Source organism: Candidatus Defluviibacterium haderslevense, from assembly GCA_016712225.1.
GTDB lineage: Bacteria > Bacteroidota > Bacteroidia > Chitinophagales > Saprospiraceae > Vicinibacter > Vicinibacter haderslevensis.
This window is the reverse complement of the sequence record JADJRL010000003.1, coordinates 346,029-450,000: the sequence shown is the minus strand read 5'-3', so window position 1 is coordinate 450,000 and position 103,972 is coordinate 346,029. Positions and strand designations below refer to the sequence as shown.

Sequence of the window (103,972 nt, the reverse complement as noted above, 5' to 3'; positions counted from 1 at the left end):
GAAACCATGTGATCTACCCATGGGCAGGCTGAAGGGACGATAATCTCGTCCTGGAGGGCCGAACTAGTTGACGTTGAAAAGTCTTTGGATGACCTGTGGGTAGGGGTGAAAGGCTAATCAAACATGGAGATAGCTCGTACTCCCCGAAATGCATTTAGGTGCAGCGTTGGAGTCTAGAGTGTCACGGAGGTAGAGCTACCGATAGGGCTAGGGGGTTTCACCACCTACCAACCCCTGACGAACTCCGAATGCCGTGACATTTATCCAGCAGTGAGGCGGTGGGTGCTAAGGTCCATCGCCGAGAGGGAAACAACCCAGACCATCAGCTAAGGTCCCTAAATATACGCTAAGTTGAATTGAACGAAGTGGAGATGCTATGACAGCTAGGATGTTGGCTTGGAAGCAGCCATTCATTTAAAGAGTGCGTAACAGCTCACTAGTCGAGCGTTTCTGCGCGGAAAATAATCGGGCATCAAGTGTATTACCGAAGCTATGGATTGTAGACGTAAGTCACACTGGTAGGGGAGCATTCTAGCGACTGTGAAGTTGTATCGTGAGATACGGTGGAGTTTCTAGAAAAGAAAATGTAGGCATAAGTAACGATTAAATAAGTGGAAAACTTATTCGCCGTAAGACTAAGGTTTCCTAGATCTATGCTAATCAGATCAGGGTTAGTCGGGTCCTAAGGTATAGCCGAGAGGCGAAGCCGATGGCAAACTGGTTAATATTCCAGTACCTGTATATACTGCGATGGGGTGACGGAGAAGCGTAAAGTCCGCCATCTTACGGAATAGATGGTTGAAGTGCGTAGGTGTTGATCCAGTAGGCAAATCCGCTGGTGAACTGAAACATGATAGTATACTGATCCCTTCGGGGTGATGTAATAGTGGCTCCAAGCAGACTTCCAAGAAAAACCTCTAAGCTTCAGGTATATACAGCCCGTACCATAAACCGACACAGGTAGTCGAGGAGAATATCCTAAGGCGCTCGAGTGAGTCATGGCTAAGGAACTAGGCAAATTAGTCTCGTAACTTCGGGAAAAGAGACCCCCGTCGCAAGACGGGGCGCAGAGAAATGGCCCAGGCGACTGTTTAGCAAAAACACAGGACTCTGCAAAATCGTAAGATGAAGTATAGGGTCTGACACCTGCCCGGTGCTGGAAGGTTAAGGAAGGGGGTTAGCGCAAGCGAAGCTCTTGACTGAAGCCCCAGTAAACGGCGGCCGTAACTATAACGGTCCTAAGGTAGCGAAATTCCTTGTCGGGTAAGTTCCGACCTGCACGAATGGTGTAACGATCTGGGCACTGTCTCAGCCATGAGCTCGGTGAAATTGAAGTATCGGTGAAGATGCCGGTTACCCGCCACGGGACGAAAAGACCCCGTGCACCTTTACTATAACTTCACATTGTGCTTGAATATAAGATGTGTAGGATAGGTGGGAGACTATGAAGTGGTCACGCTAGTGATTGTGGAGTCGTCCTTGAAATACCACCCTTCTTATATTTAGGTTCTAACCCTTGACAACAAGGGGACAGTGTGTGGTGGGTAGTTTGACTGGGGTGGTCGCCTCCTAAAAAGTAACGGAGGCTTGCAAAGGTGCCCTCAGCATGGTTGGTAATCATGCGTAGAGCGTATTAGTATAAGGGCGCTTGACTGAGAGAACGACGGTTCGACCAGGTACGAAAGTAGGCTAAAGTGATCCGGTAGTTCCGCATGGAAGGGCTATCGCTCAAAGGATAAAAGGTACGCCGGGGATAACAGGCTGATCTCACCCAAGAGCTCATATCGACGGTGAGGTTTGGCACCTCGATGTCGGTTCGTCACATCCTGGGGCTGGAGAAGGTCCCAAGGGTTGAGCTGTTCGCTCATTAAAGTGGCACGTGAACTGGGTTCAGAACGTCGCAAGACAGTTCGGTCTCTATCTGTGGTGGGCGTTGTAACATTGAAGGGAACTGACTCTAGTACGAGAGGACCGAGTTGGACGTACCGCTAGTGTATCTGTTGTGCCGCCAGGTGCAATGCAGAGTAGCTACGTACGGAATAGATAAGTGCTGAAAGCATCTAAGCACGAAGCTAACCTTAAGATGAGTGTTACTGGGGTCGTAGAAGACGACTACGTTGATAGGCTACAGGTGTAAGCGTAGTAATACGTTCAGCTGAGTAGTACTAATTACCCCTTAGCTTCCTTTTTTTTTCATTTTGATTTAATTTTCTCTTCCAACCTTTCTTTTTTTATTTGACCTTGTCAAGTAATCTATAACTCATATACCCTTAAGTTTATTCGTAAACTTCCGCGGGGTAAAAGTTTTAGGTGGCTTTAGCATAGGGGTACCACCTCTTCCCATTTCGAACAGAGAAGTTAAGCCCTATTGCGCCCATGGTACTGGTTTATTCCGGGAGAGTAGGTCGCCGCCCATTTTTTTCAAAAGCCTTGTTTCGTCTTCGACGGATCAAGGCTTTTGTGTTTTAAAAGACATCCATTCTCTTACTAATTTCGTTATATCAAATTGACCATTTTTGCGTGTCAATAGTTATCTATACTGTTTGAATTTTTATCTTATATACATTTTTTATAAACTAACTTTGATGGAAATTATTCCTCTTGGATCAATGTGAATTAAAAGTATTTGGTATTCGGCACCACGGAGCTGGCTCTGCTAGTCGTTTAGTAGAAGCATTACAATTATTTCAACCCGATACCATTTGTATAGAATTACCACAGGAATCAGAAACTTTGCTGGGTGCATTATCACAAATTAAATTTCAACCACCCATCGCATTTTTATTTTACAATAAGAAAAATCCTTACCATTGTTTTTATTTGCCAATGGCCGTATTCTCGCCGGAATTTCAGGCTATCCAATATGCAATTTCCAACCACATTCAAATAATCCCTATAGACCTTCCTGCAAAAAACAGTTTAGTTTATGCTAATTTTAAAAATAATACAGAAGCCGAATTAAATAAAGAACAAAGAAAAATCACAAACGATCCTTTGGGTTATCTAGCTAGACAACAAGGCTTTAAAGATACAGAGCGATGGTGGGATAAGTATATCGAACAATGGTCAGATCATTTAGTCATGTTTGATATCATCCAACAATTAATGACAACATTGAGGTCTTTAAGCAATGAACTTGATGATGAAGAGACTTTGATTCGCGAACAATTTATGCGACAGCAAATAAGACAATGCATCTCAAATGGTTCAAAAAAAATTGCTGTAGTCTGTGGTGCCTGGCATGGGCCACTTTTAACTTTGGACCGCATTCAGAAAAAGGAAACGAAAATTAAATCCTTAGCAGCAGTTGACATTCATCAATGTTTGATTCCCTGGTCCTATGAAAGATTGAGTAATAAAAAATCGTATAGTGCGGGAATTGAATCTCCATCATGGTATGATGCGCTGTTTTCTAATCGGACTACTGCCATTTCAACTTGGTTGACGCAAGCAGCCCGAATATTAAGGTCTCATAAGATGAATGTAAGTCCTGCAGAAATTATAGATGCAGAATTATTGGCTATAAATCTTAGTATGATTCGTGGTTTAGCCATTGCAGGAATTGATGAATTAATGGAAGCGGCCATAACATGTTTTGGTAAAGGCGATGATACAAGAATTCAGCTCCTTCTTAACCAAGTTTTGAATGGCAATTTAACTGGAAAGGTGGAAGTAAATGCGTCAAGCCTCCCCATGGTCCAAGATTTTTTTGAGAATCTAAGATCACTTAAATTGCAATCTTATTGGGCATCAGGAAATAAGGAACATTTGGATTTAGATTTAAGAAAAGAACGCCACTTACAAATTAGTCGCTTATTGTACAAAACCCTTTTATTAGAAATTCCCTGGGCTAAATCCCGTGAAATTGATATCAAGGCACAAGGTAATTTTCATGAATTTTGGTCTTTTAATTGGAATCCTGAGCTTGAAATCGCTTTAATACATGCTGCACTTATTGGAAATACTGTCGATGATGCTGTTAGAAATAAAGTAATCGATGTTTTAAAATCTTCACACGATATCAGTACTGTTGCAGGTTTATTGACTCATGCCTTAAAGGCTGGTTTGAACCAAATATGGCCACTATTAGCAGAGCGTATTAATCTGTTAAGCATCGAAATTGAGGATATTGAAAGCCTGGCAGGAATTATTCAGCCATTAATTTCAAATATTCAATATGGAGATTTACATCAGATGGATACCCATGTATTGATAGATATTTTTAATACCATTCTCCCAAGAATTATTTTAAGTTTTGGCGATCAATGCGTTTTTATAAGTGATGTTAAAGCCAATACCATGTTGGAAATTTTGATAATGATCAATGTTTATTTTTACAATCATGATAAAGAATACAATCAACTTTGGAAGGATCAAATTCATAAAATGGCATATATGGAGAAAGTCCATCCATTGATCAAAGGAAAATGTTGGAATGTATTACTCAGTGAACATAATGTATCAAATGATGTACTTATAATAGAAATTCAAGCTCAATTCTTAACTCAAAATGAGGCATCAAAATCTGCACAATGGCTTGAAGGTTTTTTATTTCAATCCACTGCATTTTATTTGTTGCAAGATAACATTATTCAAGTATTGGATGAATGGTTGAAACAATTAGAAGAGCTGGAGTTTAAAACGACATTACCACTTTTGAGGAGGATATTTAGTCAATTACCAGATTCAGAACGAATTAGAATTAAAACAAAAATTTCAAAGCAACGGAATGTTCAAAATATAAACGAAATACGAGAATATGTGGACCAAGAAAGGGTAAATAAATTGAATTTGCTTTATGATTCTATTGTGGGTATTTCTTCATCAGATTCTAAAACAATATTTTCATCTGATTGATTTTTACTATCATTTGATTCTTCTATTTCATGGTTTTCTTCAATCCAGAACTGATTCAAACCTTCACCTTTAATGATGGTCATTTGTTGAAGATTGATTAATTCCAACAATCCTAGAAAAGTAACAATGGCGTGAATTCTTGTTTCGCAAATTTCAAATATTTCTTCAAAATTAATTCTTCCTTTTTTACTTAATAAATCAAATATCCGATCTTGTTGATCTTTAATTTGATATTCATAATTATAAACCTCATGGACGATCGCACTCGGTTTATTTAATCGGTCCATAACTTTTTGAAAGACCTTCATCAAATTAAATAAATTCAGGGTCTCCCATTCAGCATCAACCAAAGCTTGTTGAGAAAGAAGTTCAAACTCTTTTTGCAAATTACCACGTCCAACTCTATAAGCTTGATTATCTTCCATGACGCTTAAGTCTTGGATCACTTCTTTAACAGCTTTATACTCTAATAATTTTTGAACCAATTCTTGTCTAGGATCGATCTCTTGGTTATTCTCATCTAATTCTTTTCTAGGAATCAACATTTTTGCTTTGATCCTGATGAGTGTCGCAGCAACTAAAATAAACTCACTTGCTAAATCCAAATTAAGATCCTCTAAATGTCGGATATACTGTAAGAAATCTTCAGTGATGGTTGCAATGGGAATATCATTAATATCTAATTCATCACGCTCTATAAAAAAGAGTAATAAATCAAAGGGGCCTTCGAACTGCTGTAATTTAATGGTATAGGTCATGCCTTTCTAAAATGATCGTAAAGATAGCCTTTTAATGAATTTATGTCCTGCTTGATCCAAATAATTATAGATTTGCATCATTTATATCATATCTGAATGTCCAAAGGAAAGCTTCATCTCATCCCCGTACCATTATCTGGTGCCGGAATTTCGCAAATGTCTGGTTCTGCCATCGAAACTGCCAGGTCGTGTAGATTTTTTTTAGCAGAAAGAGCTAAAACAGCAAGGCAATTTATTAAAGGAATATCACATCCACTACCATTATTGCAAATAGAGGTTCAGGACTGGGAGGCTAATACTATTGCCGAGCATTGGAAATGGCTGCAAATGTTATTGGATCAAGGGGAAGACGTATGTTTGGTATCAGAAGCTGGTGCGCCATGTGTTGCTGATCCGGGTCATGAAATGGTCATCAAAGCCCATCAAAGTGGTTACACTGTGGTTCCTCATGCCGGACCTAATTCTATGATAATGGCTTTGATGAGTTCAGGATTAGTGGGACAACAATTTTGTTTTCATGGTTATTTGCCTGCAAAGAAAGAATTTCTTAGAGAAGCATTAATCAAAATTGGACAACAAGCATTAAAAACGAATGCTACCCAACTTTTTATGGAAACGCCTTATCGGAACAAACAAATGTTTGAAATAGCCCTATCAGTCTTGCAACAGGATTTGTATTTATGCGTTGCTTCAAATTTGGGAGCACCTAATGAGTTGATTCAAACCAAAACGATTAAAGATTGGAAATCTGTGAATGTCGCTATTTATCAAGATGCTCCTGCTATTTTTGTTTTAGGACAAGGCCCCATTGTTTGAATTGGGGATAAATGAATTTATTTTATTAAACAAATCAGAGCATCATTCTTTAAGGTAAGTTCATTTTATTAGTTTCATTTGATTTAACCAATCCATTTTTTACAATTGGAGATTGCCCCAAAGGCGATTTAATTATTTGTTTTTATGCACAAACGAAACTTTAAGTGTATTTAATCGAATGTAACTGCAAATTTTATAAAAAAAATTAACAAGTGATCTGAATATTGTGGATCTTTATACTTCTAATATTCTATTACAGATAAAATAATTTTTACGATGAAAAAAAATCTACTATTCATTTTGGCTGTCTGTATATGCCAGCTGTTATTAGCTCAATCACCTAGAAAAGTTCTTGTTGAGCATTTTACTCAAGCTTCTTGTGGGCCATGCGCTTCAACCAATCCTATTATTCATCCTATATTAGAACGAAATAAATCCAGGTTGGTATTATTAACACATCAGACATCGTGGCCAGGTGTTGATCCTATGAATGCGGACAATCCAGGTGAAGTTGCAACTCGAGTAGCTTATTATGGTGTTACTGGAGTGCCGGATACTAAAATGGGTGGGCAAGATGGGGGCCAAAGTCCTACGCAATTAATCACAGATGCTAATATTGCCAACAGTGCAGCTGTTGAATCCAATTATGAAATTACAGTAGATCCAGGATTAGCTTCAAATTATAATGAGTTGAATCCGAAAATAACAGTTAAACTAACCGGACCCATGGAAGGTAATCCGATTCTTAGGGTAGTTGTTTTAGAGAAAGTAATTACATGGCCAACCCCTCCGGGTTCTAATGGAGAGAAAGTTTTTTATCATGTGGTTAAAAAATTCTTACCCAACACAGGTGGTACTCCAATTTCAGATTTATCTAATGTAGGCGATTCTAAAACTTACACTTTTAATTTTAAATTTAACAAGTTGTACAATTTTAGAAATTTGGAAGTTGCAGCTTATATCCAAAATGAATCTACCAAAGAGGTAGCTCAAGCTGAAAGTAAAGAAGTGGATTATATAAAATCTCCAGGATTGGACATTGCTATAAAGTATGCTAAAGCAACTTCGAATACACTTAAGAATACAGTGTGTGGAACAGGCACTATTCCTACCATTACTTATATTAATACCGGTAATGCAAATGTTACAGCTATCAAGTTTCGTTCAAGTGTAAATGGTGGACCGCTGTCTGAATATACATGGACCGGTAATATTGCTTTTCTGGAAGAAAAAACAATCAATCTAAGTAATGTTGAAATTCCTAAGATGTTTGCAAGTGGAAACACTTTGACCATTGAAGCTTTTGAGGTTAATGGAAATGCGGATGTTAATCCAATTAATAACACTTTGGTAATTCCATTTGATCCTTCACCAGCTACTACACTTACTTCCAGATTAGACGTAAAACCATTGACAAAAGGTTCATTGGTAACCTTTACACTACAAGATGATGCCAACAAAGTTATCATTCAGGATGGATCCTATCCTACAAATGAATTACACAGTTATCCATTGAATTTATCTAAGGATAGATGTTATACATTAACAATAGATAACGATCATACCAGTCTTAACGGTTCCGCAAAACTTTATGATGCGAATAACAAATTAGTGATGAATGTTACATTATTAACTCGAGCTACTTATGTAAGTGATTTTACGACTTATGATTTAGTTTTAGGTACTCATGAACCAAGTGAAAATATTTATTCTTTTTCTGTAATGCCAAATCCAGTTCATGATGTAGTTCGTCTGGAATGGATGCAAGATCAATCAGGCCCAATTCAAATTATGTTTAGTGATTTAACTGGCAAAGCAGTTCAAAGCATTCAACATCATTCAATTTCTGGTAGCAATCAAATGGAAATTCCTGTTGATCAATTACATTCAGGAATGTATTTAGTAAGTATACATCATGGAAAAAATAAAATAACTAAACGTGTGATCGTAGAATAAAAACACAAAAAGCACATAAATCTTAAAAAGCCGATCCTTTTATTTGAGGGTCGGCTTTTTTATTAGGCTTGAAACCAACAATTGATGATGCTATTGAATTATTTTATCTTTGACAATTTATCCATATCAACTCAATTTTAGATTAAATAGCGTAAATGACATGTGTGAAAAGAAAAATGTTACTGTGTATAATTTACATTAAATAAATACATTACATAAATTATACAATTTCTCCTTGAAATTATTAAATTAAATAAAGTCTAGAATTTGGTTTTAGAGATTTTTTCGTGAATGGGTAATAATTCTGAAAGTCCAGCGCTTCCATACCAATTAAAATATTCTGCATCCAGAAGTCCAGATTGAACGGCAGGGTCTGTGGCAGTAATTATTTTGGCTTCTTCGATAGATTCTACATTAAATATATATAGCCCGCGATATGTTTTGTCATTTTTTCTAAATGGTCCAGCTAATGAAAGTTTTCCTTCTTTAGCTAAACGACCAATATTGGACATATGTCCTTCAAAGATTTTGTCGATTTCGTTTTTATCAGAAATTGTATTGGTTCCTGTTTTTAATATGACCAAAACATAATTTTTCATGCCGCGTTCATCAGCATTTAATTTTTTGGCTAAAACGGAATCGAAAGTGGTTTGTGAAATTGTTATTTTTCTTTGATATTCTAAATCATATTCGGTGGTAAATGTTTTGCCATTGTCTTTTGATATTTCACCTAATTGTCTAATTGAATTAGGATTGAGATTGAAGAACGTTATTTTTCGAATTGCCATGGTATCTTTTGAAAATACGAATGGGTGAGTGGTATATATCATTTTATTATTATCATATGTTCCCAGTAGATAATCATTGCTCCCACCAGCATTATCGACCCAATGTTGTTGCCACTGCATCTCTGCAGAATTAAAAGTGTTATAACTTTTTCCAGAATAAGTCAGTTGTCCATACTTAGAAGTACTTGTCCATTCTTCCAAAATAACACAGCTATCAAGGATTAAACTAATTTTACTGGTCCCTGCTTGTTGACCTTTTAATGTATAAACATCCCATTCGCCTATCCAAAAATCAAACTGCCTATACATTGGATTTATGGAGCAGGGTTTGTTTTGAGCAAAAGTTGAAATCAAACTACAACTTAGATATGAGAATAATACTATTTTTTTGAACATCATTTAATATTTTAATTGTAATAAAAATGTATCATCAATGGTTGATCATTATTTTGTATTAATGGACTGCAGTGACATTGACTGATTCGATGCCTTTAAGATGAACAGCAATATGTCTATCGTGTGCTTTTGCCTGATATTCACTAATAATTTCTAGAATATCATAGTCTACAAAATGACATTCACTGCCATCAATGATTAACTCACTGTATTCAGGTATTTCGTCAAGTGCCCTGCGCAATTTTACTTTGTTTAGAAAAGTTACATTGGTATTGAGTTTGATATGATAAGTGTCTATATGTAAAACCTTGCTATTTGTAATTTTATATTCTGTTTTGAAATTGGATTGAATGATCAGATATAAAGAAATAAGTAATCCAATACTAACCCCAATCAATAAATCTGTAGCAAGGATCACAATGATCGTAATTACGAAAGGAAGGAATTGTTTCAAGCCTAAGCTGAACATATGACGAAATAATTTTGGTTTTGCAAGATTGTAACCAGTCACTAAAAGTATTGATGCGAGTGAAGCATAAGGAATTTTATTTAATAAAAAGGGAACCAATAAAACAGCCAATAGTAGAAACAACCCATGTGTAAATGCTGAAAGTTTGGTGCGTCCACCTGCATCCACATTGGCGGCTCCTCTTACAATGACAGCAGTTATAGGTATTGCACCTAAGAGTCCACATGTCATATTTCCGATGCCTTGGGCAACCAACTCACGATTGACAGGTGTGATTCTATTCTGTTTATCTAATTTGTCAATTGCTTCAACACATAATAATGTTTCGAGTGAAGCTAAAATGCCAATAATAAGTCCATCTTTCCAAATCTGAATGGAGGAAAAAAACTGACTTAGGTCAGGAAAAATAATATCTGAAAAAATATTTGAAGGTACTGTTACTAATTGTGTTGGTTTAAGTGAGTAATCTGAAGCGAATTGTGAAAATATTAGGTCTGTGATGATTCCAATTATTACAATTAGTAATGGCGCTGGAATTACTTTTATTTTTAAAGTCTGAGCATATCGAGATTGATACAAGAATAAAATTAGAATGGATACTGTTGAGATGACTAATGCACCTCTCCTCAAATGAAGGCTAAAGTGTTTAAAATGCTCCACAATTTCATGAGAAGAAAATAAATTTAAAAAACCACTTCTCCAAAAATCGGGTTGATCATAACCTAAAGCGAGGGGTATTTGTTTTGAAATAAGTATTATTCCAATCGCAGCTAACATTCCTTTAATAACCGCAGATGGAAAATAATTGGCGATAACACCTAGTTTCAACAAACCAAGAATGAGTTGGAATAATCCGGCGATAATAACGGTTAAAAGAAAAAGTCTATAGTCCCCTAAAGAGATAATGGATGCTGCAACTACGGTGGATAAGCCTGCAGCAGGTCCAGAAACGGCTAATTGAGCACCACTGATAAAAGAAACGACCAGGCCACCAATTATTCCTGATAGCAAGCCGGCATATAATGGCGCACCGGAGGCTAATGCTATTCCCAAACATAGAGGCAAAGCGACTAGAAAAACAGACAAGCCAGCCGGCAAATCGTGTTTCAGCCACATGATCCGATAATATTTTAACGTTCGTTTCATTCAGGCTTATAAATTAATATCATAAACCCAAAGATAAGAAAATTTGCTTTATGAATTCAATTGAACGGTTAATCTAGAAAGTCTAAATTCGGATCTTTGATCACCGTAAAGTTTATTAAAAATAATATTATTTTGTTTTATTAACTGAACGCCAAAATATGATATGACGTTCGTAAAACAATTTTAATTATTAAAATCATTACATTTTAATTATTTTTTTCTTATAAACTGAATTCTTTGCTTTGACTATACATATATAGATGCCAGTTTGAATTTCGGGATTTGGATGCCAAGAGAATTTTAGTGATCCTTGAATTAACTGAAATTCAGAAATAATATCTACTTTTCTTCCTGAAATATCATAGATTGAAATACTCACTTGTCCTGGATCAATATTCTTAATATCATTTAATGTAAACTGGATTTTTTCAGAAAATGGATTTGGAAAAGAAATAAAATTGATGCTATCTTTTAATTCTTCTGTACCTGTGTTAATATGCGTCTCGTCTTTGCAGTTCACACAATAATAACTTGTATCTTCTAAACAGAGGAAAGCTGTATATAATGAAAGAACATTATGTTCTATACTTAGATTTATTATATTATTAACGGTAATATTTGATGAAATATTTTTTTCCAATTCCTTGATATAATTACCAGCCCAAATTTGGACATTCGTCACATCTGTCGGAAGGCGATTTTCTATTGGTATTGTAAATTTTGAATTAAAAATTTTATTATCTAAAAATCCGGATACTTCTCCTCTGAATGGCAAGGAACCAGTAAATTTACCTACCTGAACGATGTAATCTGATAAATTATATTGATTTAAATCTTTATTGATATATTTGTTATAACAGAATCCATTATCTACGGTTGAATAGAAATCAAGATTCAAAATGTTTCCAATCGTTTTCGAAATGCTGCTTGTAAATAGTGCGGATAATGAACTATTTTGTAAATCATATTTTGTATAACTACCTTTTGAAATTCTCGAGATATTGGTATAGAGATAATGATTGTTACAATATAATATATTATTTATGTATCCACAAAATTTATTTAAAGAACAAATGTCGGTTACATGTATAGTGGTGCTTGCAAGTCCTTCTTTAGTTAAATCCTGTAAAATAGAATTACTTAGATCAATATTACTGTACATATCACCTGCAGATAAAAAGTATATGCTTCCGTCATTATTTTTTGATTTGATATACTGCAATGATTTGGCAAGTAGTGACAATGTTGATCCTACATTACTTGCATTATTTCTTAATTTGTTGATCTGTGTTATAATGTTTTCAGGAGTTGCTGATATCCAGTCCGTGGAATTAAACACAACATCAAATCCAGAAACATAACACATATTGAAGGACTGCGTTGGACTTAGGTTTTTAATTAATGCGGATTGTAGCTCGTCTAGAATGACATCCTTACTAAACGTGTTGGATTGATAATAATCAAAAGTGATTAATATTTTTTTGTCTTTTGCTGCTTGAACTAGGCTGCTGAGTTGAACAGCAAGTTGATAATAATTTTCATTGTCTTTTTCGAATGTTGTAAAATAACTTGTGTAGGATCTGTCTAAAGTAAATTGTAAAATTGGGGTCTTAGTTATGTCATTTAATGTAATTGGTTTGTATAAAAATTTACCGAATTCGGGATCTTCTTTTTCCCAAAATGTTATTTCTGTACCTGTGTTTGTTTTTAAAATTGGGTTGCCATATTTTGTCTCCGGTAAATATATAAAATTAATATTATTTATGGGTATTTTAGATGTGGTCAAATAATTAGTAGCAATTGGTCCTGATAATATATTGCCATTTAGGTCTAATGGAACTAAATAAGTAATTTTGACTTTGCGGTATGCATTTCCGGCCATAGGAAAAATTCTTAATTCGTATTGTGTGGCTGTTAATTTTTTAAGTATGGAAGGGTCCCTGCGTCTTTTGACTATATTTTCATAAATGGTTGAAGCTGTCCATAAATCTAATAATTTTCCTTTAAGAATCTGACTAGGTGTTAGCCACAACCAAGAGTCAGTAACTATTGCATTTGAAGGAAGGTCGAAATTAAAAATAACCTCCAATGTATCTTTTGAGGTATAATTTAAATTTTTAGCTGAAAAATTGATGTATATAGAATGTTCCAAAAATAAACCTTTTGGTTTAACTACGAGCGTTACTGAATCCATAGTTCCTACACCATATCTCCAGGTAGCTCTTGGATCCTGAACGGTAAGTGAATTATAAGCTTTTAAGGATGTGGAAAAGAAACTGCTTAACAATAAGAATAAAATAGATATCGAAACATAATTTTTCATTGTGTTTGGTTTTATATGTACAACGATTAAAAGTTAAATTTGTGCTAAAAATTTAATTTTTTTTTAAAAATAGTTGACTGCGAGTCAAAAATTCTAGTTTAACTGCCTTTTTAATCTGAAAGCATTAAGAAATCTTATAAGCTGAACAGGCAAGCCTTATTTTTTGGCAAGTACTGATGAAGGCCTTGGTTTAAATCATGTAAAAATTAAAATGAATATAATATTGCTGTATTCATTCCAAAATTCCATAGGTGGGCTGATAAATCAGAATTGATCACCTTTAATAGCTGATACCTAAATGAGGGTTCCAGACGAACATCAATTTTTGAAAGCAGGTGGTATTTGATCCCACAGCCTATTGTGGCACTTAAATTGAATTTATTATATTTGTAATGTGATGGCAGATTTATATCGAATTGGTTAGATTTGGTATTCCTAAAAATTGACAAACACTCCTTAATAAAAATGTTAGTTGTAACTCCAATAGATGCTACCATCTGCATTCTTTTTTTTCCAATCAAATAACTTATACTTAAAGGGAAATCTATATAATGAAAGGAGTATTTGAAACGAGTAGCAAAGTAGTGTTGATCATCGAGTAGATCACTTACTGATATTGCACGGGGTTTTTCTTTTAATTTGTAACCTTTATTTGAATATTGCAGACCAATATTCAAAGCGAGTTTGGGGTGAAAGGTCCATGCAATTTGCAGGCCTGCGGTCAATCCGAATTTTGGTGATTCAGTTTTATTCCTTATATCCTTTACATGAGTAGCTCCTTGAGTTTTATTATTAATTGTTAGGGTTCGATAATTATAGTCGGGCGAATAATTGATCCCTAATTGAATTTTCTTTGAATCCTTTTTGTGGTCTTGACCAAATGCGTAGCTAAGTGCAAATATTAAAATTACAAGAGATAATATGGGTTTCATAGTTATATTTTATTTTAACACTAATGTAAATATAAGAATATACCATAATTTAGTTATGGTAATTTTAGAATATTATGTAGTAATGCCTAGTTATAGAAGTTGTTATAAATTAATTGAGTGTACATAACAGGAGTTTACTGATATGTTAGTTTTGACTTAGGTTTGTATTAACTAGATTAATATTATTAATGCAATACCTAAGAGATATGGCTATTTGGTGAACTATATATTTGTCAAATAATACCTCTAGTTTATGTTGTGGCTTATATTCCAATGTGCGATTTGATCTTTAAGCCAAGAATTAAAAAGTATTAAATACGCCTAGGTTCAATCCTATATTCCATAGACGAGCTGTAAGATCAGCATTTATTATTCTAAAAATTTGATATCTAAAGGTGGGTTCTAGACGAATATCAATTTTTGAATGAATGCGATAATTCATACCGCATCCTAATGTGGCACTAATATTGAATTTATTGTAATTGTAATTCGATTTAGTATTATGAATTTCTGATGGTTTTGTTAGATAATTCAATTTTAATGACACGATTTCATTAATATACAAATTGGTTGTTAAACCAAGGGAAGTCACCAAACGAAGTTTTTTATTGCCAATAAAATAATTTGCAATGACTGGGATATCAATAAAATAATTCTGATACCTGAATTGAGTTGAACTAGCAAGAGACGGATCTGGTGCTTGCCATATGGCTTCTGTGGTTTTTGTTTGATATCCTTTATTTGAATATTGCAAACCGGTTGTTAGAGATATTTTAGGACAAATATTAATAGAGAGTAGAATACCAGTTGTGTAGCCGTATTTTGGGATTTCATTTTTGTTTCGTGAATCTTTTACAATCAGTGAGCCATGAGTCTCTTTTTTTATAAAAAGCGTTCTATAATTAAGATCTGCTGAATAATTGATTCCTATTTGAATTTTCTTTGAAGGGCTTTTATGTTCTTGACCATATGCACTTCCTAAGATAAACATCAAGAATATTAGGGTTGTTATGGGTTTCATGAATTAAATCTTTTAACGAATACAACACGTAAATATATAGATAAAAAGTGAAGAAAAGAATTGAACATTTAAATATCAATCAAATGATTCGTATTCATAGTGGTTGTCTGAATATGGGTAGATTTTATATTTAGCCTTTTAATATGGTGGGATCTGAAACTATACTTTAGACTTAGATGCTTAGCCAACTTATTATAATGGATTGGAAGTTTGTTCAAATCTAGTGTATTTTAATCGGACACTTAAAATTCAAAGGTCTATTCAATTTTTTTTACTTAATCTTAAAAAAATAAATATTTAATAAAATATAGATTATTAATTTATTATACATATAAAATATAACTATATAATATTTTGAGTAGAGAATCATTTGAACAAAAATTATTTTTAACAATTAATATTAAATAAAAGATAAAAAAGTCTTTATATTTAACAATTGTATTAAATTTGTGTTATGAACATGTTAGTGGATGAGATGATGTTCGTGAAGGTGATAATAGTCATAACGACACATAAATTTTTAAAAGGTTAACAGTTAAGTAGATAGAATATAAATGAAATTCACAATTAAAACAAAAAACAATGAAGGATAGTATTTCACATTTGCACGTGATGTGCCAGGATTGGATTCGGGAATTAAAGTTTTATAAGTCTGAGATTCCTTTTTTCAAAAATAGATTAGAAGAAATCGTACAAAAGAATACCTCTAGTGAGATCTTAATGCATGTAGAGCATTTTGAGAATAAGTTCAGATTGATGGAAATTCATATTGATGAACTGTTGCATGATGTTAAATTGAAGGACAAAGTTTTATTGGATAATGCTTCTGAAAAGCCCAATTATATTGGCGTTAAGATGATAGAATCAGATAACACGATAGCGGAATTAATTCAATCTGATGCTACCGATTTTGTTAAGACGAAAAAGGAGTTTTATCAGTTTTTAGCTAAGTATTTATAAAGGCCTCAAATTTGATATTCTCTTCATTGAATGTTGTAACTCTAAAGTTAGTGAAGTCGATGTTAGTTGACTCCAGATGTTAGTCTATTGAACTTAGGTCTTTTGATTTAAGGATTATTAGAGCTAATTGGCTCGTTTTTTAGAATAGATAATCATGGGGACCAGTTTCGTTTAGTGGTGTATGATTTTGCGATGTTTAAATACAGATTAGGAAGGTCAAAGAAATATTCGATATCTAAAGACTCTAAATGTTCCAAAATTCATCTTGTAACATCTTAGGATATGTGTTTGGTGGAACTTGATTTTTTTAGGTATTTCGTTGACTCAAATTCAAATCCAATTAGCTTCTATTTAATTATTAGTTCATATTAGCACGGCTGATGGTATTCTCAGAGTTGTAAAATTCGATGGATTTGGATTAAAAAATGAATAATTAGGATAAATTTTTATATAAATGCTATGGTTAAAAATTTTTTTTATTTTTTTTATGAAATCAATTTTTATATATTAAAAATATAATATATATAGTTGGTTATAATATAAATACATAAATAGTATTATATTCTATATATGAATAAAGGAATCATTTTTTAAAATAAATAAAATATTTTTTCTATTAAAAGATATAAAACTCTTTATATTTTAAATATTTGTAGTATTTTTGACCCATAAACACAAACTATGTTTTCAAAATCTTGTGAATATGCCATCAAAGCGATGATTTTTGTAGCTCAGAAATCAAAAAATGAAGCACGTGTGGGTATAAAAGAAATTGCAAAAGGAACGGACTCACCTGAGCATTTTATTGCAAAAATTATGCAGGACCTCAGTAGGAGAAAACTGGTACACTCCGTTAAGGGCCCTAATGGGGGATTTTATCTGGATAAGGAGGATTTAAAAGCTTCCATAGCAGATATTGTGAAAGCAATGGATGGAGAGAAATTATACACAGATTGTGTTCTAGGCTTAAAGGCTTGTTCTGAAAAAAACCCTTGTCCAGTTCATTTTGAATTTAAAGAAATCAAACGAAATTTGATCGGGATGATAGAAAATAACACCATAGGTGATTTTAATAAGAAGTTGGATTCAGGAAAGTTCTTTCTGAAGAATCAATAATTTTTTTATTCAATAAAGGATTGTAAGGTATTAATATAATGTAATATGAAAGACAAAAACAATAAGGCCCATTCTCCAAATCATCTTGTCGTATTGAACCCAACAATCGTTCATGATGATCACAAAAATTCAGAAGAAAAGGATTGTTGTGGCTCATGTCAAGGAAATGGAGTTTGTTCAAAAGTTGCATTACAAACTGATGAAATGCTTAAAGAATTAAAAAAAGACTAAATAGAATTTGTGAAACCAGTACATTCAACTGTTAGCATTTGTTATCACTGTGGGAATGATATTCCTGATAGGGCTTGCCATGTGGATGAGAAATTCTTCTGCTGCAATGGTTGTAAAATGGTGTTTGAAATTTTAAATGAACATCAGTTGTGTGATTATTATGAGTTGAATGAAAAACCAGGATTGATCCAAAACAGGAGTAAACGTCAGGATAAATATGCATTCCTGGAAGATACTACGATTCAGAAAAAACTCATTAAGTATGCAGATCAGCACCAAACTCAGGTCACCTTTTATTTGCCTCAGATACATTGTAGTAGTTGCCTCTGGTTATTGGAACAATTAGCATCTATCAATAATGGCATCATTTCTTCTCGGGTCAACTTTAGTAAAAAAGAAGTATTTATCGTTTTTGATCAACACGAAACCAGTTTGAGAAAGGTGGTTGAAACACTTGATAATATTGGTTATGAACCACATTTGAGTTTGAATGAACTAAATTCTGATCCGGTTTCAAAAACCGATCGAACCAGATGGTATAAAATAGGTGTCGCAGGTTTTTGTTTCGCGAATATCATGATGATTAGCCTAGCAGATTATTTTTCAATTTCAAATGCTATTGAACCAAAAATTGCTTACTTTTTCAAATTTGTTTCAGTTATACTTGCCTTACCTGTATTATTTTATTCCGCTACTGAATTTTTTGTTTCTGCTTGGAATGGCTTAAAACATCGTTTTTTGAATATTGATTTACCAGTGGCTTTAGCATTGGTCATTACATTTATTCGAAGTTTATATGAGATATCCATAGGTACCGGAAATGGATATTTGGATAGTATGAGTGGAATCGTATTTTTTATGCTCATAGGTAGATGGTTACAATCAAGAACGTACAGGACTATCTCATTTGACCGTGATTTTAAATCGTTTTTTCCAATTGCGCTTAATGTTATTAAGGATGGATTTATTAGACCTGTTGAAATATCAAAGGTTAAGGAGAAAGATATCATCCAAGTTTATTCCAATGAAATTATTCCAGTTGATGCTCTTTTATCGAAAGGTGAAGCAAGTATAGATTATAGTTTTGTCAATGGCGAAAGCCTTCCTGTGAAAATTGACATAGGCGAAATAATATATGCCGGTGGAAAGCAATTAGGTGGATTGTTAGAATTAGTTGTGGTTAAAGAAGTTTCACAAAGTTATTTAACCAATCTTTGGAATAATCCAATATTCAATAAAAAAGCAAATATTGGTAAAGATACCTATGATAAAATAGGGACTTATTTTACTTATTTGGTACTTTTGTTAGGCTTGGGTGCCGGTATTTATTGGTATTTTCAAGGGGAACTTATGCTCATGTGGAATGCTATGACGACGGTACTTATTGTAGCTTGTCCATGCGCTTTATTGCTTTCAAAAAATTATACCAATGGTAATATTTTGAGAATTTTTGGATTAAATCAATTTTATTTAAGATCCCCTGAAATCATAGAAAAAATTTCAAAAGTCAATCACATTGTTTTTGATAAAACTGGAACGATTACCCAAATCCAAGGATCCAATGTTAAATATTCTGGCAAAGTATTGAATCCAGAAATGCGGATAATAATTGTTTCATTACTCAAACAAAATACCCATCCTACGAGTCAAATTATTGAGGCTTTTCTAAAGGAAGATGAAACTATTGAAATCAACCATTTTAAAGAAATACAAGGTCAGGGAATTGAAGGATGGGTGAATGAAAAACATATAAAAATAGGCTCACCCCAGTTTGTTGGAAAAACTTTTAATCAATCAACACATGGCACCAAAGTCGTTATTTCAATCGACGGACAAGTGTTTGGGGAATTCCTCATTTCAAATAAATACCGTTTTGGAATTTCAAAATTAATACAACGACTAAAAAAGAAATTCACCTTATCATTAATTAGTGGAGACAATGATCACGAAATTGAAACTATACATTCATTAATGGGTAAAGAAAGTGAAATATATTTTAATCAATCTCCATTACAAAAATTGGAATATATCAAACAATTGCAAGAACAATACGACCTGAATGTGATGATGGTAGGAGATGGTCTAAATGACGCTGGCGCTTTAAAACAAAGTGAGGTAGGAATAGCAATTGCTGATACAAGTAATAGTTTTACACCATCATCTGATGGAGTCTTAGATGCTTCAAAATTGAATCATTTAGATACATTTATTCGATTAGCTAGGGTGGGTAAGTATATTATACTTTTCAGTTTTACCATCTCAGTATTATATAACATCATAGGATTGTATTATGCTCTACAAGGTATATTATCACCGGTGGTTGCGGCAATATTAATGCCAGCTAGTTCTATTACCATTATCCTTTTGAGTTATGGATTAACAGAAATATTTGCTGGTCATTTCTCATTAAAGAATAGATGGAATATTTTTACAAATCAAACAATAGATCATGATAGCGAGTGAGTTGGTGAGTCATATAATGACCAAACATGTCATCAGTGTAAACATAAAAGATCACTTAAGGCATGTGATTGATCTTATAAAAAAGGAGAAGATTAGACATTTACCGGTTGTAGATGGAGATCAAATAAAGGGAATCATCAGTAGTACAGATCTAAACAGATTGACTTTTTCTAATTTATTTGATCAACAAGATAATTCTGAAGATGCGATTCTTGATATGTTAAGTATCGATCAAGTGATGCATACCCATCCAATGACTGTAAATTCAAATAATACAATAAAAGAAGTTGCAGAAATATTTGCGAACCACCATTTTCATGCTCTACCTGTAATGGAAGAAAATCGATTGGTGGGTATTGTGACAACAACAGATATCATAAAATTTCTTTTAAAACAATTTGAATCATGAGTGTAATTATTATACTATTAATTGTAAGCATCTGTATCGCCGGTGGTTTTTTAATTGCCTTTCTGTGGAGTGTTAAAGATGGACAATTTGATGAAGATGAGAGTCCTGCCCAAAGAATGTTATTTGACAATAAAAAAAATAATTTAAATTAATCCTGTATGAGTTTAGACAAATTTTATTACGACAACAAATTTCCAAAATTATTTGCTATTGCATGTATTTTTTGGGGAGCTGTTGGAATGTTGTTAGGCGTAATTGCTGCATTTCAATTGGCTTTTCCTGTGCTCAATTTTAGTGAATACTTTCCTCATTTGGCATTTGGTAGATTAAGACCTGTGCATACGAATGCTGTTATTTTTGCATTTGTTGGGAATGGAATATTTACAGCAGTGTATTATTCATTGCCACGATTATTAAAAACTTCCATGTGGAGTAAAAAATTAAGTGCAATACATTTTTGGGGCTGGCAAACCATTATTGTTTGTGCTGCAGTAACCTTATTAATGGGATATACCACGGGTAAGGAATATGCAGAATTAGAATGGCCTATTGATATATTAATTACATTGATATGGGTTGTTTTTGGGATTAATATGTTTGCAACAATTCTAACGAGGAGAGAACGACATTTATATGTAGCTATATGGTTTTATATAGCGTCATGGGTGACTGTTGCTATGTTGCATATTGTAAATTCTATGGAATATCCCATTTCTTTATTAAAAAGTTACTCTGTATATGCCGGAGTTCAGGATGCATTGGTGCAATGGTGGTATGGACATAATGCAGTGGCCTTCTTTTTAACTACTCCATACTTAGGACTGATGTATTATTTTTTGCCAAAGGCGGCGGATAGGCCAGTATATTCATACCGATTAAGTATCGTGCATTTTTGGAGTTTGATTTTTCTATATATATGGGCTGGGCCACATCATCTTTTGTATACTGCATTGCCTGATTGGGCACAATCATTAGGTACAGCTTTCTCCATCATGTTGTTACTTCCAAGTTGGGGAGGTATGCTTAATGGATTATTTACATTAAGAGGTGCTTGGGACAAAGTAAGAGAAGATCCTGTTTTGAAATTTTTTGTTGTAGCCGTTACGGCTTATGGAATGTCTACATTTGAAGGTCCGATGTTGTCATTAAAAAATGTGAATGCTATTTCACATTATAGTGATTGGACTGTTGCACATGTGCATATTGGTGCTTTAGGTTGGAATGGTTTTTTAACTTTTGGAATGATGTATTGGTTAATACCTAGATTATACAATACCAAACTCTATTCTAAAAAATTAGCTTCAACACATTTTTGGGTGGGGACTTTAGGTATTTTATTGTATGCCATTCCAATGTATTGGAGTGCTTTCAGATCTTATTTTATGATGAAAGCGTTTACTCCTGAAGGACAATTGGAATATCAATTTATTGATGTAGTACAAACTATAATTCCATTTTATATTATGCGTGCTATTGGAGGTACCATTTTTCTAGTTGGTGTTTGTATCATGATTTACAATTTGATCAAAACAGCGAAAGCGGGATCATTTATTGAACAAGAAGAAGCTGAAGCTCCACCTTTGACAAAAGAATACAAAGCCCCAGTCAATTCCATTTGGCATAGTTTTATTGAAAGAAAACCACTTTTATTATTGGTTTTAAGTTTAGTTGTTGTTGGAATTGGTGGTTTGGTGGAACTTATACCTACATTTTTAGTAAAGTCAAATATCCCAATTATAGCTTCAGTAAAACCTTATACTCCGTTAGAGTTGCAAGGAAGAGATATTTATGTTCGAGAGGGTTGTTACAATTGTCATTCGCAGATGATCCGACCATTTAGATATGAAGTAACACGATATGGGGATTATTCTAAAGCGGGTGAATTTATATATGATCATCCATTTCAATGGGGTAGTAAACGAACTGGACCAGATTTGGCAAGAATCGGTGGAAAGTATGGTGACAGTTGGCATTTTAATCATATGCTTGAACCAACATCCATGGCACCTGGTAGTATTATGCCTCCTTATCCATCATTATTTGAAAAAGATATTGACAAAGGAAGTACAATTTCTAAAATACACGCTATGCGTAAATTGGGGGTGCCCTATCCAGAAGGATATGAAAGTATAGCGAACAATGATTTAGAAAAGCAAGCTAAAAACATCACTGATAAATTATTATTAGATAATAAAATTGAAATCAGTGGTGATAAAGAAATCATTGCTATGATTGCTTATTTACAGCGATTAGGAAAAGATATTAAATTAGAAAAGAAATAAATTTTAAACCATGAAATTCTCAACATATTTGGAAAAAATCATCGGAGTCAGTATTTATCCTGTTGTATCATTACTCCTGTTTGTAGCTTTTTTTATTATAGTTACATATTGGGTTTATAGTATAGATAAAGCTGAGATACAACGTATTGAAAAACTACCATTAGATAATCATTAATATTTTTGTTATGTTAAAGAAAAAAATAAAAAAAATCATAATAAGTGTAATTTCTTGTTTGATGCCCTTTTTGAGTATAGGACAAGGGACTGAAGTCGCTATTTCAAACGTGCCATTACTAGATGATAAAAGTTTGATTTTAGTTTTAATTATAGTCCTATTGTTATTACCGCTATATCTAACGGGTAAAATGTTTTTGATGGCAGCAAAAGATTATATGATGAAAATGAAGAATATTTCGAATTCTAATAAAATCATCAATACACTTTTAATTCTTCTTGTTTCTACTCAAGTTTCATTTAGTCAAGCAGCACCAGCGCCAGTGAATCAATTTAACTTTGATTGGTCAACATGGGGTTTGTTTTTATGCATTGTTGTTGAGGTATTTTTAATAGCTTATTTTTCATGGAAAACGACTACATTTTTAAAAAATAGTTATGCCCAAGAAATGGAGCAGTCTGCTGAAGTTAAAGAAAGTTGGTTTGAGAGATTCTGGAATAAGATTAATAGTTTTAGACCCATGGAAGAGGAGGCTCAGCTTGATGCAGGGCATAATTATGATGGGATACGTGAATTAAATAATATTACCCCACCTTGGTTTACTGCTGGATTTATTTTGACAATTATAGTTGCCATAGGTTATTTGTGGAGATATCATGTCAGTCATTCGGCACCATTACAAATTGAAGAATTTAAAATGGAAATGGTACAAGCAGAAATAGAAAAAAGTAAGTATTTATCGATGCAAGCCAATAATGTAGATGAAAATTCTGTTATCATGCTAGAGGCTCCAGATATTGCTGCTGGTAAGGCGATTTTTATTGAAAAATGTGTTGCTTGTCATGAAGCTCATGGTGGAAGTAAACCTGGAGGTGTTGGCCCCAATCTTACAGATGATTATTGGATTCATGGGGGTTCAATAAAAAACATCTTTACAACCATTAAATATGGATGGCCAGATAAAGGAATGATTTCATGGAAGGAACAGTTGTCTGCAAATCAAATGGCGCAAGTGGCTAGTTTTGTTAAATCATTAAAGGGAAATAATCCTGCAGGCGCGAAGGAGAAACAAGGTGAATTGTATGTAGAAGAACAAGCTACTGCAGCACCTGTTGCAATAGATACAACTAAAATTAATAAGTAAAATACATTGAGAGAAGAGGATTTATTGCATGCTGATTCCTATAGAGATAGAGTAAGTACCGTTACTGATTCAGGTAAGAGGAATTGGATTTATGCTTTGAAACCTACAGGCAAATGGTATAATTATAGAAAGTATATAGCTTATTTTTATTTGGCTATATTTTTCATTATACCATTCATAAAGATAAATGACTTGCCATTCATGATGATTAATATTCCGAACGGTAAATTTATTTTATTTAGTAAAATATTTTGGCCTCAGGATTTTTTCATCTTTGCAATAGCAATGATCACATTTATAGTTTTTATTGTTTTGTTTACCGTAGTGTTTGGGCGATTATTTTGTGGGTGGGTATGTCCACAAACTGTATTTATGGAATTTGTGTTCAGACCAATTGAATGGTTAGTGGAAGGTTCCGCTAGTCAACAAAGAAAGTTGAATGAAGAACCATGGACTACTCATAAAATCATTAAGAAATCGCTCAAACATTTTATATTTATTGTTATTTCGTTCATCATATCACACACTTTTTTATCATATATTCTAGGAGTCGATGAAATAATAAAAATAATTAGTGAACCCATGTCAGAACATTTAGTTTTATTAACTGGCTTGGTCGTGTTTGCCTTAATCTTTTATGGTGTATTCGCCTATCTCAGGGAAATTGTTTGCACAACCATTTGTCCGTATGGCCGATTGCAAGGTGTAATGTTTGACAAAGACACTATGCAAATTGCATATGATTACAAGAGAGGAGAGCCTAGAGCCAAGTACAAAAAAAATGTAATAAGACCAGAAGGCGATTGTATCGGTTGCATGAAATGTGTTCAAGTTTGTCCTACTGGAATTGATATTCGTGATGGATTACAAATGGAATGTGTAGGATGCACAGCATGTATTGATGCATGTAACGAAGTTATGGATGCTGTACATTTTGAGCGAGGTTTAATTCGTTATGCTTCCGAAAATGAAATTAGCACAGGTAAGAAATTTCATTTTAATACACGGATGAAAGCTTATACTGTATTGTTAGTTATATTAATGATATTTATGAGTGTTTTGGTTGCTACTCGTAAAACAGTTGATACATATATCTCTAGAGTTAAGGGTCAGCTTTATCAAGAAATTCCTCCAGATAAACTCAGTAACTTATTTGATGTAAAAATTATCAATAAATCGAATGATTCATTTCCAATTACATTAAAATTGGAAAATATGCCTGGAGAGATTAAATTGGTGGGCGCTGAACAAATATCATTAAAAAAGGAGGCCCTTAGTGAATATGAATTCTTTTTGGAAATACCAAAACATTTGATTGTATCAAGAAGTACCAATATTAAAATTGGGGTTTACAAAGGTGATGAAAAAATCCAAACAGTCAAGACTAAATTTTTAGGGCCTTTTAAATAATTCTAACTATAAGAACATGAAACTATGAATTGGGGATATAAAATTTTGATCGTAATTATTGCATTTATCGTTGCTATGATGTCTATGGTATTCGTTGCATTTAGACAAACCAATGACATGTTGGATGAGAATTATTATGAGAAGGAAATGAATTATCAATCATTGATTAATGCAGCTCAAAATTTGAATGTAGTTACAGATTCAACTTTAATAAATCAAAACGATAGTTTTGTAATAGTAAACATTCCGAAAATATTAATTTCGAATTTTGAACAAGGAAATATTTCTTTTCTTCGAATCGATGATAAGCGAAAGGACATAACAATTGATTTTAAACCCAATGAACACGGATCGTTATTGATAGAAAAATTTAAGTTTATTCCAGGCACATATAAAGCAAGATTAAAATGGCGCAATTTGTCAAAAGATTATTACAGAGAGCAAAACCTAATCATTGAATAATGGATGAAGTTCTTTTAGTATTGATCACAGGTTTTACTATTGGGGTATTTGGAAGTTTTCATTGTGTAGGAATGTGTGGGCCTTTGGCTTTGTCATTACCTATTCATCAGTTAACTATATTTAATAAGTCGATGGCCATTGGACTGTATAATTTAGGAAGGTCATTTTCCTATGCTTCGATGGGTATAGTTTTCGGTTTATTAGGTATGAGTTTTTCACTTTTTAAGCTGCAACAATGGTTATCTATTGGGGCAGGTTCTGTTATTTTGTTATTTCTAATAATGAATTATTTAGGTTCATATAGAGTAAATATTTTTAGTCAATTGAGTCATCAAGTCAAATCAAAATTAAGTGACTATTTGCAAACTGACAAAACACCTTCAACTTATTTTTCTATCGGTATGGTTAATGGATTTTTGCCGTGTGGTTTAGTATATGTTGCCATTGTAACAGCCATTGCAACCGGCACTATCTTAAAAAGTAGCCTAACAATGTTTGCCTTTGGCATTGGTACAATTCCTATTATGGCCTTAACAATGATCTTTGGAAAATTTGTTTCCATCAATCTTCGCAATAAATTAAATAAAATGACACCATACCTCATCATGTGTGTTGCTATATTGCTTATATTAAGAGGATTGAACCTTGGAATTCCATTTATTTCTCCATTGTTAGAAAATGATAAAATGAACTGTTGTCATCGATGATAATTTCTAAATTGAAATATTATAGAAATCCTTATAAAAATTATATTTATATGATTGAAATCATAAAATAGATTATATTTTTATTTGAAATTTGCGCTTGTATTAAACGAAAAACAAAAATATGAATAAATTAAATTTTAGTCTTTTAATTATCGGAACCATTTTGGGTCTTGCTGCATGTGGGAGTGGTGATACCAAGAATCCTAATTCTGCGAATTCATCAGATCAAGCACCTAAATCTATGATTGATGATAAACCTGCTTATGATCCTAATCGAGGTGAAGGGAAGTTCTCTGCTGAGAATTTAACTTTAACAGATCAGATTGATGCTACAATGGCTGATGAGGGATTCAAAATACAAGGGGTAAAGTGTAGTGCATGTCATAAATTGTCTGATGAAAAATTGGTTGGTCCTGGATGGAAAGGTGTAACCGTTAGGCGAAAGCCAGAATGGATTATGAATTTCATTACTAACCCTGATGCCATGATAGATAAAGATCCAGCTGTTCAAGCTCAATTAGAATTATGTTTAGTGCGTATGCCCAATCAAAGTTTAACCGATACAGATGCAAGAAACTTATTAGAATTTATGCGTAGAAATGATGCAACTAAATAGTTTATAAATTTAGAATTTAAAATGATTTGATATTTTTTCTTTCAAAATTAAAATTAATTATATGAAATATTTTTTTGTAAAAATGATATGTGTTGTTTTTTTATTAACCAGTTTGGTCATAAGTTGTAAGCCAAAAAATATGAGTACAGCAGTAAGTGGAGATTTGGCTTCAAAATCTTTTGTGCCACCTGGAAAATATGATGCGTATTACAATTTCGTGAGTGGGGGATTTAGTGGACAGATGAGTGTATATGGATTGCCAAGTGGTCGTTTATTACGTGTTATTCCAGTTTTTTCTGTTGATCCTGAAAAAGGTTGGGGATATAGTGAAGAAACAAAACCAATGCTTAATACTTCACATGGATTTACCCCTTGGGATGATTTGCATCATACTGAATTATCTCAAACCAATGGTGAAATAGATGGTCGTTGGGTTTTCGGAAATGGGAATAATACCCCAAGGGTGGCTCGAATTAATTTGAAAACGTTTAGAACGGATGAAATTATTGAGTTGCCAAATAGTGCTGGGAATCACTCATCTCCATTTATTACTGAAAATACGGAATATGTAGTTGCAGGTACTCGTTTTAGTGTACCAGCGGATGATGTCAATGGAGATGTTCCAATCAATACTTATAAACAAAATTTCAAAGGACACATTAGTTTTATCAGTGTAAATAAAGACAATGGAAATATGAGTATTGCATTCCAACTTCAATGTCCTGGTGTAAATTTTGATTTAAGTCACGCAGGAAAAGGTAAATCTCATGGTTGGTTCTTTTTTTCTTGCTATAATACTGAACAAGCAAATACTTTATTAGAAGTGAATGCTTCTCAAAAGGATAAGGATTTTATTATGGCTGTCAATTGGAAGAAGGCAGAAGAGTATGTTAAAGCTGGAAAAGGCAAAAAAGTATCTGTAAATTATGCACATAATACTTGGGATGAAAAGACGCACACTGCAAAATCTGAAATGATTAAAGAGGTGTTAGTTCTTGATACAAAAGAACTAGCGGATATATGTTATATGTTGCCTTGTCCAAAATCTCCACATGGATGTGATGTAGATCCTTCTGGAGAATATATTGTTGGAAGCGGTAAATTAGCAGCTTTGATTCCAGTATTTAGTTTTGATAAACTACAAAAAGCTATTACAGATAAAGCATTTGATGGAATGTATGATGGTATACCTGTAATTAAATATGAAGCTGCATTACATGGTGAGGTAAAAAAGCCAGGATTAGGTCCATTGCATACCGAATTTGATGGAAAGGGAAATGCATATACTACATTTTTCGTATCATCTGAAGTAGTGAAATGGAGTTTGAAAGATTTAGCAGTTCTTGATAGAGTGCCTACTTTTTATTCTGTGGGACACTTGTGTATTCCTGGTGGAGACAGTAGAAAACCTTCTCCAAAGTACTTGATTGCCTATAATAAAATTACAAAAGATCGTTATTTGCCAACAGGCCCTGAACTGGCACAAAGTGCTCAATTATTTGATATAAGCGGTGACAAAATGCAAATGATTTTGGATTTTCCGACCATTGGAGAACCACATTACGCACAAGCTTGTCCAGCTGAATTAATTAGTAGCAATCAAGTTAAAATTTTTAAAATTGAAGATAACCAGCACCCATATGTAGCTAAGGGGGAAGCAGAAACAAAAGTAATTCGGGAAGGAAATAAAGTTCATGTATACATGACTGCTATTCGATCTCACTTTTCACCTGATAATATAGAAGGTATTCGAAAAGGGGATGAAGTATATTTTCATATTACTAATTTGGAACAAGATTGGGATGTACCGCATGGATTTAGTATTAAAGGAATAAGTAATGCCGAGTTACTTATCATGCCAGGAGAAACTTCAACTTTAAAATGGGTTCCAGATAGAACAGGTATTTTTCCAATGTACTGCACAGATTTTTGCAGCGCATTGCATCAAGAAATGCAAGGTTATATTAGAGTATCTCCAGCTGGTAGTAGCGTTCCTATTAGTTTTAGTCTAGGTAAAAATAGTTCTGATGCTAAAAAATAGTCCAGAGGATAAATAAGGAAAATTTGTTGTAAAATATTTTTTTAAAATTGAATTAAAAGGGCAGTGTATTGAAAAATGGCTGCCCTTTTGTTTTCAAAAACACCATAAAGTATCAAAATGAATCATGAAAAACAATTGTTGAGTCGCATTTCAAAAATAGTGCTCATTATTATTGGTATTTGTTTAGCTATTTCAATTTTTGTACCATTGTGGCGAATTGAATTATCTGCACCTCAATATCCTGAAGGCTTGGTGTTGAAAATTTTTGCGGATAAACTTGGTGGTCAAGTAGAAATTATTAATGGGTTGAATCATTATATTGGAATGAAAACCTTGCACAAGGAAGACTTTATAGAATTCACCATTCTTCCTTATATAATTGGGTTATTTGCTTTGCTTACATTTATTATTGCTATTTTTGGAAAGAAGAGGTGGTTGTATTTACTGCTTTTTTCATTTTTATTATTTGGCATTATTGCTATGATTGATTTTTATAGGTGGAATTATAATTATGGCCATAATTTGGATCCTAATGCTGCTATTATTGTCCCAGGAATGGCTTATCAGCCGCCATTAATTGGATTTAAACAATTGTTAAATTTTGGTGCATATTCTATACCTGATATAGGTGGTTGGCTATTTGTTGCGAGCGGAATATTGATGATCTTTGCATCCTTAAAGGAACGAAAAATATTTTTTAAATCATGAAAATTTTACTTATCAATTTATTTTGTCTCGTTATTCTACTTTTTTCTTGTGGGAGTTCCGAAGTGCCATCTATGAAACTTAATGTAGATCAATGTGAATATTGTAGAATGAAAATATCAGATGGCAGATTTGGTGCGGCATTAACTACTCAAAAGGGAAGAACATATAAATTTGATGATTTAATTTGTCTTTTGAATTATAAAAATGAAAATAAAAATGTGAATTATCTACAGTTTTATATTTCAGATTTTATACAATCCAATACAATGATACAAGTAGATCAAGCCTATTTTGTTGAGGGATCACAAATAGTTGGTCCAATGCAAGGACATATAGCTGCTTTTGCTAATAGAGATAGTGCTTTGATTTATCAAAAAAAGTATGAAGCTAAATTGATGAATTGGGAAGAAGTCAGTCATTAAGAAATTAAATTGATGAAACAATTTATTATCCATAATTTATTCATGTTGGTCATTGTAACTACGAATGCAATGACATATCATGTTGGTGCAACCTACGCAATTCAAAAAATTCAATGGGCCATCAATCAAGCAAAAAGTGGGGATACCATTATAGTGCATGAGGGGATATATAAGGAAGGAAATGTGTTAATCGACAAATCTTTGCATGTTTTCGGAATCAATAGACCAGTAATCGATGGACAAAGTAAGTATGAGGTTGTTTCTATTAAATCGAACCAAGTTGTTTTTGATGGATTCCAGGTACAACATTCGGGATATGCAACATTAGAAGATCCATGTGGAATTAAGGTGTATGATAGTAATCATGTAACCTTGAGTAATAATATCTTGGATGATAATTTTTTTGGAATCTATCTTCAGTATTGTAATCGTTGTGTGGTTAAAAACAATCGGATTAAGGCATATGGTAAAGAAGAACAACAAATTGGTAATGGCATCCATTGCTGGAAAAGTGATACTTTGCAAATTATAGGGAATACTATTGAAGGACATCGAGATGGAATATACTTTGAATTTGTAACTCATTCAATTATTTGGCGCAATGTTTCTATTCGAAATATTAGATATGGTTTGCATTTTATGTTTTCCAATGATGATGCTTACATTTCAAATGTATTTAAGGAAAACGGTGCTGGAGTAGCTGTCATGTTTACAAAGAATGTAAAGATGTTTAATAATGTATTTGAACAAAACTGGGGTGATGCTGCATATGGTATGCTTTTAAAAGAAATCAATGATAGTTATATTATTGGAAACGTATTTGTGAGTAATACAGCAGGTATTTTTATGGATGGTACGAATAGGGTAAAGGTTGAGAAAAATATATTTAAGAATAATGGGTGGGGCATGAAAATTCAAGCCAGTTGTACTCAAAGTGAAGTGACAAGCAATAATTTCATTGGGAATACTTTTGATATTAGTACAAATGGAACATTGGTATTAAATACATTTGATAAAAATTATTGGGACAAATATGAAGGATATGATTTAGACAAGAACAATATTGGAGATGTACCTTTTCATCCTTTGAGTATTTTTTCTGTTATTGTTGAATCTAATCCATCAGCGATGTTATTATTTCGAAGTTTTATGGTGACACTCTTGGATCAATCAGAAAAGTTAATTCCGACATTAACCCCAGCACATTTTATAGATAACACGCCTTTGATGCGCGCATTAGAATTATGATAAAAGTCCAACAAATATCTAAACATTTTGGAGCCATAAATGTGCTTAATCAAGTCAATTTAACTTGTGAAAAAGGTTCATGTATTGCATTAATTGGTCCTAACGGTTGTGGAAAAACTACCTTGATAAAATGTATATTAGGTATGGTGATTCCCACTAAAGGGAATATACTATTTAGTGGACTAGACATTTCGAAGACATTTAAATATCGTGAGAATATAGGTTATATGCCTCAAATAGGAAGGTATCCTGATCATATGACAATAGGACAGATTATTGAAATGATGAAAGAAATCAGGCAATCTGATACAATAGAAGAGGAATTGATGTATTTATTCAAATTAAATCAATTGTTCGATAAAAAAATGAGAACACTTTCTGGAGGTACAACTCAAAAAGTCAGTGCTACTTTAGCCTTTTTATTTAATCCTGATGTATTGATATTAGATGAACCTACAGCAGGATTAGATCCATTATCGGCTGAAATATTGAAAGAAAAAATAATAAAGGAAAAGCAGAATGGAAAACTTATTTTAATTACATCACATATGTTGAGTGAATTGGATGATTTGATTACTCAAATTGTTTATATGCAAGATGGTACTATCAAATTCCATAAAGATATTAATGTATTACGTAAGGAAACAGGGGAAGAAAAAATATCAAAGGCTATTTCATATATTCTAAAGGAAAATAATAATGATTAGATTGATCAAGTTAATCATTTTGGATATTTTAAAAAACAGAATCATGATCATTTATATGATGGTTCTAGCATTACTATCATGGGGAGTATTTAGTTTAGAAGACAATAGTACCAAGGGATTACTAACACTATTGAACATTGTTCTGATGATTGTGCCCTTGGTATCTATTATTTTTTCAACCATATATCAATATAATAGTTCCGAATTTGTTGAACTTTTATTAAGTCAGCCTATAGAAAGGAATAAAATTTGGTTGAGTTTATTCATTGGTCTATCCATATCATTAATACTTGCTTTTGTAATTGGGGCAGGAATTCCATTAATAATTTTTGAATGTTCCACCATTGGATTTATGATGGTTGGGATTGGCTGTCTTGTTTCTATAATATTTGTAGCTATCGCATTTTTAAGTGTCATATTAACGCGTGATAAAGCAAAGGGTATTGGTATATCAATTATGTGTTGGTTGTTCTTTGCGTTATTGTTTGATGGTATAGTATTGTTTCTGATGTTTCAATTTGCAGAATATCCAATAGAAAAAGCAATGGTTGGTATTACTGCTTTAAATCCTATTACGCTATCTAGAATTCTAATATTATTACATTTAGATGTATCAGCTATGATGGGATACACTGGAGCGATTTTTAAAGATTTTTTTGGAACTACTTTAGGTTTGATGATCACTTTTTTCTTAATCATTATGTGGATCTTTATTCCATTTTATATTTCATTAGTTAAGTTTAAAAAAATGGATTTATGACAACTTTCAAAAGTGTAATCGCTCAAACGGAAAATACTTCAGATCTAGTAACTAAAATTCTTTTTAAAGGAGTCGAATTAAAGTTTTTGCTGATCTATTTTAGATTAGTCAAAGTTATAAAAGAATATCATTGTAAAAGGTCTTTCCAACTGACCTTTTTAATGGGACAATTGATCATTCGAGCTATTGGAGCACACAGTAGATTGATTCTATCTGATGAATTTGAAATGTCTATGAATGAATTACATTTTGTCGATGCCGAGATTGATACATTGTGTTTATTGTTTCAAAGATAAATTGCGCAACATGAAAACGGACATTAAAAATAGAGTTGATATCGAAAGGATAGTCAACTTGTTTTATGAAAAAGTTAGAAAGGATGCTAGCATTGGATTCTTTTTTACTGAAATAGCTCAGACCAATTGGGAAAGGCATTTACCCATAATGTATCAATTTTGGGAAAATATTGTATTCTCCACGGGAACTTACGAAGGAAATCCAATGATCAAGCATAGAGAAATTAGTCAAATTAAACCGATAACAATGGATCATTTTCAACATTGGATACACTTATTTAACGAAACAGTTAATGAGCTTTTTCAAGGAGAAAAGGCCGAACTCATTAAACAACGAGCTCAAAGCATCGCAACTGTAATGCAAATAAAGTTAATAAATCAATAAAGTGTATGTTTTAGTATTTAATTTTGCCACAGGAAAGATATCTAGAATTGAAATTGATTATTATATTTACAGGAGATCAAATGAAAGGAACCAATGCAGATCGATGAAAATATTTTGATTACCTGGGGAGCGGTAGTAAAGAAATATAATAAAAATGAAATTATATTTGACGAAGGAGCATTGGCACAATTTTACTTTCAAATAAAAAAAGGTACAGTAAAAATGAGTAATTCCAATGATGATTGTAAAGAATTTACTCAAGGGGTGTTTCATGATGGAGATAGTTTTGGTGAGCCACCACTATTTATTGATGAAAGTTATCCTGCAACTGCAGTAACAATTACAGATTGTACAATTATTAAATTGTCAAAAACAACATTTTTTAGAATATTAAGTGAATATCCTGCAATACATCATACGTTTACTACACTTTTTGCAAGGAGGGTTTTAATGAAGTCAAAATTACTTCGAGACATCATTAATCATACACCTGAAGAAAGAATTATTAGTTTTTTGTATGCATTTAAAGCCAAATCAAATGCTAAAGAAGACAAAATACATATACCCTATACCAGACAAGAGATTGCTAATTTCACTGGATTGCGTGTTGAGACCGTTATTAGAACATTGAAAAAGCTTGAAGAGACCAGACGAGTTGATATAAAACAAAGAAAATTATATTTTTAATGAATGATTATTTAAAAGAAAAGTGGTTACATATATCTATATTAAATTTGAGTATTGTAGCTTTATTGGGTGTGATAATGAGATATAAAATTGGATTTGAATTTCCATATTTGGATCAAAAACATATTCAGCATGCACATTCGCATTTTGCTTTTTCTGGATGGATTGCTCATACCCTTTTTGTTTTAATGCTTATGTTTCTAGATGAGCAGAAAACAACGGTGTTAAGTAAATACAAGCCGATCATTATCGGAAATTTAGTTTGTGCATATGGGATGTTGTTTTCTTTTGCAATACAAGGTTATGGAGTCATCTCTATTTTTTTTTCAACGCTGTCCATTTTAAACACCTATATTTTTATATTTTGTTTTTTAAAGGATTTAAAGCTAATCGGCCCACATCCCAGTAAAAATTGGTTTAAAGCTTCCCTTGCTTTTTACATATTTTCTTCACTGGGTACTTTTGCATTGGCCTACATGATGATAACAAAGCATCTTCCCCAAAATTATTTAGCATCAGTTTATTATTATTTGCATTTTCAATATAATGGTTTTTTCTTCTTTTCATGTATGGGTTTATTCATAAGTCAATTGTATCGTTTCATACCAATACTCAAATTTAATTCGCAAATATTTTGGTTGTTTGCCATAGCATGTATACCTACCTATTTTTTATCTACATTGTGGATGAAGTTACCTATATGGCTTTATATACTAGTCGTTATTGGCGCTTTTATGCAAGTCTTAGGGTGGATTAAATTACTCCAATTGGTACAGCAAAACCTTTCAATATTCAAGACGTCTATTAAACCGATATGGCGGAAATTTTTCTTAATATTGGCTTTAGCGATAAGTATTAAATTGCTGCTTCAATTAGGTTCTGCTATACCAAGTATAAGTAAATTAGCATTTGGTTTTAGGCCAATTGTTATTGCCTATTTGCACTTAGTTTTACTTGCTATCATATCGTTTTTTTTAGTGGTGTACATTTTTTGTTTCAATGCGCTAGGAACGTTTAAAAATACAATTACGGCTATCACAATATTTGTATTTGGGATCTTTTTTAACGAATTTATATTGCTTGTTCAAGGTATTGGATCTTTTAGTTACACTTTAATTCCTTATGCAAATGAAACATTATTTGTAGCTGCAATCATAATGTTTTTTGGACTTGTTGCTTTATTAATTATTCAACTAAGAAAATTAAATTCTTATGATTAAAGTCATAAAAAATTTGTAATTGCTGTAGTTTCTTTGCTATATCATTAAATCTACATAAGAATAAAATATGAAGCCAATTTTTAACGTTTTTGCAATTGTGGTGATCCTGAGTTTCGTAGGATGTAAATCGGGGTCTGAAAGTAAGAATATGTCTGCAGCAGATGTAATATCTACAGAAGCACCAATGGTAGGGCAATCTGGGGTAAAGGATGATGTATCTAGCCCAAATATTGTACAAGTAGCTGTAGGAAGTAAGGATCATACTACACTTGTAGCGGCGGTTCAAGCTGCGGGTTTAGTTGATGCTCTAAGTAATGCTGGACCGTTTACTGTTTTTGCGCCAACCAATGATGCATTTGCTAAATTACCAGCTGGGACAGTTGAAGGTTTATTAAAACCTGAAAAATTAGCTGATTTAAAAAGTATTTTGGAGTATCATACTTATGTAGGTACTTTAAAAACTGATTACATGGATGATGGCCAATCTTTTGAACAAGTCAATGGAGGAAAGGTTAGCATCAGTAAAAAAGATGGTAAGGTAATGGTTAACGGGAAAGCTACTATTTTAGCTTCCTTTCCTACTTCAAATGGCATCATACATGTCATCGACGAAGTATTATTACCTCAATAAAATTCATTCATTTCGTTTTTTTTTATTGTTAAATAGTCATTGGGAATTTTTTCTAATGACTATTTTTTTATCCTGTATTATGCAATAGTATTTCGTGATGAAAGACAAAAGACCAATAAAGACAAGCGCTCCCATGAATGAACGATCTTTGATGTCAATCAAAGTAATGAACGGCAGTTCATTAAGTGAATGAACATCGAAAGATGGTGGGTTAGGTTATGACAAACCATAGTGGTTCCAATGGTGAAGGGGAGTGAGCGATCTCCGTCTACTGGCGGAGTGAAGTACGGCAGTGCTTCAAGCGAAGGAATCGCGAAAGTGAGATAAGAGGAAGTGCTTGAATTTGAAGGTATTTTGACTTGGAATAGAAATTCTATTGCATAGAATGGTTTTATAGTGTATATTTCGTTTGAGTATAAAAAAAGGAGCAAGTAACTACACGCTCCTTTTTTATATTTAGAATAATACGTAATATATTTTATGTTACATTACTTTTGATCTTTAGTCGACGAGACATTCATGTCCCTTACACAAACATATTTGCCATCTCTTTTTTGAAAGTAAGACATATAATGGCCTTTAGATAATTCTTCACCTGATGGACTGAATTCTGTCCAAGATCCTATTTCTACAGCAGAATTTCCTTCGGCAAATAAATCTACCACTTTATAAACATTGGTTTTTCCTGTAGTATCTTTTGCTATGCCTTCAGCAATTTTTGCTTGAATAGCCGCTTTACCTGATGTTGGTTCAGAGTTTCTTCCATAGCTTATAGCGTCATCACTGTAATAGGCGGCGACAGCAGCGGCATCTTTTGCTTTTTCAGCTGCTGCGAAAGCATCCTCCATTTTCTGGATTTCAACTTTTAGCGCATCCAAATCGATGGGTTTTGGCGCTTCTACCGGTTTAGCACAAGAAGTGAATAATAATACAATTGCTCCCAATAGTATGGGTAATTGAAGTTTGAAGTTCATAATTTTGGTTTTGTTGGTTAATTAATAGAATAAAAGTAAACAATTTATTCTAGATTTTAGAAAATTACTTATTGTTTTACTTTTATAGCTTAAATGTTGAAGGGATTAGAATCTTCTTTTGAAATATCTAAGTTTTGCTTACAAAAGCAATTTGTTTTAAAAAAGAGAAGGTTATAGGTGCTAGTTTTAAAATATTCAATTGACTTTTAGTCTTCTGATTGATAATTTTACTATTCTTTATAAGTTTTTGGGATATTAGGATCTGTTATAATAATGTAGTCGCCTAGGTGCTTGTGAATGTTCCAATCTATGTTCGGAAAAGAATCGTCGCTACCTGTTGAAATGATGAGTGATTTTACTTTTGGACTGTATTTTTTAAGTTGTGTAACTATAGCAAAACCCTCGTCACTATGGAATCTTCCATTGATTTGAAACACTTTTTTGTTTTTATGTTGTTTTAGGTATTTGGAAATAGAATATGCCATAGTAGCGTCCCAAAGTGATTGCCCCATGATTAAATTGAATCCGCTTGGCATTATAGGTTGTGCTGCTGCTTTAGTTGTGTCATTTGTAGAAGGGGCATCGTGTTTTGTAAGGGCCGTTAATTTTTCATAATATTTTCCAGATGCCGTATCATAAGGTAAGGGAGCAAAATACTTTTTTGAATCCGAAGATAATGCCATCAAGGCCTTCTGTCCTTTTCTTCCAGCTAAATTAGTATATCTAGTAGGTGAATTGGCGCAAATGACATCTAGTTTATTGCTTTTAGCATATTCAACCATGGGTTTATAATCCCTGTAATTACTCCAGGAACGAGCATCTTTTGTGAAATTTTTTTCACGTATACTTCCTTGAAGATATTCATTCATTACAGTTTGTACATCTCGATCAAACATTTCCATAGATAAGGTAGTGTTGTTAGAGAAAGATTGATGTAGTGTTTCAAATATTTTATGTTCAAGAAAATGAGCTACAGAATCATTGTGTTCTTCTCCAAAAAAAAGTACATTATAATTCTTCATATCTTCAACAATGTCATTTACATTAACTTCTTTATTGAGTCTTGTCGAATATATTTTATAATTTACTTCCGTGATTTGAGCAAAAGTAGGGACATTCATAAATAATACAAAACACAAAAATTGTGTTTTAAAAATATTAGATGTAAATGAATTTATTTTATTGTATTTTAAAATTACTTTTTTGAATTTTTTCATATGAGGAATCTTTTATATTTATTGATAATTTATGTGTTTAATATTTAGTTGATTTTAATTAATGTTTATGGATTTATTACAACTTGGATAAATGCTATAATTTACATTAAATGGCCTCAAATATATAGAATTTAATTTTGAATCAAAGATATTTCAATTTGATTCGAATATTTGTTTTTATTGCTTTAGAATCTTCTTTACAAAAATTCCATTTTTAGTTTTAAAAGACATAATATATATTCCCTTGGATCTATTTGTAAAATCAATGGTGTTTGAGGTCGAACTTAATTGAGTACCAAAAACTTTTTCACCCACAGTATTAAAGATTTCAATTTGACAAGGCAATAGGAAATCACAATTTAGATATAAAGTAGTGTTTATTGGATTGGGAAGAAAGATACAATCCATTTCATTTTTTAAATGATGTATGCTTGTGGTAGTTTTTTGTGAAGCAATAGTGTCTAATTGTAGCGGCCATCCATTATTCATACAACAACCAGAATATGCACCACGATAGGACCACTTATATAGATCTCCATTAAAATCCTTATCCCATTGAGTGTACAAATGAAATAACGAATCCAATGTCAAAGAACCTGTGAGTTGGCCAATCCGTGGATATAGGTTGAGTTGGGTTATGTTTGAAGTTGCAGAAATTACATACTTTCCAATATTTGAATAGGAATCAGTAATATTATCTAAGCTATTTGTGAAATTAGTTATAGGTGATGTTGCAAATACCGCATTGGCGTAACAATGCTGTTGATAGGATGTGTTTGGATTATACAAACGAATACCTCCAGAACTATTTAGTGTCCATACTGTATTGTGAAAAATTTTTACATTCTGAGGGCTTACGCCATTCTGGGGCGTAATGTATATGGCTCTAAAACCAGAAGGATCGTAATGATTCACAAATATATTGTTATACATTATGATATTTCCAGTTCCTTGGAATAAAGCTTCTACTGGGTTGTTGTAAAAAAAATTTCCATATATTTCATAGTAATCTTTGGATCCAAATCCTTCAAGTGGAAATCCGCCCACCAATAAATTAGGTCTGGCATTTCCGCCAGTTGATGAAGTGGAATCTTTTGTAAATACATTTTTTCTGATTATCGTTTTACCATCGACAGAAGTACCTGTAAAATTATTTCTAACTTGGTTTAATTGATGTTTGATTTCCATATTATAACCCACCGTATTAGCAATGTAATTATACTCAATGATTCCATTCACGAAGGGTGCATCACCGTTCGAATTACCAAGGTACATTCCGGTCCCAGCACCAATGATTGTATTTTTTCTTATGAGCCAATTCCAAGCTGAACACTTAGTACTGATACCTACATTCTGTTGAGAATTTCCATAATTTATTATGTTGAGATATTCAATTGTAATATGATGCGCCCAATTCCCGATTGTTCCTTCTGCTTTTACGGCATCAATGGATAGATTTTGACCATCTAATTGAATATTTTTGATAACTAAATAGGAGCATTTAGTTATGCTCACCGTATTACAACAAGATTGTCCTATAAAAATGGTTTTATTTGCCTCTCCAATGATTACTATAGGCTCTAAGGGTGTGCCATTTAAACCATTTAATTTAAGATTATTGTCGTAAACACCTTGCCTCAAGTATAAGGTATCTCCTTGAACTAATGCATTCAAATAATTGGTATAATTTGAGTTGTTTGCCACAATCAAATTTGCCATTATATTCGAAGTTTTAAATAGCATAAATACCAAAATGAATCGGTAGAAAATTTTCGAATATATTTTGGAACTAAAGTTAATAATCATTTTTTTGGATAGAATTTTGAATATGTGTTTTTTAATGATTTGCTGCAGATACAAAGTTAAAGTAAACTAATAAGTTATTCATGTGATTTTAATTTATTGAAATATAAATTCAGTTAGAAATTATTGCAAGTTATAATATGCATATTGATCATTTATTGTTGCAAAAATGGTGTTTGATTAATTAAGTTTAACATAATAAAGAGGTAATATAGTAACTTGTTTTTTGATCGTACATTAACATAATAGTTGTCTTTAAACACATTTAAATCAGCATTACTAGGATTATTTTTAACTTCATATAGAGAAATGGATTAATTTTGTAAATCTACGTTTATTTAAATAAATATTAATTCAAATGAAAATGCAAATATTGAGGACTTGCACTATTCTACTTATATTGTTCTTCTTTAATATGTTAAACGCTCAAAAACCGAGTATACCCAAAGAATTGAAATTAGGAAGCTCTATACATATTGAAACGAACGACGGTAATGATTTCATGGGTACATTAATTTTTATGGACTCTGTTTTGGTGCGTATAAACACCGAAAAATTAGGAGAATTGTCTATCAAAAAAATCGATATTAAAGTTATTGAGAGCATACAAGAGATTCAAGTTCATGGTGGAGCATATTGGTATGAGAATCCAAATGCCGGTCGATATCTTTTTGCGCCGAGCGCTTATAATCTTAGGGAAGGTGAAGGCTATTACCAAAATATATGGGTATTCATGAATCAAGTTAGTTATGGATTTACTGATCATTTTACTTGTGGTTTAGGGATAGTTCCTTTGTTTTTGTTTGGTAGAGAAAGTGCTCAATATTCCCCAATGTGGGTAACACCAAAATTTTTGTTTGGAAACGGTGAAAGAAAATTTAATTTTTCTGTTGGAGCCATTGCTTTTTTTGTTCCTTTCGGAGGAGACGAAACAAGGGGAACTGCCGGCATCTTGTATGGATTGGGTTCTTATGGCAATAGAAATAATAACTTAAGTATTGGATTGGGTTGGGGTTTTGCTAGATCGCAGGGAGATGGTTTATGGGGGAAGCGGCCTACTGTAAATATTAGTGGGATGTATCGGTTAAGTAAGAGTAGTTATTTAGTAACTGAAAATTGGTTTACAGCTTTTGGTGAAGGTGATTTTGTGTCTAACGTAAATGTAATTTCTGGAGCATATCGTTATGCAGGTAAGCATGCATCCATAGACTTAGGATTATTTAGCCCAATTTCTAATGAAAATGATGGATTTTTTGCATTGCCTTGGTTAGGAGTAACCCTTCCATTTGGTAAAAGTCTAAGTAAGAAATAAATTTTTTAAGAGATTGTATGTGATTTTTACAAAATTTATATTCTTTAACGTGTAACTCCTCAGTAAGCCTACTATAAATCTATAATTTGAATATTGGTTTAGGAAAGTATCCTAAAGGCTCCAGAATTGGTTTTCTAAACTTTTGAAGTGCATAAAATTAATTAGGTAGTCAAAAACTTAATAATTTGGTAATATTCAATTCATATTAGAATCGTATGGAGCGCAATAGCTTTGTGACGAATCTATAAAAATAAAATAATGAATCTATTAAAATGTTTGCTAGTGATATGTATGTGCTTAAGTATCACACTATTATCAGCCCAAGAGGAAGTGGCCAATCCAATGGATACTATGGGGACTGCGATTAATAAACTTCAATCTGACCTCTATATTTTGAAAAAGCTCAAAATCTCAGGGTACGTCCAAGCTCAATATCAAATCGCCGATACAGCAGGGATTTCAAGTTTTGCCGGAGGAAATTTTCCTGCAGCAGTAGATAATCGATTTGATGTAAGACGCGGACGACTTAAATTTACTTATACCAGTGGTTTAACGTCCAGTGTTATTCAATTCGATGTTACCCAAAGGGGTGTAAACTTTAAAGATGTATTTTTTTCTGTAACGGAGCCCTGGAAAAGTTCATTGTCACTTACCATGGGGATGTTTAACAGACCTTTTAGTTTTGAAAATGAATATTCCTCTTCACTTAGAGAATCACCTGAGCGTGCTAGAATTGTACAGGCTTTTCTACCTGGAGAAAGAGATTTAGGCGCTAAATTGAGCTTTCAAGCTCCAAAACCTTCCAAGTGGAATATATTAAAAATTGAAGCCGGGCTTTTCAATGGAACAGGTTTGGCAGGAACAAATGATTTTGACTCATTTAAAGATTTTATTGGGAATATAGGTATTGCCAAAACTACAAGAAATGAAAAAATCAATTATGGTTTGCGATTTTCATATTATAACGGTGGTATAAAACAAGGAAATAAATTTGTTTATAGTAATATTGAAACGAATCCTTCAGGAATTCTCGCATGGATAGTAGACTCTACAAGTTCAAATTTAAATAGCAAGGCTAAGCGAGAATATTTGGGGGTTGATGCTCAATTAACATGGGATCTGCCTATTGGTATCACAGCACTACGTGGTGAATATATTACAGGACATCAAGCAGGATCAAGCACTTCATCCAGCAGCCCAAATACAGGAACTGCACCAACAGGTGATACCTATATCAGACCATTCACTGGTGGTTATGTCATATTGGCTCAAAATATAATGCAATCTAAACACCAATTGGTGGTTAAATATGATTGGTATGATCCTAATACTGAGGTTAGTAAAGATGATATTGGAAAATCAGGCTCAAAATTGACCGGTACTGATATCATGTATTCTACCATTGGAATTGGATGGAACTATCGTATGAATACCAATGTTAAATTCATGGCTTATTATGATATCGTAACGAACGAAACCAGCCAGAATCTGAGCGCCTTCGCTAAAGATTTGAAAGATAATGTATTAACATTAAGATTACAATATAAATTCTAATTTCAACATTTAACAAAGTATTAAAGAATACATCATATTCTCTTAATATTGCGAGTACACCTTTGTATCAAATTTAAAAAACAAATAAAAATATTCATAAAATGAAACATTTAAAATTAATTGCACTTTTTACTGTCCTAGTCTTATTTTCTGCCTTTACTTTCCAAAATCCTGGAGCTCTAAAAATCAAAGGAAGTGATACCGTACTTCCACTAAGCCAAAAGGAAGCAGAACTTTATATGAAGAAAAATCCATCAGCAAAAATCACCGTTGTCGGCGGAGGTAGCGGTGTTGGGATTGCTGCTTTTTTGGATGGAACTACTGATATAGCGATGTCTTCCAGAAAAATAAAAATTGCTGAAAAAATTAAACTTCAAGAAGCTGGAAAAGCATTTAAAGAGGTTATTATCGCTAATGATGCATTAAGTATTATAGTCAATCCAAAAAATAAAGTAAGCCAGTTAACTCGTGAACAAATAGAAGGAATCTATACTGGAAAAATAAAAAATTGGAAAGAAGTAGGAGGCGACGATGAAAAGATTATTGCTTATTCAAGAGAGTCTAGCTCTGGTACTTTCGAATTCTTTAAAGAACATGTAATGAGTAATAAAAATTATGCGAGTACTGTGTTAATGATGCCTGCAACAGGAACCATAGTACAATCTGTTAGTCAGACAAAAGGAGCCATTGGGTACATTGGACTTGCCTACATGGAAAATAATCTTAAAGCAATCAACGTATCATATGATAAAGGAAAAACATTTGTAACTCCAACGGTTGAAAATGCTAAATCTAAAAAATATCCTATTGTTCGACCATTATATTATTATTATTTAACTAAGGATGCAAAATTGGTAAAACCATTTATCGATTATGTGTTGTCTGCTGAAGGTCAAAAGACGGTAAGTACAGTTGGGTATATTTCATTATAAGGAACCCGTCCCAAGCCGAATATTCGTTAAAACGTTCCTTCACTTAAAGTGTTGTTACACTTTATCCATCTCGGTTGAAGAACTCGATGGAATCTTTTAGTCATCTTGGAAAGTGAAGGGCTAAAGAGGATCTGAGGTGTACTAATTATTTGTTACATTTAGAATGGATTCAATCTAAATTTAATTTTTTTATTTGTTCTCAAATAAATTTATTAAGTTGCGAACGATAGATGAAATGTACAAGTATAATAATTAAATTGAAAAAATAAATTAACTGGATTATTGTGAATCATAAAGTTCGGAGTATTGTAGAACGGGGAATTGAAATCATACTGCAAGCATGCAGTTGGGTAACTTCGCTTACGATCTTGTTAATTGTTATTTTTTTATTTAAAGAAGGTTTTTCATTATTTCGTAAATCGTCCTTGGAAGAAGGAAGTGTATTGGTACTCCATAAATCCAATCCACTTAATAAAATCAACGATACGGATTTGAAAAACATCTTCGATCAAAGTATTACGGATTGGTCGGAAGTTGGAGGTGATAGCGTTCCGATTACCTTGTTTAGAATAGATGATATTGGGAATTATTTTACGGATGAAGAATTGGGTGATACCTTGCAAAATATTTCAGTATGCATTGGAAAACTCATAGATAGTATACCGGGGACGATAGCCTTTGTTCCTGAAAATTATGTAAATGAAACTTACATTAAAGCGCACCCTGAATTCAATGGAAAATTAATTGAAGTTCCACATATTAAGGTGAGTGATTTTTTTGCCGGAAAGGAATGGTTGCCTACCGCACATCCTATAGCACAAATGGGTGCCTTGCCATTAATATTGGGAACCTTATGGGTGAGTTTAATTGCTATACTTTTTGCATTACCTTTAGGTCTGTCGGTTGCGATATACATTTCAGAAATAGCTCATTTTAGAGTACGGAATGTACTAAAACCCTTAATCGAATTATTATCAGGAATTCCTTCAGTGGTACTTGGCTTTTTTGGTCTAGTCGTTGTGGTTCCATTCGTTCAACATTGGTTTAATCTGCCAGTTGGCGAGACGGCTCTTACAGGAAGTATTATCTTGGCTATTATGGCTTTACCTACTATTATCACCTTATCTGATGATGCCATACGAAACACACCGAAGACCATGAAAGAATCCAGTTTTGCCCTAGGAGCTAATCACTGGCAAACCATTAGGTATGTCATACTTCCATACTCCATTTCAGGTATTAGTGCAGCAGCGATATTAGGAATAGGTCGTGCTATTGGAGAGACTATGGCCGTTTTAATGGTCACAGGAAATGCTGCTGTCATTCCTCACTCAATATTGGAACCCATAAGGACCATTCCGGCAACCATTGCTGCAGAACTTGGAGAGGCTCCACAGGGAGGTGTACATTATTCAGCATTATTTGCTTTGGCTTGTGTATTGTTTGTTATTAGCTTTGGAATCAATTTAAGTGTAGATCTGATTGGTGCAAAAAATAAAAAAAATAAATTTTAGTTCTAAATAAACCATCATCGAGTGAAATTTCAAACCAGCAAACAACTTACACATTGGAAACAAATGCTGGCATTTGGATTTTTCCGAATGTCCAGTTTTTTGGTATTGTTTATACTATTTTATATTTTAGGATTTTTAATTTATAAAGGATTTTCTGTTATTTCATGGGAATTTTTGACTTCGAATCCCGAGGAAGGCATGACTAAGGGTGGTATTTATCCCGCTATTGTTGGTACTATGTATTTAATACTTGGAAGTCTTTTAGTTTCTGTTCCGATTGGGGTCTTATCAGGAATTTATATCAATGAATATAGTAAGGATGGATATGCCAAGCGAATTATTAAAATGATGACTAATAATCTTGCAGGAATTCCATCTATCGTGTTTGGATTATTTGGGATGTCATTATTCGTGAATACGCTTGGATTTGGGGATTCAATTATTGCAGGATCTTTGACTTTAGGATTATTGACTTTACCCATTATTATAAGGACAACAGAAGAAGCATTGATTGCAATAGATACAACTTTCAGAACAGCCAGTTATGCTCTTGGTGCAAGTAAAATTCAAACCATAGCACGTGTCATTCTTCCAATGGGCTTGCCTAATATCATTACCGGAATTATACTTTCTATCGGAAGAGTATCGGGCGAAACCGCGCCAATATTATTCACCGTTGCTGCATATTTTTTGCCTAAACTTCCTTCTAGTATTTATGATCAGGTTATGGCCTTGCCCTATCATCTTTACGTGATCGCTACGAGTGGTAACAATGTTGAATTATCAAAACCCATAGCATATGGCACTGCATTGGTATTAATTGCCATCGTATTAATTGTAAATATATTAGCAAATGTGATCAGAAATTATTTTGCTAAGAAAGTTAAAATGAAATAAATGAATCCGATTATATCAACCCAAGATTTGAATTTACATTACGGAGATTTCCATGCTTTGAAATCCATCAGTATGGATATGAATCGAAATACTGTGACAGCACTTATCGGACCATCAGGATGTGGTAAATCAACGTATCTCAGATGTTTCAATAGAATGAATGATCTTGTAGATGATGTAAAAATTGAAGGGAAAATTGAAATTGAAGGAAAAGATATATATAAATCCAAAATTGATGTTGTTGACTTAAGACGCAATGTTGGAATGGTATTCCAAAAGCCAAATCCATTTCCAAAATCCATTTTTGACAATGTTGCGTATGGATTAGAAGTGGGTGGGATAAAAGATAGGAAATTTATTGAAGAACGTGTGATTCGATCTCTGAATCAAGCAGCTTTATGGGATGAAGTAAAAGATAAATTGAAGAAATCCGCATTCGAATTATCGGGTGGTCAGCAACAACGATTGTGTATTGCCAGAGCACTTGCTATAGAACCGAAAATACTGCTCATGGATGAACCAGCTTCCGCTCTTGATCCGATTTCAACTAGCAAAATCGAAGAACTGATTTTTACACTAAAAAAGGAATTCACCATCGTTATTGTCACACACAATATGCAGCAAGCATCACGAGTTAGTGATACAACGGCGTTTTTTTATTTGGGTGAATTAATTGAATATGATGATACCAAAAAAATATTTACCAATCCTTCTAAAACGCAAACAGAATATTATATTACAGGCCGTTTCGGTTAAAATAAATGCAACATTATGCTTCAAATAGATCATGAAATAAGCGAATTGAAATCCAACATCCTCGAAATGTGGGATCTTATTATAATGCAATTAGATAATGCTTATTTGGCATTAAAGGAAGGGGACAAAGACATCGCACATGGTGTTCAACAGAGGGAAAAACGTGTGAATGCTTATGAATTGAATATAGACCGCAGGTGTGAAGATTTTATCGCCCTATACCAACCTGTAGCTTCAGACCTTCGCTATGTCCTTGCTAATTTGAAGATCAATACCAATCTGGAACGAATTGGGGATATTGCTTGTGGTATTACAGAATATATTACGGATACTGATCAGGATTTTAATAAAGAAATGATGAACCTGATGGATGTCGAAAAAATGCTGCAGATATCAATTGAAATGGTCAAAGATCTTAGAGAAGCATTTACATTTGAAAACACACAAATGGCACGTACCATATTTAAGCGTGACAAAATTCTCGATAAAATCAATGAGAGCGGTAGTACACAAACCCTTTTATGTCTCGATCAATTCCCAAACGAGAAACGTCAAGCCCTACATTTACTTTCCATCATGCGCAAAATTGAACGCATTGGTGACCAATCTAAAAACATTGCTGAAGAAATTATTTTTTACATTGAAGCAAAAGTTGTAAAACATAAGAAAAAAGGGAAGGAGAAGGAGGTGTAAGATATACGTCCGTCTTTCAGGATAAATGGTTTGAATGGTAATTTAGGTAATCGGTTTGAAGGGTAATCTGGTAATCGGTTTGGACGGTAATCGGTTTGAAGGGTAATCTAGGTAATCGGTTTGGGTGGTAATCTAGGTAATCGGTTTGGATGGTAATCGGTTTGAATGGTAATCGAGTATTAAGGTAATCGGTTTGAAAGGTAATCGGGTTTTAAGTGTAATCAGTTTGGAAGGTAAGCTTGGGAAGTCCTCATTAGCAATTATAAGATGTTTTAGGTAAAACGTCGTTAAAGAAAGATGTGATATTAAACAGAAAGATATCTAATTTATATGTTTAAAAGTTGTTGCGGGATTTAATTTGTTTTTTTTCTTATTGATAAAGAAAAATAAGATTTTATTCATTTCTGTGGGTGTAATTTGTTGGGGACCTAAAGATGTTACGTGGGGTTCGTTTTTAATTCTTATTTTATAGATTTCAAACTGTTCCACTGTGAAATCTGGTTCAACAACTTTGTTATTTATTATTTTATTATGGCAACTTGCACAATTCAAATCATACAAAGTTCTTCCTTGATTAAATTGAAGTACAAAATCTTTTTTTTGGGATGTAGATAAACCTTTAGGGAGGATATAATTTTTATTCGATACACAAGCTATAAAAATACTTAACAGCACCAGACATGTCAAATATGTATTTAATGGTATATATAATTTAATATTCACCGCCGATTTTACGATTGTTAAGTAATTTATTTTTTGATTTTGGTAAATTCATTGGCGGAAATTGATTTGGAACCATTTCATCCAATGATTGGATAAAAGTAATTAATTGTTTTTTTTCTAAAACAGTTAATTTTAAAGAATCAGACGACAGTGTTTGATTTTCTATGATTAAACCTTTTCCATTTCCACCACCTGCATTGTAAAATTCGATGACTTCATCCATCGTGTTAAAAACACCATTATGCATGTAGGGTTTAGTGAAACTTGAATTGCGGATACTTCCAGTGCGGAATGCATGTTTTGTTTCATAGGCAGGATTGATCACAAATCGACCTTCATCAGAACTGATCATGTGGAATGTCGTATCTGAAGGAACGCCCAATACTTCGAATTCACTATTGGTATAAGGCGGTTTTACACCATTGAAGAGGGGTACAAAATGACAGGTACCACATTTAGCTTTTCCCATAAATAGATTAAATCCTGCCTGGACTTCATCATTTACGGGTTGGGTGCCGTTCATCATTTGGTCAAATGGTGCTTCGTATTGACTAAGTGTATTCACATACATACTGATCACAGATACGATATGTTCCGGAGTTATTTTTTGTTCTGTAGGGGTATATTTTAGAAATGTATTGAAGGCCTTTTTATAATCAGGGCATGACATTACTTTGGCAACAATTTCATTACGTTTCATTCCGAGTTCCTTGGGGTTGGTTATAACATCTTGTAACTGGTCTTGTAGTGTAATGTGCTTACCATCTAATAAAATCAAATGGTTGAATTCAGAGTTAATTAAGGTTGGTGTATTTCTAGTTAATCTGGTGATACCATCATATTCGAGTGAAGTGGTAACACTGGTATCCGTAAAATATTGTGTTGGCTTATGGCACGAAGCACATGATCGTTTATTATTTCCTGATAATATGGGATCATAAAAAAGTAATTTTCCAAGCTTTATCATTTCATGAATTGCTGAAGTATCCTTTACTCTTATAAAAATGCCTTGGGTGTTTTGAGCATGATATAACGATTTATCAAAAATGGATGAATTCTTTGAATTCATTGAATAATCGATGTAGCTTAATGATACCAAATGATTTTTAGAAATCATGTTTTGATTCATCTTGTACAATGGATTTACATATTTTTGTATCCACGTAAAATGATCAAAAGAAGAAACTGTATCTTTAGGTTGAGCCACTCCAATTAATGGATTTACATTTTTGTAGTTTTGATGAACTTTTTGTTGAACGAATAAAGACATTTCATGGAACAAATCTAAGTATTCTTGAGGCAGATTCAAGTCAGGATATTGCAATGAATACCTTTTATAAATTGCGTCTACTGATAATAAAATAAAGTTTAATTCGGGTAGGATCCATTCATCTTCAGGACACTCAAATCCAGTTGTATAAATTGCAGCCAGATTAAGTAAAAATAAGCGATTGCAAAAGAAAAAACTGGCCGGGGTTTCCAATTGTTGGATAATAGAATCAGAAGAGAAAACTTCGATCGTTTTTATTGCAGGTTCTATCAAATGCAATAAACTATCCTTGGTGATATTTTTTTCATCTAAATACATGAGCGCTAAAGACAACCCGAATCCTTCTCTTTTATATGGCTTTTCATGTTTTTCGAAAACTTCATTTTCCCATTCGACTAATAATGGACCATTTATCTTTTTATAGGCTATGGGTTCGTAATATCGCCACCAAAAGTCCAAACCTTTAAGAAAATATCTGCATTTATAAATTCGTCTTTTTATATCTAAAATGACCGATTGATTTGATAAATTACCTTCCTTAATTTCATTTTTCAAATCGGCCATTCTGACATTAAAATCGGCTAGACTTAATATATAATACATTGTATAGGGTTTCTCTTCCTCTGTCGACTTGAAGGAGTAAGAAAAAAAAATAAAACAAATAATTAACCCAAGAACTGTAAAATGAATTCTAAATTTTAATTTTTTAAAAATGGATAACATAACTAAAGTTCTGCAGTTAGTTTTTCTACGATCGTTTTCACAGGGCTTATTTCATGCACAAAATCAATGGTAGGTCCCGCGCACCAAACATTTTGATAGGTAGCTGCGAAAGCGGATTTTTTTAATTGATCCATACCATGTTTATAGATCAACATCTTTACCCATTTTTTAAGGGTTTTATTTTTGCTCAATACTTTTTCTAACCATGATTGTTGAGTTCCAATTTGTTGAACGTAAGGTGTATTGATTACGGTACATGGACTTCCACTTAACTTAGTGGTCAATACAATATCTTTTGAAGAAAAAGTTACACAGGCATTTTTATAATCTTGGGTAACGGGTGATTCTTCAGAGGCAATAAATGGAGTTCCTATAGATACACCGCAAGCACCCAGAGCGATCATTTCTTTGATCCCATTTGAATCTCCGACACCTCCAGCACTGATTATTGGAATGTGTTTAAATTCACGCCTTAAGGCTGGAATAAAATCTTTAGGATCCAGGATACCACAATGTCCACCCGCGAATTTATTAACTGCTATGAGTGCATCTGGATTTAGTGCCGCAGCTTTGCGAGCATAAGCCATATCAGAGACATCACAAAAGACTTTAATACCTAGAGGTCTGCATGCTTTAATCACTTGTTCTGGACTTCCTAACGAAGTAATAATAAAGGGTACTTTGAATTCTAAACAAGCATTCAGTTGTTCTTTAAGTTTATAATTTGATTTATTTACAATAAGATTTATACCGTAACATTGATTTAAATCTTTTAACTCTTGCAATGCATTTTTGAATTCATCAATCGTTCTATAATTGAGTGCTGGAATCGCTCCAGTAATACCACTGTGGATTGCAGCTTTAACCATAGCTGTGTTGGACACTAAAAACATGGGAGCCATAATCACTGGATATTTAATCCCTAACATTTCTGTTAATTCAGTATGCATAGTTGTTACATTTTAAAAAGATTGGATTAATTAAAAATCAAATCTATTTTGATTAAGAAAATTGGGAATTTTATGATAATCCGACTTACAAAGTTGATGCAATATTGTTAATAACATAACATTAATGCATTTCTTTTATAAACATATTAATCGTCACAATTGTAGCAACCCCAGTTGGTAATGATCTATCGATGTAAGATGATTGATTTATTTCTTATTGGCCATATGCCCATTTCAGATAGGTAGTACCCCAGGTAAAACCTCCACCAAATGCGGTCAACAATATCTTATCATCTTTTTTTAATTTTGGTTCCCATTCCCAAAGGCATAAGGGCAAAGTACCGGCTGTTGTGTTGCCATATTTATGAATATTGACCATTACTTTAGCCGGATCGAATTTAAGGGCATCTGCCACCCCATTGATGATTCTGATATTGGCCTGATGGGGAACCAACCAGTCAATTGCATCAATCGTTAGTTGATTTCGTTCTAGAACTTTAGTGACGGTGTCCACCATACCATTAATCGCAGCTTTAAATACGGCTTTGCCTTCCTGGTACACATAATGTTCTCTACGTTGGACTGTTTCAATACTTGGAGGACGTAAAGCACCCCCAGCCTTCATGTGCAGATATTCACGACCAGAACCATCGCCTCTAAAAAGACTGTCGATGATGCCCGTGCCGTCTTCGGAAGGTTCCAGTAATACTGCTCCACCTCCATCACCAAAAATAATACAGGTAGAGCGATCGGTGTAATCAATGATGGAAGACATTAAGTCCATCCCAACCACAATTACCTTCTTGTGACTTCCTGATTCTATATATTTCGCACCCGTAGTTAAACCGTATAAAAACCCCGAACAAGCAGCGTGAACATCAAATCCAAACGCATTTTTAATCCCTACTTTGTGACAAATGGTATTGGCGGTATCCGGGAATACCATATCTCCGGTGATCGTGCAACAAATCAGTAATTCGATTTCATCCGGACTGGTTCCTGTCTTGTGGAGTAATTTTTCCACCATGATTTTGCCCATATCAGAAGTACTTTTTCCTGGATCTTTCATGATATGTCTTTCTTTGACACCAGTACGCGAAGTAATCCATTCGTCTGTGGTGTCAACCATCTTTTCCAACTCCAAATTGGTCAGTATATATTCGGGAACATATCCTTGTATGCCTGTAATAGCAGCAAGTTTTCTTTGCATGATTGTAAATTGTTTGCAAAGTTAAGCACGATTTTTTAATCCTGTTTTTTTAAAATTAAATATTAAAAAAATTTATAAATTATATTAAATTCATAATGAGATAATTACATATTTATTATTAATTAATTTAATCCTTGTGTTGAAATCTGGCACAGGCTTTGTTTTATATCTAAATATAATGATTAATAATTTTTTACACATTATTAAAAATAATAATATGAAAAATAAATCAAAGCTTCCCGGAATTCTTTTTTTTGTAGGGTCTTTATTATTCCTTCACACCTTGTCAGCAAATGCATTTATTGACGGAAACTTCGCACAAGCTAAGGAAAAAGCTAAATTAGAACATAAGATGTTGCTCGTGAAATTCACTGCTAAATGGTGTTTGCCATGCAAATGGATGGATAAAACCGTGTTCCAAGACAGTCAGGTTATCGAATTTCTTGATGATAAAATTGTTGGTATTTCAGTTGATGTAGATGATTCGGAAGGTGTTGCCCTCCAATCTGAATACCAGGTTAAATTATTACCCACCATGCTTTTATTTCATCCTGAAGGCAACTTATTGGATCGAAAAGTAAGTTCCCAGAATAGTACCGATGTGACTAAATGGATAGCCGATCAAATGTCATTAAATCATATCACCCCCATTCAAAAAGTTCAACCAGAAAATAATGTGGTTGTGCCTACCATCAGCGAAGAAGAAGCTTTTTTTAAACAAAAAGAAGAATCTTTAACATGGTCAACACAAACTGAAACGAAAATAAATACTACGAATCAAGTTCATCAAACGATTGAACAAAACAATACAACAACTAAAGAATTAACTTCAAGTTCAGAGTCGGAAATAAAAGAAAGCGTCAACTATATTTTGGGAGAATATTATGTTCAGGTTGGGGCTTATTCACAATTTGAAAATGCAAAAGCGGAAGCTGAAAAATTAGATGAAACATTTAATCAAGGTGCATCTATTTCCGATGAGATATTGTCTCAAGGAAAAACAATTTATAAAATTTCTTTAGGTTCATTTCAAACTTTGGAAGAAGCACAACTCTTTCAAGATCTGTTAAAGCAACACAAAATAAATGGCCTCATTAAAAAAATGGATTAATGGGAAAAGAATCAATGTTGATTATCAATATCAAAGAGCTTTGGCTTCATAGCACTTCGCCTGTTCCTCTACTAAAGGGACAGGCCATGTCTATGCTATCACCATTGAAGGATGCTTATATTTGGATCGAAGGCGAGCAGATTAAAGAATTCGGATTAATGGCTCAATGTCCTTCCCTCAATGTGCCAAAATATGATGCAAATCAAGGAACCGTTATACCAAGTTTTGTAGATTGTCATACCCATTTAGTTTTTGCGCAGTGGCGTGAGCAAGAATTTGTAGATCGCATAAAAGGCCTAAGCTATCAGGAAATATCTTCACGTGGTGGAGGCATTCTTAACTCAGCGGATAAAATCAAATCGATGACTGAAGACGCGCTCTTCGAAAAATCTCTATCGTTAGTCCATAATGCCATAAAAAATGGAACCGGTGCGATGGAAATCAAAAGCGGTTATGGTCTGAATCCTACCGAAGAAATCAAAATCTTAAGAGTTATTAAAAGACTTAAGAAAGCTGTTCCAATTCCCATAAAAGCAACTTTTTTAGGTGCTCACTCTTATCCATTAAAGTATAGAGAAAATCATCAGGGATACATCGATGAACTCATTCATCAGATGTTGCCTCAGATAGCTGAAGAAGGACTTGCAGACTATTGTGATGTGTTTTGTGAACAAGGTTTTTTTAGTCCTGACGAAACGGACCAAATACTAACTGCAGCCAGTAAATTCAATATTCGATCCAGGATTCACACCAACCAATTCACCCATTCAGGTGGTATTGACATCGGAATTCGGCACCAATCCCTTTCTGTTGATCACCTGGAAGTGTTAAATGATGAAGAAATTGAATTGTTAAAAGATTCATCGACCATACCTGTCGTTCTCCCTACTGCAGCGTTTTTTATGAGCCTGCATTACCCACCTGCCCGAAAAATGATTGAACAAGGATTGGGCATAGCTATAGCCAGTGATTTTAACCCCGGAACCAGCCCGAGTTATAATCTGACCATGGCGTGGAGCCTAGCCTGTATCAAAATGCGCTTATTACCTGAAGAAGCATTGGTGGGAATGACCATAAACGCTGCCCACGCCCTGGAAATGGCCCATGAAGTCGGAAGCATAACTCCCGGTAAAAAAGCGAATTTGATTATTACTGACCATATCCCCAGTCTTGGCTACATACCCTATTCATTAACAGCGCCTTGGATACGACAAGTGTGTATTAATGGACAATTCCTTTCATAATGCCCTATTTTATTCCAATAGACATAATAATCCATTGGTATCAAGCGTTTGTTAATGAGCGGATCCCCACATTCACATTAAGTTTTTTAATTATATCTTTGCCACATATTGAATAGAATCAAATTATGTATTTATATCGCTATATCACTTCCCGAACTCCGAAGCTTTTATTTATCGTTTCGTTATTTTTATTTTGCCATACCGCTATATTATCCGCGCAAGATACCTGTGTGGTCATAGATTTAGAACCTTTTAGTGGAGGAAAAGGGGATACTGTTTGTGTTAAAGTTCGTGTGAGTAACTTTAAAAATATCGTATCAATGCAATTTCCAATTAACTATAATCCAAATTTTGTTAAACCTATTTTTGCCCGGAATTTTTACAATCAACCTAATTTTGGATTTGATGCTTCAAATGTACAAATAAACAAAACGACTTCAGATGTAAGAGTTGTTTGGAATGATGTTAACATAGCTGGTGTAACCATTCCGGACACCGTTATATTTGAATTGTGTTTTGTTCTAATTGGTTCTCCAGGATCTTGTTCTTCAATATATTTTTCTGACAACCCAATTGGAACTGAAATTATAGATGTTGATGATAAAACAGTATGTGTGAATGATGCTAATCCCAACGATCAAATTTGCATTGAATTGCCAAGTCATTTATGTGTCATTAGCACAGCTTGTGGAACATTAAATAATACTGGTTCATTAACAATTAAAACTTGGGGCGGCTTACCACCTTATACTATTACTTCTATTAACCCTGTAACTAATTCTGTACTGCAAAAATCCGGAGACTGTTTAATTATTAATAATCTCTCAGCTGGGATGTATGATTTTACAATTAAAGATGCAAATGGAGATTCCTCTAATATTACAATAACTATAACAAATAGTAACCCAATAAATATTACGACTGATTTAAATTATACAAAGGATCCCAGTTGTTATAACAAAAGAAATGGACGTATTGGGATGAATTATACTGGTGGTGTAGAGCCTACATTAATAGCTTGGTCCCCATTGAACATATATGGAGTTAGTCGCCTTTCATTTCTAGGAGCTGGAACTTATACAGTAACTATTACGGACAGTTTAGGATGCATAGCTACAAAGGACTTTGTACTCCGTGCAGACACATTATTCTCTAAAGTTACGATAGATAAATATCCTTCATGTGCTGGAATATGTGATGGACAGGTTACAGCAATGGCAAGTGGTGGGAATCCATTTTTGGGCGGGAATTATAATTTCTACTGGAGTTTTAATACCAATGATAATTGCATGAGAGCTAAAACATGCACTAACGATAGTATTTGTGGAGATCAGTTTGTTTTAATTGAAGATCGGGGTGGTTGTGCAGATACCCTTTTCTTTTCGCTGCCTTTTGGTATCGGGAATCTTCAGGATTCTGTCGTTGTTGATAGTGTCCGATGTTTTGGTGAGGCGAACGGTGTAGCACATGTTTTTGTAAGTTCTAAAGCGACCTTGAATACACCAATCAAAGTCACTATGCAAACGCTATTGGGAAATTCAATCCCAGGAGGGGTCCTGAATGGTACAGAATACACCAGTTCCATGGTGCGGGCAGGTAAATATGTTATTACTATAATGGATGCGGCAGGATGTTCGATTTTAGATACCATTGAAATTTTTGAACCAGATTCTTTAGAAATCATAGAAAACGCATTAGATACGACTGCTTCATGTAACCCGGGTAATGACGCATTTATTGATCTAAGAGCATTTGGTGGAACGCAGCCTTATACTTACCAGTGGAATTTTATGGCTAAGACTACACCAAGAATTGTGGGCTTATCAGCCGGAACATACACCGTTACCGTAACGGATGCTCATGGATGTACTCAATCCAAAAGTTATACTGTTTCAGCACCAACTGGTCCCAAAATAATCGGATTTAACAATACGAATGTATTCTGTCCCGGTGATTCCAGTGGCTGTGTCGAAGTATTATACAATCTGGGAACTGGCACTGTGAATACCTTCATGTGGAATGTCCCGGGCAATAACCCTCGAATTTGTAATTTGCCCTCAGGTAAATATACCATACGAATTGAAGATAGTAATGGTTGTTTTGATACAGCATCTACTACTATTAACTTTTCCGGAAATGGAATACGCATAGATTCAGCAACCATTAGAAATCCTTCCTGTCCAGGAAAATCTGATGGATTCATTATCGTTACTGCGCAAGGTGGTAATGGATTGTTGACTTATAAATGGAGTAACAATATTACATCTCAAGTCAATGTAAATATTAAAGCTGGAACGTATACAGTCACGATTGATGATATCGGAGGTTGCCCTCCTGTAATTGATTCCTTCACATTGATAGATAGACCTAAACCAACTATGCAAGTGTCCGGTCTGCAACCGACAAGTTGTTCCGCAATAACGAGTTGTGATGGTCAAGCTCAAATCGAAGTGTTTACTTCAGATACTATAGTTACCATCACATGGTCTTCCGGCGAACAAAAACAGTATTTTAATCGTCAGAATAGCTATAAAGATACTGCGCGCCTTCTTTGCTCAGGAAGACAGTATGCTATAGTGTCTGTTAATAACCTGTGTTCTGATACTGTGTATTTTGATATCCTCCCGGCGGTTCCAATAAGTATAGACTCTTCAAGATTGACTATAATTCCACCTAAATGTTATAAGTTCACTGATGGCTCAGTTTCAGTAGCAGCCAAAGGTGGTACGGGTCCATATACTTACATGTGGGAGAATAATCCACCTTCCCCGATTTTAAGTGGCATAGGCGATGGATATTACAAAGTAACCATTAGAGACGCTAAAGGGTGTATATTTTTAGATTCTGTAAGGGTAAGACAGCCAGATTCAATTAAAATTCAAGTTATCCTGGGTTCAACGTTGGATGTCTCGTGTTTTGGAAAACAAGATGGTCGGATAGCAACTACATGGACAGGAGGTAACAAGGGCAAAGGCCAATTCGTATGGAACCCTAATGTGGGTCAGGATTCTGTACTCACTGGATTAGCTGCCGGTACATACACCTTAGTTGTATTTGATACCAATCTTTGTTCAGGAACAGTGCAACATACGATCAACGAACCACCAAAAATATCGGCTACCATAACCCCTATCGATACACCAGCTTGTACGAATGATCAGTTTGTCTTTTCGGTCCTAAATGCAACTGGCGGTGCTGGTCCACAGTATCGATATACGATTCAAGATGGCCCACCAAATCAAATAGGAGATGAAGTGCCTTTGTTCTCGGGAATATATTCTATAAAGATTTATGATAAAAACAATTGTGTGCTGGATACTTCTATAGTTGTTCCCGATCCGATCAATAACCTTTCCGTTGATTTTGGAAAAGAAACAGAAACCATACAGTTAGGTGATAGTGTATTATTAAGGGGTATTGTAAATTCAACCACTTTGTTGGATTCTATCATTTGGACGCCCATACAATTCGTGAGTACAAGCACACAAACTACCAGTTTTGTCAATCCTCCGAGAAATCAGATGTATGTGCTTACTGTTGTCGATGAAAATGGTTGTACTGCTTCCGACAAAATCTCCATTATTGTAGAAAACAATCGAAGGTTTTATGTTCCTAATATTATTTCGCCTAATAATGATGGAACCAATGATCATTTTAAAATTTCTGTTGGACCTGATGTTGAAGAAATAAGTCTGCTACAAATCTATGACCGATGGGGAGGTTTGGTATATTCCAACAGTTATCTGGATATTAGTGCCGGAGAGGTAAATACTTGGAATGGAAGATTCAAAGATCAACCTTGTAATCCCGGAGTATATGCTTATATAGCGTCTGTTAAATTCAGAGATGGCTTTGTGCTGCAATACAGAGGAGATATTACTTTAATCAGGTAGCTTATTTCATCAGGAAAAAACTACCTCTGGTCTTGAATTGATTACCTTTACATTGATAGGCTATTCTATAATAATAAGTTCCGGGAACTAAGGTTTTGCCTTTACTATAACCATCCCATCCTATAGTTGGATCATTTGTTGAAAACAATAATCCACCATTGCGATCCAGAATATCAAAATATTCCAAGCGGTCTACTAAGTAATTATTACTGATGTGGTAGGTATCATTTAGTCCATCACCGTTAGGTGTAAAGGCTGATGGAAGTCTCAGCTCTTCGCATTGCACTTTGTCTTTATCGATTACTCTGACGAATACCGTATCTGTTATTCTGCATAGCGGAAGTTGGAAGGATAGTGAGTATCTAATATCTTGGGTTGGATTTGCTATAGGATTTAATGAAGTCGTTGTAGAAAGACCTATATTAGGTGACCACTGAAAGGATCCCGGACAATTACTTGCTGCTCTTAATTGAAATTGATCTCCAAGAAAAATGAGCGTATCTTGGGTAATTATTTTTTGTTGGGGAACATACTCTTGTTTAATCTTAGAACCATCAAATGCAAAATCAGCTAAAATGCATTGATCAATCCGACCTCTCAAACCATTTAATAGATTCGGTTGACATGGTGAATTATTAATTCTCAATGGTTCGCCATGATTCAATCGCAACAATTCATTGATAACTTTCCTGTCCTTTTCAACGCCATTGACAAAAGCCCTAAAGTCACCACTTTGCTTTGTTAAACAAATGGTTTGCCAGCAACTGTGAGGATCCGCTTTGGCAGCTAAAAAAACAGTTTCATTAAAACCTTCGCGCAGACTAAAAAGGAAGAATGAATCGGTAGCTCTGTATGAAATACTCAATGTAGTGTCAGCATTACACTTGAAGGTTTTCGAAATGATGTCCATTTCACCAGTTGGATTATCCAATAATAATGAAATACACATGGTGAAATCATTTTTAAAAAACGAATCCAGTTCAATTGGGAATTCTATATCCTGACCTGAAATATTTAATGCATCTCCCTCAATACCACAATCACAGACGGCTGATACACTGTTTTTCAAAGGACCAGCAGCATTATTATTTTCAGACAAATTGCAATTATTGAAGTTGTACCGTACAATATTCTGTCCCAGGACGATTTCGCCAATATAAAACAATAAAAACCAAATGATTAATTTTTTCATAAGTTAAACTAAGTGCTCAAAGTTAAGTCAAATAAAATTTACCAACTAAACTAGTTATTCATAAACCTTAGAATCCTATCTTTGAACCACATTGATCAGATCATGTTACTCATAAGATGTTAGCAAATATATTTAAAAAGAAGAATACAGCAGGAATTGTAGAGACTGAAATGAGCTTCATGGAGCACATTGACAGTTTGAGAAAGCATCTTTTTAGGGCCGCTTTATACATCATTGTAGTTATGTTCATTGTATTTCTTCAGAAGTCCTATGTATTTGATACCATCATTTTGGGACCCACCAAACCAGATTTCTTCACTTATCGTTTTTTATGCAGTCTAGCTGATTTTATGTGTTTCGAACCAGCCAAATTTGAGATTTATACTCGAGAATTAGGTGAACAATTGACAGTGCATTTGGAAGTTAGTTTTTATTTAGGGCTCATTGTTGCCTTTCCTTTGGTTTTTAGAGAATTTTGGTTGTTTATTAAGCCCGGATTATATACTAAAGAGCAAATGGTTACTAAAGGTATTGTTTTTGTTTGTACAGCTCTATTTCTATCTGGTGTTTTATTTGGTTATTTTTTTATTGCACCATTTTCTATTAGTTTTTTAGCGTCATATGATGTAAGTGCACAAGTTAAGGAAAGTGTTCAGCTGAGTTCAATGGTTGACATCATGTTAATGTTTACCATGTTGACAGGATTGGTTTTTGAATTACCTGTGGTGGTTTATTTTCTTGCCAAGTTGGGGATCATGGGACCTGTTTTTATGAGGACTTATCGACGCCATGCTATAGTCATTATCACCATTATAGCAGCCATTATTACACCTCCTGATGTTGTCTCCATGACGATCGTTACTATTCCTTTGTGTTTACTTTATGAACTGAGTATATATGTTGCAGCACGAGTTTATCCAAAAGATGAGATCGTGTAAATAAATAAACCCATTATGATTCGGATTTCTTCATCGGCAACTTTAATTTTTGCATTGTTTATACCCTTATTTTGGTTGGTATTTTTTGGTAGTCTGACCCTTGCTATTTTGTTAGCTGCTAATGAAGATCTTTCTTTTTCATCACCATTTTTAATAAAGCTATTTTTTATTTGTGGTTTTGTATTATTTGGGACACTTATTTATTTCACTTTATTTCGATTAAAAAGAGTAGAAATGGATCAGGAATTTATTTATGTAACCAATTACATAAAGACCATTAAAATACCATTTCATCAAATAGAAAAGATGCGGATAAAGCCATTGATCAAACTATCTTTAGGAAAGATCAAATTAAGACATAAGGGTTATTTTGGGAGCACCATTTATTTTTTATGTGATGAAGCACGATATGTTTTGTTAGAAGAAAAGGTCAGAGAAATATCGAATTGATTATCCCACTTTACTTTTTAATTTGATGATTGGACAAATCATTTCTTCCATAGAGATTCCACCATGTTGAAAGGTGTTTTTATAATAATTCAGGAAATGATTGTAGTTATTGGGATATAAAAAATAGTTCGTCTCTTTTGCAAAAATAAATGTGGATGAAATATTCGGTCTTGGTAATCCTACGGATGCAGGGTCCTTAATTTCCAAAACATCTTTTTTATCATAATTTAAATTTTTGCCCACCTTATATCTAAGGTTTGCGGTAGTTTCTTTATCGCCAATGACTTTGGATGGATCTTGGACTCGCATAGTGCCATGATCTGTAGTAATGATCAACTGGATAGGAAATTCTGCTAATTTTTGAAGGGTAACCCAAAGTGGCGAATGTAGGAACCAACTGCGAGTTAATGATCTATAGGCTACTTCGTCAGAAGCTAATTCTTTAAGCACTTCCATTTCTGTTCTGGCGTGTGACAACATATCAATAAAATTATAAACAATCGCAGTGAAATTATTTTTCAATAAATTTAAAGCATTATCTACCAATTGTTTTCCTTTAGCTGCATTGGTGATTTTAATATACTCATGTTTGATATCACGACGTATAACACGCTTAATTAGATTGGCCAGTAGATCTGGTTCTTTAAGGTTCTTGCCACCTTCTTCATTATCATTGATCCACCAATCCGGATAGAATTTTTCTATTTCTGAAGGTAACATGCCACTGAAGATAGCATTTCTACTGTATTGTGTTGTAGTAGGAAGTATGCTGAAAAAATAATCTTCAGATTGGATCCAATATTTTTCTGAAATAATGGGCTCTATCACTTTCCATTGATCAAAACGTAAATTATCCAGTAATAAAAAAACTGTAGGAACATCATCCTTCACATCTTTCAAGACCTTCTCATACATAACCTGATGCGACATGATAGGAGCATTAGCATTGGGTTTGAACCATGATGCATAATGATTTAAAATAAATTTTGAAAATTCGACATTCGCTTCCTTTTTTTGTTGGAATAGAATATCTTGAATTTGTGGATCTTTTCCCTGATCTAATTTCAATTCCCAACCGATGAGTTGCTTATAAATTTCGACCCATTTATGGTAATCATTTCTGTCGGTAATGTCCATGAATAATTGCCTGAATGCGATTTGATAATCCATAGTATTTTTTTCAGACACCAGGCGTTTGTTGTCAATCAATTTCTTAATCGTCAGTAACAATTGATTCGGATTCACGGGTTTAATCAAATAATCAGCAATTTGACTTCCAATGGCTTCTTCCATAATATTTTCAGCCTCATTTTTGGTCACCATGACTACGGGAAACAACAGTCCCTTAGCTTTAATGCGCGATAAAGTTTCTAGGCCTGAAATTCCGGGCATTGATTCATCTAAAAATACCAGATCATAATTGGGATCCGCGTCCAGAGTTGCCAAAGCATCATGACCATTAGAAACGGTGGTAATGGTAAAACCTTTTTTTTCTAAAAAAAATAATTGCGGTTTTAGGTGATCCATTTCATCATCCGCCCATAAGATCCTTATTTTATCCATATTTTTATCTATTGCTTACGAACCCAAACGTGAATTAATCCGAATATAGTATATTTATGCGCATTATAGGATGAATATATTAGAACATTGATCCAGGATAAAATTATGCATTAAATTCTTAAATTTTTAGATATTGGCCATCCATAAAATATTTAATGATCCGGTGTATGGATTCATCCGAATTCCAACGGGCATTATCCTTGAAATCATTGAACATCCCTACTTTCAAAGATTACAGCGCATCCGACAATTGGGTTTAACCCATTTTGTTTATCCAGGTGCGGTCCATACCCGATTTCATCATGCATTGGGAGCCTTTCACCTAATGACTACAGCTCTGAATGTTTTAAGGGAAAAAGGTGTCGATATTTCGCCTGAAGAATATGAAGCCTCACAATTAGCCATCCTGTTGCATGATATCGGGCATGGCCCTTTTTCACATGTGCTCGAACATACATTAGTGCCCATTCATCATGAGGCTATTACATTGATGATTATGGAGCAATTGAATCTTAAATTTGAGGGTCAACTTACTTTAGCCATAACCATATTCAAAGGCCAATATCATAAACTATTTCTCCATCAATTAATTAGTAGCCAACTGGATGTGGATAGACTGGACTATTTGACCCGTGATAGCTTTTATACTGGTGTTGCTGAAGGAGTCATAGGTTATGATCGATTATTATTGATGATTGATGTCGTCGATCAGCAATTGGTTATTGAAGAAAAAGCTATTTATTCTATTGAAAAATTTCTTACCTCTAGAAAAATCATGTATTGGCAAGTATATATGCATAAGACTTGTATTGCAGCTGAATTTATGCTCCAACAGTTTTTAACGCTGATGGATAAGGACAATCATCATGAAGGGGTAAGTTCAGATTTAGAATATTTTTTAAGTTCGAATAAACACAATCAAATACTTGACCATAGGGAATTGTTATTGAAGCATTTTAATCAAATTGATGACATAGATATTTGGTTCTTTTTAAAAAAGCAAGCCACATTAAATCTTGGACTCATATCAGAATTAGCCAACGGACTTATTTTTAGAAAATTATATAAAATTCAACTTCACAATGAGATTTTTGAAACTTCAAGCAATCCAGAATCCTATGAAAAATTTGATTCTGAAATTAATGTAAATAGAGATTCGGGAACCATTAGATTTATAGCATATAATAAGGAAGAGGGCGAGATCATGATAAAAACGAAATCAGGAAATGTTAAAAAACTTTCTGAAGTTTATGATGTATCTCATTTGTCCAATTGGTCTAAGAAATATTATAAAATATTACCTTATAAAATTCATTTTTAATCAAAAAAATTAAGCGGATGATCCATCGCATTTTATGTATTTGTTTTTTAAGTTTAGTCATGAATGTTCAACTAGGGGCTCAAAAACCCGATATTCCTAATGCCGTCGAAGGCAAATGTTATGAAAAGTGTCTAATGAATGCGCAATTTGAATATTTTTATGAGCAAATATTAACCAAGCCAGCGAGTAAGCGAGCCGTCGTAATTTCTGCAAAGTTTGATACAGTTATTGAAAAAAGGATAAAAAAAGAAGCATCTAAAAAATTAATTCCTGTTCCTGCAGTTTATGAGACGGTAAGCGAACAAGTTAAAATAAAAGAGGCATCTACAAAATTGGTTATCAAACCTGCTGTTTTAGAAACGGTTACTGAACAAGTCAAAGTAAAAGACGCATCAACCATCATTGAAATCATTCCAGCCAAATTTGAAACAGCGGTGGAAAAAGTAATCGTTAAGGAGGCATACACCAAATCTGTTTATGTTCCTGCCAAATATGAAACTGTTGAAGAAAAGGTTTTAGTCAAGGCGGCTTATACAGAATTAACTCATGTGCCAGCTCAATACGAAACGGTTACAGAAAAAATTTTGGTCAAAGAAGCAGGATCGAAATGGGAAGTTTCTCCAGCAGAATATGAAAAAGGTACTGAGCAAGTTTTGATCAAAGATGCATCGACAAGATTAGAAACTGTTCCTTCAATTTATGGATCTAGTTTGGATACCATTGAACTTGTTCCTGCAACAGCCACCTGGGTACAAAAACAAGCTGATAAAAAATCTAAATTAAAAAATTCAAAAAACAATTTTATTTGGGATGTTGATACAATTCCAGCCCAGCATCTCGTCCTTTCGAAACTTACACGTAATGGTTGTCCTGATGGTTACCAGGATGATGGTGCCGGGTGTGTAAAAACTTTTGATATTGCGGCACAATATATCACCAAGCCAATTTTAAGAATCAAGCAGGAGGCAACAACAAAAGTTATCGAATCACCTGCTCAATACGAAACCAGAACATATCAAAAATTAGTTTCCCCCGCTACAACTAAAACAAGAGAAATTCCAGCCCAATATACGACCAGAACTTATCAAAAACTGGTATCTCCAGCTGCAACGATAAAAACAGAAGTGCCTGCAGAATATACGACTAGAACATATCAAAAACTGGTATCTCCGGCTACAACTAAAACGATTGAAGTTCCTACAGTCTATGAGACCAGGACCTACCAAAAAGTAAAGACAGCAGCTACAACTGAAAAAATAGAAATTCCTGCTGAGTATAAGACTAGAACCTTTCAAAAAATTAAAACGCCGGCAACCACAAAATCCGTGGATATTCCTGCTGAATATGAAATGCTTACAACATGTAAACTGGCGTCTCCTGCAAAAACTTCGCTTGTGGATGTTCCGGCGGTATACAAAACCATAAGAAAGAAAAGATTAATTAAAGAAGGTGGCATCAGTGAATCGAAAGAAGTCATTTGTAAAAATAAAATGACTCCTGAATTAATTGGATATATACAAAAAGCATTGCGGGATGCGGGTTATAACCCCGGACCTGTAGACCGGGTTATGGGATCATTAACCAAATCAGCTTTGATACAATATCAAATAGAAAACAACCTTCCAATTGGTCAATTGGATGTAGAAACGGTGAAGGCATTGACGGTGAATTAAGCAGGTATGTGATGTGATGACTTGGCAGGTTTTTATGCTCATGCTAACTAATTAGCGATTATTATTAGTAAGTTAATTGCGCCCCTCCAGGGCTTAAGATAAGTGTTTGTTAACTACGATGGGCTGAAACCCATCGTTGATATCTTGCGCCCTTTCAGGGCTTTTTAAGATGTTTATATGCAAAACGCCAAGCCATTTCAAGAAAATATGATCATTCACGGACCAAGTACGCAAATTGCATTCAGAGTAAAATTAATTTTATTAAGAAGTAATAGAAATTTGGATCGACCTTAAGGGATAAGCCGTAAAAAAATGATGTAATAAAACCGTTAAAAATTCAAAACTGTATGAGCTCAACTTTATGATATAATAAGAACATTAATTCGAGCTGGGCAAGTGTTATGCCAATTAAATGAAACACGGCAAATGGCGAGTTTTTTGAATTTAGGTTTTATGAAATCATTTTAGGCTTATACCTTACAGTCTTGAATTTTTGGTTCTTTTTCTTCAAGGAAAAAGAACCAAAAGTTTTAAACGAAAACGCCAATTTATATTCTGGAAATATGTCAATCCACAAAATTAATATTTCAAACTCATTTTTTAGTTTTAGAAGGGCACAGATTTCTGATATTATTTAATGCTTGATCAGGAAGGTATCACTTCAATTACGAAAGCCAATAAAACCTAGAGTTTTTTAAAATAGGTGTAAAAAAATTTGTGAAACCGAATGATTGCATTTATATTTGCAACCAATTAGTTTCATAAATAATTAATAATGAGTATGCGCAAATTAAAATTACAGGTACAGATGACTATTGATGGCTTTATTGCGGATCAAAACGGAGGTATGGATTGGATGATCATGAATTGGTCCGAAGACTTGAAGGAATATGTGAGAAAGCTGACGGATCCAGTAGATACTATATTGTTAGGGCGTAAATTGGCGGAGGGATTTATTCCTTATTGGACGGCAGCATATCTAAGTCCAGAGCCTGAAGATGGAGCAGAAATTTTTGTTGCTACACCAAAGGTGGTTTTTACAAAAACCTTGATGACCTCAGTATGGGAGAATACGGTACTAGCTAAGGGTGAACTTGCAACTGAAGTTAACGGATTGAAACAGCGAGAGGGTAATGACATGATCGCTTATGGTGGTGGCCAATTTGTTTCATCGCTGATTAAGGATCGGTTGATAGATGAATTGCATTTATTTGTTAATCCTATCATCCTTGGAAGTGGGATGTCGATTTTTCAAACAGTTATAGAAAAGCAACATTATAAATGTGTTAATGTGCAACTCTTTGATTGTGGCATAGTAGTTTTAAACTATAAACTTATTTAAAATGAGAAGAGATGTTTTTCAAGCGATAGCGGATCCTACTAGAAGAGCTATCATTTTGCTCGTTGCATTTCAGGCTATGACTCCGAATGCGATTGCAGAACATTTTGATACTTCAAGACAGGCGGTATCCAAGCATTTGAAAATATTGTCAGAATGTGAACTGGTCAAACAAAAGCAATCCGGCAGAGAAATTTATTACCAAATAAATGCAAAAAAAATGAAAGAAATAGATCATTGGCTCGCCCAATTTCGCAAGATCTGGGAGAACCGATTTAGTGAACTGGATAAAGTATTATTAAACATGAAAAATGAAAAAAAATGAGCCATAATCCCATTATTATAGAACGATTATTTACTGCTGAAATTGAAGAGGTATGGCGTGCCATTACAGATAAAGAATTGATGAAGCAATGGTATTTTGATCTTGCTGAATTCAGAGCAGAAGTAGGGTTTACATTTGAATTTATTGGAGGACCTGAAAATGGTATACAATATGTTCATCAATGTGAAATCACAGAAGTGATTCCTCAAAAAAAACTAACATACCGTTGGAAATACAAGGGATATGCGGGTGAGTCCTTTGTGACTTTTGAGCTGGTTGCATCCGGCACAAATACCAAACTCATATTAACACATAGTGGGATTGAAACTTTTCCAGATTCTAATCCGGATTTTGCGATTCATAATTTTGAAAAAGGTTGGAATCACATTATTAATACTTCGTTAGATCAATTTTTATCACATCAAAAACAATTTACAATGAATTCACATTTACAATTTGACTTTACAGTTAATAAAGAAAACAACACCATAGTTGTGAAAAGGGATTTTGCTGCAAATCTTGAAATGGTTTGGAAGGCATGGACGGATCCGGAAATTCTAGATTTATGGTGGGCGCCAAAACCATTTCAAACCAAAACAAAATTTATGGATTTTAGAGTAGGAGGTTATTGGCTTTATGCCATGGTATCACCTGAAGGAGCGGAACATTGGTGTAGGGCTGATTACAAAAAAGTAGATGTGTTAAAGAGTTTTTCAGGCCTGGATGCTTTTTGTGATGCTGAGGGAAACATCAATGACGCATTCCCAAATTCATTATGGAATAATACATTTAGTGAACATGATCAAACGACCACCATTGATATCATCATTGAGTATAAAGAACTGGCTGACCTTGAAAAAATCATCCAGTTGGGATTTAAAGAGGGATTCACTATGGCATTAGCAAATCTGGATCAATATCTCGAATCACAACTTAACAAGGGAGGTGAACATTATACTAACCTTTAGGATCGAGTTTATAAGTGTGTATTTCCTGTTCAGGTTTTCAGAGAAGTAAAAAATATGCATAAAATATACATATTATTAATTATTATTATATATATTTGCAATTATTTTAATTGTTTAGATATACTTAAAATTAATAATGTATGTTGTTCTCTAAAAAAATACCCACGATCACAAGTAATTGGAAGATATTTGATTTGGATGAAAATGAAATACTAGAAGGTACCACCGACCTTAAACATCCTGAAATTCCTTTACAAAAGTTACAACCGGGAACTTATAAGCTTGAATTTGCAACAGGAGATCAACGGAGTGCCATTAAGATAGTGAGACCATTGACGATGGCCTAATACTTAGGGATTTTTACTTTAGCACCCATTACTAATGTAACTTTTGAGTACGATATGCTCAAAAACTTTTTCAATTACTACTTTCGGTTTTAAAATGTGTGAGTGTCTGTAAATATGAAATCTATAGATATATTTTATTGGTCAGATAGCTCTGAATAGCAATTACCAGAAGAAAATATTTTTCTTTATTTTGGGTGCATAAACATCCACATGAAGACCAAAAAATTGTAAACTGTCTTTACTGGGATTCCAGACAAAGATTTTTAGAATGTCTTTATCCCGTTCGATTTGAGGGATCATCATCCAATACGATAATGCGAGGGTGTCACTATGTACTTGTTCATTCGTTAGTTGTGGACTCATGAACCAATTATATTGGTTACCATGTCTTTCCATATTAGAGACAATTCCAAATTTAGGAATCTTATGGTCAATTAATCCAATACATTCCGTTATATGGATGTATTTAAACCTTGAATTATTTAAGTACTTATTTGGAATGGTTATTCCTTTAGAGTAGGGATTGTCCGAATTTAAAATGACCCTTTCTAAGGTTTTTGAATGTTCGGAATGCAACACCAAGCTGTCGGTTATTCCAGTAGCATAGCTAAATTCTTTATACAGTACATTTAGGTTTGGGCCATTTTCATTTTGAACAAATCCATCTATGGGTGTTTCGAGCAACAATTCTTTTTGCGACTCATCGACAGGCTTAGATTGACCAAATACACTCAAATAGTAATCTTTGCTGATGAAATTCGCAGCTAGAATTCCCTGACGAATTTGCCATGTTTGGAATAAATTCAACACAACGATCAAGAAAATACAAGAAAAAAATAACAACTTCGGTATTAATTTCTTGGTGATCATTTTTGAAATCAAACTCGCAAATCCAAGAGCAAACACCGGATACAATGGAATAATAGCTCTTTGTCCAAAGGATTCAGCATACCACCAACAGGTCCAACTTGCAATTATATATAAATTGATAATCGTAAAAGTAACTATTGGAAACAACCATGCTGTGTGCCGTTTTTTTAGTTGGACTAATCCAATTATAAAAATCAAGGCCAATGGTGTATAAATAAATAAGCCTTTTCTTGCACTAAAAAGAACTTCAAGAATATATGGTTTACTCAATTCAAGGGTTTGACCTGCATTATCCTGATAGGAATAATAAAACCACTGACCTGTTACAATTTTCCAATAGAGCAGTTGTATCATAACAATCACTAATCCCGGTAAGATGGCGAGCATTAATTTTAGGGGTTTTTCTATTAGTCCTTTTACATTATTGGAAATTCCCGACCAAGAATTAATTCCATAAAGTAATGGTATTAGAAAACAAAATAATTCTGAATTTCTAATGGTTGCAATTAAAGCACAGACCAGAAATATAAACATCAGATATTTATAGGAATGCTTCAAGTAATATTGATGCGTATAGTAAAGCAGCATGGAATAGAGAGTAAATAGATAATTGTGACTCATTAGTCCATGGCCATGCATCATGGAATGAAAAAAGTAGTTGGTTCCAATAACGATCAATCCAACAGTTATTGTAGAAATAAAATCATTATAATAAAATCGAATAAATTGAAATAGAAAATAAATACCTATTAAAGTAACTAAAAAAGACCAATAAAAAACAGATTTCTTAATTATTAAGTTAAAACCATATTCATGATCTGCACCGACTAAATTGCTGATGATATACCCAACAAAATATCCTGGAGCATAAGCCATAGATAATCCAGCAGGGTAGCGGATCACAGAATGTTCTGAATCCTTGACTTTATAGATTTGGTATAACGCTAAATTGGGATCAGCCAATTTATTTATTGAATCAAGTATTTGGGTGTTATGAAGTTGGATATCTTTTAAATGAACCAAAGCCGGTAAATAGGCATAATACCCAAGACTGTCATAGCTAATTTGATAATTCTTCGTTTCAAATATATAGCTCAGACAAAAGATCCCAATTATTATGATTACCCCATTAAACTTCATCGATCAACCATAGTAGTTATCATTTTATAATCCACGCCTCATTATCGTTTTCAATTAAATTCATTCATGGATTTTTACCAAAAATCAATGACTAGCCCTAAGTCAAGTAAATATACTCAAAAGGATTGAATCCATATAGAGATTTTACATTCTGAAATAGCAAAATTGTAATGGAGTAAATTTAATCCTATTTTCACTCATTTATGATTACCAGTTTTTCATTTAAGATTAATTCGTTTTTGCAAAAGACGCTGATATAAAAGATTCCCTTTGGTAAATTAGTTATTGAAATATCACGACTTGGATTTAGACTATCGTGTTCTAGCATTTTGCCCTGCAGGTCATAAATTCTATAAGATATCATTTGATGAAGTAAATGGTCGGGTATAAAGATATTTACTTGTGAATGTGCTGGATTCGGGTATAAATAAATATCTTCATACTTAAAGTCGACTTCTGGTTCATTAATATCAGTAAATAGAGTATCACATATGGTATTCCAAGCTCTTCCCAATCTAAAATGTGGAAAATTAGGATTGCTTAAATTAAAAGTTATCATATGTGCATGTGCTTCTGGTTTACATGCAAGACCTTTCTTATCAGGATCATGAATGACATTGATGTAATTTGCACCATTAGTTGATACAAAATAAATTTTGCTATCCGGAGCGAGTTGCATTTGGTCATAAAAAAATTCATATGGCCATCCAAACTGATCCGATACTAATATTTCTATTTTGTTTTGAACAGGTGCATTGTCATCGGTGTCAATTTGCCAAACTCTATCACCAAGTGTTAAATATAAATATTTACTAGAAGGAGCAAACGCTAATCCTGTTCCAGCTGATGTGGTATAAGGGAGTTTAAAAGTTCTTTGATTCATTAATAATCCATTGCACCGATCAAAATCAAATAAATGCAATTCTCTATAACCAAAATCAGTAATATAATGTATAGCAAATTTATTGCCATCAGGAGAGAATGCAGCCTGACCAACTGTATCAAAAATTTTTTCATCAATTATTTGAGTTCCAATATGATTAATTCCTCTAGGATCCAATAGATATCGATGTACTATCTTACTATCGTATTCTGCAATTAAAAACCACCAATCCCTACCATTGGCGTGTCTGCATGCAGTCATATATGAAAGTGACATGGTATCAGCCAAGAGGATTTTATGTTTATCTACAACATCCCCTAACCCACCTCTTAATTTCATGTTAACCGTTGAATAATACAAAGTATCTGATAAATAAATGGTTTGAGCTTGTAATATTTTATTTATGATAAAATATTGAGCAGAATGTTCCGGCCACGGTAATATTATAGCAGCCTGTTCTATTGCAAGCCCAACATCAAAATTCCATTCTGCCACTTCTCCGGGACAAATGTATTTGCCATTAGGCATAATCTGATGATTTCGATTAAATGCGCTAATGCCATTGGTGTAAAACAATAATTTTCCGCTTGAATCAGAAATAGTAGCATTGGTATAATGTAAGTAACTAAGCACTCCTATAGTTGTCTTTGTAATATTCAAAGATGCATTGTTAAAATTTAAAATAGTTCTGCCAAAAAGAGTATCAGTTACTAAATGGTCTGCATAGCCCAAAACCCAATTATAGTCTTCTTTCTGAGCTTGAGAAATGGATACCCCTGAAAACAGGAGTATCCATAAATTGAGTTTAAAAACCGTTAAATAATTTTTGGTTTTCATATTACTTTGAGACAAAAATTTTATTATTGAATTTCTTCACCCTTAGTTACCGTTATCAAATATAAACCTTGTTGGATATTTTCAATTGGGATTTAAAGATTTGATTGAATAGTAAAGTTAGGAAATATCTCATTATATAGTTTGTTTGTTTACATTATTGTTTAATGAATTTTCCTTTCCAATTTATGCCATGATTATCTTTTATATTAACAAAGTAAATTCCAGAATTTAAAGAAGTAAGGTTCAATTTTTGCTTATAATTTTTATCATTTGAAAAGGTCGTTCTTACTATTCGACCTTGAAGATCATTAATCATAATGGATGTGATATATCTACTGCGATCAGAAATTTCCATATTTAATTCTTTTACAACAGGATTTGGATAAATATAGAGTTCGATCCAATCTTTGGTAAGATATTGACTCCATGTCATTGTTAGCGAACTATCACATACTGGTTCATATCCCAGGCGATAATTTACAAAATTAGGAATACTGGCATGGTTGCGGGCTGGTAATTGAATACCATGCTGTTCAAAATTGCAGGCCTTGCCTTTAGCGTTGGGGTTGTGTATCACATGCATCACGCGATTACTGGTACCTGTGCGAATATAAATCTTGCAATCTGGCCCAAGCATGGCTGCATCAAATCCTGCAGCCCAGATACCGCCTTCCACATATCCATCCCAGGTAGCAATATGGACTAGGCTAGATTTTAAATCTTGGTCCCAGGTATCTACCTGATACAAATCCCAGCGATAGACCAGATAAACAAATCTTGAATCAGGAGAAAATGCAACTCCTACGGTATGGTCATTCGTCTCAGATCCTGTGGTTACATTTCTAAAATTACTTAGTTTACCTGAAGTGCGATCAAAATCCATTAAAAACAGTCCAGTACTTGGAGTCATTCGCGCATACTTTGTGCCATCTGGTGAAAAGCTGGATTGAGAGCCGCCATCATCAAGGTATTGCATAGGAATACCTAATTTCATTTCCTGAAATGGTAACGGACCATTTTTCGAGAATTGAATACTATAATATAAATCATTTGCTCTTCCCGGGACAAGGATCCACCAGTCCTGGTTATCGCTGTGTCGTGTAGCTGTGAGGTCACCACCTGAAAGGTGTTTTTCTATTACTAATTGATTTTTTTCTGTCACATCTCCGTAACCATTACTTAAAGTCATATCAACAGTGCTATATAAAAGTTTAGTTACAGTCGCTCCCGGTAACTGTGGGTTAGGATCAAACTCTTCGAATTTATGAAATAAAATATATTGATTTTCAGATTTGAGCATAGGAATAAATAATGTTGCATTAAAAGCTGCATAATCTCCTTGATTACAGCTAAAATCCCAAACAAAACCTTCATTGATCTTCCCATTGAGCATAGGGGTATGAAGTCTGTCTGAAATGTTGCAGCCAGCTGTGTACATTAACAAATTGCCATTTTTATCACATATACTGGCATTGTTTTGTCTTAAAATCGGCAGAGGCCTGTCCCTAACATAAATTGCTTTTGGCTTTATATTAAAGTCAATCTGAAATCCCTGATAGCTTGTGTCTGTAGTTGGAGTTCTATTACCACCAAGCAACCAAATATAATCACGCTTACCTTGAGCGGAAAGAAATAAAGGAAATAATATTAGAAATAATACCTTCATAATTAATAATTGGATAAAAATTGGAATGCAACCCCACTATTGGGTGCATTCCAATTGAATGTACTAATTTTTAATAAATTTAGCATTTAAATTATTTCCATCTGTTAATTTAATCTTTGCATGAGACTTTCAATTTATCAAATCATGAGATAAGATGCTCAATTTTTTATTAGATATTATTCATTTATGATTACCAGTTTTTCATTTAAGATTAATTCGTTTTTGCAAAAGACGCTGATATAAAAGATTCCCTTTGGTAAATTAGTTATTGAAATATCGCGACTTGGATTTAGACTATTGTGATCTATCAATTTACCTTGTAGATTATAAATTCTATAAGAGATATCCTGATGCAGTAAATGGTCAGGTATAAAGATATTTACTTGTGAATGTGCAGGATTGGGGTATACATAAATAGCTTCATACTTATTGTCGACTTCTGGTTCTCGGATAGCAGTATATACTGTATCACATATGGTATTCCACGCTTTACCAAGTCTAAAATGTGGGAAATTAGGATTGCTTGAATTAAATGTAATCATATGTGCATGCGCTTCAGGTTTACATGCCAAGCCTTTTTTATCAGGTTCGTGAATCACATTGATGTAATTAGCACCATTAGTTGATACGAAATAAATTTTGTCATCCGGAGCGAGTTGCATTTGGTCATAAAAAAATTCATATGGCCATCCAAAGTGATCAGATATTAATATTTCTATTTTATTTTGAACAGGTGTATTGTCATCGGTATCAATTTGCCAAACTCTGTCACCAAGCGTTAAATATAAATATTTACTTGAAGGAGCAAATGCCAATCCTGTTCCAGCTGATGTGGTATAGGGGAGTTTAGAAGATCTTTGATTCATTAATAATCCATTGCACCGATCAAAATCAAATAAATGCAATTCTCTATAACCAAAATCAGTTATATAATGTATTGCAAATTTATTACCATCTGGAGAGAAGGCAGCCTGACCAACTGTATCATAAATTTTTTCATCAATTTCTTGAGTTCCAATATGATTAATTCCTCTAGGATCCAAAAGATATCGATGGACTATCTTACTATCGTATTCTGCAATTAAGAACCACCAATCCCTTCCATTGGCGTGTTTGCATGCTGTCATATATGAAAGTGACATGGTATCAGCAAAGAGTATTTTATGTTTAACTACTACATCTCCTAATCCACTTCTTAGTTTCATATTTATTGTTGAATAATACAAGGTATCTGAATAATAGATGGTTTGTGCTTGTAATATTTTGTTGATAATAAAATATTGATCAGAATGATTTGGCCAAGGTAAAATCATTGCAGCCTGTTCTACTGCAAGCCCAACATCAAAATTCCATTCTGCCACTTCTCCAGGGCAAATATATTTACCATTAGGCATGATCTGATGATTGCGATTAAATGCACTTATGCCATTGGTATAGAACATTAACTTTCCACTTGAATCTGAAATAGATGCATTTGTATAATCAAGGTAACTAAGAACCCCTATAGTTGTTTTAGTTATATTTAATGATTCATTTTTAAAATTTAAAACGGTTCTGCCAAAAAGCGTATCAGTACCTAATTGGTTATTATAACCTAATACCCAATTATAGTCTTCTTTCTGAGCTTGAGAAATGGATACTCCTGAAATCAGGAGTATCCACATATACTTTTTAAAAGTCTTTAAATGTTGATTGACATTCATCTTACTTTGATACAAAAATTTTATCACTGTATTTTATTTCGTCACCCTTAGATATGGTCATCAAATATAATCCTTGTTGGATATTTTCAATTGGGATTTATGGATTTGATTGAATAGTAAAGTTAGGAAATATCTCATTATATAGTTTGTTTGTTGACATTATTGTTTAATGAATTTTCCTTTCCAATTTATGCCATGATTATCTTTTATATTAACAAAGTAAATTCCAGGATTTAAAGAAGTAAGGTCCAATTTTTGCTTATAATTTTTATCATTGGAAAAGGTCGTTCTTACTATTCGACCTTGAAGATCATTTATCATAATGGATGTGATATATCTACTGCGATCTGAAATTTCCATATTTGATTCTTTTACAACAGGATTTGGATAAATATAGAGTTCCATCCAATTTTTGGTAAGGTATTGACTCCATGTCATTGTTAGCGAACTATCACATACTGGTTCATATCCCAGGCGATAATTTACAAAATTAGGAATACTGGCATGGTTGCGGGCTGGTAATTGAATACCATGCTGTTCAAAATTGCAGGCCTTGCCTTTAGCGTTGGGGTTGTGTATCACATGCATCACGCGATTACTGGTACCTGTGCGAATATAAATCTTGCAATCTGGCCCAAGCATGGCTGCATCAAATCCTGCAGCCCAGATACCGCCTTCCACATATCCATCCCAGGTAGCAATATGGACTAGGCTAGATTTTAAATCTTGGTCCCAGGTATCTACCTGATACAAATCCCAGCGATAGACCAGATAAACAAATCTTGAATCAGGAGAAAATGCAACTCCTACGGTATGGTCATTCGTCTCAGATCCTGTGGTTACATTTCTAAAATTACTTAGTTTACCTGAAGTGCGATCAAAATCCATTAAAAACAGTCCAGTACTTGGAGTCATTCGCGCATACTTTGTGCCATCTGGTGAAAAGCTGGATTGAGAGCCGCCATCATCAAGGTATTGCATAGGAATACCTAATTTCATTTCCTGAAATGGTAACGGACCATTTTTCGAGAATTGAATACTATAATATAAATCATTTGCTCTTCCCGGGACAAGGATCCACCAGTCCTGATTATTGCTATGTCGTGTAGCAGTGAGATCTCCACCTGAAAGGTGTTTTACTATTATTACTTGATTTTTTTCTGTCACATCTCCATATCCATTGTTTAATGTCATGTCCACAGTGCTATACAAAAGCTTAGTTGCTGTTGCTCCTGGTAAAGCAGAATCTGGGTCAAATTCAACAAATTTATGAATTATAAAATAGGTACTATCATTTAATGAACTGGGAAGCAATAAGCTACCATTATGAATCACATAATCACCTCGGGTGCAAGCAAATTCCCAAACGAAACCTTCATTTATTTTCCCATTGGGCATCGGTTTGTGAAGTCTGTCTGAAATATTGCAGCCAGCGGTGTACATTAACAAATTGCCATTTTTATCACAAATACTGGCATTGTTTTGTCTTAAAATCGGCAGAGGCCTGTCCCTAACATAAATTGCTTTTGGCTTTATATTAAAGTCAATCTGAAATCCCTGATAGCTTGTGTCTGTAGTTGGAGTTCTATTACCACCAAGCAACCAAATATAATCACGCTTACCTTGAGCGGAAAGAAATAAAGGAAATAGCACTAGATATAATAACTTCATAGTTAATAGAAGGATTAAAATTGGAATGCAACCCAATTATTGGGTGCATTCCAATTGAATGTACTAATTTTTAATGAATTTAGCATTTAAATTATTTCCATCTGATAAATTAATCTTTGCAAGTGGCATCCCATTTATTAAATTAGAAGATAAGATTCGCAATTTTTTATTAGGTATTATTCATTTATGATTACCAGTTTTTCATTTAAGATTAATTCATTTTTGCAAAAGACGCTGATATAAAAGATTCCCTTTGGTAAATTAGTTATTGAAATATCACGACTTGGATTTAGACTATCGTGTTCTAGCATTTTGCCCTGCAGGTCATAAATTCTATAAGATATCATTTGATGAAGTAAATGGTCGGGTATAAAGATATTTACTTGTGAATGTGCTGGATTCGGGTATAAATAAATATCTTCATACTTAAAGTCGACTTCTGGTTCATTAATATCAGTAAATAGAGTATCGCATATGGTATTCCAAGCTCTTCCCAATCTAAAATGTGGAAAATTAGGATTGCTTAAATTAAAAGTTATCATATGTGCATGTGCTTCTGGTTTACATGCAAGACCTTTCTTATCAGGATCATGAATGACATTGATGTAGTTTGCACCATTATCAGATACAAAATAGATTTTGCCATCTGGAGCCAGTTGCATCTGGTCATAAAAAAATTCATATGGCCATCCAAAGTGATCTGATACTATTATTTCTATTTTGTTTTGAACAGGTGCATTGTCATCGGTGTCAATTTGCCATACTCTGTCACCAAGCGTTAAATATAAATATTTACTTGAAGGTGCAAATGCTAACCCTGTTGCAGCTGATGTGGTATAAGGGAGTTTAGCAATTCTTTGATTCATTAATAATCCATTGCACCGATCAAAATTAAATAAATGCAATTCCCTATAACCAAAATCGGTAATATAATGTATAGCAAATTTATTGCCATCAGGAGAGAAAGCAGCCTGACCTGGAGTATCAATAATTTTATAACTTACTTCCTGAATTCCCTTGTGGATTATACCTCGAGGATCCAATAGATATCTATGGACTATCCGACTATCGTATTCTGCAATTAAAAACCACCAATCTCTGCCATTTGCGTGTCTACATGCAGTCATATATGAAAGTGACATGGTATCAGCAAGGAGTATCTTGTGTTTTTCAACAACATCACCTAATCCACCTCTTAATTTCATGTTAACCGTTGAATAATACAAAGTATCTGATAAATAAATGGTTTGTGCTTGTAATATTTTATTGATGATAAAATATTGAGCAGGATGTTCCGGCCAGGGCAATATCATTGCTGCTTGTTCTAATCGCAAGCCATTTTCAAAATTCCATTCTGCCACTTCTCCGGGACAAATGTAATTACCATTAGGCATGATCTGATGATTACGATTAAAAGCGCTAATGCCATTGGTGTAAAACAATAGTTTTCCGCTTGAATCAGAAATAGAAGCATTCGTATAATCTAAGTAACTAAGTACACCTATAGTTGTTTTGGTAATATTCAAAGATGCATTGTTAAAATTTAAAATAGTTCTGCCAAAAAGAGTATCAGTTACTAAATGGTCTGCATAGCCCAAAACCCAATTATAGTCTTCTTTCTGAGCTTGAGAAATGGATACTCCTGAAATCAGGAGTATCCACATATACTTTTTAAAAGTCTTTAAATGTTGATTGACTTTCATCTTACTTTGAAACAAAAATTTTATCACTGAATTTAATTTCGTCACCCTTAGTTATAGTCATCAAATATAATCCTTGAGGTAAGTTTTCTATAGATATAGTTTTCAAGCCAACGGATTTTTGATTTAATATTTTTTGCCCTTGCAATCCCATGATATTAACATTGATTTCGGCTTTTATTAGAGACTTTGGAATGTTAATTTCAAAACGTTTAGGATTAGGTTTACTTAATCAAAGGTAAAGATCTAGGATATTTTTGTCAAGTACTTTCGTACTAACGTAGGGAACTTTTAAACGAGCGTATGTTTTTAGGCTAAAATTTAGGTAAATTTTAATTTATCTGGCCAATTTCCATTTTGGATTATGGGACTGAAACAAAACAAAATAATAAAATCTATCTACCATTTTGGAAGTGGTCCAATGTTGGAACCTATTAAACTGCTTCGACGCCCTCAACCCACGCACAAATTTTACTGAAGAATGTGGATCATATCTCATTAAAGCATGATCAATCTGTTTAATTTTTTTTTATGCCTAGAATTCAATTTAAGTACACATTGATCTAAAGTACTATTCACAAGCAAGTATCCACGACTCATCCACGGCTTATCCACGGGTCATCCTCACTGTTTGTCTTGTCCTAAAATAGCTATGTCTTGTCCTAAAATAGCTATACAGCTTAATCAATAAATCCTAAAATGACTATGCATATATCATTTTTAATCTTAAGTAAGGTACAGTAGGTTTAAAAGGAGAATTTATCCATTCAATACTCTTTCAAATGGAATTGACATAAACGCTTCTATTGGTAAATATAGGTTCTCGTAATAGGTCATTGAAATTGGCCAAAACTGCCCTATTTAGGGGCTAAATACATCCTTTTACATTTATGTTACATTGTTTTACACCCAAATAATAGACAGCTTTCATCGCAACCATAGATTTGCACCATTGTTTCACTAATCAATTAACTTATGAAAATGTATAATGTCATTTTTTTGTTTTTTCTCCAATCCTTAGTCTCTTGCCAGAAAGCACCAGAGAAGATTCTCATTTCTGACTCCAAAATCATCTATCAATCAGAGGATGGTGGCAAGACCTGGAGGGATGTTGGTTTGGGTTTATCAGATGGCATGGGACTCAATTGTATCATTGCAACACAAGATGAAATCTTTCTTGGATCTGAACATGGGGTTATCCGAAGTAATAGTAAGGCTGTTAACCCAACATGGGATAAGGATATGTTTATTACTGACCCCATCTATAGTTTTATTCCCGGCAAATTTGGGCCATATGCTCATAGTGCACATAATGGATTGTATCAAAAAATTTCATCGACCGGAATTTGGATTCCAAAATACTTGAATCTGAATGACAAATATATTTTTTCAGTTTTGGAGCTTCCTAATGGAGCCATACTTTTAGCTTGTAATAAGGGGATTTTTAAATCTGTTGATGATGGGAAGACATGGAATCAGGTTTATAATGATGAAAATGTGTACACGATGTCCTTATCCAATGATGTTATTATTGCCGGATGCTCCAGTGGTTTAATCCGTTCTATTGATAAAGGAGAACATTGGACGCAAGTTTTGACTGATGATCGTGGAACGTCTACAACTAAAGTCATTGAAGGTAGGTTTTTTGCAATCAGTTTAAGAAGTAATGAATGGAAAGATAAAATGGCATATGCTGGTAAGTTGGCCAACAAATTGAGATATTCAGATGATCTTGGATTGACCTGGAAACGAATGGATGAACACCTGCTTCCTGTGGAATTAAACGTTTCTATAGCTACTCAATCGTCAACCGGACAGGTGATTAATGATATCATTCAAATGGGTGATGTTCTCGTGTGTTGTGTAGGGAATGTGATTTATAGATCTACTGATAAAGGCCAAAGCTGGCAAGCGGTACTCACCGGATCTAAGGAAAATAGACGATTCGAATTTGTAAAATCAGGTTCAAAAATCTATGCCATGTCAGTAAATTCTGGTTGTTGATAAAAAGGTATTATTTTTAGGCTATGATTTCAAGTTTTAGTTCCAAAACTATACGATTATTATCATTGTTGGTAGGTGCTATATTAGTATCAGAGTCACTGTTTGCACAGACAGATATGCAGCTGGAATTATCACCTAATAAAGTCAATCTTGCCTTGCGACGAACTGCAGATGGATTGCTTCGATTATCAGGAGATAGCACGAGCAGAATTCCAGCCATTGAACAAACAGGTCCCGGAGTATGGCGAGTTCGTCTAGAGCGGCCTTTTCGGTACGAACAACTCCCAGGACTACTGCAATCATCACTAGACCTGTTTGAAATTAAACAACCTTACGATGTGGCTGTAAGGCGTTGTGAGGATGCGATCATAGATTTAGGATATCACCAACAAGATTTTCTTCAGACCAAAAGCGTTGCTTGTCAAGGACGGGATCTGGATGAATCATGTCATTTTATTGAGATCAGTTTTCTAAAACAACACGCAAAAAAACCTTTTTGGGCCGGAATCAATGGACTATTAATATTGATATTAAGTGGAGTTGCTGGTTTTTGGATATTCCGACGTCAAAAATCGGTGTCGTTACCTCCTCTAGCAGATGATGAAAAAGATTGGTTGGAATTCGGAAATTCTCGTCTTGATGTATCCGGACAACAACTCATACATGGTGACGAAAGACAAGCACTTACCTTCCGAGAAACCAAATTACTCAAGCTCTTTGTAACGAGTCCGGATCAGTTGTTAGAGCGAGACTTTATACTTCGTGAAGTTTGGGCTGATGAAGGGGTTTTAGTGGGACGCAGTGTTGATGTTTTTGTGTCCAGATTACGAAAAAAATTAGCCGTTGATTTGACGGTTGGTATAGTTGCCGTACATGGTGTCGGTTATCGACTGGAAACAGGGAAATGAAAATAAATTCTTGTAATTATTCAGGTCAAAATAAGTGCGGTATGTTTTTGTCATCATTTTTGCAAAAATCTGGCAAAAAATGTACCATTGCTTCGAACGGCAAATGCCGCCAAAAACATAATATATTTACTTGTTACAACGAATTTTATCCGTCGCAAAAAATTAATCGCCCATACAGGGCTCAGACCTGAATACTTATAAATTTTTTATTAAAATTAAATTGCATTACACACCTAAAATAATTTTTTAATTTATTGTGAGCATTTCTGGAAAACCATTTTTAATCATATATAAAAAACACATTTCGAAATCATGAAAATGACCCTTTTCTTAATATCTCTTTGTCTTGGTTTAAATAATTTATTAGCGCAAACAATTTATACTCAAGAGACCCTTGACAAAATAAACGAAATTGAACATAATATCACTGGCAGACTCCTACTCAATGATGACCAACCGAGTACCATTCTCGAGCGAATGAAAAAATATAAGGTAAAAGGAATGAGCATTGCTGTGATTCATGACTACAAAATAGCCTGGGCTAAAGCTTATGGTTGGGCTAACGAAGAGGAGAAAAAACCGATGACAACAGAGACCCTTTTTGAACCGGGATCCATCAGTAAATCATTAAATGCATTGGGCATTTTAAAATTAGCACAAGAAAAAAAAGTAGACCTTAATACAGACATTAATGAATATTTGATTTCTTGGAAATTTCCTTATGACTCACTATCAAGAGGAAAAAAAATTACCCTGGCACATATATTAAGTCACAATGCAGGATTAACGGTGCATGGTTTTCCGGGTCATGATATCGATGGTCCTATTCCAACAATTTTGGAAGTATTAGATGGAAAAAAACCATCGTTTACGCCAGCAGTTCGCAGTGCGTATGAACCCGGATTACAATTTGAATATTCAGGTGGCGGTACTACTATTTCACAGGTTTTGCTTACTGATGTTACCAAGCAGAACTATGATGAATGGATGTATGACCATATATTAAAACCAATTGGGATGGAAACCAGTTTTTATTCGCAACCTCCACCTAAAGAAAAACAACATTTGTGTGCATCTGCATACAGTGGTGATGGCACACCCATTTCCAATAAATTTCACGTTTATCCGGAGCAGGCTGCAGCGGGATTGTGGATGACACCTAGTGATCTATGCCAATATATCATAGATATGCAATTAGCCTATCAAGGTAAACCATCCAAAGTATTGAGTCCTGAAATGGTGAAATTACACTTAACGCCTTATAATGATGGTCCGACATCATTGGGTTCTTTTATTGTGGATAATAATGGAGAGAAATATTTTGAACATGGTGCGCGTAATGATGGATTTTGTGGCGATTTTTATGGGAGTTTAGAAGGAGGAAATGGTGTAGTCATTTTTTTAAATTCAGATGACGGAACCATAATATCTGAAGTCATCAATAGTGTTGCCAAAGCATATCAATGGAAAAATTTTTATCATGAACCACTTAGAAAAAAATCCATTAAAGTAGCAGACAAAGTATTAAAATCATATGAGGGCCTTTATCTCTATGATCAAACATGGTCAGCTATTGGTAAAAAAGATAACAAGTATCATTTTTATACCAATGGAAGATATGTCAATATGTATTTTAGTACACCAACTTGTTTTTTTAATGAGGAATTTCCCGCTGTAAAAACATTTATTAAAGATAGCAAGGGAAACATTATTGGATATGCTCGAAACGTCGATGGAAAGGAATTTCCAAATGCAATTAGAATCACTAATCCCGATACTTTGAGCTTGGAGAATAATGTAATCACAGAAATTGGTTGGTATATGCTTGAACAAAAAAAATACAAAGAGGCTATATCGTTTTTCAAGCGAGGTGTAGCATTATATCCTGAAGATCTCAATTTAATAATGAACATAGCACATGCTCATTTATTTAGTGGTGATCAAAAAAGAGCACTTGATATTTACAAAACGCATCAGAAAGATAAGATTAGACCAGATTACAGTTGGGAAGATTTGATGAAGGACGATTTGATCTACTTTAAAGATCACCATTATGATGTTAAATCGTTTAAAAAGATTTTTGCAGTATTAAATATAGAGTTACCTAAAGGAATTTAAACAAGCGCAAACTAATTACATTTTTTAATACTATGGTGGGATATAAGTTTCTGTTCATCTTATAACATCGATTGAGTCATCTATTGTCATATTCAGTAGGACATCTAAAAAGAGGTATACTATTAAACTTTGGAAAATGTATAAGTTAAATCACTTACTCAATTAGAAAATGTATATTATTTAGTTTATACCTAAGTGAATGGTCTAAAAATCATTGTATTAAATAAGCACAGAACTCCTTATCATACACAAACTAGAAATGCGTTTGCAAAAATATTATGGTGGTTTGACATCCTTCTAAATTATTAATTTTCGTATTAATTACTAATTTTTGTTCTTTTTTCATGAAAAAAAAGAACCAAAAATTCTAGGCTGTAAAGTCTAAGCCTAAAATGATTTCATGAAACCTAAATTCAAAAAACTCGCCACTTTCTTTTTTCTTTGGCTTGGCTTTGCACTTGCTCAGCTCGCATTTTTGTTCTTTTTTTTAGCATTCTGTTGAGCTCATACAGTTTTGAATTTTTAACGGTTTCATTCCATCATTTTTTAACGGCTTATCCTTTAAGGCCGATCCAAATTTATATAACTACTTAATATTATATATTTTTCCTTTAGTTTAAATTGCGAATTTGCTCTATTGATGATCATATTGTCAAAATGGCAATAAGTTCTGAAACTAAAATACTTTATTGAATAAAATAGATTAGGTACAATTTCGAAAATAAGCTGTATTTTACGCATTCATTTAAATGGTTTAAATCAAAACAAGAGCCTAATGAATCAAAATATGAATACAAATTATACCTTCTTTTCAAAAATAATTATTGTCATCATTGCCCTATTCTCAATGAATGGCGCACAAGCTCAAAACGGATCCTTAGATCTTACTTTTGATTCAGATGGAAAAGTCACTACACATGCAGCAAGTAAAGAGGCAGAGGCGCAATCTATCCTCCTGCAAAAAGATGGTAAAATAATAGTTGCAGGCTATCGAGGCGCTCCGGAGAATGATATGGTTCTCGTGAGATATAATGAGAATGGAAGTTTGGATAAAAGCTTCGATACTGATGGCATTGTGACGACAGCTATATCCGGATCAAATGTTAGGGCCTATTCAGTGGCTTTACAAAAAGATGGAAAAATACTAGCAGCAGGATCAAGTTCCATTGGTGTTACAGAAGTGATGATTCTGGTGAGATATAATATTAACGGAAGTCTAGATACCAGCTTTAATCACACGGGTATTCTGACTTCAGCAATTGGAGCGGTATTCACTGAAGTTTATGCTATAGCTATTCAGAAGGATGGGAAAATTGTGGTGACTGGAGGGGTAAGTAATGATGCCATTGATTTTAATATTGCAGTCATACGTTTCAATAGTGATGGTACTTTGGACAATACTTTTGATGTGGATGGAATAGTTGTTACAGATTTGGGAAGTCTTTATGATTTTGCAAATTCATTAGTCATTCAAAATGATGGAAAAATAGTAGTTACAGCCTATAGTAAGACCCAGGCAACAAGAGGGTTAATGGTAATCGTCAGATACAACAGTGATGGGAGCTTAGATAATACTTTTGATCAAGATGGCAAATTATACACAATCATTGTCAATTCAAGCGCTAGAACGAATTCTATGGTGTTACAAAGTGATCAAAAATTAGTTTTAGGCGCTGCCACCGATAATGGAAATGGCCTAGGGTATGTTTTGGCGAGGTATAATACTGATGGGAGTGTGGATACTACATTTGATATAGATGGATATGTGTTTTCAAGTAGTTTTGGAAGCTTTATTGAGTTGGCTTATACCGTAGCCCTTCAAAGTGATGAAAAAATTTTAGTAACAGGGTACCGTAGTGATGCAAGCGGACAAAATTTTATGATTAAACGTTATCATAAAGATGGAAGCATAGATGATAGTTTTGGGCAAGATGGTAAAGTGATTACTGATTTTGGAAATGCAGATGATGAGGCCAAAGCCATTGCACTACAAAGTGACGATAAAATTATTGTGGCTGGAATTTCGTTTAAGGCTGGCGTTACTGATTTTGCTGTTGCGCGGTATAATAATATGATTACCTCAACAAAAAAGGTCGGCGATAAAAAAAATCAAATAAGCGTATTTCCGAATCCAACATCAAAGTATTTAAATATTAGTTTAAATAATGATGATCATTTCAATTTCGAGATCATAAATGCTGTGGGAGTATTGGTAATGAAAGGTAAATACCAAAACAAAATTGATATTTCCAGTTTGACAGATGGAATATATTTTATAAATTTAGAACAAGGCCGTCATCAAACGATAAAGAAATTTATAAAATATGGGAATCGATTCTGATATTTTTGAATAAAGTTTAAGTGGCATCGAAGTCAGAGACTTTGACGATCGATTAAAAATGAATTTTTGAAATTTCTGTTCTAATTATTAATAAACCACGATCGTCGCAGTTTTTAACTGCGATGTCTTGTTTAAATTTTTTCCCTTTGCAATTAATATAATCGGAATAATATTGTACTTTAAATTTTGATATTTTTGCTTAAAAGTTAAATGGCATCGACGTCACAGACTTTGATGATCGAATCATTTAATATTTATTCAAGCAGCGATTCAAGGTGTTCAAGGGTCTTGACAATAATTGACACTTGCTTCGGAATAATTCTGATGAACTTTATTTTATTGTGATGAATAGAACAATATTTGCAATATACATATTTTGTATATTTTTAATTGAACCAACCCAATCTAACGCTCAATGCACACCGCCATCGGTTGATAATTGTGAAGATGCTAATGTATTGTGTTCACTAGATGAATTAAATGGTTATTCCTGTTTGAATCCCAATTATAGTAATCCAACAGGTTGTAGCCCCTTATGTCCTTCAGGCGGTGGAGCTCACAATACAGCTTGGTGGGCGTTTGTAACGGAAGGAGGAATGGTAACAATTACTATTACGTATCAAAATTGTTCGGTGAATGGTACTGGAGTCCAAATGGGTATTTGGGGTGATTGCGATTGTTCTGAATCTGTGGCCTGTAATCCTAATTGTAATGGTCCTGGGCAATTTACCATTACAGCTAACTTAACAGCTTGCAAAACGTATTACATTTTTGTAGATGGATGTTCAGGAGATGTTTGTGATTTTACAATTGCAACTTCCGGAGGTGCTATGCCTAACTTAAAAAAGCTAACTAAAATAAATGAAGACCTAGACAGAAGAATTCAATTATGTAAAGGAGCTTGTAATAAAAATTTCAAAGTAGCTGGTCAGAATGGAAATTGTGAACCTACCTATGAATGGACTCTCGATGGAAATATTGTAGGAGGAGATGATGATAATATAGACTTAGACTTTCCTGACGAAGGGGATTTTCAACTTTGTGTTACGGCATACATAGGTAACCCTTCCTCAGGTTCAATATGTGATCAGGAAGGTCCAGAATGTGTAACAATTGAAGTTCGTCCTATTTGGGATAAGCTTGGAATACCAAGAATTTTATGTGCAGAGCAAATACCACATAAATGGCATAGTCAAGAGATTAAGGAACCTGGAGAGTATAGAAATACGTTCAAGGGTACTGATTGTTGTATTTTCGATTCAGTTGTGACTTTTAGTATATTGCCAATACCGATACCACCAAATGTATTCCACATAGGATGTGATAAAACGGAAATATATACCGACCCTACAACAAGACAATCATATAGTTCTTGTGTTTTAGATAAAATTCTATTATTGTCAAAAGCTACTGTGCCATACAGATGTGATAGTACTTATAAATTGACCGCTATATTTCTTGATTTTAATATAACATTTACTGAAGAATGTGTTAATGGGAAGATAGAAATAAGTCCTAGAATTGTTAATCGAACCAAGACATGTGGCGGTGGGGAAATTTATGAATATGCTTACAAGTGGTACTTGCAGAAAGACTTTACAAAAAATAGTATTGATACAAAGGAGAAAATACTTGTGGATAAAAAGGATATTTACTGTCTTGAAATGAAGGTTAATGTCAAACTTGGTACTATGATTAAAACTTGCTATTTTGATTTTTGCGAAGGCATCAATGAAAATTTTACTCCGAATTTTTTTCTTTCAGGCGATACTTCAGCATTCAGAAATATGATCTCTACGTATGTTGATACAGTAAAGCAAAATAGTGCATTAAAAAAATATCATTGGACCGTCACTGGAGGAACAATACTCACTAAGAATCTGAATGATAGTAGTGAGATCAGAATAAAATGGGATTCAACTGAAACTTTTGGGAAAATCTGTTTAACAATTGATAGTATTTGTAATTCAGTTGTTCCACAATGTATTTCAGTATCATTAAAAACTACAGATGTTCAAGATGCAAATTCTAATAATACTATTAGAATCATGCCTAATCCTAATCAAGGAATATTTACGTTAGATGGTCTTTTGTCATATACAAAAACGTCCATTGAAATTATTTCTTTAGATGGAACTTCATATTATAGAAAAAGTGGAATTACATATTCTTCAAAATTAAATTTAGATCTGCAAAAGCAACAAATTCCAAATGGAACATATTTCATCAAAGTCAATCAAAAAAATAAAATTCAGACATTAAAAATGATGATAACTGGGAATGAATAGAACTTTGTATTTTCTAACATAGCAATGTTATTTCTTAAAAATGTAAACAAAAAAATGAACTTATATAGAAATATTTATTACATCCTTCCTTACACGATCTTTTTATTTCTATCTATATATACTGGACAGACTGCTATCGCTCAATGCAGTCCTCCTTCTGCAGATAATTGTAAAGACGCGAATGTGTTATGCTCACTCGATGAATTAAATGGTTATAGCTGTTCAAATCCTGTTTATAGTAATCCTACAGGATGCACACCATTATGTCCCGGAGGAGGTGCTTCTCATAATACTGCTTGGTGGGCATTTGTTACTGAAGGTGGAAATGTTACCATTACATTTAATATAGGCAATTGTTCAATTACTGGGGGAGGAATTCAATATGGTATTTGGGGAGATTGTGACTGTAAGGAGTCAATTGCTTGTAACAATGACGTGCATGGGCCAGGCACATACACCATTAATGCAAATTTCATAGCATGTAAGACATACTATTTGTTTGTGGATGGTTTCCTTGGAGATGTTTGTGATTTCACAATTAGAACAAATGGAGGATCTTCGCCTCAATTAAGTCCATTAGGCAAAATTAATAATGATCCTGATAGAAAAATCCTAGTGTGCCAGGGAATTTGTAATATGAAATTTAAAGTGGATGGCCAGAATGGCAATTGTGTACCTACATATGAATGGACTTTGGATGGGAATATAGTAGGAGGAATAAAAAATGAAATATTGCTTGATCTTCCAGATAGAGTTGATTTTCAACTTTGTGTGACAGCTTATATTGGCAATCCTAATTCAGGTTCCATATGTGATCAGGAAGGGCCGGAATGTACTTCCATTTGTATTACAAATAATCCTGAAAAGTTAGGTCCTACAAGAAATATTTGTGCAACACAATTACCATTTGATTGGCATGGCACGAAAATATATAATGAAGGAATTGCAAAAGCTACATTTAAGGATGCAAGCTGCTGTAAATACGATTCTTTAGTGAATTTTCATATCATTTATAATGACAGTCTGGGTTGCCAAAACACAAATTATGTCAAAGGCATTGTGTTCCTGGATAAAAATAAAAATGGATTTTTTGATAATCAGGAAATCAAATTGAATGATTATATCGTCAGTTCTGCACCAGGATCTTTCGCTACTTTTTCCAATCAAAATGGATATACGATACTCTTGGAAAGGAATGCAATTAATACGATAAAAGCGTCTGTCCCCAATCCAGCAGTCGCAACTGTAATTCCAAGTGATTATCAAATTAATGTTGGAAATGTATTTGGACAAATTCCCGGACAATATGATTTCGCGATTCAGGAAAAAGATTTATTGGATTTAGAAATTCAAATCAATTCAACTGTTGCCCGTCCGGGAAGGACTAGTGTAGTAACATTGCAAGTAAACAATGTTGGTAATATTGCAGCAACGCAATCAGTTATTACATTACAGTTTCCAATAGGTTGGAATGTTATTCGAACCAATCCTATGTATACCACTATTCTTGGAGGCAATCTGTTGAGATGGGATTATACAAATACCATTGAAATTAAAGGCAGTAAATCTTTTAGAATAGAGATAGCACCACCAACATCTGCAAAACAAGGAACACCATTCGAACTTATCGCAGAAGTAGATGCTATAAATGATGTTAATCCAATTAATGATATAGCCGTGTGGAATAGTAAAATTGTAGCTTCTTACGATCCTAATGATAAGCTGGTCAATAAATCAAACTACTATTCCATATCTGACCAGAATAAAGAACTTATTTATACCATACGATTTCAGAATACAGGAACAGACACAGCATTCGATGTGACCATTCGCGATACACTAAGCAAGGCCATTGATCCAACCAGTATTCGAGTTGTGAATGCAAGTCATCCGTATCAATTGCGCATGAAAAAATTGGGTTTTCTGGAAGTCTATTTCAAAAATATATTCTTGCCTGACAGTAGCGTTAATGAAATAGCATCACATGGCTTCGTTCAATTCGCTATTAGACCCAATGCAACCAATGAACCCTTTACGCTAAGAAATAAAGCATCTATTTACTTCGATTACAACACGCCTGTATTAACTAATTCCATAAGTACTTATATTGGACTTGTGTCAACGACAGAAACCAATAAACAAGCCTTACTTAAAGTAACACCCAATCCATTTAGTGATCAAATCATTGTAACATACGAATCCCTAAAAAAATATTCAAAATATCGTCTCCAAATTCGAAATATCCATGGTATAATGACACATGATATTCAAGTTCAACAAAAAGGCAGAATGGAAATGAGTACAAAATTGCTTCCTACAGGGATATATGAACTTATGTTTATAGTGGATGACCAACTCTTAATATCGAATAAAATAGTAAAGCTCTAAATGAATTGAATTTGGATAAAGTTTATTCAGTGTTTATTTTTTTTATTTCTTTTCTTATATTAATTTTTAGTACGATTAGTACAATAATGCCCAGAGTATAGCATTATTGTTTTTGGTATTTGAAGCAGCACTTCTCATCAAAGGTTCGTTATCCTTTAAAATTAACGATTATGAAATATTTATTTACAGCATTTTGCTTATTAAGAATGTGTTTCTTATTACAAGCTCAGGCTTTAGAAACCTTAGACATTAACAATATTATTGCTACTGTGAGTTCTAATGGTGAACTTTTTAAAGAATTAAAATTGAAGACAGATCCCGACAAAAACTTAATGAACTCGACATCTTTATGGATGGGTGGATATGATCCTGCAGGTGCATTGCATTTTGCAGGACAAACAGATTTTTCAAAAGGACATGAACTTTTTTATGGGCCTATTGATGCAGACTATAAATCTTTTGATTATGATTTAAAGTATGACAAAGTTTGGAAATTAAATAAGACGATGATTGAGGATCATAAAAAGAATTTTAATAAACCTGGATATGTCATTCCAAAAGAAATTAAAGAATTTCCGCAATCGAATTTTGATAAAGATAGAGCTTTTACTAGTGGATTATTTCTCTTTGAAGATTTAAACCATAATGTATGGTATGAACCTGAATTGGGAGAATATCCTATAATTTTAGGAGATCAATGCATTTACTTTATTCTTAATGATACTAAGGAAAAGCATTCAATTACTAAAGGTGATCCTTTGGGTTTTCAAATTTTGGGAATGCTCTGGGGATATCAATCTTCTTTAGAATCCGTCAATCAAACTATTTATCTTACCTATAAAATCATAAATAAATCTAACAATACCTATCACAATTTTTATATTGGACTCTTTAGTGATATGAATAGTGGTGATCCCGGAAGCAATTATGTTGGATTCGATATTCCTTCCAATTCTTCCTACACTTACTCTGCAAACAGTAATGATCCATTATTCGGTAAAACACCTCCTGTAATTTCATTAATGAATATGGGTAATAGCTTGACATATATTAATGATCGGCACAAGAATTGGTTTATTTCTTACACCGACCCAATTTCAACAGAAGCTCCAGAAACAGGAAGCCCTGGTACAGTGAATGATTATTACCATTATTTATCCGGAAGATGGAAAGATGGATCCAGAATTGCTACACAAGGCACAGGATACAATCCGGGTTCATCTAATCTTTCGAATTTTTTATTCACTGGGGATCCCAATGATAGTAGTCCCAATTGGAATGAAGTCAGCGCAAATAATAAGCCCGGTAATCGAAAATCAGTTCAAGGAATTGGACCTTCTACGATTGAACCCGGTCAAATTTTTTGTTTGAACTATGCCATTACGGTGACACGGGATGTAACTGGAGATCATATTAGCGGGATAAAAAAAATGAAAGAACATATCCAAGAAGTTCAGGATCAATTCAATAATCCATTAAATCTTTTTTGTGCAGTCTCTCCTAAGACAAATACATTTGATGAAAATGGTAACAATAGACTTCAAATAGTTCCAAATCCAGCAAGTCATAAAATGAACTTAAAATCAGAAGATTTAATTACTGGAGTTCCTTTGATCTATAGAATATTTAGCACTACCGGGCAGCTAGTTGATCAAGCAAAACTTATTCATTCGGGAAATTTGGAAATTGATATTTCTGATGTTCCAGCAGGGATGTATTATCTTGCTCTTACTCAGGGAGCATTAAATATTAAGGGGAAGATTCTCGTAATGAAATAAATGTTTAGTGTAATATCTTTTTATTCCGCTTAGATTAGTTAGAATTTAAGCGGATTTTTTTTTATTTTTGGAAGTTGTTTTGTTGAAAAATTAAGGAATTATTTAACATACATTCTTAAATTCGATTGTTGTATACCTTCTTTGAGTTGCTGTTCTTATCCATAGCGCCAAGCTAAATTGAATAGTTAGATTTCGATTTTAAAATAATAAAATTTTGGGCATTTTATTTTTCTTTGTATTTTAGCTTTAATATTTGTAAAAGTTATTCAACTGCGCAGTTTAATTGGATCCAAAAAATAATAAAAATGAAGAAATTATTTGTTTTAGGTAGTCTGGTATTCCTGGTGTTTACATCTTTAAGTTATCATGAACATAAAGTCACTAAAGAAATAACAGAAGGAACGATTACAAATTTATATGATGCGTTTGGCAATAAGGAGTCATTAACTAAGGATTTTGGTTTTTCATGTATTACAAAATACCATGGCACTACAATACTGTTTGATGCAGGGAGCAATGCTGATATATTTCAAAAGAATACAAACCAACTGGGAATTGATTTAGCCAAGGTGGATATTGTGATCATTTCACACGGACATTTTGATCACCTGAATGGAATCGATTATTTATTAAAAGTAAACCCAAATGTCAAAATATATTTTCCATACGACATATTCTGGGGAGCTCCGGTGCCTTTTGATGCAACAGGTCAGGATCCTAAAGTAAAAGATTCACTACCTGTGCACATGCAATATTTTAATGGAGGTGATACTAAATTTTCGATTAATCAATCTGGTCGATTTTGGAAAGCCAATATTGAATTTATTAAAACGTCAAAAGAAATATTGCCTGGATTAAATATTATTGCCACAAATTCTCCTTTCATGGGATATTTTTCATGTTACCCGGGTAAGAGTTTCGTCGAAGGACAATTTGATCATAAAATGGATGCTTGTAAAAATACTAACCTTCCTGAATTATCTTTATCTATGAAAACAGAGAAAGGTGAGGTGCTCATCGTGGGATGTTCACATACCGGAGTTGAGCAAATCATACGTCAGACAAAAACAATGACTATGAATCCGATTGAATTGGTTTACGGAGGATTTCATATGATACCATTTGACAGAAATAAGACCATGGAATTGGTGAAAATAATTCAGGATGAATTACAAGTTCATCGGGTTGCACCTGCACACTGCACCGGGCATCTTGCATTTAAAATTTTAATGGACGCTTATAAAGATAATTATGTCTATTCAGGACTTGGCGAAACTATAGGATATCAATAGTCTAAGGAATGATTCGGATTAACTTTCGTTCTAAGAATCCAAAAGTTAAAGTATAATTATAACCAGAAGTGAAATGCATCTAATGCATTAATGAATCAAGTAATCAGCTGCCACCCTTTGTTATTGAGATAAATTCTATGTTTTCCAAATTATGTTATATATTTGGTTTATTAACATCATTAATGGATTATATATGAAACAATACGAAGACAATGGAATTCACAGTGAATTCTCACCAAAATTGGAAAAAGAGATTCAAGCTAATTTTGATAAGCTTATGGCATTTAGAAATGAGAGAATTTCTAAATTCAACAAAAAAGCGGATCAAATAGCCAGTCAAGTCCATCGGTTCGAAAAGAAAATACTTAAAAAAGACGATCAGTCCAAAATATCTAATGCTATTGAAGAGGCAAATCTCAAAATGCAGATGGATAAAATTAAAAAAATCGGCAGTTTGGATGTGATGACTAAGATACAATTGAAGTCAAAGGAAGTTATGAGGGCCAATGTAGTAAGCCAGATTTCATCATTAAAAAGAGTTTTGGCAAATCGTAAAAAGCATCATGTGTTGGTCGACCAATTGCTGCAAAATGTATATGGACCTCCACCTGATCATTTAAGTGGTATAGCAGCAGAAAGCATCAATGCGTTCGCAGATTGGTCCGGCATTGATGAATCCGTAACACAATTCAGACCACCATTTCCACTAAGTATGTTGATCCAAGAAGATTTCAATCATGGATTTGACTCCGTAGATGATCAATCCTTTGTAGATCCAGTTTCAGGATTTATATCTAATCAAGTGAATACTGAATATACTGAGAATGGTTGGGGGGCATACCATACTACAGTTTTTTACGATTCTTCGGCTGCATTAGGTGTTAATTACAGAATGCCTGCGACAGGCATCATACAAGTTGACATATTACTTCAAAATACATTAAATGAAATGAGTGTTCATCTGTGGGATAATTTTGGTATGTCTGATGGGAATATAAAACTGAAAGGCTCAGTCTATTTAAGCATCTTACATCCTAATAATATTCAGGATACACAAATTGAATTGTGTCATTTAAACGTAAGTTCTGATGGGGATGATGTTAACAGAAGAAGTAGTGATTTGATGACACAGTATCCTTATGCATTATCATTTAGGAGTACTGGAGCTTTTCCCGTCAATAGTAATATTCAGGTTTACATCGGTACTAAGATTACAGCATCTGCACAATTAAATGATATGGATTCTTTTACTTATTGTGATTTTGCATGGGCGTTGAAAGTGATTGATATAAGGGTTGTGTAAGAGGTTTTGGCGAACATTTCTGTATTAACAGAACTCCTAGCCCTTTGCAAACTGGAAAAGCGGTTGAAAAATTATTTTGGTTGTTTGATTTTCTTTAAAAATTAATTTTCGTATTAATTGGCAACTTTTTGTTCTTTTTTCATGAAAAAAAAGAACCAAAAATTCTAGCCTGCCTGACTAGCCACGCAGGCAGGGCTGTAAGATCTAAGCCTAAAATAATTTCATGAAACCTAATTTCAAAAAACTCGCCAATGGCCTTCTTTCATTTGTTTAGCTTAACACTTGCCCAGATCGCATTATTGTTCTTTCTATAGCATAATGTTGAGCTCAAACAGTTTTGAATTTTTTTTTATGTTTTCAATTCAACTTCCATCAAGCCTAACAAATTAGCTTCGAAGGCTCCGCTAATTTGTTAGGTTCACTTCACTAAAAGACATTTTTATGTCTTTTAGTTCGTTCATCTTAAGGCCGGTCCAAATTTCTATGACTACTTATTGAACTGGGCAAGGTGTTTTGGTATTTTATAAAATTATTTTTTAAAAAAAAAGGGAAGAACCAAAAATGATTCTTCCCTTTCTTATTTCTAAAAATATTGATTAAAAAACTTTGGCAAGTTTAAATTGGTATTTGGTATTACCTGAAATAAGTTCTATGAGGTACATGCCAGGAGCAAGGGTACTCGTATTGATTATTTCTAGATTATTTCCAGCTTGAAAATGTTTATTTGTAAATGGGGACTTAATCAACTTTCCATTGATGTCTTGAATAGTGCAAGATATTACTTCATTACTATTCAATTTGAAATTTAAATTAAGATATTGATTAAATGGATTTGGTGTGAATTGGAATTGATCCATATTTAATTTGCTATCATTAGTTGATGTAGACATCAATCCATCTCCAGCAATTTGGAACGTGAATTGTTGCTCATTGAAATCAGTATTTCTTAAAACAAGTTTAGCATTTCTTGTACCAATTTTTGTTGGCTTGAATGATAAAGTAAAATTTTGTGACGCATTACCATTGATCGTTAATGGAAGAGTTGGTTTATTTTCAATCACAAAATCTCCAGCATCAGCACCAACAATATTCATCTCAGTTATATTTAAATAACCAAGGCCCGTATTATTGATTTGGAATGTTTTTGATAATGTTAATCCCATCTTTAATGGACCAAAATCTGTATTATCATCTATAGATGGTGTGATATCGTTAATGATAATATTTTTGTTGTTTCCATAAATTTCAATTTCAGGATTTGATTTATCAGTAGATGGATTATACAAGGTTAATAATTGTCCACCTTCTACAACTTCTCCTGGAATCGCATAGTGAGCTTGATCAACACATAAGAACATTCCAGGTCCTAGAATTTCCTGAGCATCAATAATGCCTGAAGCTTCTTCATCTTGTGTTAGAAAGTCATCCGCATTAATTCCTGCAAGAAATTTAGTTGGCAGGTGTTGTCCAATGAGAGTTAATGCATCAGTTTGAATATTGTATTGCCACATTTTTGCAATATGTGTTTGATTACCTGGATCTTCTTGGAGCATGATATGTCCAGAATTGTCGATTGTAATATTGTCAATCATTCGTTGGCCTTCACTTCCATCTAACACAGCTGTTATAGTGCCACCAATTTCCCATCTATTCACATCAGTGAATCTGCATCTCCATAATCTACTAGGAGCATTGAACGCATTAGTTGTAGCAAAATAAAAATCTTGTGGATTTGATGGATCCCATGCGCCATCTTCAGGTCTTAAGAATGCTGTAACTCCTAGGGTATTGCTTTTTGTGTTCAAATCAGCACCAGAGATAGCAGAAACATCACCTAAGTCAATTAAAGTAAATGGAGAATTAGCTGCTGGAGTAGTTCCGCTTACTTCACTTGTTAATCCTGTAACAGCTAAGCCATATAAAATTCCATTCGTTAATCCGGCTCTTTCTATTTCATTTCCTTGATTCGTTTTAGTACCGGAATAAAAATATACCTGACCTGGTGTTGAATCATCTAATCCAGCAATAAAAGTTTTATCACCAGTAGTAGGACAAGCAACAGCATTTTCCCAAGAGAATTTTCCAAGTTTAGGTAATTCATAAGACACGCCACTATTTGGTCCTGAAGCGATATGTGCAAAAGCTCTTCCTTCATTTCCAGCTTCCTCACCATTCATAAATATTCTTTCTTGGGTTCCATTACCATTGGTAATATTATAAAATGCAGAAACAGGAGGTAAATCTGCGGAGCATAATCTATTTATACTTGCAAGAGTAGAAGGATTTGCAGCATTATAAGTAGTATATCCAGTTCCATTCCATAAATTAAGATTTCTGATTAAATCTGAACCAGATTTTATAGTAAGATCATTTTTATTGATTATCCATTTAGAAACAAATGCTCCTTTAGAACCATGAGCTCTAGCCACTCCAGCAGTATTACCTAATTCATGATTCACTAAGAATGTAAATGTACCATCATGGTTATCAAATGCACCTGTACCATCAGGAAGTCCAGCCATTTTGTAACCATTGATATCGTCACCAGCAGTAAGAATCGATGAATATTTTACCTCTGGGGCTAAACCCATTAAATAGGGCGCATCAGAACTGTTTGGGCCAGCACTAAGTGATGCATTGTAAGTATCTGGATTAAATAAAGATAATATTTGTCCACCTTCATATATTTCACCAGGAATACTGTAATGTGTTTGATCCACTAATAAGAAATGACCAGCGCCAAGGATATTTTGTACATCAATTATTCCAGAAGATTCTTCGTCTTGTGTTAAAAAATTAGCTGCACCAGTATTGAATCTGGTAGAATCGTGTGTAGCAATTTGAGTTAATTTATTGCTATGGATATTGTATTGCCAAATTTTTGCTAAATGAGTTTGGTTACCTGGATCCTCTTGTATTAAGATATTTCCATAATGATCCATACAAATATTATCTAACATTCTTTGTCCCTCAGTACCATTCAACATTACAGATATGGTTCCTCCTAAAACTGGATTTTGAATGTCCGTAAAACTCAATTTCCAAAGTCTGCTTGGAGCGGTAAAAGAATTGGTTGTTGCAAAATAAAAATTATTGTGATGCTCTGGATCCCAAGCGCCATCTTCTGGTCTTAAAAAATTAGTAACAAGTAAACTATTACTTTTTGTATTTAAGTCAGCGCCCGTTGTTTTGCTAACATCTCCTAGATCAACAAGCGTAAATTTAGTGTTTGCAATTGGTGTGCTTGCGCTAATTTCTGTAGGCAATCCTTCTACGGCAATACCATACAGATTTCCTTTGCTTAATCCGGCTTTGTCTATATTTGTTCCAGTATTGGTTTTAGTTCCAACATAAGCATACAATTGACCCGGAGTGGAATCATCCATACCCATGACAATTGTTTTATTCGAAGGCTCAGGACATGCCACAGCATTCTCCCAAGAGAATTTTCCCAGGTATGGCAATTCATAACTTGTTCCATCTTCTGTACCTGATGCAATATGTGCAAATACTCTTCCTTCATTCCCAGCTTCTTCTCCGCTTAAGAATATTTTTTCTTGAGTTCCAAGTCCTGTTGCGGAATTATAAAAAGCAGATGCTTCTGCTAAATCTGCAGAACATAATCTATTAAAAGCGGCAAGTGGCGATGGATTTGAATTATTATATGTATCATAAGAAGTTCCATTCCATAGTTTAACATTATTAATTAAATCAGAACCTCTGATAACACTTAAATCAGTTTTATTAATTACCCATCTTGAAACAAAAGCACCTGTAGAACCATGGGATCTTACAGATCCTGATGCAGCAGGAATTTCATGATTTAAAAGCATGGTAAATGTTCCGTCTTCGTTGTCAAATGCCCCGCTACCATCTGGTATTCCTACCATTTTATAACCATAGCCATCATCTCCTGCAGATAAAATGGAAGTGAATTTTACTTTCGGACCTGAAGGTGTAAGGTAAGGTGATTGCGAGCTGCTAGGTCCAGTTATTCCTTGATTTAATGTGGTTTTGGATGCTTTGAAATTAGGAATTTTATTAGCATTCATCAAACCATAAACCAATAGATGTGAATTAATATTTGTTGCAATTGGAATACCATCTTCTTTTGGACTTACTTGACCGTAATCATTATCTATACAGATTGCAATGGTACTATCATTAATGATAGAAATACCTTCAGCTTTTTCATAAACGCTAGGCCAACCATTAGCTAGAAGATCCATGAAAAGTTGTTTTTTAACAGGCTTAATTCCAGCTGATTCTAAACCTGCAGAATCCACTAATGCCTCAATGGTTTTACCATTGTACAATCCTGAATTAATGGGTGTAGCTTGATTGATATTGATCAAGTAGATTTTTTTAAAATCACTTGTGCCTCTTAATGCTTGTTCGATGACTAGAAATGTAGTATCATTTATAGCTGTCATATCACCGATCTTCCAATCTCTTAAACGAATTTGATTGGCTCCACTTGAACCGATGATTCCATCATTCAAATAGGCAAACATTTTAGTTGCATTGGTAATGGGATCTATTTCCAATATTCTATGAATTCTGCTGCCTTCACCTGTAGATTTATCAGGAAATAAAATGGGGCTTTGAATGAGAGAATATATTTTTCCATTTGGTGTGATGGCTATTCCTTCGAATCCTCTGTTGTTTTTTCTATATTTAAAAACGGTATCAATCTGTACATCAACGCTAGATGCTCCTGCTAGATTAGCATAAGGAGAATATCTTTGTTGTAAAATACCATTTTGATTGATTTTCCAGATGGTTGCTCCTCCTTCTTCGCATATCCAAAAAGTACCGTTTTTATCTACACCAATTCCTTCTGCATCAATTCCGAAGGTATCTTTTTCTACTGTTTTTGAAATAAAATTTGCACAATCTTGTACCGTATCGATGGATGGAACTTCTGTTGCAGTAGACCCAAATCCGGTAGGATTTATTAATCCGGTTGCTGGTTTTCCAGCTGGATTTTTAATAGTAATAGATTGAAGTATTTGTATGGAATCAGCATTTAGTCTTATACGATGAATTTTTGGAGAATAAGTAGGAAAGCAATACATTTTATCATAAGTAGGTTTGCAACCCGTTGGATTTGCGTTAGCGCAATCTACGTTGACGCCACGATCTGAACAAGTCCAAAATTCTTTTCCATTGGTACCTGCGATTGGAAATAAACCTGAGAATCCTCCTTCTCGAAAGTTTATTCCTTTGAAACTACCGATATAAGCAGAATGATTATTCTGATAATCTTGTAGCAAATTGATTTGTGCACTCAGTTCATTTTTTTGAAATGAAAGAAATGCGAATAGCAATAAGCAGTAAATTTTTTTCATAATAATTACACATTTTAGTTGCTCAAAATTACAATGAGGTCAACCCAACTACAGTAATCGCGATGTTGTGTATTTATTATGAAATTATTATGGCAATATGTATTTAAGATTAATAAATTATTAAGCACTAGATAAGTAAATGGGAAATAAAATTATGAAAAAGTGATTTAGTTATTATGTTAAAAAATATTTTTATTCAAAACAATTTGAAGTTATTTGGGGGCCACTTTATTGTGTTAGAGTTCATTCAACAACTCCATAAATGAATAAAAGTTCTATATGTAATCCAAAGTTCATCAAATATAAATATTGCAAGAAATTTAAAATTGAATTATCTTTGATAGTATCAAATGATAGTATCATGATTCCACCTTATGAAATCACTCCACTAATATTGAAGCTCATTGCCCGTATTTATGGTCAATTAGGGGAAGTGAAAGCTAATTTCCTCAGCAAGCCCAATCCGCAACTCAGGAAGCAAAATAAAATCAAAACCATTCACGCTTCATTACAAATTGAAGGAAATACTTTAACAGAGGAACAGGTTACAGCAATACTCGAAAATAAAAGAGTTATTGGACCTAATAAAGACATACTTGAAGTAATGAATGCCATTAAAGTCTATGAAAGTCTCGAACAATTTATTCCAACATCAAAAAAGTCCTTTCTGAACGGGCATAAACTACTTATGCAAGGATTAATCAAAGATGCTGGTAAGTATCGATCAACTGGAGTCGGAATTATGCATGGTTCGCAGATAGCGCATCTTGCGCCTCCGTTTGATATGGTTCCCCATTTAATGGATGATTTATTTGAATACCTGAAAAGTAAAGATGAATTGGTATTTATTAAAAGCTGCGTTTTCCATTATGAGATGGAATTTATTCATCCTTTTTTAGATGGCAACGGTAGGATGGGAAGACTTTGGCAGACACTTATATTGCAAAAGGAATATTCAGTTTTCGAATATTTACCTGTAGAGACCATAATTCATTCTAATCAATCAGACTATTATAAAGCTTTAAGCTTAAGTGATCAACAAGGTAAATCAACGCCATTTATTGAATACATGTTGGAGATAATAGCTAAGTCTCTCGAAGAATTACTTCTATACAATAATAGAATAATGACACAACAACAGAGGTTGGAATATTTTATTCAATTAGGAATTAGCCCATTTACTCGAAAAGATTATATGAATGTGTTCAAAGATATTTCATCCGCGACAGCAAGCAGAGATTTGCTATTAGGTGTTAAACTAAAATGGATCGTAAAATTTGGAAATAAAAATAAAACCTCTTATATTTTAAAATCTTAAGTAAGATAATTTTTACGCGATCTATATATACAATCACTTTAATTTTTGGATCACCCATCAAACTCGAATACCTTTCAAACCGATCACCTTTCAAACCGATTACCACTCCAACCGATTACCCGATTACCATTCCAACCCGATTACCGTTCAACAACAACTTTAAAACTTTTACCATCAATTTTTATGAAATACAATCCATTTGGAATATTCTGATTTAAAGCTAAGGTATTATTTCCATCATTAAAGACACCTTTTTTTAGAATATGTCCTGTTAGATCTATGAATTCAAAATTGGACTTGTTCTGAAGTATTACATTTAGGAAATTAGAATGGGTTGGGTTGGGGTAGATATTAATAATCTCGTTATTTACATTGGAATTGCCATTGACTACATGTGTGCATATGTATTCTACTCTTATATGATAATCAAAATAGTTGGCACTAAAATTCCAATGATAATAATATTCTATGGCTTTTAAATCTCCGTCGGATCCATATTCATTGGTGAACATAAAATTATTTATCCATTCATTCTTATCAGAGATCCAAATTTGTTCATAATTTACAGTTGGCTTAAAATTTATATCATATAAATAAATATATTTTAAATTATTGATCCAAGCATTATTTAGATGATCCCAATTTTGTGTTATTTTTTCTAATAGTTGATTATTGGAATTATATATAGCAATGAATTGACTATGATTTTCCCATTGATTATTTGAATTTTCCCAGACTCTTCTTAAATAATTTGTTGGATTATTATTTGCATCATAAATATATGTTTCAATTACGTCATTGACCCAATCTGCAATGCTATTGTCCCATTTTTGATCTAATTTTTCCAATACATTGCCATTATTATCATTGATGAATTTATATCTAGAAGTATTTATCCAACTACTTGTTATAATATTCCATCCTTGCATTTTATGTTCTATTTGATAATTATTTGCATCGTACTGATTGGTCTCTTTAC

General features: G+C 33.7%; 79 protein-coding genes, 2 rRNA genes and 1 pseudogene (2 of these 82 only partly in view). 58 read left to right on the top strand and 24 right to left on the bottom strand.

All coding sequences use genetic code 11. The features are described from left to right. From IPK88_02120 to IPK88_02110, 3 genes are all read left to right on the top strand, one after another. A 23S ribosomal RNA gene (locus IPK88_02120) occupies nt 1–2,189 on the top strand (it extends 707 nt beyond the left edge of the window). A gap of 117 nt (nt 2,190–2,306) precedes the next feature. Then, nucleotides 2,307–2,417, top strand: a 5S ribosomal RNA gene (gene rrf, locus IPK88_02115). 184 nt (nt 2,418–2,601) lie between these two features. Then, nucleotides 2,602–4,857, top strand: a complete 2,256-nt coding sequence (locus IPK88_02110; GenBank protein MBK8242195.1) for a hypothetical protein — start codon at nt 2,602–2,604, stop codon at nt 4,855–4,857. Here the strand turns inward: IPK88_02110 and IPK88_02105 are convergent. After that, a complete protein-coding gene (locus tag IPK88_02105; protein ID MBK8242194.1) occupies nt 4,797–5,615 on the bottom strand; it encodes a segregation/condensation protein A in 819 nt (272 codons plus the stop codon). The genes IPK88_02110 and IPK88_02105 overlap by 61 nt on opposite strands. Nucleotides 5,616–5,711: 96 nt before the next feature. On the opposite strand from IPK88_02105, the gene IPK88_02100 reads away from it, so the two are divergent. Both IPK88_02100 and IPK88_02095 read left to right on the top strand, forming a co-directional pair. After that, on the top strand, nt 5,712–6,431 hold the full coding sequence (locus IPK88_02100) for an SAM-dependent methyltransferase (GenBank protein MBK8242193.1): 720 nt from the start codon (nt 5,712–5,714) through the stop codon (nt 6,429–6,431). Nucleotides 6,432–6,707: 276 nt separating this feature from the next. Beyond that, entirely contained in the window at nt 6,708–8,387 is a 1,680-nt protein-coding gene (locus tag IPK88_02095; GenBank protein MBK8242192.1) for an Omp28-related outer membrane protein, read from the top strand. Nucleotides 8,388–8,647: 260 nt separating this feature from the next. Here IPK88_02095 and IPK88_02090 read toward each other — a convergent pair whose 3' ends face one another. From IPK88_02090 to IPK88_02070, 5 genes are all read right to left on the bottom strand, one after another. After that, a complete protein-coding gene (locus IPK88_02090) occupies nt 8,648–9,175 on the bottom strand; it encodes a hypothetical protein (GenBank protein ID MBK8242191.1) in 528 nt (175 codons plus the stop codon). Nucleotides 9,176–9,629: 454 nt separating this feature from the next. Continuing rightward, nucleotides 9,630–11,186 carry a SulP family inorganic anion transporter gene (locus tag IPK88_02085; GenBank protein MBK8242190.1) on the bottom strand — a complete coding sequence of 519 codons (1,557 nt, stop codon included), beginning with the start codon at nt 11,184–11,186 and terminating at the stop codon, nt 9,630–9,632. Between the two features lie 199 nt (nt 11,187–11,385). Continuing rightward, complete coding sequence (locus tag IPK88_02080) at nt 11,386–13,509, bottom strand: T9SS type A sorting domain-containing protein (protein MBK8242189.1); 2,124 nt, start codon at nt 13,507–13,509, stop codon at nt 11,386–11,388. A 206-nt stretch (nt 13,510–13,715) separates the two neighbouring features. Then, nucleotides 13,716–14,441, bottom strand: a complete 726-nt coding sequence (locus IPK88_02075) for a PorT family protein (protein MBK8242188.1) — start codon at nt 14,439–14,441, stop codon at nt 13,716–13,718. 301 nt (nt 14,442–14,742) lie between these two features. Continuing rightward, on the bottom strand, nt 14,743–15,462 hold the full coding sequence (locus tag IPK88_02070; protein ID MBK8242187.1) for a PorT family protein: 720 nt from the start codon (nt 15,460–15,462) through the stop codon (nt 14,743–14,745). A 582-nt stretch (nt 15,463–16,044) separates the two neighbouring features. Between IPK88_02070 and IPK88_02065 the strand changes: the two genes are divergently transcribed. The 24 genes from IPK88_02065 to IPK88_01950 all read left to right on the top strand — a co-directional run bounded on the left by IPK88_02065 (nt 16,045) and on the right by IPK88_01950 (nt 36,542). Further along, the gene (locus tag IPK88_02065) at nt 16,045–16,422 is read left to right on the top strand and encodes a hypothetical protein (GenBank protein ID MBK8242186.1); all 378 of its coding nucleotides are present in this window, start codon (nt 16,045–16,047) and stop codon (nt 16,420–16,422) included. Nucleotides 16,423–17,103: 681 nt separating this feature from the next. Next, entirely contained in the window at nt 17,104–17,538 is a 435-nt protein-coding gene (locus tag IPK88_02060) for an Rrf2 family transcriptional regulator (protein MBK8242185.1), read from the top strand. A gap of 45 nt (nt 17,539–17,583) precedes the next feature. After that, nucleotides 17,584–17,769, top strand: a complete 186-nt coding sequence (locus IPK88_02055) for a hypothetical protein (protein MBK8242184.1) — start codon at nt 17,584–17,586, stop codon at nt 17,767–17,769. A 9-nt stretch (nt 17,770–17,778) separates the two neighbouring features. Next, a complete protein-coding gene (locus tag IPK88_02050) occupies nt 17,779–20,232 on the top strand; it encodes a heavy metal translocating P-type ATPase metal-binding domain-containing protein (GenBank protein ID MBK8242183.1) in 2,454 nt (817 codons plus the stop codon). After that, a complete protein-coding gene (locus IPK88_02045) occupies nt 20,219–20,641 on the top strand; it encodes a CBS domain-containing protein (protein MBK8242182.1) in 423 nt (140 codons plus the stop codon). Before IPK88_02050 ends, IPK88_02045 begins: the two co-directional genes overlap by 14 nt. Then, nucleotides 20,638–20,793, top strand: a complete 156-nt coding sequence (gene ccoS, locus IPK88_02040) for a cbb3-type cytochrome oxidase assembly protein CcoS (GenBank protein MBK8242181.1) — start codon at nt 20,638–20,640, stop codon at nt 20,791–20,793. Before IPK88_02045 ends, ccoS begins: the two co-directional genes overlap by 4 nt. Before the next feature lie 6 nt (nt 20,794–20,799). After that, the gene (gene ccoN / locus IPK88_02035) at nt 20,800–22,923 is read left to right on the top strand and encodes a cytochrome-c oxidase, cbb3-type subunit I (GenBank protein MBK8242180.1); all 2,124 of its coding nucleotides are present in this window, start codon (nt 20,800–20,802) and stop codon (nt 22,921–22,923) included. A gap of 10 nt (nt 22,924–22,933) precedes the next feature. After that, nucleotides 22,934–23,098 (top strand): CcoQ/FixQ family Cbb3-type cytochrome c oxidase assembly chaperone, encoded by a 165-nt coding sequence (locus IPK88_02030; protein MBK8242179.1) that lies wholly within the window; start codon nt 22,934–22,936, stop codon nt 23,096–23,098. A 10-nt stretch (nt 23,099–23,108) separates the two neighbouring features. Continuing rightward, the gene (locus IPK88_02025; protein ID MBK8242178.1) at nt 23,109–24,242 is read left to right on the top strand and encodes a c-type cytochrome; all 1,134 of its coding nucleotides are present in this window, start codon (nt 23,109–23,111) and stop codon (nt 24,240–24,242) included. A gap of 6 nt (nt 24,243–24,248) precedes the next feature. Continuing rightward, on the top strand, nt 24,249–25,652 hold the full coding sequence (ccoG, locus tag IPK88_02020; protein MBK8242177.1) for a cytochrome c oxidase accessory protein CcoG: 1,404 nt from the start codon (nt 24,249–24,251) through the stop codon (nt 25,650–25,652). A 24-nt stretch (nt 25,653–25,676) separates the two neighbouring features. Beyond that, entirely contained in the window at nt 25,677–26,114 is a 438-nt protein-coding gene (locus IPK88_02015) for a FixH family protein (GenBank protein ID MBK8242176.1), read from the top strand. Continuing rightward, nucleotides 26,114–26,821: a sulfite exporter TauE/SafE family protein gene (locus IPK88_02010; protein ID MBK8242175.1), complete on the top strand. Its 708-nt coding sequence runs from the start codon at nt 26,114–26,116 to the stop codon at nt 26,819–26,821. The genes IPK88_02015 and IPK88_02010 overlap by 1 nt, the downstream gene beginning before the upstream one ends. Before the next feature lie 121 nt (nt 26,822–26,942). Next, nucleotides 26,943–27,437 (top strand): cytochrome c, encoded by a 495-nt coding sequence (locus IPK88_02005; GenBank protein MBK8242174.1) that lies wholly within the window; start codon nt 26,943–26,945, stop codon nt 27,435–27,437. A 61-nt stretch (nt 27,438–27,498) separates the two neighbouring features. Beyond that, complete coding sequence (nosZ, locus tag IPK88_02000) at nt 27,499–29,478, top strand: Sec-dependent nitrous-oxide reductase (protein ID MBK8242173.1); 1,980 nt, start codon at nt 27,499–27,501, stop codon at nt 29,476–29,478. A gap of 117 nt (nt 29,479–29,595) precedes the next feature. Then, nucleotides 29,596–30,186, top strand: a complete 591-nt coding sequence (locus IPK88_01995; GenBank protein MBK8242172.1) for a hypothetical protein — start codon at nt 29,596–29,598, stop codon at nt 30,184–30,186. Continuing rightward, nucleotides 30,183–30,608 carry a nitrous oxide reductase accessory protein NosL gene (locus IPK88_01990; protein MBK8242171.1) on the top strand — a complete coding sequence of 142 codons (426 nt, stop codon included), beginning with the start codon at nt 30,183–30,185 and terminating at the stop codon, nt 30,606–30,608. The genes IPK88_01995 and IPK88_01990 overlap by 4 nt, the downstream gene beginning before the upstream one ends. 12 nt (nt 30,609–30,620) lie before the next feature. Then, the gene (locus IPK88_01985; protein MBK8242170.1) at nt 30,621–31,856 is read left to right on the top strand and encodes a nitrous oxide reductase family maturation protein NosD; all 1,236 of its coding nucleotides are present in this window, start codon (nt 30,621–30,623) and stop codon (nt 31,854–31,856) included. Then, complete coding sequence (locus tag IPK88_01980; GenBank protein MBK8242169.1) at nt 31,853–32,563, top strand: ABC transporter ATP-binding protein; 711 nt, start codon at nt 31,853–31,855, stop codon at nt 32,561–32,563. The genes IPK88_01985 and IPK88_01980 overlap by 4 nt, the downstream gene beginning before the upstream one ends. Further along, nucleotides 32,556–33,323 (top strand): ABC transporter permease subunit, encoded by a 768-nt coding sequence (locus IPK88_01975; protein MBK8242168.1) that lies wholly within the window; start codon nt 32,556–32,558, stop codon nt 33,321–33,323. The genes IPK88_01980 and IPK88_01975 overlap by 8 nt, the downstream gene beginning before the upstream one ends. Then, nucleotides 33,320–33,619, top strand: a complete 300-nt coding sequence (locus tag IPK88_01970) for a hypothetical protein (GenBank protein MBK8242167.1) — start codon at nt 33,320–33,322, stop codon at nt 33,617–33,619. The genes IPK88_01975 and IPK88_01970 overlap by 4 nt, the downstream gene beginning before the upstream one ends. Nucleotides 33,620–33,629: 10 nt before the next feature. Next, complete coding sequence (locus tag IPK88_01965; GenBank protein MBK8242166.1) at nt 33,630–34,004, top strand: group III truncated hemoglobin; 375 nt, start codon at nt 33,630–33,632, stop codon at nt 34,002–34,004. A 93-nt stretch (nt 34,005–34,097) separates the two neighbouring features. Next, on the top strand, nt 34,098–34,691 hold the full coding sequence (locus IPK88_01960; protein MBK8242165.1) for a Crp/Fnr family transcriptional regulator: 594 nt from the start codon (nt 34,098–34,100) through the stop codon (nt 34,689–34,691). Further along, nucleotides 34,691–35,911 (top strand): hypothetical protein, encoded by a 1,221-nt coding sequence (locus IPK88_01955; GenBank protein MBK8242164.1) that lies wholly within the window; start codon nt 34,691–34,693, stop codon nt 35,909–35,911. Before IPK88_01960 ends, IPK88_01955 begins: the two co-directional genes overlap by 1 nt. A gap of 67 nt (nt 35,912–35,978) precedes the next feature. Beyond that, nucleotides 35,979–36,542, top strand: coding sequence for a fasciclin domain-containing protein (locus IPK88_01950; GenBank protein ID MBK8242163.1), 564 nt, complete (start codon nt 35,979–35,981; stop codon nt 36,540–36,542). A 488-nt stretch (nt 36,543–37,030) separates the two neighbouring features. On the opposite strand, the gene IPK88_01945 is transcribed toward IPK88_01950, so the two are convergent. From IPK88_01945 to IPK88_01935, 3 genes are all read right to left on the bottom strand, one after another. Next, a complete protein-coding gene (locus IPK88_01945) occupies nt 37,031–37,516 on the bottom strand; it encodes a nuclear transport factor 2 family protein (GenBank protein ID MBK8242162.1) in 486 nt (161 codons plus the stop codon). A 230-nt stretch (nt 37,517–37,746) separates the two neighbouring features. Beyond that, nucleotides 37,747–38,637 carry a ChaN family lipoprotein gene (locus IPK88_01940; GenBank protein ID MBK8242161.1) on the bottom strand — a complete coding sequence of 297 codons (891 nt, stop codon included), beginning with the start codon at nt 38,635–38,637 and terminating at the stop codon, nt 37,747–37,749. Nucleotides 38,638–38,910: 273 nt separating this feature from the next. Beyond that, nucleotides 38,911–40,452: a T9SS type A sorting domain-containing protein gene (locus IPK88_01935; GenBank protein ID MBK8242160.1), complete on the bottom strand. Its 1,542-nt coding sequence runs from the start codon at nt 40,450–40,452 to the stop codon at nt 38,911–38,913. Between the two features lie 442 nt (nt 40,453–40,894). Between IPK88_01935 and IPK88_01930 the strand changes: the two genes are divergently transcribed. The 7 genes from IPK88_01930 to phoU all read left to right on the top strand — a co-directional run bounded on the left by IPK88_01930 (nt 40,895) and on the right by phoU (nt 48,194). After that, the gene (locus IPK88_01930) at nt 40,895–41,848 is read left to right on the top strand and encodes a hypothetical protein (protein MBK8242159.1); all 954 of its coding nucleotides are present in this window, start codon (nt 40,895–40,897) and stop codon (nt 41,846–41,848) included. Between the two features lie 258 nt (nt 41,849–42,106). Next, nucleotides 42,107–43,402 carry a hypothetical protein gene (locus IPK88_01925; protein ID MBK8242158.1) on the top strand — a complete coding sequence of 432 codons (1,296 nt, stop codon included), beginning with the start codon at nt 42,107–42,109 and terminating at the stop codon, nt 43,400–43,402. A gap of 101 nt (nt 43,403–43,503) precedes the next feature. Further along, the gene (locus IPK88_01920) at nt 43,504–44,334 is read left to right on the top strand and encodes a PstS family phosphate ABC transporter substrate-binding protein (protein MBK8242157.1); all 831 of its coding nucleotides are present in this window, start codon (nt 43,504–43,506) and stop codon (nt 44,332–44,334) included. Between the two features lie 284 nt (nt 44,335–44,618). Beyond that, the gene (gene pstC, locus IPK88_01915; protein MBK8242156.1) at nt 44,619–45,848 is read left to right on the top strand and encodes a phosphate ABC transporter permease subunit PstC; all 1,230 of its coding nucleotides are present in this window, start codon (nt 44,619–44,621) and stop codon (nt 45,846–45,848) included. A gap of 63 nt (nt 45,849–45,911) precedes the next feature. Continuing rightward, nucleotides 45,912–46,745: a phosphate ABC transporter permease PstA gene (pstA, locus tag IPK88_01910; protein MBK8242155.1), complete on the top strand. Its 834-nt coding sequence runs from the start codon at nt 45,912–45,914 to the stop codon at nt 46,743–46,745. Continuing rightward, the gene (locus IPK88_01905; protein ID MBK8242154.1) at nt 46,746–47,501 is read left to right on the top strand and encodes a phosphate ABC transporter ATP-binding protein; all 756 of its coding nucleotides are present in this window, start codon (nt 46,746–46,748) and stop codon (nt 47,499–47,501) included. A gap of 15 nt (nt 47,502–47,516) precedes the next feature. Beyond that, nucleotides 47,517–48,194, top strand: a complete 678-nt coding sequence (gene phoU, locus IPK88_01900; GenBank protein ID MBK8242153.1) for a phosphate signaling complex protein PhoU — start codon at nt 47,517–47,519, stop codon at nt 48,192–48,194. Nucleotides 48,195–48,515: 321 nt separating this feature from the next. On the opposite strand, the gene IPK88_01895 is transcribed toward phoU, so the two are convergent. The 4 genes from IPK88_01895 to IPK88_01880 all read right to left on the bottom strand — a co-directional run bounded on the left by IPK88_01895 (nt 48,516) and on the right by IPK88_01880 (nt 53,070). Further along, on the bottom strand, nt 48,516–48,917 hold the full coding sequence (locus IPK88_01895) for a hypothetical protein (protein ID MBK8242152.1): 402 nt from the start codon (nt 48,915–48,917) through the stop codon (nt 48,516–48,518). Beyond that, on the bottom strand, nt 48,907–50,910 hold the full coding sequence (locus IPK88_01890) for a cytochrome C peroxidase (protein MBK8242151.1): 2,004 nt from the start codon (nt 50,908–50,910) through the stop codon (nt 48,907–48,909). Before IPK88_01890 ends, IPK88_01895 begins: the two co-directional genes overlap by 11 nt. 2 nt (nt 50,911–50,912) lie before the next feature. Then, the gene (locus tag IPK88_01885) at nt 50,913–51,860 is read right to left on the bottom strand and encodes a nitronate monooxygenase (GenBank protein ID MBK8242150.1); all 948 of its coding nucleotides are present in this window, start codon (nt 51,858–51,860) and stop codon (nt 50,913–50,915) included. A 214-nt stretch (nt 51,861–52,074) separates the two neighbouring features. Beyond that, on the bottom strand, nt 52,075–53,070 hold the full coding sequence (locus tag IPK88_01880; protein MBK8242149.1) for a ketoacyl-ACP synthase III: 996 nt from the start codon (nt 53,068–53,070) through the stop codon (nt 52,075–52,077). A gap of 217 nt (nt 53,071–53,287) precedes the next feature. On the opposite strand from IPK88_01880, the gene IPK88_01875 reads away from it, so the two are divergent. The 3 genes from IPK88_01875 to IPK88_01865 all read left to right on the top strand — a co-directional run bounded on the left by IPK88_01875 (nt 53,288) and on the right by IPK88_01865 (nt 59,318). After that, nucleotides 53,288–54,181: a thioredoxin family protein gene (locus IPK88_01875; GenBank protein MBK8242148.1), complete on the top strand. Its 894-nt coding sequence runs from the start codon at nt 53,288–53,290 to the stop codon at nt 54,179–54,181. Beyond that, the gene (locus IPK88_01870) at nt 54,181–55,425 is read left to right on the top strand and encodes an imidazolonepropionase (GenBank protein MBK8242147.1); all 1,245 of its coding nucleotides are present in this window, start codon (nt 54,181–54,183) and stop codon (nt 55,423–55,425) included. Before IPK88_01875 ends, IPK88_01870 begins: the two co-directional genes overlap by 1 nt. Before the next feature lie 125 nt (nt 55,426–55,550). Further along, nucleotides 55,551–59,318, top strand: a complete 3,768-nt coding sequence (locus IPK88_01865) for a gliding motility-associated C-terminal domain-containing protein (protein ID MBK8242146.1) — start codon at nt 55,551–55,553, stop codon at nt 59,316–59,318. A gap of 1 nt (nt 59,319) precedes the next feature. On the opposite strand, the gene IPK88_01860 is transcribed toward IPK88_01865, so the two are convergent. After that, entirely contained in the window at nt 59,320–60,510 is a 1,191-nt protein-coding gene (locus tag IPK88_01860) for a gliding motility-associated C-terminal domain-containing protein (protein ID MBK8242145.1), read from the bottom strand. 116 nt (nt 60,511–60,626) lie between these two features. Between IPK88_01860 and tatC the strand changes: the two genes are divergently transcribed. Both tatC and IPK88_01850 read left to right on the top strand, forming a co-directional pair. Beyond that, a complete protein-coding gene (gene tatC / locus IPK88_01855) occupies nt 60,627–61,448 on the top strand; it encodes a twin-arginine translocase subunit TatC (protein ID MBK8242144.1) in 822 nt (273 codons plus the stop codon). Between the two features lie 15 nt (nt 61,449–61,463). Beyond that, entirely contained in the window at nt 61,464–61,898 is a 435-nt protein-coding gene (locus IPK88_01850) for a hypothetical protein (GenBank protein MBK8242143.1), read from the top strand. On the opposite strand, the gene IPK88_01845 is transcribed toward IPK88_01850, so the two are convergent. After that, entirely contained in the window at nt 61,899–63,461 is a 1,563-nt protein-coding gene (locus IPK88_01845; protein MBK8242142.1) for a PglZ domain-containing protein, read from the bottom strand. A gap of 133 nt (nt 63,462–63,594) precedes the next feature. On the opposite strand from IPK88_01845, the gene IPK88_01840 reads away from it, so the two are divergent. The 7 genes and pseudogenes from IPK88_01840 (at nt 63,595) to IPK88_01810 (ending at nt 69,434) form a co-directional block, all read left to right on the top strand. Beyond that, nucleotides 63,595–64,782, top strand: a complete 1,188-nt coding sequence (locus IPK88_01840) for an HD domain-containing protein (GenBank protein ID MBK8242141.1) — start codon at nt 63,595–63,597, stop codon at nt 64,780–64,782. Between the two features lie 17 nt (nt 64,783–64,799). Beyond that, nucleotides 64,800–66,455, top strand: coding sequence for a peptidoglycan-binding protein (locus IPK88_01835; GenBank protein MBK8242140.1), 1,656 nt, complete (start codon nt 64,800–64,802; stop codon nt 66,453–66,455). Nucleotides 66,456–67,236: 781 nt separating this feature from the next. After that, entirely contained in the window at nt 67,237–67,797 is a 561-nt protein-coding gene (locus tag IPK88_01830) for a dihydrofolate reductase family protein (protein MBK8242139.1), read from the top strand. Nucleotide 67,798: 1 nt separating this feature from the next. Next, nucleotides 67,799–68,119 carry a winged helix-turn-helix transcriptional regulator gene (locus IPK88_01825; GenBank protein ID MBK8242138.1) on the top strand — a complete coding sequence of 107 codons (321 nt, stop codon included), beginning with the start codon at nt 67,799–67,801 and terminating at the stop codon, nt 68,117–68,119. Beyond that, nucleotides 68,116–68,535, top strand: a pseudogene (locus IPK88_01820) (SRPBCC domain-containing protein). The gene IPK88_01825 and the pseudogene IPK88_01820 overlap by 4 nt, the downstream one beginning before the upstream one ends. 21 nt (nt 68,536–68,556) lie before the next feature. Beyond that, nucleotides 68,557–69,087 carry an SRPBCC domain-containing protein gene (locus IPK88_01815; protein MBK8242137.1) on the top strand — a complete coding sequence of 177 codons (531 nt, stop codon included), beginning with the start codon at nt 68,557–68,559 and terminating at the stop codon, nt 69,085–69,087. A gap of 140 nt (nt 69,088–69,227) precedes the next feature. Beyond that, the gene (locus tag IPK88_01810) at nt 69,228–69,434 is read left to right on the top strand and encodes a hypothetical protein (protein ID MBK8242136.1); all 207 of its coding nucleotides are present in this window, start codon (nt 69,228–69,230) and stop codon (nt 69,432–69,434) included. 162 nt (nt 69,435–69,596) lie between these two features. Here the strand turns inward: IPK88_01810 and IPK88_01805 are convergent, their stop codons facing one another. The 7 genes from IPK88_01805 to IPK88_01775 form a co-directional block, all read right to left on the bottom strand. After that, nucleotides 69,597–71,444, bottom strand: a complete 1,848-nt coding sequence (locus IPK88_01805) for a hypothetical protein (GenBank protein MBK8242135.1) — start codon at nt 71,442–71,444, stop codon at nt 69,597–69,599. Between the two features lie 193 nt (nt 71,445–71,637). After that, nucleotides 71,638–73,164 (bottom strand): T9SS type A sorting domain-containing protein, encoded by a 1,527-nt coding sequence (locus IPK88_01800; protein ID MBK8242134.1) that lies wholly within the window; start codon nt 73,162–73,164, stop codon nt 71,638–71,640. A gap of 154 nt (nt 73,165–73,318) precedes the next feature. Beyond that, a complete protein-coding gene (locus tag IPK88_01795) occupies nt 73,319–74,830 on the bottom strand; it encodes a T9SS type A sorting domain-containing protein (GenBank protein MBK8242133.1) in 1,512 nt (503 codons plus the stop codon). 176 nt (nt 74,831–75,006) lie between these two features. Beyond that, nucleotides 75,007–76,560 (bottom strand): T9SS type A sorting domain-containing protein, encoded by a 1,554-nt coding sequence (locus tag IPK88_01790; protein MBK8242132.1) that lies wholly within the window; start codon nt 76,558–76,560, stop codon nt 75,007–75,009. Nucleotides 76,561–76,692: 132 nt separating this feature from the next. Next, nucleotides 76,693–78,204 carry a T9SS type A sorting domain-containing protein gene (locus tag IPK88_01785; GenBank protein ID MBK8242131.1) on the bottom strand — a complete coding sequence of 504 codons (1,512 nt, stop codon included), beginning with the start codon at nt 78,202–78,204 and terminating at the stop codon, nt 76,693–76,695. A 176-nt stretch (nt 78,205–78,380) separates the two neighbouring features. Then, nucleotides 78,381–79,934, bottom strand: a complete 1,554-nt coding sequence (locus IPK88_01780; GenBank protein MBK8242130.1) for a T9SS type A sorting domain-containing protein — start codon at nt 79,932–79,934, stop codon at nt 78,381–78,383. Continuing rightward, a complete protein-coding gene (locus tag IPK88_01775; GenBank protein ID MBK8242129.1) occupies nt 79,909–80,106 on the bottom strand; it encodes a T9SS type A sorting domain-containing protein in 198 nt (65 codons plus the stop codon). The genes IPK88_01780 and IPK88_01775 overlap by 26 nt, the downstream gene beginning before the upstream one ends. A 773-nt stretch (nt 80,107–80,879) precedes the next feature. Here IPK88_01775 and IPK88_01770 point away from each other — a divergent pair. The 9 genes from IPK88_01770 (at nt 80,880) to IPK88_01730 (ending at nt 96,324) form a co-directional block, all read left to right on the top strand. Continuing rightward, nucleotides 80,880–81,908, top strand: coding sequence for a hypothetical protein (locus IPK88_01770; protein MBK8242128.1), 1,029 nt, complete (start codon nt 80,880–80,882; stop codon nt 81,906–81,908). Between the two features lie 23 nt (nt 81,909–81,931). Further along, the gene (locus IPK88_01765) at nt 81,932–82,816 is read left to right on the top strand and encodes a winged helix-turn-helix transcriptional regulator (GenBank protein MBK8242127.1); all 885 of its coding nucleotides are present in this window, start codon (nt 81,932–81,934) and stop codon (nt 82,814–82,816) included. A 318-nt stretch (nt 82,817–83,134) separates the two neighbouring features. Beyond that, nucleotides 83,135–84,934, top strand: coding sequence for a serine hydrolase (locus tag IPK88_01760; protein ID MBK8242126.1), 1,800 nt, complete (start codon nt 83,135–83,137; stop codon nt 84,932–84,934). 775 nt (nt 84,935–85,709) lie between these two features. Continuing rightward, on the top strand, nt 85,710–87,275 hold the full coding sequence (locus IPK88_01755) for a T9SS type A sorting domain-containing protein (protein ID MBK8242125.1): 1,566 nt from the start codon (nt 85,710–85,712) through the stop codon (nt 87,273–87,275). 344 nt (nt 87,276–87,619) lie between these two features. Beyond that, the gene (locus IPK88_01750) at nt 87,620–89,563 is read left to right on the top strand and encodes a T9SS type A sorting domain-containing protein (GenBank protein ID MBK8242124.1); all 1,944 of its coding nucleotides are present in this window, start codon (nt 87,620–87,622) and stop codon (nt 89,561–89,563) included. A 54-nt stretch (nt 89,564–89,617) separates the two neighbouring features. After that, nucleotides 89,618–91,951, top strand: a complete 2,334-nt coding sequence (locus tag IPK88_01745; GenBank protein MBK8242123.1) for a hypothetical protein — start codon at nt 89,618–89,620, stop codon at nt 91,949–91,951. Nucleotides 91,952–92,121: 170 nt separating this feature from the next. Beyond that, a complete protein-coding gene (locus IPK88_01740; GenBank protein ID MBK8242122.1) occupies nt 92,122–93,729 on the top strand; it encodes a T9SS type A sorting domain-containing protein in 1,608 nt (535 codons plus the stop codon). A 305-nt stretch (nt 93,730–94,034) separates the two neighbouring features. Further along, on the top strand, nt 94,035–95,021 hold the full coding sequence (locus IPK88_01735) for an MBL fold metallo-hydrolase (protein MBK8242121.1): 987 nt from the start codon (nt 94,035–94,037) through the stop codon (nt 95,019–95,021). A 193-nt stretch (nt 95,022–95,214) separates the two neighbouring features. Then, entirely contained in the window at nt 95,215–96,324 is a 1,110-nt protein-coding gene (locus tag IPK88_01730; protein ID MBK8242120.1) for a hypothetical protein, read from the top strand. A 596-nt stretch (nt 96,325–96,920) separates the two neighbouring features. On the opposite strand, the gene IPK88_01725 is transcribed toward IPK88_01730, so the two are convergent. Continuing rightward, the gene (locus IPK88_01725) at nt 96,921–101,675 is read right to left on the bottom strand and encodes an esterase-like activity of phytase family protein (GenBank protein ID MBK8242119.1); all 4,755 of its coding nucleotides are present in this window, start codon (nt 101,673–101,675) and stop codon (nt 96,921–96,923) included. A gap of 361 nt (nt 101,676–102,036) precedes the next feature. Between IPK88_01725 and IPK88_01720 the strand changes: the two genes are divergently transcribed. Beyond that, nucleotides 102,037–102,993, top strand: a complete 957-nt coding sequence (locus tag IPK88_01720) for a Fic family protein (GenBank protein ID MBK8242118.1) — start codon at nt 102,037–102,039, stop codon at nt 102,991–102,993. Nucleotides 102,994–103,133: 140 nt separating this feature from the next. Here IPK88_01720 and IPK88_01715 read toward each other — a convergent pair whose 3' ends face one another. Beyond that, on the bottom strand, nt 103,134–103,972 hold the 3' portion of the coding sequence (locus IPK88_01715) for a DUF3836 domain-containing protein (GenBank protein MBK8242117.1). It continues 508 nt past the right edge of the window; 839 of the gene's 1,347 nt are visible here — the last part of the coding sequence; its start codon lies beyond the right edge, outside the window — the gene reads right to left on this strand; it ends in the stop codon at nt 103,134–103,136.

Bases quoted from the DNA above. Each gene is read 5' to 3' on its own strand.
- IPK88_02105 (MBK8242194.1), bottom strand. From the start codon at position 5,615: ATGACCTATACCATTAAATTACAGCAGTTCGAAGGCCCCTTTGATTTA.
- IPK88_02100 (MBK8242193.1), top strand. From the start codon at position 5,712: ATGTCCAAAGGAAAGCTTCATCTCATCCCCGTACCATTATCTGGTGCC.
- IPK88_02095 (MBK8242192.1), top strand. From the start codon at position 6,708: ATGAAAAAAAATCTACTATTCATTTTGGCTGTCTGTATATGCCAGCTG.
- IPK88_02090 (MBK8242191.1), bottom strand. From the start codon at position 9,175: ATGGCAATTCGAAAAATAACGTTCTTCAATCTCAATCCTAATTCAATT.
- IPK88_02085 (MBK8242190.1), bottom strand. From the start codon at position 11,186: ATGAAACGAACGTTAAAATATTATCGGATCATGTGGCTGAAACACGAT.
- IPK88_02080 (MBK8242189.1), bottom strand. From the start codon at position 13,509: ATGAAAAATTATGTTTCGATATCTATTTTATTCTTATTGTTAAGCAGT.
- IPK88_02075 (MBK8242188.1), bottom strand. From the start codon at position 14,441: ATGAAACCCATATTATCTCTTGTAATTTTAATATTTGCACTTAGCTAC.
- IPK88_02070 (MBK8242187.1), bottom strand. From the start codon at position 15,462: ATGAAACCCATAACAACCCTAATATTCTTGATGTTTATCTTAGGAAGT.
- IPK88_02065 (MBK8242186.1), top strand. From the start codon at position 16,045: ATGAAGGATAGTATTTCACATTTGCACGTGATGTGCCAGGATTGGATT.
- IPK88_02060 (MBK8242185.1), top strand. From the start codon at position 17,104: ATGTTTTCAAAATCTTGTGAATATGCCATCAAAGCGATGATTTTTGTA.
- IPK88_02055 (MBK8242184.1), top strand. From the start codon at position 17,584: ATGAAAGACAAAAACAATAAGGCCCATTCTCCAAATCATCTTGTCGTA.
- IPK88_02045 (MBK8242182.1), top strand. From the start codon at position 20,219: ATGATAGCGAGTGAGTTGGTGAGTCATATAATGACCAAACATGTCATC.
- ccoS (MBK8242181.1), top strand. From the start codon at position 20,638: ATGAGTGTAATTATTATACTATTAATTGTAAGCATCTGTATCGCCGGT.
- ccoN (MBK8242180.1), top strand. From the start codon at position 20,800: ATGAGTTTAGACAAATTTTATTACGACAACAAATTTCCAAAATTATTT.
- IPK88_02030 (MBK8242179.1), top strand. From the start codon at position 22,934: ATGAAATTCTCAACATATTTGGAAAAAATCATCGGAGTCAGTATTTAT.
- IPK88_02025 (MBK8242178.1), top strand. From the start codon at position 23,109: ATGTTAAAGAAAAAAATAAAAAAAATCATAATAAGTGTAATTTCTTGT.
- IPK88_02015 (MBK8242176.1), top strand. From the start codon at position 25,677: ATGAATTGGGGATATAAAATTTTGATCGTAATTATTGCATTTATCGTT.
- IPK88_02010 (MBK8242175.1), top strand. From the start codon at position 26,114: ATGGATGAAGTTCTTTTAGTATTGATCACAGGTTTTACTATTGGGGTA.
- IPK88_02005 (MBK8242174.1), top strand. From the start codon at position 26,943: ATGAATAAATTAAATTTTAGTCTTTTAATTATCGGAACCATTTTGGGT.
- nosZ (MBK8242173.1), top strand. From the start codon at position 27,499: ATGAAATATTTTTTTGTAAAAATGATATGTGTTGTTTTTTTATTAACC.
- IPK88_01995 (MBK8242172.1), top strand. From the start codon at position 29,596: ATGAATCATGAAAAACAATTGTTGAGTCGCATTTCAAAAATAGTGCTC.
- IPK88_01990 (MBK8242171.1), top strand. From the start codon at position 30,183: ATGAAAATTTTACTTATCAATTTATTTTGTCTCGTTATTCTACTTTTT.
- IPK88_01985 (MBK8242170.1), top strand. From the start codon at position 30,621: ATGAAACAATTTATTATCCATAATTTATTCATGTTGGTCATTGTAACT.
- IPK88_01980 (MBK8242169.1), top strand. From the start codon at position 31,853: ATGATAAAAGTCCAACAAATATCTAAACATTTTGGAGCCATAAATGTG.
- IPK88_01975 (MBK8242168.1), top strand. From the start codon at position 32,556: ATGATTAGATTGATCAAGTTAATCATTTTGGATATTTTAAAAAACAGA.
- IPK88_01970 (MBK8242167.1), top strand. From the start codon at position 33,320: ATGACAACTTTCAAAAGTGTAATCGCTCAAACGGAAAATACTTCAGAT.
- IPK88_01965 (MBK8242166.1), top strand. From the start codon at position 33,630: ATGAAAACGGACATTAAAAATAGAGTTGATATCGAAAGGATAGTCAAC.
- IPK88_01960 (MBK8242165.1), top strand. From the start codon at position 34,098: ATGCAGATCGATGAAAATATTTTGATTACCTGGGGAGCGGTAGTAAAG.
- IPK88_01955 (MBK8242164.1), top strand. From the start codon at position 34,691: ATGAATGATTATTTAAAAGAAAAGTGGTTACATATATCTATATTAAAT.
- IPK88_01950 (MBK8242163.1), top strand. From the start codon at position 35,979: ATGAAGCCAATTTTTAACGTTTTTGCAATTGTGGTGATCCTGAGTTTC.
- IPK88_01945 (MBK8242162.1), bottom strand. From the start codon at position 37,516: ATGAACTTCAAACTTCAATTACCCATACTATTGGGAGCAATTGTATTA.
- IPK88_01940 (MBK8242161.1), bottom strand. From the start codon at position 38,637: ATGAATGTCCCTACTTTTGCTCAAATCACGGAAGTAAATTATAAAATA.
- IPK88_01935 (MBK8242160.1), bottom strand. From the start codon at position 40,452: ATGGCAAATTTGATTGTGGCAAACAACTCAAATTATACCAATTATTTG.
- IPK88_01930 (MBK8242159.1), top strand. From the start codon at position 40,895: ATGAAAATGCAAATATTGAGGACTTGCACTATTCTACTTATATTGTTC.
- IPK88_01925 (MBK8242158.1), top strand. From the start codon at position 42,107: ATGAATCTATTAAAATGTTTGCTAGTGATATGTATGTGCTTAAGTATC.
- IPK88_01920 (MBK8242157.1), top strand. From the start codon at position 43,504: ATGAAACATTTAAAATTAATTGCACTTTTTACTGTCCTAGTCTTATTT.
- pstA (MBK8242155.1), top strand. From the start codon at position 45,912: ATGCTGGCATTTGGATTTTTCCGAATGTCCAGTTTTTTGGTATTGTTT.
- IPK88_01905 (MBK8242154.1), top strand. From the start codon at position 46,746: ATGAATCCGATTATATCAACCCAAGATTTGAATTTACATTACGGAGAT.
- phoU (MBK8242153.1), top strand. From the start codon at position 47,517: ATGCTTCAAATAGATCATGAAATAAGCGAATTGAAATCCAACATCCTC.
- IPK88_01890 (MBK8242151.1), bottom strand. From the start codon at position 50,910: ATGTTATCCATTTTTAAAAAATTAAAATTTAGAATTCATTTTACAGTT.
- IPK88_01885 (MBK8242150.1), bottom strand. From the start codon at position 51,860: ATGCATACTGAATTAACAGAAATGTTAGGGATTAAATATCCAGTGATT.
- IPK88_01880 (MBK8242149.1), bottom strand. From the start codon at position 53,070: ATGCAAAGAAAACTTGCTGCTATTACAGGCATACAAGGATATGTTCCC.
- IPK88_01875 (MBK8242148.1), top strand. From the start codon at position 53,288: ATGAAAAATAAATCAAAGCTTCCCGGAATTCTTTTTTTTGTAGGGTCT.
- IPK88_01870 (MBK8242147.1), top strand. From the start codon at position 54,181: ATGGGAAAAGAATCAATGTTGATTATCAATATCAAAGAGCTTTGGCTT.
- IPK88_01865 (MBK8242146.1), top strand. From the start codon at position 55,551: ATGTATTTATATCGCTATATCACTTCCCGAACTCCGAAGCTTTTATTT.
- IPK88_01860 (MBK8242145.1), bottom strand. From the start codon at position 60,510: ATGAAAAAATTAATCATTTGGTTTTTATTGTTTTATATTGGCGAAATC.
- tatC (MBK8242144.1), top strand. From the start codon at position 60,627: ATGTTAGCAAATATATTTAAAAAGAAGAATACAGCAGGAATTGTAGAG.
- IPK88_01850 (MBK8242143.1), top strand. From the start codon at position 61,464: ATGATTCGGATTTCTTCATCGGCAACTTTAATTTTTGCATTGTTTATA.
- IPK88_01845 (MBK8242142.1), bottom strand. From the start codon at position 63,461: ATGGATAAAATAAGGATCTTATGGGCGGATGATGAAATGGATCACCTA.
- IPK88_01835 (MBK8242140.1), top strand. From the start codon at position 64,800: ATGATCCATCGCATTTTATGTATTTGTTTTTTAAGTTTAGTCATGAAT.
- IPK88_01830 (MBK8242139.1), top strand. From the start codon at position 67,237: ATGCGCAAATTAAAATTACAGGTACAGATGACTATTGATGGCTTTATT.
- IPK88_01825 (MBK8242138.1), top strand. From the start codon at position 67,799: ATGAGAAGAGATGTTTTTCAAGCGATAGCGGATCCTACTAGAAGAGCT.
- IPK88_01815 (MBK8242137.1), top strand. From the start codon at position 68,557: ATGAATTCACATTTACAATTTGACTTTACAGTTAATAAAGAAAACAAC.
- IPK88_01810 (MBK8242136.1), top strand. From the start codon at position 69,228: ATGTTGTTCTCTAAAAAAATACCCACGATCACAAGTAATTGGAAGATA.
- IPK88_01805 (MBK8242135.1), bottom strand. From the start codon at position 71,444: ATGAAGTTTAATGGGGTAATCATAATAATTGGGATCTTTTGTCTGAGC.
- IPK88_01800 (MBK8242134.1), bottom strand. From the start codon at position 73,164: ATGAAAACCAAAAATTATTTAACGGTTTTTAAACTCAATTTATGGATA.
- IPK88_01795 (MBK8242133.1), bottom strand. From the start codon at position 74,830: ATGAAGGTATTATTTCTAATATTATTTCCTTTATTTCTTTCCGCTCAA.
- IPK88_01785 (MBK8242131.1), bottom strand. From the start codon at position 78,204: ATGAAGTTATTATATCTAGTGCTATTTCCTTTATTTCTTTCCGCTCAA.
- IPK88_01770 (MBK8242128.1), top strand. From the start codon at position 80,880: ATGAAAATGTATAATGTCATTTTTTTGTTTTTTCTCCAATCCTTAGTC.
- IPK88_01765 (MBK8242127.1), top strand. From the start codon at position 81,932: ATGATTTCAAGTTTTAGTTCCAAAACTATACGATTATTATCATTGTTG.
- IPK88_01760 (MBK8242126.1), top strand. From the start codon at position 83,135: ATGACCCTTTTCTTAATATCTCTTTGTCTTGGTTTAAATAATTTATTA.
- IPK88_01755 (MBK8242125.1), top strand. From the start codon at position 85,710: ATGAATCAAAATATGAATACAAATTATACCTTCTTTTCAAAAATAATT.
- IPK88_01750 (MBK8242124.1), top strand. From the start codon at position 87,620: ATGAATAGAACAATATTTGCAATATACATATTTTGTATATTTTTAATT.
- IPK88_01745 (MBK8242123.1), top strand. From the start codon at position 89,618: ATGAACTTATATAGAAATATTTATTACATCCTTCCTTACACGATCTTT.
- IPK88_01740 (MBK8242122.1), top strand. From the start codon at position 92,122: ATGAAATATTTATTTACAGCATTTTGCTTATTAAGAATGTGTTTCTTA.
- IPK88_01735 (MBK8242121.1), top strand. From the start codon at position 94,035: ATGAAGAAATTATTTGTTTTAGGTAGTCTGGTATTCCTGGTGTTTACA.
- IPK88_01730 (MBK8242120.1), top strand. From the start codon at position 95,215: ATGAAACAATACGAAGACAATGGAATTCACAGTGAATTCTCACCAAAA.
- IPK88_01725 (MBK8242119.1), bottom strand. From the start codon at position 101,675: ATGAAAAAAATTTACTGCTTATTGCTATTCGCATTTCTTTCATTTCAA.
- IPK88_01720 (MBK8242118.1), top strand. From the start codon at position 102,037: ATGATTCCACCTTATGAAATCACTCCACTAATATTGAAGCTCATTGCC.